The sequence below is a fragment of the Streptomyces sp. NPDC053665 genome (assembly GCF_055585285.1).
Genome location: NZ_JBVJKK010000008.1, coordinates 339643 through 442824, shown reverse-complemented (window position 1 = coordinate 442824; position 103182 = coordinate 339643). Strand labels below are relative to the sequence as shown.

The 103182-nt window shown below is 73.8% G+C and carries 91 protein-coding genes and 1 rRNA gene (1 of these 92 only partly in view); 60 read left to right on the top strand and 32 right to left on the bottom strand.

The annotated features are described in order from the left end of the window. The 3 genes from rrf to ACZ6ZN_RS30060 all read left to right on the top strand — a co-directional run. Positions 1-92 (top strand): 5S ribosomal RNA (rrf, locus tag ACZ6ZN_RS30070); the annotation flags it as partial. A 222-nt stretch (positions 93-314) separates the two neighbouring features. Further along, on the top strand, positions 315-1547 hold the full coding sequence (locus tag ACZ6ZN_RS30065) for a hypothetical protein (RefSeq protein ID WP_469651080.1): 1233 nt from the start codon (positions 315-317) through the stop codon (positions 1545-1547). Then, positions 1439-2269: a tetratricopeptide repeat protein gene (locus ACZ6ZN_RS30060; RefSeq protein ID WP_469651077.1), complete on the top strand. Its 831-nt coding sequence runs from the start codon at positions 1439-1441 to the stop codon at positions 2267-2269. The genes ACZ6ZN_RS30065 and ACZ6ZN_RS30060 overlap by 109 nt, the downstream gene beginning before the upstream one ends. Positions 2270-2336: 67 nt before the next feature. Here the strand turns inward: ACZ6ZN_RS30060 and ACZ6ZN_RS30055 are convergent, their stop codons facing one another. Further along, the gene (locus tag ACZ6ZN_RS30055) at positions 2337-3629 is read right to left on the bottom strand and encodes a DUF1015 domain-containing protein (RefSeq protein ID WP_469651050.1); all 1293 of its coding nucleotides are present in this window, start codon (positions 3627-3629) and stop codon (positions 2337-2339) included. Between the two features lie 73 nt (positions 3630-3702). On the opposite strand from ACZ6ZN_RS30055, the gene ACZ6ZN_RS30050 reads away from it, so the two are divergent. From ACZ6ZN_RS30050 to ACZ6ZN_RS30035, 4 genes are all read left to right on the top strand, one after another. Further along, positions 3703-4734, top strand: coding sequence for an HAD hydrolase-like protein (locus tag ACZ6ZN_RS30050; protein WP_469651047.1), 1032 nt, complete (start codon positions 3703-3705; stop codon positions 4732-4734). A gap of 125 nt (positions 4735-4859) precedes the next feature. Further along, positions 4860-5903, top strand: a complete 1044-nt coding sequence (locus ACZ6ZN_RS30045; protein ID WP_398110445.1) for a FecCD family ABC transporter permease — start codon at positions 4860-4862, stop codon at positions 5901-5903. Beyond that, the gene (locus tag ACZ6ZN_RS30040) at positions 5900-6940 is read left to right on the top strand and encodes a FecCD family ABC transporter permease (RefSeq protein WP_469651044.1); all 1041 of its coding nucleotides are present in this window, start codon (positions 5900-5902) and stop codon (positions 6938-6940) included. The genes ACZ6ZN_RS30045 and ACZ6ZN_RS30040 overlap by 4 nt, the downstream gene beginning before the upstream one ends. Further along, complete coding sequence (locus ACZ6ZN_RS30035; RefSeq protein WP_469651041.1) at positions 6937-7854, top strand: ABC transporter ATP-binding protein; 918 nt, start codon at positions 6937-6939, stop codon at positions 7852-7854. The genes ACZ6ZN_RS30040 and ACZ6ZN_RS30035 overlap by 4 nt, the downstream gene beginning before the upstream one ends. Here ACZ6ZN_RS30035 and ACZ6ZN_RS30030 read toward each other — a convergent pair. Further along, positions 7838-8185, bottom strand: a complete 348-nt coding sequence (locus tag ACZ6ZN_RS30030) for an SCP2 sterol-binding domain-containing protein (RefSeq protein ID WP_398110448.1) — start codon at positions 8183-8185, stop codon at positions 7838-7840. The two genes, ACZ6ZN_RS30035 and ACZ6ZN_RS30030, sit on opposite strands and share 17 nt — an antisense overlap. A gap of 42 nt (positions 8186-8227) precedes the next feature. Between ACZ6ZN_RS30030 and ACZ6ZN_RS30025 the strand changes: the two genes are divergently transcribed. The 5 genes from ACZ6ZN_RS30025 to ACZ6ZN_RS30005 all read left to right on the top strand — a co-directional run bounded on the left by ACZ6ZN_RS30025 (position 8228) and on the right by ACZ6ZN_RS30005 (position 13434). After that, on the top strand, positions 8228-8512 hold the full coding sequence (locus ACZ6ZN_RS30025) for a hypothetical protein (protein WP_469651038.1): 285 nt from the start codon (positions 8228-8230) through the stop codon (positions 8510-8512). A 7-nt stretch (positions 8513-8519) separates the two neighbouring features. Then, entirely contained in the window at positions 8520-9335 is an 816-nt protein-coding gene (locus ACZ6ZN_RS30020; RefSeq protein ID WP_469651036.1) for a TlyA family RNA methyltransferase, read from the top strand. Next, positions 9332-10237, top strand: coding sequence for an NAD kinase (locus tag ACZ6ZN_RS30015; RefSeq protein WP_398110451.1), 906 nt, complete (start codon positions 9332-9334; stop codon positions 10235-10237). Before ACZ6ZN_RS30020 ends, ACZ6ZN_RS30015 begins: the two co-directional genes overlap by 4 nt. Positions 10238-10348: 111 nt before the next feature. Beyond that, positions 10349-12067, top strand: coding sequence for a DNA repair protein RecN (gene recN / locus ACZ6ZN_RS30010; protein ID WP_469651074.1), 1719 nt, complete (start codon positions 10349-10351; stop codon positions 12065-12067). Positions 12068-12291: 224 nt separating this feature from the next. Beyond that, a complete protein-coding gene (locus ACZ6ZN_RS30005) occupies positions 12292-13434 on the top strand; it encodes a glycosyltransferase family 4 protein (protein ID WP_469651033.1) in 1143 nt (380 codons plus the stop codon). 6 nt (positions 13435-13440) lie between these two features. Here ACZ6ZN_RS30005 and ACZ6ZN_RS30000 read toward each other — a convergent pair whose 3' ends face one another. Beyond that, positions 13441-15084 (bottom strand): PucR family transcriptional regulator, encoded by a 1644-nt coding sequence (locus tag ACZ6ZN_RS30000; protein ID WP_451877499.1) that lies wholly within the window; start codon positions 15082-15084, stop codon positions 13441-13443. A gap of 127 nt (positions 15085-15211) precedes the next feature. Between ACZ6ZN_RS30000 and ACZ6ZN_RS29995 the strand changes: the two genes are divergently transcribed. Beyond that, positions 15212-16168 carry an LLM class F420-dependent oxidoreductase gene (locus ACZ6ZN_RS29995; RefSeq protein ID WP_469651029.1) on the top strand — a complete coding sequence of 319 codons (957 nt, stop codon included), beginning with the start codon at positions 15212-15214 and terminating at the stop codon, positions 16166-16168. A gap of 69 nt (positions 16169-16237) precedes the next feature. On the opposite strand, the gene ACZ6ZN_RS29990 is transcribed toward ACZ6ZN_RS29995, so the two are convergent. Next, positions 16238-18040 carry a glycoside hydrolase family 15 protein gene (locus ACZ6ZN_RS29990; protein WP_398110787.1) on the bottom strand — a complete coding sequence of 601 codons (1803 nt, stop codon included), beginning with the start codon at positions 18038-18040 and terminating at the stop codon, positions 16238-16240. Between the two features lie 472 nt (positions 18041-18512). Here ACZ6ZN_RS29990 and ACZ6ZN_RS29985 point away from each other — a divergent pair, with 472 nt between their 5' ends. From ACZ6ZN_RS29985 to ACZ6ZN_RS29930, 12 genes are all read left to right on the top strand, one after another. Continuing rightward, positions 18513-20174 carry a CTP synthase gene (locus ACZ6ZN_RS29985; RefSeq protein ID WP_451877497.1) on the top strand — a complete coding sequence of 554 codons (1662 nt, stop codon included), beginning with the start codon at positions 18513-18515 and terminating at the stop codon, positions 20172-20174. Positions 20175-20279: 105 nt separating this feature from the next. After that, positions 20280-20906, top strand: coding sequence for an NUDIX domain-containing protein (locus ACZ6ZN_RS29980; protein ID WP_398110456.1), 627 nt, complete (start codon positions 20280-20282; stop codon positions 20904-20906). A 396-nt stretch (positions 20907-21302) separates the two neighbouring features. Continuing rightward, complete coding sequence (locus tag ACZ6ZN_RS29975; RefSeq protein ID WP_469651026.1) at positions 21303-23342, top strand: tetratricopeptide repeat protein; 2040 nt, start codon at positions 21303-21305, stop codon at positions 23340-23342. Positions 23343-23479: 137 nt separating this feature from the next. After that, a complete protein-coding gene (gene ald, locus ACZ6ZN_RS29970; protein WP_451877495.1) occupies positions 23480-24604 on the top strand; it encodes an alanine dehydrogenase in 1125 nt (374 codons plus the stop codon). Between the two features lie 425 nt (positions 24605-25029). Beyond that, positions 25030-26157, top strand: coding sequence for a ParA family protein (locus ACZ6ZN_RS29965; protein WP_369198037.1), 1128 nt, complete (start codon positions 25030-25032; stop codon positions 26155-26157). Further along, the gene (locus tag ACZ6ZN_RS29960; protein ID WP_398110459.1) at positions 26142-26696 is read left to right on the top strand and encodes a hypothetical protein; all 555 of its coding nucleotides are present in this window, start codon (positions 26142-26144) and stop codon (positions 26694-26696) included. Before ACZ6ZN_RS29965 ends, ACZ6ZN_RS29960 begins: the two co-directional genes overlap by 16 nt. A 417-nt stretch (positions 26697-27113) precedes the next feature. After that, on the top strand, positions 27114-28127 hold the full coding sequence (locus ACZ6ZN_RS29955; RefSeq protein ID WP_469651020.1) for a segregation and condensation protein A: 1014 nt from the start codon (positions 27114-27116) through the stop codon (positions 28125-28127). Beyond that, positions 28124-28810, top strand: coding sequence for an SMC-Scp complex subunit ScpB (scpB, locus tag ACZ6ZN_RS29950; RefSeq protein WP_469651018.1), 687 nt, complete (start codon positions 28124-28126; stop codon positions 28808-28810). The genes ACZ6ZN_RS29955 and scpB overlap by 4 nt, the downstream gene beginning before the upstream one ends. Then, positions 28810-29931: a pseudouridine synthase gene (locus tag ACZ6ZN_RS29945; protein WP_398110461.1), complete on the top strand. Its 1122-nt coding sequence runs from the start codon at positions 28810-28812 to the stop codon at positions 29929-29931. Before scpB ends, ACZ6ZN_RS29945 begins: the two co-directional genes overlap by 1 nt. A 61-nt stretch (positions 29932-29992) precedes the next feature. Continuing rightward, the gene (locus tag ACZ6ZN_RS29940; protein ID WP_469651015.1) at positions 29993-30712 is read left to right on the top strand and encodes an NUDIX hydrolase; all 720 of its coding nucleotides are present in this window, start codon (positions 29993-29995) and stop codon (positions 30710-30712) included. Then, a complete protein-coding gene (locus ACZ6ZN_RS29935; protein WP_469651012.1) occupies positions 30709-31728 on the top strand; it encodes an ADP-ribosylglycohydrolase family protein in 1020 nt (339 codons plus the stop codon). Before ACZ6ZN_RS29940 ends, ACZ6ZN_RS29935 begins: the two co-directional genes overlap by 4 nt. Positions 31729-31731: 3 nt before the next feature. After that, a complete protein-coding gene (locus ACZ6ZN_RS29930; protein WP_451877490.1) occupies positions 31732-32490 on the top strand; it encodes a nucleotidyltransferase domain-containing protein in 759 nt (252 codons plus the stop codon). Between the two features lie 63 nt (positions 32491-32553). Here ACZ6ZN_RS29930 and ACZ6ZN_RS29925 read toward each other — a convergent pair whose 3' ends face one another. Continuing rightward, a complete protein-coding gene (locus ACZ6ZN_RS29925) occupies positions 32554-32979 on the bottom strand; it encodes a Rieske (2Fe-2S) protein (protein ID WP_469651009.1) in 426 nt (141 codons plus the stop codon). 229 nt (positions 32980-33208) lie between these two features. Between ACZ6ZN_RS29925 and aroH the strand changes: the two genes are divergently transcribed. The 5 genes from aroH to der all read left to right on the top strand — a co-directional run bounded on the left by aroH (position 33209) and on the right by der (position 37678). After that, positions 33209-33571 (top strand): chorismate mutase, encoded by a 363-nt coding sequence (gene aroH, locus ACZ6ZN_RS29920; protein WP_369198046.1) that lies wholly within the window; start codon positions 33209-33211, stop codon positions 33569-33571. Continuing rightward, positions 33568-34653, top strand: coding sequence for a prephenate dehydrogenase (locus ACZ6ZN_RS29915; RefSeq protein WP_469651007.1), 1086 nt, complete (start codon positions 33568-33570; stop codon positions 34651-34653). The genes aroH and ACZ6ZN_RS29915 overlap by 4 nt, the downstream gene beginning before the upstream one ends. A gap of 126 nt (positions 34654-34779) precedes the next feature. After that, positions 34780-35460 carry a (d)CMP kinase gene (gene cmk / locus ACZ6ZN_RS29910; protein WP_398110467.1) on the top strand — a complete coding sequence of 227 codons (681 nt, stop codon included), beginning with the start codon at positions 34780-34782 and terminating at the stop codon, positions 35458-35460. Then, positions 35457-36104 carry a lysophospholipid acyltransferase family protein gene (locus ACZ6ZN_RS29905; RefSeq protein WP_398110468.1) on the top strand — a complete coding sequence of 216 codons (648 nt, stop codon included), beginning with the start codon at positions 35457-35459 and terminating at the stop codon, positions 36102-36104. The genes cmk and ACZ6ZN_RS29905 overlap by 4 nt, the downstream gene beginning before the upstream one ends. 80 nt (positions 36105-36184) lie before the next feature. Further along, complete coding sequence (gene der, locus ACZ6ZN_RS29900; protein WP_469651005.1) at positions 36185-37678, top strand: ribosome biogenesis GTPase Der; 1494 nt, start codon at positions 36185-36187, stop codon at positions 37676-37678. Positions 37679-37738: 60 nt separating this feature from the next. Here der and ACZ6ZN_RS29895 read toward each other — a convergent pair whose 3' ends face one another. The 5 genes from ACZ6ZN_RS29895 to ACZ6ZN_RS29875 form a co-directional block, all read right to left on the bottom strand. Continuing rightward, positions 37739-38131: a hypothetical protein gene (locus tag ACZ6ZN_RS29895; protein WP_398110470.1), complete on the bottom strand. Its 393-nt coding sequence runs from the start codon at positions 38129-38131 to the stop codon at positions 37739-37741. An 86-nt stretch (positions 38132-38217) separates the two neighbouring features. Next, positions 38218-39000 (bottom strand): hypothetical protein, encoded by a 783-nt coding sequence (locus ACZ6ZN_RS29890; RefSeq protein WP_398110471.1) that lies wholly within the window; start codon positions 38998-39000, stop codon positions 38218-38220. Positions 39001-39352: 352 nt separating this feature from the next. Further along, positions 39353-39994, bottom strand: a complete 642-nt coding sequence (locus ACZ6ZN_RS29885) for an ATP-binding cassette domain-containing protein (RefSeq protein ID WP_469651004.1) — start codon at positions 39992-39994, stop codon at positions 39353-39355. Then, positions 39991-43065, bottom strand: coding sequence for an ABC transporter permease subunit (locus ACZ6ZN_RS29880; RefSeq protein ID WP_469651001.1), 3075 nt, complete (start codon positions 43063-43065; stop codon positions 39991-39993). The genes ACZ6ZN_RS29885 and ACZ6ZN_RS29880 overlap by 4 nt, the downstream gene beginning before the upstream one ends. Beyond that, positions 43065-43541, bottom strand: a complete 477-nt coding sequence (locus ACZ6ZN_RS29875) for a hypothetical protein (protein ID WP_451877485.1) — start codon at positions 43539-43541, stop codon at positions 43065-43067. The genes ACZ6ZN_RS29880 and ACZ6ZN_RS29875 overlap by 1 nt, the downstream gene beginning before the upstream one ends. Positions 43542-43695: 154 nt before the next feature. Here ACZ6ZN_RS29875 and ACZ6ZN_RS29870 point away from each other — a divergent pair, with 154 nt between their 5' ends. The 4 genes from ACZ6ZN_RS29870 (at position 43696) to ACZ6ZN_RS29855 (ending at position 47112) form a co-directional block, all read left to right on the top strand. Next, the gene (locus ACZ6ZN_RS29870; RefSeq protein WP_451877484.1) at positions 43696-44259 is read left to right on the top strand and encodes an MTB12 C-terminal domain-containing protein; all 564 of its coding nucleotides are present in this window, start codon (positions 43696-43698) and stop codon (positions 44257-44259) included. After that, positions 44234-45520, top strand: a complete 1287-nt coding sequence (locus ACZ6ZN_RS29865; RefSeq protein WP_469650997.1) for an ABC transporter substrate-binding protein — start codon at positions 44234-44236, stop codon at positions 45518-45520. Before ACZ6ZN_RS29870 ends, ACZ6ZN_RS29865 begins: the two co-directional genes overlap by 26 nt. A 39-nt stretch (positions 45521-45559) precedes the next feature. After that, positions 45560-46600, top strand: coding sequence for a helix-turn-helix transcriptional regulator (locus tag ACZ6ZN_RS29860; protein ID WP_451877483.1), 1041 nt, complete (start codon positions 45560-45562; stop codon positions 46598-46600). Between the two features lie 296 nt (positions 46601-46896). Next, positions 46897-47112 carry an I78 family peptidase inhibitor gene (locus ACZ6ZN_RS29855; protein WP_398110477.1) on the top strand — a complete coding sequence of 72 codons (216 nt, stop codon included), beginning with the start codon at positions 46897-46899 and terminating at the stop codon, positions 47110-47112. Positions 47113-47196: 84 nt separating this feature from the next. Here the strand turns inward: ACZ6ZN_RS29855 and ACZ6ZN_RS29850 are convergent, their stop codons facing one another. After that, positions 47197-48192: a phosphatase PAP2 family protein gene (locus ACZ6ZN_RS29850; protein WP_451877482.1), complete on the bottom strand. Its 996-nt coding sequence runs from the start codon at positions 48190-48192 to the stop codon at positions 47197-47199. 227 nt (positions 48193-48419) lie between these two features. Further along, positions 48420-49628 (bottom strand): glycosyltransferase family 39 protein, encoded by a 1209-nt coding sequence (locus ACZ6ZN_RS29845; protein ID WP_469650992.1) that lies wholly within the window; start codon positions 49626-49628, stop codon positions 48420-48422. A gap of 265 nt (positions 49629-49893) precedes the next feature. Here ACZ6ZN_RS29845 and ACZ6ZN_RS29840 point away from each other — a divergent pair, with 265 nt between their 5' ends. Both ACZ6ZN_RS29840 and ACZ6ZN_RS29835 read left to right on the top strand, forming a co-directional pair. Further along, positions 49894-51504 carry an MFS transporter gene (locus ACZ6ZN_RS29840; protein ID WP_398110480.1) on the top strand — a complete coding sequence of 537 codons (1611 nt, stop codon included), beginning with the start codon at positions 49894-49896 and terminating at the stop codon, positions 51502-51504. Between the two features lie 150 nt (positions 51505-51654). Continuing rightward, a complete protein-coding gene (locus tag ACZ6ZN_RS29835) occupies positions 51655-52845 on the top strand; it encodes an acyl-CoA dehydrogenase family protein (protein WP_469650988.1) in 1191 nt (396 codons plus the stop codon). Positions 52846-52896: 51 nt separating this feature from the next. Here ACZ6ZN_RS29835 and ACZ6ZN_RS29830 read toward each other — a convergent pair whose 3' ends face one another. Then, on the bottom strand, positions 52897-53334 hold the full coding sequence (locus ACZ6ZN_RS29830) for a cell division protein SepF (protein WP_398110482.1): 438 nt from the start codon (positions 53332-53334) through the stop codon (positions 52897-52899). 289 nt (positions 53335-53623) lie between these two features. Between ACZ6ZN_RS29830 and ACZ6ZN_RS29825 the strand changes: the two genes are divergently transcribed. The 4 genes from ACZ6ZN_RS29825 to ACZ6ZN_RS29810 all read left to right on the top strand — a co-directional run bounded on the left by ACZ6ZN_RS29825 (position 53624) and on the right by ACZ6ZN_RS29810 (position 58301). Beyond that, entirely contained in the window at positions 53624-54856 is a 1233-nt protein-coding gene (locus tag ACZ6ZN_RS29825) for a DUF5685 family protein (RefSeq protein ID WP_469650985.1), read from the top strand. Between the two features lie 27 nt (positions 54857-54883). Beyond that, positions 54884-55669 carry a DUF1684 domain-containing protein gene (locus ACZ6ZN_RS29820; RefSeq protein ID WP_469650984.1) on the top strand — a complete coding sequence of 262 codons (786 nt, stop codon included), beginning with the start codon at positions 54884-54886 and terminating at the stop codon, positions 55667-55669. Between the two features lie 213 nt (positions 55670-55882). Then, positions 55883-56788: a S1 family peptidase gene (locus ACZ6ZN_RS29815; RefSeq protein ID WP_469650982.1), complete on the top strand. Its 906-nt coding sequence runs from the start codon at positions 55883-55885 to the stop codon at positions 56786-56788. 430 nt (positions 56789-57218) lie between these two features. Then, positions 57219-58301 (top strand): S1 family peptidase, encoded by a 1083-nt coding sequence (locus ACZ6ZN_RS29810; RefSeq protein ID WP_398110486.1) that lies wholly within the window; start codon positions 57219-57221, stop codon positions 58299-58301. Positions 58302-58374: 73 nt separating this feature from the next. Here ACZ6ZN_RS29810 and ACZ6ZN_RS29805 read toward each other — a convergent pair whose 3' ends face one another. Beyond that, entirely contained in the window at positions 58375-59430 is a 1056-nt protein-coding gene (locus tag ACZ6ZN_RS29805) for a DUF3533 domain-containing protein (RefSeq protein WP_469650979.1), read from the bottom strand. 151 nt (positions 59431-59581) lie between these two features. Between ACZ6ZN_RS29805 and ACZ6ZN_RS29800 the strand changes: the two genes are divergently transcribed. Beyond that, positions 59582-63088 carry a DNA polymerase III subunit alpha gene (locus ACZ6ZN_RS29800; RefSeq protein ID WP_469650977.1) on the top strand — a complete coding sequence of 1169 codons (3507 nt, stop codon included), beginning with the start codon at positions 59582-59584 and terminating at the stop codon, positions 63086-63088. Further along, the gene (locus ACZ6ZN_RS29795) at positions 63085-64107 is read left to right on the top strand and encodes a DNA polymerase Y family protein (protein ID WP_469650974.1); all 1023 of its coding nucleotides are present in this window, start codon (positions 63085-63087) and stop codon (positions 64105-64107) included. The genes ACZ6ZN_RS29800 and ACZ6ZN_RS29795 overlap by 4 nt, the downstream gene beginning before the upstream one ends. A gap of 16 nt (positions 64108-64123) precedes the next feature. Here ACZ6ZN_RS29795 and ACZ6ZN_RS29790 read toward each other — a convergent pair whose 3' ends face one another. Continuing rightward, entirely contained in the window at positions 64124-64498 is a 375-nt protein-coding gene (locus tag ACZ6ZN_RS29790) for a cupin domain-containing protein (RefSeq protein ID WP_451877473.1), read from the bottom strand. A gap of 88 nt (positions 64499-64586) precedes the next feature. On the opposite strand from ACZ6ZN_RS29790, the gene ACZ6ZN_RS29785 reads away from it, so the two are divergent. Then, entirely contained in the window at positions 64587-65033 is a 447-nt protein-coding gene (locus tag ACZ6ZN_RS29785) for a MarR family winged helix-turn-helix transcriptional regulator (RefSeq protein ID WP_398110491.1), read from the top strand. Between the two features lie 186 nt (positions 65034-65219). Further along, a complete protein-coding gene (locus ACZ6ZN_RS29780) occupies positions 65220-66080 on the top strand; it encodes an esterase/lipase family protein (RefSeq protein ID WP_469650971.1) in 861 nt (286 codons plus the stop codon). Between the two features lie 79 nt (positions 66081-66159). Here the strand turns inward: ACZ6ZN_RS29780 and ACZ6ZN_RS29775 are convergent, their stop codons facing one another. Together ACZ6ZN_RS29775 and ACZ6ZN_RS29770 are read right to left on the bottom strand one after the other, a co-directional pair. Further along, a complete protein-coding gene (locus ACZ6ZN_RS29775; RefSeq protein WP_451877471.1) occupies positions 66160-67197 on the bottom strand; it encodes a lytic polysaccharide monooxygenase auxiliary activity family 9 protein in 1038 nt (345 codons plus the stop codon). Positions 67198-67412: 215 nt separating this feature from the next. Then, positions 67413-67547 (bottom strand): hypothetical protein, encoded by a 135-nt coding sequence (locus ACZ6ZN_RS29770; protein ID WP_398110494.1) that lies wholly within the window; start codon positions 67545-67547, stop codon positions 67413-67415. A gap of 138 nt (positions 67548-67685) precedes the next feature. Between ACZ6ZN_RS29770 and ACZ6ZN_RS29765 the strand changes: the two genes are divergently transcribed. Next, positions 67686-68318, top strand: coding sequence for a class I SAM-dependent methyltransferase (locus ACZ6ZN_RS29765; RefSeq protein ID WP_469650969.1), 633 nt, complete (start codon positions 67686-67688; stop codon positions 68316-68318). On the opposite strand, the gene ACZ6ZN_RS29760 is transcribed toward ACZ6ZN_RS29765, so the two are convergent. Next, positions 68277-68777, bottom strand: coding sequence for a ribonuclease FAU-1 family protein (locus ACZ6ZN_RS29760; RefSeq protein ID WP_469650967.1), 501 nt, complete (start codon positions 68775-68777; stop codon positions 68277-68279). The two genes, ACZ6ZN_RS29765 and ACZ6ZN_RS29760, sit on opposite strands and share 42 nt — an antisense overlap. Then, the gene (locus ACZ6ZN_RS29755) at positions 68758-69687 is read right to left on the bottom strand and encodes a GNAT family N-acetyltransferase (protein WP_469650965.1); all 930 of its coding nucleotides are present in this window, start codon (positions 69685-69687) and stop codon (positions 68758-68760) included. Before ACZ6ZN_RS29755 ends, ACZ6ZN_RS29760 begins: the two co-directional genes overlap by 20 nt. Before the next feature lie 71 nt (positions 69688-69758). Between ACZ6ZN_RS29755 and ACZ6ZN_RS29750 the strand changes: the two genes are divergently transcribed. Continuing rightward, positions 69759-70127: a GntR family transcriptional regulator gene (locus ACZ6ZN_RS29750; protein WP_469650962.1), complete on the top strand. Its 369-nt coding sequence runs from the start codon at positions 69759-69761 to the stop codon at positions 70125-70127. 28 nt (positions 70128-70155) lie between these two features. Here ACZ6ZN_RS29750 and ACZ6ZN_RS29745 read toward each other — a convergent pair whose 3' ends face one another. From ACZ6ZN_RS29745 to ACZ6ZN_RS29720, 6 genes are all read right to left on the bottom strand, one after another. Continuing rightward, the gene (locus tag ACZ6ZN_RS29745; RefSeq protein ID WP_398110499.1) at positions 70156-70926 is read right to left on the bottom strand and encodes a DUF72 domain-containing protein; all 771 of its coding nucleotides are present in this window, start codon (positions 70924-70926) and stop codon (positions 70156-70158) included. A 33-nt stretch (positions 70927-70959) separates the two neighbouring features. Next, the gene (locus tag ACZ6ZN_RS29740; RefSeq protein WP_398110500.1) at positions 70960-72054 is read right to left on the bottom strand and encodes a DUF5925 domain-containing protein; all 1095 of its coding nucleotides are present in this window, start codon (positions 72052-72054) and stop codon (positions 70960-70962) included. A gap of 73 nt (positions 72055-72127) precedes the next feature. Next, positions 72128-72928: a polysaccharide deacetylase family protein gene (locus tag ACZ6ZN_RS29735; protein WP_469650958.1), complete on the bottom strand. Its 801-nt coding sequence runs from the start codon at positions 72926-72928 to the stop codon at positions 72128-72130. After that, positions 72925-73974 (bottom strand): glycosyltransferase family 2 protein, encoded by a 1050-nt coding sequence (locus ACZ6ZN_RS29730; RefSeq protein ID WP_451877465.1) that lies wholly within the window; start codon positions 73972-73974, stop codon positions 72925-72927. Before ACZ6ZN_RS29730 ends, ACZ6ZN_RS29735 begins: the two co-directional genes overlap by 4 nt. After that, positions 73971-74795 carry a glycosyltransferase family 2 protein gene (locus ACZ6ZN_RS29725; RefSeq protein ID WP_398110503.1) on the bottom strand — a complete coding sequence of 275 codons (825 nt, stop codon included), beginning with the start codon at positions 74793-74795 and terminating at the stop codon, positions 73971-73973. Before ACZ6ZN_RS29725 ends, ACZ6ZN_RS29730 begins: the two co-directional genes overlap by 4 nt. A gap of 511 nt (positions 74796-75306) precedes the next feature. Then, on the bottom strand, positions 75307-76512 hold the full coding sequence (locus ACZ6ZN_RS29720; protein ID WP_398110504.1) for a S8 family peptidase: 1206 nt from the start codon (positions 76510-76512) through the stop codon (positions 75307-75309). 347 nt (positions 76513-76859) lie between these two features. On the opposite strand from ACZ6ZN_RS29720, the gene ACZ6ZN_RS29715 reads away from it, so the two are divergent. Further along, positions 76860-77666 carry an SGNH/GDSL hydrolase family protein gene (locus ACZ6ZN_RS29715; protein ID WP_398110505.1) on the top strand — a complete coding sequence of 269 codons (807 nt, stop codon included), beginning with the start codon at positions 76860-76862 and terminating at the stop codon, positions 77664-77666. A 30-nt stretch (positions 77667-77696) separates the two neighbouring features. Here ACZ6ZN_RS29715 and ACZ6ZN_RS29710 read toward each other — a convergent pair whose 3' ends face one another. From ACZ6ZN_RS29710 to ACZ6ZN_RS29695, 4 genes are all read right to left on the bottom strand, one after another. Further along, positions 77697-79346 (bottom strand): protein kinase domain-containing protein, encoded by a 1650-nt coding sequence (locus tag ACZ6ZN_RS29710; protein ID WP_469650953.1) that lies wholly within the window; start codon positions 79344-79346, stop codon positions 77697-77699. Between the two features lie 79 nt (positions 79347-79425). Beyond that, the gene (locus tag ACZ6ZN_RS29705) at positions 79426-81042 is read right to left on the bottom strand and encodes a HoxN/HupN/NixA family nickel/cobalt transporter (protein WP_469650951.1); all 1617 of its coding nucleotides are present in this window, start codon (positions 81040-81042) and stop codon (positions 79426-79428) included. Beyond that, positions 81039-82586, bottom strand: a complete 1548-nt coding sequence (locus ACZ6ZN_RS29700; RefSeq protein ID WP_469650948.1) for a tetratricopeptide repeat protein — start codon at positions 82584-82586, stop codon at positions 81039-81041. The genes ACZ6ZN_RS29705 and ACZ6ZN_RS29700 overlap by 4 nt, the downstream gene beginning before the upstream one ends. Before the next feature lie 101 nt (positions 82587-82687). Then, positions 82688-84220, bottom strand: a complete 1533-nt coding sequence (locus ACZ6ZN_RS29695; RefSeq protein WP_469650945.1) for a DUF4331 domain-containing protein — start codon at positions 84218-84220, stop codon at positions 82688-82690. Positions 84221-84447: 227 nt separating this feature from the next. On the opposite strand from ACZ6ZN_RS29695, the gene ACZ6ZN_RS29690 reads away from it, so the two are divergent. The 3 genes from ACZ6ZN_RS29690 to ACZ6ZN_RS29680 all read left to right on the top strand — a co-directional run bounded on the left by ACZ6ZN_RS29690 (position 84448) and on the right by ACZ6ZN_RS29680 (position 86195). Further along, on the top strand, positions 84448-84990 hold the full coding sequence (locus ACZ6ZN_RS29690; RefSeq protein WP_398110510.1) for a sigma-70 family RNA polymerase sigma factor: 543 nt from the start codon (positions 84448-84450) through the stop codon (positions 84988-84990). Then, on the top strand, positions 84987-85802 hold the full coding sequence (locus tag ACZ6ZN_RS29685; RefSeq protein ID WP_469650942.1) for an anti-sigma factor: 816 nt from the start codon (positions 84987-84989) through the stop codon (positions 85800-85802). Before ACZ6ZN_RS29690 ends, ACZ6ZN_RS29685 begins: the two co-directional genes overlap by 4 nt. A gap of 126 nt (positions 85803-85928) precedes the next feature. Further along, the gene (locus ACZ6ZN_RS29680) at positions 85929-86195 is read left to right on the top strand and encodes a hypothetical protein (RefSeq protein WP_451877458.1); all 267 of its coding nucleotides are present in this window, start codon (positions 85929-85931) and stop codon (positions 86193-86195) included. Positions 86196-86502: 307 nt separating this feature from the next. Here the strand turns inward: ACZ6ZN_RS29680 and ACZ6ZN_RS29675 are convergent, their stop codons facing one another. From ACZ6ZN_RS29675 to hmgA, 3 genes are all read right to left on the bottom strand, one after another. Continuing rightward, complete coding sequence (locus ACZ6ZN_RS29675; RefSeq protein WP_469650939.1) at positions 86503-87663, bottom strand: type ISP restriction/modification enzyme; 1161 nt, start codon at positions 87661-87663, stop codon at positions 86503-86505. Positions 87664-87733: 70 nt separating this feature from the next. Continuing rightward, the gene (locus ACZ6ZN_RS29670; RefSeq protein ID WP_469650937.1) at positions 87734-88483 is read right to left on the bottom strand and encodes a GntR family transcriptional regulator; all 750 of its coding nucleotides are present in this window, start codon (positions 88481-88483) and stop codon (positions 87734-87736) included. 27 nt (positions 88484-88510) lie between these two features. Further along, on the bottom strand, positions 88511-89863 hold the full coding sequence (gene hmgA, locus ACZ6ZN_RS29665) for a homogentisate 1,2-dioxygenase (RefSeq protein WP_469650935.1): 1353 nt from the start codon (positions 89861-89863) through the stop codon (positions 88511-88513). A 153-nt stretch (positions 89864-90016) separates the two neighbouring features. Here hmgA and ACZ6ZN_RS29660 point away from each other — a divergent pair, with 153 nt between their 5' ends. The 10 genes from ACZ6ZN_RS29660 to ACZ6ZN_RS29615 form a co-directional block, all read left to right on the top strand. Then, positions 90017-91054, top strand: coding sequence for a hypothetical protein (locus ACZ6ZN_RS29660; RefSeq protein WP_469650933.1), 1038 nt, complete (start codon positions 90017-90019; stop codon positions 91052-91054). Positions 91055-91061: 7 nt separating this feature from the next. Beyond that, positions 91062-91682 carry a TetR/AcrR family transcriptional regulator gene (locus tag ACZ6ZN_RS29655; protein ID WP_451877453.1) on the top strand — a complete coding sequence of 207 codons (621 nt, stop codon included), beginning with the start codon at positions 91062-91064 and terminating at the stop codon, positions 91680-91682. A 138-nt stretch (positions 91683-91820) separates the two neighbouring features. Beyond that, positions 91821-94124 carry a molybdopterin oxidoreductase family protein gene (locus ACZ6ZN_RS29650; RefSeq protein ID WP_469650930.1) on the top strand — a complete coding sequence of 768 codons (2304 nt, stop codon included), beginning with the start codon at positions 91821-91823 and terminating at the stop codon, positions 94122-94124. A gap of 99 nt (positions 94125-94223) precedes the next feature. Continuing rightward, positions 94224-95693, top strand: a complete 1470-nt coding sequence (locus ACZ6ZN_RS29645) for a CitMHS family transporter (protein ID WP_469650928.1) — start codon at positions 94224-94226, stop codon at positions 95691-95693. Positions 95694-95715: 22 nt separating this feature from the next. Continuing rightward, entirely contained in the window at positions 95716-97023 is a 1308-nt protein-coding gene (locus tag ACZ6ZN_RS29640) for an MFS transporter (protein WP_469650925.1), read from the top strand. Positions 97024-97121: 98 nt separating this feature from the next. Beyond that, on the top strand, positions 97122-97709 hold the full coding sequence (locus ACZ6ZN_RS29635) for a hypothetical protein (RefSeq protein ID WP_398110520.1): 588 nt from the start codon (positions 97122-97124) through the stop codon (positions 97707-97709). 1111 nt (positions 97710-98820) lie between these two features. Then, entirely contained in the window at positions 98821-99759 is a 939-nt protein-coding gene (locus tag ACZ6ZN_RS29630) for a class F sortase (RefSeq protein WP_469650922.1), read from the top strand. A gap of 188 nt (positions 99760-99947) precedes the next feature. Continuing rightward, positions 99948-101288, top strand: coding sequence for an ABC transporter ATP-binding protein (locus ACZ6ZN_RS29625; protein ID WP_451877448.1), 1341 nt, complete (start codon positions 99948-99950; stop codon positions 101286-101288). A gap of 128 nt (positions 101289-101416) precedes the next feature. Then, entirely contained in the window at positions 101417-102805 is a 1389-nt protein-coding gene (locus ACZ6ZN_RS29620; protein ID WP_398110523.1) for an aldehyde dehydrogenase family protein, read from the top strand. 19 nt (positions 102806-102824) lie between these two features. After that, positions 102825-103182 carry the start of a Zn-dependent alcohol dehydrogenase gene (locus ACZ6ZN_RS29615; protein WP_451877446.1) on the top strand. Its footprint extends 725 nt past the window's final position, so 358 of the gene's 1083 nt are visible here — the first part of the coding sequence; its start codon is at positions 102825-102827; the stop codon falls past the right edge of the window.

The following is a 103182-nucleotide window of genomic DNA, read 5'->3' as shown; positions in this document are numbered from 1 at the left end:
CGCCCGGTTACATTCCGAACCCGGAAGCTAAGCCTTACAGCGCCGATGGTACTGCAGGGGGGACCCTGTGGGAGAGTAGGACGCCGCCGAACAATCTTTGGAAGGACCCTTGGTCCCAGCGTTCAGCTGGGACCAAGGGTCCTTTTTTGTTTTTGCAGTGCGCGCTGGGCACCCGGCTGCGCGAGAATGACTTTGCGGTACGAAGACAGGAGTCACCATGTCCACCAACTCTCCCGACGACCGACCGGAGCGCGACCAGCGGCGACGGGAGGGCGACCGGGGCGACCGCGGCGGCTACCGCGGTGCCCCCCGGGGTGACCGCAACGACCGCGGAGACCGCGGTGGCTTCCGTCGGGACAACGACCGTGGTGGGTACGGGCGTCGCGACGACCGGGGCGACCGCGGCGGGTTCCGCCGGGACGACAGCCGGCGTGACGACAACCGCGGTGGCGACCAGCGGGGCGGCGGTTACGGCCGACGCGACGACCGCGATCGCGATCGCGGACCCCGCCGGGACGACCGGGGTGACCGTCCCGCGTTCCGACGTGATGACCGTCGTGACGATCGCGGTGGTGACCGCCCCGCGTTCCGTCGTGACGACCGCGGCGGCGACCGGCCTGCGTTCCGTCGTGACGACCGTCGTGACGATCGCGGTGGTGACCGTCCCGCCTTCCGTCGTGACGACCGTGGGGAGCGCGGCGGGTTCCGTCGGGACGACAGCCGGCGTGACGACAATCGGCGTGACGACAACCGGGGCGGTGGGTACGGGCGGCGTGATGACCGCCGGGGTGACGATCGCGGACCTCGCGGTGGTTTCCGGCGCGACGACCGGCGCGACGACCGCCGCGACGACCGCCGCGACGACCGCCGCGACGACCGCCGCGACGACCGCCGCGACGACAGGCGCGACGCCGACCGTGGCGGGTACCCCCGCCGCGACGACCGTGGTGCTGACCGGCGTGACGACCGTGGTGCTGACCGCCGTGACGACCGTGGTTTCCGCGGCGGTGACAACCGGGACCGTGGCTTCCGCGGTGATGATCGTGACCGCGGGTTCCGGCGCGACGACCGCGGTGGGTTCCGTGGCCGCGACGAGCGCCGTGGGGACGACCGTGGCGACCGTGGCGGCGACCGGCCTGCGTTCCGGCGCGATGACGCCGGCCGGGGCGCGCGTCCCGCGTTCCGCCGCGACGACGGCCCCCGCACCGACCGCGGCGGTGACTTCCGGCGCGACGACAACCGCGGTGACCGCGGCGAGCGCGGAGGCTTCCGCGGGCGGGACGACCGTGGCGGTCGTGGGCCCCGTCGCGACGACCGCGGTGGGCGTCCCGGCGGGTTCCGTGGGCGGGACGACCGCCGTGACGACCGTCGCGACGACCGGCGCGGTGGTGGCCGGTTCCGCGAGGAGCGCGACCGGGACCGGGAGCCCATCAAGCGGCTGCCGATCCCCGAGGACGTCACCGGTGAGGAGATCGACAAGGACGTACGGCAGGAGCTTCAGAGCCTGCCCAAGACGCTCGCCGACGACGTCGCCCGGAACCTGGTGATGGTGGCGCGGCTGCTGGACGAGGACCCCGAGGGCGCCTACGGGTACTCCCGGGTCGCGCTGCGGCTGGCGTCGCGCGTCGCCGCCGTGCGGGAGGCCGCCGGGTTCGCGGCGTACGCCAGTCAGAAGTACGGCGAGGCGCTGGCCGAGTTCCGGGCCGCCAAGCGGATGACCGGGAACATCGACCTGTGGCCCGTCATGGCCGACTGCGAGCGCGGGCTCGGGCGGCCGGAGAAGGCGCTCGACATGGCCGGCGCTCCCGAGGTGCACAAGCTCGACAAGGCCGGGCAGGTCGAGATGCGGCTCGTCGCGGCGGGGGCCCGGCGGGACATGGGTCAGCTGGACGCGGCCATCGTGACGCTGCAGAGCCCCGAGCTGGCCGCCAACTCGGTGCAGCCGTGGACCGCGCGTCTGCGCTACGCCTACGCCGACGCGCTGCTCGCCGCCGGCCGTGAGGGCGAGGCGCGGGACTGGTTCGCCAAGGCCGTCGAGGCCGACCGGGACGGCAGCACGGACGCCTCCGACCGGCTCGCCGAGCTGGACGGCGTGGAGTTCGTCGACGTCATGGCCGAGGACACGGACGCAGACACGGACACGGACGCGGACGTCGAGCGCGAGGGCTCGGACGATGTCGACGCCGTCGACGAGGCCCGGGTAGAGAGCGGCTCCTCGGACGGCTCCTCGGACGGCTCCTCGGACGACGGGTCCGAGAAGAAGGACTGACGGAGAGCAGCGCACACGCCAAGGGGGCGGGTCCCGGCCGGGACCCGCCCCCTTCGTATGTCCGGTGTCAGAGGTCCAGCGCGCGCAGGACCAGCCCCGTGGCCGGTTTCGGGCCGAACGACGTGGACTTGCGGGGCATCGTCACGCCCTGCCGGGCCAGGTCGCGGACGACCTCCTCGCGGACCGGGTGCAGCAGCACCGCCGTACCGCCGTCGCGTTCCGCCTTCTCGACCGTGGCGGCCGTGTCGTGGATGTAGGCGATGCGGTCCGGGGAGTCCTCCGGGATGTGCCAGACGTGCTTGAGGAGCGTGGCGTGCAGGACCGTCGCGTCCAGGGTGCGCCAGGCGGCGGGGCGGTCGGCCGGGATCGTGCGGTCCAGGAGCGCCGGGTCCGGACGGTCGACGAGGTGGAAGGCGCCGTCGCCGGCGAGCAGGAACGCGTTGCCCGCGCAGGCCGCGTCGGCCAGGGTCTCCAGGGCCTCGGACAGCGGTGCCTCGAGGCGGCGGACGCGGAAGTGGTCCTCCAGGGCGGCCACGGCGGTGCCGACCGGGAGGCCGGGCAGGAGGCGGTGGATGGCGCGTACCCGCAGGGGGTAGCGGGCGGTGTCGACGAGGAGGACCAGGCCGTGGTCCCACGGGCCGGGCGAGGGGTGCTCCGCGCGCAGACGGCGGTAGGTCGCCCAGCGGTGGTGGCCGTCGGCGATGAGCGCCTGCTGGCGGGCCAGGTCCGAGCGGACCGTGTCCAGGTCGGCGGGGTCGGTCAGCGACCACAGGCGGTGGCGGAAGCCGTCCTCGGTGGTGGTCTCCAGCAGCGGCGGCCGGTCCGCGGTGCGCTCGATCAGGTCCGCGGTGGCGGTCGTGGCGCCGTTGCCGCGGTAGGTGAGCAGCAGCGGTTCGAGGTTGGCGGAGGTGGCCCGCATCAGGTCCGCGCGGTCGGCGACGACGTGCGGCATCACGTCCTCGTGCGGCAGCACGACCTGCTCGTCCGGGTCGGACACGCGCAGGGCCCCGATGAGCCCGCGTTGCAGCATGCCCTCGCCGTCGCGCTGTTCGTAGACGTACAGGCACGGATCGGGGTCGGTGGTCAGGACGCCCTCGGCCACCCAGCGGCGCAGGGTCTCGGCGGCCTGCTCGTTGCGGGCACCGGCGGTGGCGGCCTGAGGGAGGATCAGGCGGACGATGTTGTAGGGGTCGGAGGACTCGAGGTGGTGCAGGCCGTCGGGGCGCACCACGACGTCGTACGGCGGGGAGGTGACGGCGGCAAGGCTGCCGACCCGGTCGGGGTCGTAGCGAAGGCCTCGGAACGGGTTGAGTTCCAGGCCTCGGTGCGCCGTTGCCTCCGAGTGACCTGCTGTGTTCATCCCGGCATCGTACGGGTGTCGGTGCCATGGGGGATGATCGGGGGAAAAGCCGCCGAACGAGGAGCGATACGGGATGAGCCGGAGCGTCAGGACGAGGCCCGAGGGCAGTGGGCAGGCCCTGAGCGAGGCGTACGACACGGCGTTGCTCGACCTGGACGGCGTCGTGTACGCGGGCGGGAGCGCGATCGCGCACGCCGTCGAATCGCTGGCCACGGCCCGGGAGGGCGGGATGCGCCTGGCGTACGTGACGAACAACGCGCTGCGCACGCCGGACGCGGTGGCCGGGCACCTGACGGAGCTGGGGATACCGACGGGCGCGGAGGACGTCATCACCTCGGCGCAGGCGGTCGCGCGGCTGATCAGCGAGCAGGTGCCGCGCGGCGCCCGGGTGCTGGTGATCGGCGGTGAGGGACTGCGGGTCGCGCTGCGCGAGCGGGGGCTGGAGCCCGTGGAGTCCGCGGACGACAAGCCGGTGGCGGTCGTGCAGGGGTACGGCGGTCCCGATCTGCCGTGGGGCCGGTTCGCCGAGGCTTCCTACGCGGTGGCCCGGGGCGTGCCGTGGTTCGCGTCGAACACCGACCTGACGATCCCGAGCGGCCGGGGCATCGCGCCGGGCAACGGCGCGGCGGTGGAGGTGGTGCGGATCGCCACGGGCGCCGAGCCGCAGGTCGCGGGCAAGCCGCTGCCGCCGATGCACCGGGAGACGATCCTGCGCACCGGGGCGAAGCGGCCGCTGGTGGTGGGCGACCGGCTGGACACGGACATCGAGGGCGCGTTCAACGGGGAGGTTGATTCGCTGCTGGTCCTCACGGGGGTCACGGACGGGGCGCAGTTGCTGGCCGCGCCCCCGCAGCACCGGCCGACGTACGTGGACGCCGATCTGCGCGGCATGCTGGGCGGTCAGCCGGAGGTCGCGGAAGCGGGCAACGGCGGGTTCCGGTGCGGTGGCTGGACGGCGGCCGCCCGGGCCGGCCGGCTGGAGCTGGAGGGGGACGGCGAGGCGCTGGACGGGCTGCGCGCTCTGTGCGCCGCCGCGTGGACGGCCGCGGGCGAGGAGGGGTGCGAGCTGGACGGGGAGAAGGCGCTGACGCGGCTGGGGCTGTGAGGAGGCCGTACGCGGTGGGGCTCCGGGCGGCGCCGGAGGACGTGCACGGTCCCGGCCGCCGGGTCGCGGAAGCGGGGGCGGGCACCGGATCTTGCCCGGGAGCGAGGTTAGGTTAACCTAACTGCGTGTTGGTCGAGAGTCCCCCCGAACAGCGCGCGGAGACCGCCCCCGCGCCCCCGAAGCGACGGGCGGTGCGAGCCGTCGGGCTGGTGCTGTCCGCGGCGATCCTGGTGCTCGTCGCGCTGGCGAGTATCGCGATCGGCGCGAAGGAGCTCTCCCTCGCGCAGGTCTGGCACGGCCTGTTCGACGACACGGGGTCCTACGGGGACGTCGTCGTCGCCGAGCGGCTGTCGCGGACCGTGCTCGGGCTGCTCGCCGGCGCGGCCCTCGGCCTGGCCGGGGCGGTCCTGCAGGCGCTCACGCGCAATCCGCTGGCGGATCCCGGGCTGCTGGGGATCAACGCGGGCGCGTCCGCGGCGGTCGTCACGGCCGTCACGTACCTCGGGGTCACCTCGCTCACCGGCTATGTCTGGTTCGCCTTCTTCGGCGCGGCGGCGGTCGGGGCGCTGGTGTGGTTCCTCGGGGGCAGCCGGGGCGCGACACCGGTGCGGCTCGCCCTCGCCGGTACGGCGATCAGCGCCGCGCTGTACGGCTACCTCCAGGCCGTGATGATCATGGACGAGGCGGCGCTCGGCAAGATGCGGTTCTGGACGGTCGGCTCGCTGTCGTCGGCGACCGACGCGACCATCGAGCAGGTCCTGCCGTTCCTGCTGGCCGGGTTCGTCCTGGCGCTCGCCCTGGCCCGGCCGCTCAACGCCCTGTCCATGGGAGACGACACCGCCCGGGCCCTGGGCGCGAACCTGAACCGCACACGGGCGCTGTCCATGCTGGCCGCGACCGTGCTGTGCGGGGCCGCGACCGCCGCCTGCGGGCCGATCGTGTTCGTCGGCCTGATGGTGCCGCACGTGGTCCGTTCGTTCACCGGGCCGGACCTGCGCTGGATCCTGCCCTACGCGGCGGTCCTGTCGCCCGTGCTGCTGCTCGGCGCCGATGTCGTCGGCCGGATGGTGGCCCGGCCCGCGGAGCTCCAGGTGGGCATCGTCACCGCCGTCCTCGGCGGCCCGGTGTTCATCTTTCTCGTACGACGGCGGAGGACGGCTCAGCTGTGAAGACCACCAACCGTGCCGTGCGGACCCCGGGCGGGCTGTCGATACGCCTGGACGTGCGGGCCCTGACCGTCGTGCTCTCGCTGGTGGTGGCGGCGCTCGTGGCGGGCGTCGTGCTCATCGGCACCGGCGACTTCCCCATCCCGCCCGCCGACGTGCTGCGCACCCTGGCCGGCCGGGGCGACCCGGGCCAGGAGTTCATCGTCAACGAACTGCGGCTGCCACGCGTCCTGGTCGGGCTGCTCGTCGGCGCCTCGCTGGGACTGGGCGGCGCGTTGTTCCAGTCCATCTCCCGCAACCCGCTGGGCAGTCCGGACGTGCTCGGCCTCGGCCAGGGGGCGACGGCCGGGGCGCTCACGGTGATCGTGCTGTTCTCCGGCAGCGCCGGCCAGGTCGCGCTGGGGGCGCTCGTGGGCGGTCTGGTGACCGGCTCCGCGATCTACGTGCTGGCCTGGAAGCGCGGTGTGCACGGCTACCGGCTGGTCCTGGTCGGCATCGGCGTCTCCGCGATCGCCACGGCGGTCAACGGCTATCTGCTCACCAAGTCCGACATCGTCGACGCGGCGCGTGCGGTGGTGTGGATGACCGGCTCCCTCGACGGCCGCGACTGGAACCAGGTCTGGCCGCTGCTGGCACTGACGGCGGTGCTGTTGCCGCTCGTCCTGGTCAACTCCCGCGGGCTGCGCATGATGGAGATGGGCGACGACGTGTCCTGTGCCCTCGGGGTGCGGGTGGAGCGCGTGCGGCTGCTGCTGATGGTGGCGGCCGTGCTGCTGACGGCCTCCGCGACGGCCGCGGCGGGACCGGTCGCCTTCGTGGCGCTCACCGCCCCGCAACTGGCCCGGCGCCTGACCCGCTCGCCCGGGCCGAACCTGGTGCCCTCCCTGTGCATGGGCGCCGCCCTGCTGGTCGTCGCCGACTGGGTCGCGCAGCGGGCGCTCGGCGCCGAGCAGCTGCCCGTCGGCGTGGTCACCGGTGTGCTCGGCGGTGTCTACCTGCTGTGGCTGCTGGTCACCGAGCGCAAGGCGGGCCGGATATGAGCGCCGGCCGGAACGCCGGGAGCGGCACCGGCAGCGGACCGAACAACCGAAGGAGCCCCGTGAACCGCCTGTCCGCCGAGAGCGTCACCCTGGCCTACGACCAGCGGGTGATCGCCGAGCAGTTGTCGGTGGAGATACCCGACCACTCCTTCACCGTGATCGTCGGCCCCAACGCGTGCGGCAAGTCCACGCTGCTGCGGGCGCTGTCGCGGATGCTCAAGCCGAACCGGGGCCGGGTCCTGCTCGACGGGCAGGTCATCCAGTCGATGCCGGCGAAGAAGGTCGCGCGCACCCTGGGCCTGCTGCCCCAGTCGTCCATCGCGCCCGACGGCATCACCGTCGCGGACCTCGTCGGACGCGGCCGGTACCCGCACCAGGGCATCCTGCGCCAGTGGTCGGCCGAGGACGAGCGGGTCGTGCAGGAGTCCATGCGGCAGACGGGCGTGGCCGAGCTCGGCGACCGCTACGTCGACGAGCTGTCGGGCGGCCAGCGCCAGCGCGTGTGGATCGCCATGGCGCTCGCCCAGCAGACCCCGCTGCTGCTGCTCGACGAGCCGACGACGTTCCTGGACATCCAGCACCAGATCGACGTCCTGGACCTGTGCGCGCAGCTGCACGAGGAGCAGGGCCGCACGCTCGTCGCCGTGCTGCACGACCTCAACCACGCCGCCCGCTACGCGACCCACCTCATCGCCCTGCGCGAGGGCCGGGTCGTCGCCGAGGGGGCGCCGGGGGACATCGTGACGGCGGAGCTGGTCGAGGAGGTCTTCGGGCTGCGCTGCCAGGTCATCGACGACCCGGAGACCGGCACGCCGCTGGTGGTGCCCGCGGCCCGCCGGGCACGCGCCGGTGCGAGCGCAGGGCAGGCCGCCGGGACCGCGAAGGACAGGACCGCCGCTAGAGAAGCTTCCTGAGCTGGAGCAGGTCCCGCACGCCCGCGTGCAGCCTGACCCGGCCCGAGCCCCAGGCCTTGGCGAAGTTCAGCTCGCCCCCGACCAGCGCCACCAGGTCGTCGCCGGTCATGGCGAGTCTGATCTCGGCCTTGCCTGGCGGCGGACCGGTCACGGTGTCGTGCACCTCGATCCGCCCGCCGCGCATCCGGCCCGTGAAGGTGACGTCCAGGTCGGTGATGTGGCAGCTCACCGACCGGTCCAGGGCCGCGGCCGCGCGGACGTCCCCTTCGGCGTGCTGCATGCTGTCCGAGAGCTTGTCGAGTGCGCTGCGGCACTCCTCGATCGTGGCCATCGCGATCGACGGTACCGCAGCGGTTCGCGGTAGCGTCGGGGCATGGACGACGCAGTTCCCGGGACGCCCCCGGCCGCGGCGGAGGAGCCCGCCGCCGACCCGGCCGCCCCCGCCCCCCTGGACGTGCCCCGCACCCCCACCGGCGACCCCGGAGTGGACGCGACCCTGGAGCGGCTCGGCGACGCCGACCACCTCGCCACGGACGGACACGTCGAGGTGTACGAGGATGTACACCGGGGACTGCGCGACGCGCTCACCGCGCTCGACGCACGCCCGGGACCCCCGGCACCCCTCTCGTCCCCGTCGCCGCCTGGACCTAGGAGCTGAACCGAACGTGGCAGGAGTCGCACGCCGCCGTCTCGACGCGGAGCTGGTCCGCCGGAAGCTCGCCCGCTCGCGCGAGCACGCCGGCCAGCTGATCGCCGCCGGGCGCGTCTCCGTCGGCAAGACCGTCGCGACCAAGCCCGCCACCCAGGTGGAGACGGCGGCCGCCATCGTGGTGGCCCAGGACGACGGCGACCCCGACTACGTCTCCCGCGGCGGCCACAAGCTCGCCGGCGCGCTCGAGGCGTTCCTGCCGCAGGGTCTCGCCGTCGAGGGGCGCAGGGCGCTCGACGCCGGCGCGTCCACCGGCGGTTTCACCGACGTCCTGCTGCGGGCGGGCGCCGCCCACGTCGTCGCCGTGGACGTCGGATACGGCCAACTCGCGTGGTCCTTGCGCAACGATGAACGCGTCACCGTCAAGGACCGTACGAACGTACGCGAGTTGACGCTTGAGGCGATCGATGGGGAGCCTGTGGATCTTGTCGTGGGGGATCTGTCCTTCATCCCGCTCGGGCTGGTGCTGCCCGCCCTGGTGCGGTGCGTGAAGCCGGACGCCGATCTGGTGATGATGGTCAAGCCGCAGTTCGAGGTGGGCAAGGAGCGCCTCGGCAGCGGGGGAGTCGTCCGCAGCCCCCAGTTGCGGGCCGAGGCGGTCCGCGGTGTGGCGGAGAAGGCGTGGGGGCTGGGCCTCGGGGTGCGGGGCGTGACGGCCAGTCCGCTGCCCGGGCCGTCGGGGAATGTCGAATACTTCTTGTGGCTGCGGGCCGGGGCAGCGGAACTCGACCCGGCCGACGTCGACCGAGCAGTGGCGGAGGGGCCGCGTTGACCGAGAACCGAGCTCGTACTGTGTTCCTGCTCGCCCACACGGGCCGGCCCGCGGCCGTGCGCAGCGCCGAACTCGTCGTGAAGGGGCTGCTCCGCTCCGGTCTGGGCGTGCGCGTCCTGGAGGACGAGGCGCGGGACCTGCCGCTGCCGGACGAGGTGGTGCTGGTCAAGGAGGCGACGCCGCAGTGCCTCGACGGGTGCGAGCTGCTCATCGTGCTCGGCGGCGACGGCACGCTGCTGCGCGGCGCCGAGTTCGCCCGGGCGTCCGGGGTGCCGATGCTCGGCGTCAACCTCGGCCGGGTCGGGTTCCTCGCGGAGGCCGAGCGGGACGACCTCGACAAGGTCGTCGACCGGGTGGTGAGCAGGGCGTACGAGGTCGAGGAGCGGATGACCGTCGACGTCGTCGTGCACCAGAACGGCGACATCGTGCACACGGACTGGGCGCTGAACGAGGCGGCCGTGCAGAAGGTGTCCGCCGAGCGGATGCTGGAGGTCGTCCTGGAGATCGACGGGCGGCCGGTGACGGGGTTCGGCTGCGACGGCATCGTGTGCGCCACGCCCACCGGGTCGACGGCGTACGCGTTCTCGGCGGGCGGGCCGGTGGTGTGGCCGGAGGTCGAGGCGCTGCTGATGGTGCCGATCTCCGCGCACGCGCTGTTCGCCAAGCCGTTGGTGACCTCGCCCGACTCCGTGCTGGCCGTGGAGGTGCTGCCGCACATCCCGCCGGGTGTGCTGTGGTGCGACGGGCGGCGGACCGTGGAGCTGCCCGCGGGCGCGCGGGTGGAGGTGCGGCGGGGCGCCGTGCCGGTGCGGCTGGCCCGGCTGCACCACGCGTCCTTCACGGACCGGCTGGTGGCCAAGTTCGCGCTGCCCGTCTCCGGGTGGCGGGGGGCGCCTCACTAGCGGTGCGCAGTGTCCGCGCCCCTGGGCCCGGTCCACTCGAGTGGGTGACAAGGGTGGGCCGGTCGCAATCCCCGGCCCGGACCTCGTAAGGTCGTGTCCGTGTTGGAGGAGATGCGGATACGGTCGCTCGGCGTGATCGACGACGCCGTGGTCGAGCTGTCGCCGGGGTTCACCGCGGTCACGGGTGAGACGGGCGCGGGCAAGACCATGGTCGTCACCAGCCTGGGGCTGCTCCTGGGCGGGCGGGCCGACCCGGCGCTCGTGCGCATCGGGGCCGGGAAGGCGGTCGTGGAGGGGCGGATCACCGTTCCCCCGGGCGCCGCGGCCGCCGTGCGTGCCGAGGAAGCAGGGGCCGAGCTCGACGACGGGGCGCTGCTGATCAGCCGGACCGTTTCCGCCGAGGGGCGCTCGCGGGCGCACCTGGGCGGGCGCAGCGTGCCCGTGGGCGTGCTGGCCGAGCTGGCCGACGAGCTGGTGGCCGTGCACGGGCAGACCGACCAGCAAGGGCTGCTGAAGCTGTCCCGGCAGCGGCAGGCGCTCGACCGGTACGCGGGTGACGCCGTCGCCGTCCCGCTGGCCAAGTACGGCGAGGCGTACAAGCGGCTGCGGGCCGTCTCCGCCGAACTCGAGGAGATCACCACCCGCGCGCGGGAACGGGCCCAGGAGGCCGACCTGCTGCGCTTCGGGCTCGACGAGATCGCCGCCGTCGAGCCCCGGCCCGGGGAGGACGTGGAGCTGGCCGAGGAGGCCGAGCGGCTCGGGCACGCCGAGGCGCTGGCCTCCGCCGCCGCGGCCGCGCACGCCGCCCTCGCGGGCAACCCGGAGGACCCCGAGGGCGTGGACGCCGGCACGCTCGTGGCGGGCGCCCAGCGGGCCCTGGACGCCGTACGGTCGCACGACCCGGCGCTGGCGGCCCTGGCCGACCGGATCGGGGAGATCGGCATCCTGCTGCGCGACGCGGCCGGCGATCTCGCGGGGTACGCCGACGACCTGGACGCCGACCCGCTGCGGCTGTCGGCCGTCGAGGAGCGGCGGGCCGCGCTGACCGGGCTGACGCGCAAGTACGGCGAGGACATCGCCTCCGTGCTGGCCTGGGCGGAGGGCAGCGCCACCCGCCTGACCGAACTCGACGGGGACGACGAGCGGATCGGGGAGCTGACCGCCGAACGGGACGCGCTGCGCGCGGAGCTGGGCGGGCTGGCGCAGGCGCTGACGGACGCCCGGACGGAGGCGGCCGAACGGTTCGCCGCCGCCGTGACCGCGGAGCTGGCCTCGCTCGCCATGCCGCACGCGCGCGTGTCGTTCGAGATCCGGCAGACCGAGGACCCCGAGGGCGTCGAGGTCGGCGGGCGTCCGGTGGCCTACGGCCCGGCCGGTGCCGACGAGGTCGAGCTGCTGCTGGCCCCGCACCCCGGCGCGCCGCCCCGGCCGATCGCCAAGGGCGCCTCCGGTGGTGAGCTGTCCCGCGTGATGCTGGCCGTGGAGGTCGTCTTCGCGGGGACGGATCCGGTACCCACGTACCTCTTCGACGAGGTCGACGCGGGTGTCGGCGGCAAGGCGGCCGTCGAGATCGGGCGGCGGCTCGCGCGGCTGGCGAGGACCGCACAGGTCGTCGTCGTGACGCACCTGCCGCAGGTGGCGGCCTTCGCCGACCGCCAGTTGCTGGTGGAGAAGACCGACGACGGGTCCGTGACCCGCTCCGGTGTGAAGGTCCTGGAGGGCGAGGACCGGGTCCGGGAGCTGTCCCGGATGCTGGCCGGGCAGGAGAACTCGGAGACGGCCCGGGCGCACGCCGAGGAGCTGCTGGCGACCGCCAGGGCCGACGGGTAGTCCCCGGCGTCCCGGGCGGTCGCGCGGCCGGTTCCCGGGCCGGTCACCCAAGTTCACTCGTGTGGGTGACCTCGGCCCTGGCGGTTCCCCCGTAAGGGCGCCCCGGGCCCGTGGCGCCGGGGCGCCGGGCGTTCCCGGAACCCCTGTGCGTCCTGGCATGCTTGGCGGAGTACGCGCCGAGACCGCGTCGTGACGCCCGACCCGAACCAGGAGCCCCCGGCCACGTGACCCCCGCGAGCAGCCACCCATCGCACGGTCGGTCGCCGCTGCGCACCGTGCAGGTGCTCGGCGGGGGCAACGCCGTGAGCAGTGCGCACGTGCGCTCGCTGACCGCGGGGCTCGTCGCCCGGGGAGTACGGGTCACGGTCTGCGCCCCGCACGAGGCCGACCGCTCCTACGACTTCAGCGGCGCCGGGGCGGCCCACGTCCCTGTGCCGCGCAGCAGCGACCCGGTGGCGGTGGCCGCCCTGCGGGCCGCCTGCGCGGAGGCCGACCTGGTGCACGCGCACGGCCTGCACGCCTCCTTCCGCGCCGTGCTCGCCCTCAGTGGCCGGCGTGTGCGGACACCGCTGGTCGTGACGTGGCACGACCGGGCGCACGCCGAGGGTGCGCGCGCCCAGTTGCTGCGGGTGCTGGAGCGGCGCGTCTCGAAGGCCGCCACCGTGGTGCTGGGCACCTCGTCGGCGCTCGTGGACCGGGCCCGGCGCACCGGCGCGCGCGACGCCCGGCTCGCGGCCGTCGCACTGCCCGGCCCCCGCGGGCCCCTCGACCCCGACGACCCCGACCGGTTGCGCCCCAAGGTGCGGGCCGAACTGGGCTCCATCGGGCGGCCGTTGCTGATGGCCGTCGGCTCCCTGGAACGCCACCGCGGCTACGACGTGCTGCTGGACGCCGCCCGCGCGTGGCGCCGGCTGGACCCGGTGCCCCTGGTCGCTGTCGCCGGGGAGGGGCCGCTGCGCGCGGAGCTCCAGGCCCGGATCGAGCGGGAGGACCTGCCGGTCCGGCTCCTCGGGCGGCGTGCGGACATCGCCGACCTGCTCGCCGCGGCCGACCTCGCCGTCCTGCCCAGCCGGTGGGAGGCGCGCTCCGTCCTCGCCCAGGAGGCGCTGCACGCGCGCGTGCCGCTCGTCGCCACGGCCGTCGGCGGCATCCCCGAACTCGTCGGCGACGCCGCCGAACTCGTCCCCGGCGGCGACGCCGGAGCCCTCGCCGACTCCGTCGTACGGCTGCTCGGCGACCCCGCCCGCCGGGAGCTGCTGCGCGTCAAGGGGGCCCGGCAGGCGGCGACCTGGCCGAGCGAGGACGAGACGGTCGCCCAAGTGCTCAGCGTCTACGACGAACTGACCCGGCCCCAGCCCTTCGTCTGAGCCGCCCTACGGGACGTGCCTGCGGGCGCGCAGCGCCAGGCTCAGCGCCAGGACCGTCTGCGGGTCGTCCAGGTCCGTGCCCAGCAACTCCCCGATGCGCGCCAGGCGGTTGTAGAGGGTCTGCCGGTTGAGGTGCAGCTCCCGGGCGGTCTCCGCCTTGCGGCCGGCGTGGGCGAGGTACGTCGCCAGGGTGGGCAGCAGCGGCGGCTTGGAGCGCCTGTCGTGCTCCAGGACCGGCCCCAGGGCCCGGTCGACGAACGCCGCCAGGTCCGGCTGGTCGCGCAGCCGCCACAGCAGCAGGTCGATGTCGAGGCGGCGGGCGTCGTACCAGGGCCGGTCCGGCAGTCCCCGGGCCGCGGTCGCCGTCTCGGCCGCGTGCCGCAGCCCCGAGGCCACCGCCGCCCAGCCGCCGCCCAGCCCCACGACCACCACGGGCGGCTGCCCGCCCGGCCGCAGCATCCCGGCCCGGCCCACCCCCGCCCGCAGGGCCGCCGCGACCCGGTCCGCGACCGTCTCCCGCTCGGACTCGGCGCGCAGCCCCAGCAGCACCAGCAGCCGCCCCTCCACCGGCCGCACCCCGAGCAGCACCGGCACGCCCACCCCGGCCAGCTCCTCCGACACCGCCCTCGCCAGCACCGCCCAGCCACCGCCGGACGGCAGGGCGTCACCGAGCCGCATCACCACCGGCAGCAGCGGGCCCTCACCCGGCCGGAACCCCAGCACCCGCGCCTGCGCCGGGGCGTCCTCCGCGGTGACCCGGCCCTCGGCCAGGTCGGTGAGGAAGTCGCCGCGCCCGCGCGCCGCCAGCTCCTCCTCCTGCCGGGCCTGCATCAGCACCACGGCGAGGATCCCGGCGGCGCGCTCGGCGGCCATCCGGTGCACGGGCGCCAGGGCGGCGCGGACGGGCAGCAGCACCAGCCGCGCGCGGACGCCACCGCTGCCCGGCCCGCCCCCCGGCACGTCGACCAGGACCGACCCGGCCAGCGGGGGCTCGCCCTTGTGCTGGCCGCGCAGCCCCTCCCACACCTGCAACGGGTCGGCGCCCTCGGGACCGGGTCCGGCGGCGTACAGCAGCTGTCCCTCCGCCGTCTCCAGGAACACCGGGTTGTGGGCGAACTCGGCGAGGATGCCGAGCACCTGGGGCACCCCGCCGCCGCCCAGCACGGCCTGCGTGCACCGCCGGTGCACCTCCTCGGCCCGCTGGAGCAGGGCGTAGTGGCCGTTGACGATCTCGGTGTGGACCTCTTCGGTGACCGTGACGAACGCCACCTCGCGGTGCAGCTGGACCAGGGGCAGCCCGGCGCTGCGGGCGGTGTCGACGAGGGCCGCGGGCAGCCGGGTGAAGCGCGGCCCGAGCTCCACCACCAGGGCGGCGATGCCGCGCTCGGCCAGGGTGCGCACGAACGCCCGCTGTTCGGCGGGGCGCGTGCCGAGGCCGTAGCCGGTGGTCAGCAGGAGTTCGCCGCCCTTGAGCAGCGAGGCGATGTGCGGCACCTCGCCGGCGTGCACCCAGCGCACCGTGCGCCCGAGCCGCTCGGCGCCCGCGAGCACCTCGGGCAGCCCGCTGCGCAACGCGGGCAGCTCCAGGGCCCGCTGCACGGTGATCCCGGCGCCCTGGGTGCCGTACGCGCTGTCCGTCCCGCTGTCCATGTGCCGGACGGTACCCGGGCCGGTGCCCCGCGGACATTCCAGGGCGGCAGCGGAACGATCACCGTCGCGCCCACCCGCCGCGGACGGCGCCGGATTACCGCGTGGCCGGCCGGGTACCGGCGCGGTCATGGACATGAGCGTGGTGGCGGTGGGGCGGGAGGACGACAGTCCGGTCGAGGAGCCGTTGCGGGTCGCGGTGCTCGCCGACCGGCTCGGGTACCGGGAGGTGTGGGCGGGCGAGGGGCCGACCTGGGACGCGTTCGTGCTGGCGACGGCGATCGGCGCGGCGACCGGGCAGGTGGCAGTGACCGCCGGGCCTGTGCCGGTGAACGTGCGCGATCCCCTCACGGTCGTCCGGGGCGCGGCCTCCGCCGCGGCCGTCACGGGCCGGAGCGTCGGCGTCGCCCTGGGCACCTCCAGCAAGCGGGTCGTGGAGGGCGTGCACGGCCGGCCGCGCACCCGCCCCGCCACCACCCTCGCGGGGTCGGCGGCGGCCGTACGGGCGCTGATGGACAGCCTGCCCGGCGAACCGGTGGTGCCCGGCAGCGGCTTCCCGCGCCGGCTGCCGCCGCCCGGCGGCCTCCTCACCGTCGCCGCCTTCGGGGAGCGGGCGGTCGCCGCGGCCGTGGCGCACGCCGACCGGATGCTGCTCGACATCGTCTCGCCCGGGCAGGTGCGCCTGCTGCGCGAGCGGATGCGCACGGCGGCCGAGGCGGCCGGACGCACCCCGCCGCGGCTGGCCGCCTGGCTGCCCGCCGCCGTGGACCCCGAACCGGAGGCGGTCACGCAGATCCTGCACAGCGTCGCGGGGTACCTGGCCGTGCCGGGCTACAGCGACATGTTCATAGACGCCGGTTTCGCCGAGGTCGTGGAACTGGCCGTGAAGGGCGCCGACCGGGACACCCTCGTCCAGGCCCTGCCGCCCGAGGCCGCGGCCACCGTCGCCCTCGTCGGCGACGCGGCCGCCGTCCAGGCCCGGATCGACGCCTACGCCGAGGCCGGGCTGGACGAGATCGCCCTGGTCCCCGCCACCGCAGGCGACCCGGCGGGGGAGCGCACGCTCACGGCGCTCGCCCCGGGGTGAGAGCTGGGGCGAGCGCCGGAGGGAGCGCCGTGGTGCGGGCCGGGTGAGCGCCTGGGCGGGCCGTGCCGGTCAGCCGCCGTAGGCGCCCGAGGCCGTCAGCCGCAGCGCCGTGTCGATGAGCGGCACGTGGCTGAAGGCCTGCGGGAAGTTGCCCACCTGACGCTGCAGGCGCGGGTCCCACTCCTCCGCGAGCAGCCCGAGGTCGTTGCGCAGCGACAGCAGCTTCTCGAACAGCCGGCGGGCCTCGTCCACCCGGCCGATCATCGCCAGGTCGTCGGCCATCCAGAACGAGCAGGCGAGGAACGCGCCCTCGTCGCCGGGCAGGCCGTCGACGCCCTCGTCGTCGCCCTCGGTCGGGTAGCGCAGGATGAAGCCGTCCGGCGTGGACAGCTCCCGCTGGATCGCCTCGATCGTGCCGATGACGCGCTTGTCGTCCGGCGGCAGGAAGCCCACCTGCGGGATCAGCAGCAGGGAGGCGTCCAGCTCCTTGGAGCCGTAGGACTGCGTGAAGGTGTTGCGCTCCTTGTCGTAGCCCTTCTCGCAGACGTCCCGGTGGATCTCCTCGCGCAGTTCCTTCCAGCGCTCCAGCGGGCCGTCGGCGTCGCCGGACTCGATCAGCTTGATCGTGCGGTCGACGGCGACCCAGGCCATCACCTTGGAGTGCACGAAGTGGCGGCGCGGGCCGCGCACCTCCCAGATGCCCTCGTCCGGCTCCTGCCAGTGCCCCTCCAGGTAGCGGATGAGCTTGAGCTGGAGCAGCGAGGCGTAGTCGTTGCGGGCGAGGCCCGTCATGTGGGCCAGGTGCAGGGCCTCGGTGACCTCGCCGTACACGTCCAGCTGGAGCTGGTGGGCCGCGCCGTTGCCGACCCGGACCGGGGCGGAGTTCTCGTAGCCCGGCAGCCAGTCCAGCTCCGCCTCGCCCAGCTCGCGCTCGCCGGCGATGCCGTACATGATCTGCAGGTTCTCCGGGTCGCCGGCGACCGCGCGCAGCAGCCACTCGCGCCAGGCGCGGGCCTCCTCGCGGTAGCCGGTGCGCAGCAGCGAGGACAGGGTGATGGCCGCGTCGCGCAGCCAGGTGTAGCGGTAGTCCCAGTTGCGGACGCCGCCGATGTCCTCCGGCAGGGAGGTGGTCGGCGCGGCCACGATGCCGCCGGTGGGGGCGTACGTCAGCGCCTTCAGCGTGATCAGCGAGCGGACCACGGCCTCGCGGTACGGGCCGTGGTACGTGCAGTGGTCCACCCACTCGCGCCAGAAGTTCTCCGTCGCCTCCAGCGACTGCTCCGGCTCGGGCAGCGGCGGCGGCTGCTTGTGCGAGGGCTCCCAGGAGATCGTGAACGCGATCCGCTCGCCCGGCGAGACGGTGAAGTCCGCGTAGGTCGTCAGCGACTTGCCGTAGGTCTCGGCGGAGGTGTCGAACCACACGGAGTCGGGGCCCGCGACGGCGACCGTGCGCCCCTCGTGCTTGTGCACCCAGGGCACCACCCGGCCGTAGGAGAAGCGCATCCTGAGCTCGGACCGCATCGGCACGCGGCCCGAGACGCCCTCCACGATGCGGATCAGCTGGGGGGCGCCGTCACGCGGCGGCATGAAGTCCGTCACCCGGACCGTGCCGCGCTGGGTGTCCCACTCGGACTCCAGGATCAGCGAGTCACCGCGGTAGTGGCGCCGGGCCGCGGTGGGCGGTTCCTGGTCGGGGGCGTACGCGGGGCCGAGCCGCCAGAAGCCGTGCTCCTCGGTGCCCAGCAGGCCGGCGAAGATGGCGTGCGAGTCGAAGCGGGGCAGGCACAGCCAGTCGACCGTTCCGTCCCGGCAGACCAGGGCAGCGGTCTGCATGTCTCCGATGAGTGCGTAGTCTTCGATGCGCCCGGCCACGTGCAACTCCAGTCGAACGGCCACGTCACCCCGCAAGGGGGCTGTCGCTTGGTGCGGTCAAGGGGGTTCAGCAGATCTTGCAATCCGTCGTTGAGCGATGAAGCAAAACAGGTCACTCGGCCGTGAAGCAAAGCGCCGATTGTTGCTCAACGAACTGACGAGCTCGCGTGGTTCCGGTTCGTACGGGCGGGGGGTGGTGCCGTGGGGCCGGGCGGGCTCGGCAGCGAGTGTCCGAGCAGGATACGACGCACACGGATGTTCCGGGTGCCCGTCGCGGCAAGGCGGGTACGCCGAACGAGTGAGCAAGGGGTGAGGAACCGGTGACGGTGACCACGCCGTGTCGGGATGTGCGCGGAGCGTGGCCGGAAGCCATCACCTCGCGGCGCTGATACGCTGGTAGCCCGTGGACCGGTGGGCGTCTGACCCCCGAACCGCACCTCCAGATCGCGACCACGGGAGCCCCCTCTTGGCCATGCCCAATTCCACGACGACCAAGCACATCTTCGTCACCGGGGGTGTCGCCTCCTCGCTCGGCAAGGGCCTGACGGCCTCCAGCCTCGGCATGCTGCTCAAGGCCCGCGGCCTGCGCGTGGTGATGCAGAAGCTCGACCCGTACCTGAACGTCGACCCCGGCACGATGAACCCCTTCCAGCACGGTGAGGTGTTCGTCACCAACGACGGCGCCGAGACCGACCTGGACATCGGGCACTACGAGCGCTTCCTCGACCGCGACCTCGACGGCTCGGCGAACGTCACCACCGGCCAGGTGTACAACACCGTGATCGCCAAGGAGCGGCGCGGCGAGTACCTGGGCGACACCGTGCAGGTCATCCCGCACATCACCAACGAGATCAAGCACCGCATCCGCCGCATGGCGACGGACGAGGTCGACGTCGTGATCACGGAGGTCGGCGGCACGGTCGGCGACATCGAGTCGCTGCCGTTCCTGGAGACCGTCCGCCAGGTCCGTCACGAGGTCGGCCGTGACAACGTCTTCGTCGTCCACATCTCGCTCCTGCCGTACATCGGCCCCTCGGGTGAGCTGAAGACGAAGCCGACCCAGCACTCGGTTGCGGCCCTGCGCAACATCGGTATCCAGCCGGACGCCATCGTGCTGCGCTGCGACCGCGAGGTGCCCACCGCGATCAAGCGGAAGATCTCGCTGATGTGCGACGTCGACGAGGCCGCCGTGGTCGCCTGCCCCGACGCCCGCTCGATCTACGACATCCCCAAGACCGTGCACGGCGAGGGCCTGGACGCGTACGTGGTGCGCAAGCTGGACCTGCCGTTCCGCGACGTCGACTGGACGACCTGGGACGACCTGCTCGACCGCGTCCACAACCCCGACCACGAGATCACCCTCGCGCTGGTCGGCAAGTACATCGACCTGCCCGACGCGTACCTGTCGGTCACCGAGGCGCTGCGGGCCGGCGGCTTCGCCAACCGGGCCCGCGTGAAGATCAAGTGGGTCACCTCCGACGACTGCAAGACCCCCGCCGGCGCCGCGGCCCAGCTCGGCGACGTCGACGGCATCTGCATCCCCGGCGGCTTCGGCGAGCGCGGCGTCAACGGCAAGGTCGGCGCCATCCGCTACGCCCGCGAGAACAAGGTGCCGCTGCTCGGGCTCTGCCTCGGCCTGCAGTGCATCGTGATCGAGGCCGCGCGCAACCTGGCCGACATCGCCGACGCCAACTCCACCGAGTTCGACCCCGCCACGGGGCACCCGGTCATCTCCACCATGGCCGAGCAGATGGACATCGTCGCCGGTGAGGGCGACATGGGCGGCACGATGCGGCTCGGCATGTACCCGGCGAAGCTGGCCGAGGGCTCGATCGTGCGCGAGGTGTACGACGGCAAGGAGTACGTCGAGGAGCGCCACCGGCACCGCTACGAGGTGAACAACGCCTACCGGGCCGAGCTGGAGAAGCAGGCGGGCATCCTGTTCTCCGGCACCTCGCCGGACGGCAAGCTCGTCGAGTACGTCGAGTACCCGCGTGACGTCCACCCCTACCTGGTCGCCACGCAGGCGCACCCGGAGCTGCGCTCGCGCCCGACGCGTCCGCACCCGCTGTTCGCCGGGCTCGTCAAGGCGGCGGTCCAGAGGACCGAGGCCGCGCGGAAGACTGCGAAGTAACACACCAGTTGTACGGTGGCCGGGGTGCATTCCTTCAAAGGGCGTGCACCCCGGTTTCGTTTCGGCAGGCCGGCAGAGTACGTGGCACGTGGTGGAAGGACAGGCATGACGATCAAGGACACTCCCGAGGAGTGGGAAGTCCGGGCGACGAACACTCCGTTCGTGGGAAACAAGACCTCCGTGCGCACCGACGACGTGGTCATGCCCGACGGCACCGTGGTCGGCCGTGACTACCAGGTCCACCCCGGCTCCGTGGCCGTCCTCGCCCTCGACGAGGCCGACCGCGTCCTGGTCCTGCGCCAGTACCGCCACCCCGTGCGCCACAAGCTGTGGGAGATCCCGGCCGGTCTGCTCGACGTCCCCGGCGAGAACCCGCTGCACGCGGCACAGCGCGAGCTGTACGAGGAGGCGCACGTCAAGGCCGAGGACTGGCGGGTGCTGACCGACGTCTACACCACGCCGGGCGGCTGCGACGAGGCCGTGCGCATCTTTCTCGCCCGGGATCTGTCCGAGGCGGTGGGTGAGCGGTTCGCGGTCGCGGAGGAGGAGGCCGACATGGAACTCGACCGGGTGCCGGTCGAGGACCTGGTGCGGGGTGTGCTCGCCGGTGAGCTGCACAACAACTGCCTGGTCGTGGGGGTGCTGTCCCTCGTCGCAGCGCGGTCCGGGGACGGGCTCGACGCGTTGCGGCCGGCTCAGGCTGCCTGGCCGGCTCGGCCGTTCGAGGTGTAGCGCTCCGCCGGGTGTAGCGCACCGCCGGGTGTGGCGGGGCGACGGGGTGGGGTTGTGCCGGCCCCGTCGGCGGGTGCGGCGGCGTTGTGGTTCGTTGCGCAGTTCCCCGCGCCCCTGGGTGGGTGGCGGCTGGTTGGCGGGTGCGGCGGCGTTGTGGTTTTTTGCGCAGTTCCCCGCGCCCCTGAGTGGGTGACGGTTGGGCTTCGTGGGTGGGCGGGCTCCCTTCGGGGGTGGGGCGGTGTTCGGTCGTACGATCTGCTGATCCGATCGGGGGACGTGTCCGTCGTGCCCGTCGTGCTCCTCCGGGGGCGTTGCAGAGCGTGAACTAGGCTCTGGGGCACGCCCGAACCGGAGTCCCGGCGGGCTCGCGTGTGCGGTGGGACGGGAGTGTGGCCCGTGACGGATCAGGTCGTGAAGACGGACGACGCGCGTCCGGCCGGGAGCACTGCCGTGCAGCCCGAGTTCCTGGGCCGCACGCGGGAGTTGAAGGAACTGCGCGCCGACATCGAGCGCGCCGGACTGGACACCCTGGCCGGCCGCAAGGCACCCCGCGCGCGGGTGCTGCTCATCGCCGGCCGGCCCGGATCCGGCCGCACCGCACTGGCCGCGGAACTCGTCCGGCAGGTCGCGGACCGTTACCCCGACGGGGTGCTGCGCGCCCGCCTGACCGACCCCGACGGCACCCCCGTACCCGTGGAGCGCGCCGCGCGGGACCTGCTCGCCGCCCTGGAGGAGCCGGCCCCGGCCGGAGCCGGCGAGGACGACCTCACCGACGCCCTGCGCACCGCTCTGGCCGACCGCCGGGTCCTGCTCCTGCTGGACGACGCGGCGGACGCCGAGCAGGTCGACGCCCTGTTGCCCGACAGCCCGGACTGCCTCGTCGTCGCGGTCTCCGAAGGCCCGCTGACCGGCATCTCCGACGTCCGCCCCTGCACCCTGGGCGGACTGGACGCGAAGTCGGGGGTGGAGCTGCTGGCCCGGCACACCGGTTCCGTCCGCGTCACCGTCGACCCGCGGGCCGCCGAGTGGCTCGCCGAGGAGTGCCAGGGGCAGCCGGCGGCGCTGGTGCTGGCGGGCGGCTGGCTGGCGGCCCGGCCCAACGCGGCCGTCTCCGACCTGGCCAAGCAGCTGCGCGCGGAGGACGCCGAGGGCACCGCCCTGACGAGGGTGTTCCGGCTCGCCCACGCCGCACTGCCCGCGAGCGCCGCCCGGATGCTGCGCCTGCTCGCCCTCGCCCCGGCCGGGCTGGTCGACCCGCAGACGGCCTCCGCGCTGGCCGGCTGCTCGGTCGACAGCGCCCGCGGCATCCTCGACGACTTCGTGGCCCTGGGCTTCCTGCACGCCGTCGACTGCCCGCTGCCCCAGTACGAGGTGCCCGCGTGCCTCCACCCCGAGCTGCGGGTCCTCGCCGCGCACCACGAACGTCCCGCCGAGCTCCAGCTCGCCCGCGCCCGCATGCTGGAGCGGATCGTGCGGCTGCTCCAGGCCTGCCGGGCGATCACCGAGACCGACAGCCCGCAGGCCCGCCAGAAGCTCCTGGAGATGCCGCGCACCCTGCGCTTCCCCACACCCCGCGCGGCCGCGGAGTGGCTGCGGCTGACCCGGCCCGCCCTGCTGGCCGCCGCCCGGCTCGCGGTGGCCGACGGCGAGCTGGACACCCTGGCCCGGCGTCTGATGTCGCAGCTGGTCCGGGCCACGGCGGCCCACGTCGGGACCCGGGCCGCGGCGCCCGACCTGTACGAGATCCACAGCCTGGTCCTCGACGTGGCCGCGCGGCGGAACCTGCCCCGCGAGCGCGCCGCCGCCCTGCTGAACCTCGGCGACCTGGACGCGCGGAGCGGCCGTACCGAGGACGCCCTGGTGCGCTACCGGGACGCGCTGGACGCCGGACGCGAGGTGAACGACCTGTACGCGACCGGCCGCGCGATGGAATCCGTAGGGGCGGCGCACCTGGAGCTCGGGGACGTCGACCGGGCCGCCGACTGGTTCGGCCGGGCCCTGGTCGAGCGGCTCGCCCGCGGCGAGCGCGCCGACGCCGCCCGGCTGTACGGGCGCATCGCCGCCGCGCACACCGTCGCGGGCCGCTACGGCGAGGCCCTGCGGAACTGGCGCGCCGCGGTCGCCGGACACCGCAGGAGCGGCGACGCGGGCGCCCAGGCGCGGGCGCTGGGCGAGCTGGCACGGGTCCAGGAGTACGCCGGCCGGTCCGAGGAGTCGCTGCGCACCTGCCGGGAGGCCGTGGAGTGGGCGCGGCGGGCGGAGGACCCGCGCCTCCAGGCGGCCCTGCACCAGCGGGCGGCCGAGACCCTGGAACGCCTCGGGGATCCGGCCTCGGCCGGGCTGCACCGCAGTGCCGCAGAGCAGATTCTGGGCGACTCAAACCTTCAAAACGACCCGGACGCCTGCGAAATCCGTACCGCATCCGCTGAAGATTGATGCAATGAAAGGCTAGACAGGTGGAACGCCTTCATTAGACTGGCTCTGCCGCACGTTCCCTGCGGTCTCTCCCGGTGTGCCCGTGCGTGCCCGGGTATGTCTAAGAAATACCCCCCATACCCTCTGAGCCAAGGACCGTGATCGACGTGAAGGTCGGCATCCCCCGCGAGGTCAAGAACAACGAGTTCCGGGTGGCCATCACCCCCGCCGGCGTGCACGAGCTGGTGCGCCACGGCCACCAGGTCGTCATCGAGCGCGACGCCGGTGTCGGCTCCTCGATCACGAACGAGGAGTACGTCGCCGCCGGTGGCCAGATCCTGGACACCGCCGACGAGGTCTGGGCCGCCGCCGACCTGCTGCTGAAGGTCAAGGAGCCCATCGCCGAGGAGTACCACCGCCTCCGCAAGGACCAGACGCTCTTCACCTACCTGCACCTGGCCGCGTCCAAGGAGTGCACCGACGCCCTGCTGGAGTCCGGCACCACGGCCATCGCCTACGAGACCGTCGAGCTGCCGAACCGCGCGCTGCCCCTGCTCGCGCCGATGTCCGAGGTCGCGGGCCGGCTGGCCCCGCAGGTCGGCGCCTACCACCTGATGCGCGCCAACGGCGGCCGCGGTGTGCTGCCCGGCGGCGTCCCCGGCGTGCTGGCCGGCCGTGCCGTCGTCATCGGCGGCGGTGTCTCCGGCTGGAACGCCGCGCAGATCGCCATCGGCATGGGCTTCCACGTGACCCTGCTCGACAAGGACATCAACAAGCTCCGCGAGGCCGACAAGATCTTCGGCACGAAGATCCAGACCGTCGTCTCCAACGCCTTCGAGCTGGAGAAGGCCTGCCTGGAGGCCGACCTCGTCATCGGCGCGGTGCTGATCCCCGGCGCCAAGGCCCCGAAGCTGGTCACCAACGAGCTGGTCTCGCGCATGAAGCCCGGAAGTGTTCTTGTCGACATCGCGATCGACCAGGGCGGCTGCTTCGAGGACTCCCGTCCGACCACGCACGCCGAACCGGCCTTCAAGGTCCACGAGTCGGTCTTCTACTGCGTCGCCAACATGCCCGGCGCGGTGCCCAACACCTCCACCTACGCGCTGACCAACGCCACGCTGCCCTACATCGTCGAACTGGCCAACCACGGCTGGGTGGACGCGCTGCGCCGCGACCCGGCGCTGGCCAAGGGCCTCAACACGCATGACGGCAAGGTCGTCTACCGCGAGGTCGCGGAGGCGCACGGCGTGGAGCACGTCGAGCTGTCCTCGCTGCTCGGCTGAGCCGCGCACCGACACCCCGGCAGCCGGTAAGTCGGCTAAGTCACCCCACGGCAAAGGCGATACGTCAACACAGGTCGTCAACGCCGCGCATCCGGCCGGACCTTGCCCGCAAGGTCCGGCCGGATGTGTGTATGGTCACTTCGCGGTTCTCGGGCAACTCGCCTCGAACGTAACCCTTCAACCGATTCGCACACCGGTGAAACCTGCCGTGCGACGGCCGTACGCCCTTGACAGCGGGATGTTTCATTGCCGACACATCGGGCCGGGTCCGGCGGATTGTGTTGCTGCGGACGCCCGACACGCCATAGAGTCGCCAACCGTCGGCATGGTGCCACGCTGACCTGTCTAGAAGTTTCCTGGTCACCAAGGAGGTAAGACGACTTGTGAATGAGTCGACATTTACTCCCGGAGGTGGTCAACCAGGAATGCCTGCACGGGACCAGGAGCCCGCGGGCTTCGCGGCTGTCGGCTCCGTCGCTGTGCGCACCTTCGCAGCCCACCAGAGTCAGCAGGCGACTCACACAGCACACCAGAAGATGGATGGCCATCACGTGAACGCCATGGCCGGCGACGGAAGTGGCGCGCCCCACAACCACTTCGCCGACTACGACGAACTGCCCGAGGGGCACTTCTACGACCCCGACGCGGAGTACGAGCCCGATCCGGAGTACGCGGCCACTCTCGCGCCCGACGCGGCCAGACAGCGCCGGGAGCGCGTCGGCCCGACCGGGCGCCCGCTGCCGTACTTCCCGATCCCGGGCCCGCTGACCGACCACGGACCCGCGAAGATCATCGCGATGTGCAACCAGAAGGGCGGCGTCGGCAAGACCACGTCGACCATCAACCTGGGTGCCGCGCTCGCGGAGTACGGACGCCGTGTCCTGCTCGTGGACTTCGACCCGCAGGGCGCGCTGTCGGTCGGACTCGGCGTCAACCCGATGGAGCTCGACCTCACCGTCTACAACCTGCTCATGGAGCGGGGGATGGCGGCCGACGAGGTGCTGCTGAAGACGGCGGTCCCCAACATGGACCTGCTGCCCAGCAACATCGACCTGTCGGCGGCCGAGGTCCAGCTCGTCTCCGAGGTCGCCCGCGAGTCGACGCTGCAGCGCGCCCTGAAGCCGCTGCTGGACGACTACGACTTCATCGTCATCGACTGCCAGCCCTCGCTCGGCCTGCTCACGGTCAACGCCCTGACGGCCGCGCACAAGGTGATCGTGCCGCTGGAGTGCGAGTTCTTCGCGCTGCGCGGTGTGGCCCTGCTGACCGAGACCATCGAGAAGGTCCAGGAGCGGCTCAACCCCGACCTGGAGCTCGACGGGATCCTCGCCACGATGTACGACTCGCGCACGGTGCACAGCCGTGAGGTGCTCGCGCGGGTCGTCGAGGCGTTCGACGACCACGTCTACCACACGGTCATCGGGCGCACGGTCCGGTTCCCGGAGACCACGGTCGCCGGTGAGCCGATCACCACGTACGCCTCCAACTCCGTCGGTGCCGCCGCCTACCGCCAGCTCGCCAGGGAGGTGCTCGCCCGGTGTCACGCCGAGTGAGTCTGCCGGGGGCCGACGAACTCTTCCGTACGACAGGGGGGATGGGGCTGCAGCCGTCCTCGCCCCGGCGTCCGGCCAACGGCGACGCCCGGGTGCCCGCTCCGGCGGGGGAGGGCGGCGCGGCGGCGGAGGACGCCCCGCAGTCGGTGCCCGCGCAGGGCGGCGACGGCGAGGGCGCGGAGCACGTCGCGGCGGACACGGACCGGTCCGAGGCCGCGGAGTCCCGCAGTCGTTCCGGCTCCGGCCGGCGGCCGGCGGCGCAGGAAGGTTCTGCCGCGGACGCGGCGGCCCCGCGCAAGCGCGGACGGGCGGCGGCACGCCGGCCCAGCGGCCGTGAGCGGCACGACGAGAAGATCACCGTGTACGTGTCCGCCGAGGAGCTCATGGACCTGGAGCACGCCCGGCTCGTGCTCCGCGGCGAGCACGGCCTGGCCGTCGACCGCGGGCGCATCGTCCGCGAGGCGGTCGCGGTGGTCCTCGCCGACCTGGAGACCCGGGGAGACGCCAGCATCCTCGTACGACGGCTGCGCGGGCGGTAGCGGTAGCCTGCGGGGGTCATGACCTCGAACGTCTCCCCACCACCCCCCGGCGGCCCGGCCGGCCGCAGGCGTGCGCTGGGGAGGGGCCCGGGGGCTCCACGGCCCGAGCCGCCGGACACGGACCGGCCCGGGGGAACGCCCGAGGTCCCCGACGAGCCGCACGCGGACCCGGCCCCGGAGACGGCCGGCGCCGCGAGCGCCGGTGTCTCGTCGCCCGAGGCGGCTGAGGGCGCCCGGGGGGCCGTCGCGGGGGAGCCGCCCGCCGCAGAGGGACCGAGGGTCCCGGCCGCGTCGGACGCGGCGGTCACGGCGACCGGTCCGAGCCGCGCGCCCGGGTTGGCCGGTCCCGAGGCCGTCGCGCCCGGGCCCGTCGCTTCCGAGGCCGTCGCGCCCGAGTCCGGGGCTTCCGGGGCTTTCGTGCCCGAGTCCGGGGCTTCCGAGGCCGTCGTGCCCGAGTCCGGCGCCGGAGCGCGTCGCGCGGACGTGCCGGGTTCCGTCGCCGAGGAGGCCGCCGCGGCTCCCCAGGGGGCGGTGGCGACCGCGGTGCTCGCTGCCGGGACCGGCACGCCTGTCGCAGACCCCGCCGTCGAGACCGGGGCGGGCGACGGCGTCGACGGTGACGGCAAGGTCTTCAAGGTCCGGCTCGCCAACTTCGAGGGGCCCTTCGACCTGCTGCTCCAGCTGATCTCCAAGCACAAGCTGGACGTCACCGAGGTCGCGCTGTCCAAGGTGACCGACGAGTTCATGGCGCACATCCGGGCGCTGGGGCCGGACTGGGACCTGGACGAGACGACCGAGTTCCTGGTGGTCGCGGCCACGCTGCTGGACCTGAAGGCGGCCCGGCTGCTGCCCGCCGCCGAGGTGGAGGACGAGGGCGACCTCGCCCTGCTGGAAGCCCGGGACCTGCTCTTCGCGCGGCTGCTGCAGTACCGCGCGTACAAGCAGATCGCCGACATCTTCCACGGCCGGCTGGTCGAGGAGGGCCGGCGCTACCCGCGCACCGTTGGGCTGGAGCCGCAGCACGCCGAGCTGCTGCCCGAGGTGGTCATCAGCATCGGGGCGGAGGGGTTCGCCAGGCTGGCCGTCAAGGCGATGCAGCCGCGGCCCGAGCCGCAGGTGTACGTCGACCACATCCACGCCCCCCTGGTCAGTGTGCAGGAGCAGGCGCAGGTCGTCGTGGCGCGGCTGCGGGACCTCGGCGAGGCCAGCTTCCGGGTGCTCGTCGAGGACACGGACGACACCCTGACGGTCGTGGCCCGCTTCCTGGCCCTGCTGGAGCTGTACCGCGAGAAGGCCGTCGCACTGGAGCAGGAGACGGCACTGGGCGACCTGCTCGTGCGGTGGACCGGCGGCGACGGGGACGAGGCGCCGGCCGTCACGGACGAGTTCGACCGGCCGCCCGAGCCGCCGAAGGAGGAGGAGAAGACGTGAGCCAGCCGACCGACGGCCTGCCGGACGGCACCCGCGGCGTCGCGGACCTCGACCTCAAGCCCGCCCTGGAGGCGGTCCTCATGGTCGTGGACGAACCCGCGACCGAGGAGCACCTGGCGAAGATCCTGGAGCGGCCCAGGCGCCGGATCGCGGACGCGCTGCGCGAGCTGGCCGACGAGTACAGCGCACAGGGACGCGGCTTCGAGCTGCGGTACGTCGCGGGCGGCTGGCGCTTCTACACGCGGGCCGCCTACGCCCCGGCTGTCGAGCGCTTCGTGCTGGACGGCCAGCAGGCCCGGCTCACCCAGGCCGCCCTGGAGACCCTCGCCGTCGTCGCCTACCGCCAGCCGGTCAGCCGCAGCCGGGTCTCCGCCGTGCGCGGAGTGAACTGCGACGGTGTCATGCGCACCCTCCTCCAGCGCGGTCTGATGGAGGAGGCGGGCACGGAACCCGAAACAGGTGCGATCCTGTACAGGACGACGAACTACTTCCTGGAGCGGATGGGCCTGCGCGGTCTGGACGAGCTCCCGGAGCTCGCGCCCTTCCTCCCGGAGGCGGAGGCGATCGAGGCCGAGACCCAGGAGGGCGTACCGTCGTTCGATCCGGACGCGCCCGACGACGACGCGCCGGGCCGCCCGGTGAGCCCGGGGACCGACGACGAAGACGACCAGACGGAACTTTGATGCGAAGCAGCAGCGGCAGGAACAGCAGCGGAAACAACGGCGGGAGCCGTGGTGGCAACAGCGGCGGCCGCGGCGGGAGTGGCGGTGGCCGCGGGAACTACCGCGGCGCCGGCAACAACCGCGACGACAAGCAGGGCAGCGGCCGTCCGAAGAAGCCGCGCCCGGAGGAGCGGCGCTACGACGTCGGCCCCGGCGCGACGCAGGACGGCCCGAAGTGGGGACGCGGCCCCTCCGCCCGCGGCGGTGCCAAGGGCGGCCCCAAGCAGGGGCAGCGCTCCGGCGGACGGACGGCCCCCGCGCGCTCGCGTGAGTACGAGGCGCGGACGGAGGAGCGCAACCGCGACCGCTACGCCGGCAAGCCGGAGGTCAAGCTCCCCAAGACCTTCCCCGGCGCCGAGCAGGAGGGCGAGCGGCTGCAGAAGGTCCTCGCCCGGGCCGGCTTCGGCTCCCGGCGCGCCTGCGAGGAGCTGATCGAGCAGGCCCGCGTCGAGGTCAACGGCGAGATCGTCCTGGAGCAGGGCAAGCGGGTCGACCCCGAGAAGGACGAGATCAAGGTCGACGGCCTGACCGTCGCCACGCAGCGCTTCCAGTTCTTCTCGCTGAACAAGCCCGCCGGGGTCGTGTCCACGATGGAGGACCCCGAGGGCCGGCAGTGCCTCGGCGACTACGTCACCAACCGTGAGACCCGGCTCTTCCACGTGGGCCGGCTCGACACCGAGACCGAGGGCGTCATCCTGCTCACCAACCACGGCGAGCTGGCGCACCGGCTGACCCACCCGAAGTACGGCGTGAAGAAGACCTACCTCGCGCACATCGTCGGCCCCATCCCGCGCGACCTGGGCAAGAAGCTCAAGGACGGCATCCAGCTGGAGGACGGCTACGCGCGCGCGGACCACTTCCGGGTGGTGGAGCAGACCGGCAAGAACTACCTGGTCGAGGTGACGCTCCACGAGGGCCGCAAGCACATCGTGCGCCGGATGCTGGCGGAGGCCGGCTTCCCGGTCGACAAGCTGGTGCGGGTCGCCTTCGGGCCGATCACCCTGGGCGACCAGAAGTCGGGCTGGCTGCGCCGGCTGTCCAACACCGAGGTCGGCATGCTGATGCAGGAAGTCGACCTCTAGGCCTTGTGAGCCAGCCCCACCCCCTTTTATAGTCGTCCTGACTATAAAAGGGGGTGGGGTCGTGGACGGCTACGACAAGTACGCCCACGAACCGTTCGCCGTCACCGCCGACCTCGCCGTGTTCACCCTGCGCGAGGGCGTCCTCCACGCCCTCCTCGTCGAACGCGGGCAGGAACCGTACGCGGGACGGTGGGCACTGCCCGGCGGGTTCGTGCAGCCGGACGAGTCCGCGGAGACGGCCGCACGGCGCGAACTCGCCGAGGAGACCGGCCTGTCCGACGTCTCCGGGCTGCACCTGGAGCAGGTGCGCACCTACAGCGAACCCGGCCGCGACCCGCGGATGCGGGTCGTGTCGGTTGCGTTCGCCGCGCTGCTGCCCGACGCCCCCGAGGCGCACGGCGGCAGCGACGCGGCCCAGGCCCGCTGGGTGCCGTACGGCACGGCCGGGCCGCTCGCCTTCGACCACGACCGCATCCTGGCCGACGCGCACGACCGGGTGGGCGCCAAGCTCGAGTACACCTGCCTCGCCACCGCCTTCTGCCCGCCCGAGTTCACCCTCGGCGAGCTCCAGCAGGTCTACGAGGCCGTCTGGGCCACCGGACTCGACCGGCCCAACTTCCGGCGCAAGGTGCTCGCCACCCCCGGCTTCGTCGAACCCGTCCCCGGTGCCGCCCGGCTGACCGGCGGCCGGGGCAAGCCCGCCGCGCTCTACCGCGCCGGCACCGCCACCGCACTCCACCCGCCTCTCCTGCGGCCGACCCGGGAAGGACGCCCCGCATGACCACCCTCGTCCACAAACAAGCCGCCACCGGAGCACTGACGGGGCTCGCCCTCGGGGACGCGCTCGGGTTCCCGACCGAGTTCCACGACGTACCGGCGATCCTCGCCAAGTGCGGCCCCTGGCGGCGGATGGAGCTGCCGACGCCGGCGATCGTCACCGACGACACGCAGATGACGCTGGCGCTGGGGCGGGGCCTGCGGACCGCCATGGACCGGGGCGTGCTCGAACCCGCGAGCATGGCCGAGGCCGTACGCCGGGAGTTCATCGCCTGGAACCGCTCCCCGGAGAACAACCGCGCCCCCGGCAACACCTGCCTGCGGGCCTGCGCCCTGCTCGAACGGACCGACCTCCCCTGGCAGGACGCCAGCCAGGTCCACTCCAAGGGCTGCGGTGCCAACATGCGCGTCGCGCCCCTGGGCCTGGTCCCCGGCCTGAGCGACGAACAGCGTGCGGGGGCCGCCCAGTTGCAGTCCGCCCTCACCCACGGGCACCCCACCGCCCTGGCTGCCTCCGACCTCACCGCGCACGCCGTCCACCTGCTCGCCCGGGGCACCGAACCCACCGGCCTGGTCGGGCGCCTGCGCTCGTACGCCCTGGAGAACCGCGGCCACTACCACGAGCGCTGGCTCGGCGACCTGTGGCGGCGGGCCGGGGACCCGGGTCCGGAGCAGTACATCGCGCGGGGCTGGGACGAGTGCCTGGCGATCCTCGACCGGCTCCAGCACGCCGTGCGCACCGTCTCGCCGGAGACCGACCCGTGCCTGGCCACCGGCGAGGGCTGGATCGCGGAGGAGGCCCTGGCGACCGGGCTGCTGTGCTTCCTGCTCTTCGTCGACGAGCCCCTGACGGCCCTGCGCCGCGCCGCCTGCACCGCCGGCGACTCGGACTCCCTCGCCTGCCTGGCCGGCGCCTTCGCCGGCGCGTACCTGGGCGCGGAGGCCTGGCCGGCCGAGTGGGCCGACCGCATCGAGTACCGCGGCGACCTCGTCGCGCTCGGCGCCCTCTGGGACGCGTGAGCCATGACCGGCACCCTGGACGCCATGGGCGTCGACCTGAGCCCCGTGGTGGCCGAGCAGCCCGACCCGGTGCTGTTCGCCACCGTCTCCGGAGCCCACCTCTACGGCTTCCCGTCCCGCGACTCGGACGTGGACCTGCGCGGCGTGCACCTGCTGCCGGCCGCCGACCTGGTCGGCCTGCGCGAGCCCCAGGAGACGCGCTCCCTCATGTGGGACCGCGACGGGATCGAGATGGACCTCGTCACGCACGACCTGCGCAAGTTCGTCCGCCTGATGCTGCGCCGCAACGGCTACGTGCTGGAGCAGCTGCTCTCCCCGCTCGTCGTGCACACCACCGACACGCACCGCGAACTGGCCGCGCTCGCCCCCGGCGTCCTCACCAGCCACCACGCCCACCACTACCGGGGCTTCGCGAAGACCCAGTGGCGGCTGTTCGACAGGACCGGCGAACTCAAGCCGCTGCTCTACACGTTCCGCGTCCTGCTCACCGGCATCCACCTGATGCGCAGCGGCGAGGTGCAGGCGCACCTGCCGACGCTGATCGGCGAGGTCGACGCGCCCGCCTGCCTGCCGGAACTCATCGCGGCGAAGGCCGAGCGCGAACACGGCCCGGCCGGGGTCGACCGGGCGCGCGTGCTCGAGGACGTCGAGCGGCTGCACGCGGTGCTGGACGCCGCGCAGCAGGACTCGGTCCTGCCCCCGGCCCCCACCGCCCACGACGCCCTGCACGACCTCGTCGTACGGGTCCGGCTGCGGGGCTGAGGCGCGGCGTGGCCGCGAATCAGGCTCTCGGGCTGCATGCCCCCCGGAGCGTACGCGCGGCGATCAGGCGAGGCGGATCGAACCTCCCTCCACCGTGATCTGCTCCGCGGGCAGCGGCTGCGTCGCCGGGCCGTTGACGACGGACCCGTCGGAGACGCGGAAGCGGCTGCCGTGGCAGGGACAGTCGATCGTGCCGTCGGAGACGGAGCCCACCAGGCACTGCCGGTGGGTGCAGATCGCCGAGAAGGCCTTGAACTGCCCCTTCTCGGGCTGGGTGACCACCACCTTCTCGTCCTTGAAGATCCTGCCCCCGCCGACCGGGATGTCGCCGGTGGCGGCGAGCCGCCCGCCGGCCTTCGTGCCCTCGTCCGCGGGGGACTCGGCCGACGAGGAGCCGTCTCCGCCCCCGCCGCAGGCGGCGGCGAACACCGCCGCGCCCGTCGCCCCCGTCGCCAGGAGAACCGTGCGCCGCGTGGTCTCGTACGTCATGTCGTCACTCCGGATGTCGAGAAACCGAGAAACCGAGAATCAGAAGAACAAAGAGAAAGGGAAACGTAAGGAGTGGCCGAAAAAAGGGGCATTCCGGGCCGCTGTCACGAAAATACCCAACAGGCCGCCGCCCCGGCGTCTCACCGGGCGGGCGCCGCGCACCCGGCCCGCACAGGCTGACTAGGCTGGCCGGACAACAGCGACACGTACGTCAGCAAGGAGCATCGCCGTGGCGGTACGAGCGGTCCGGGGCGCCGTCCAACTCGAACGGGACGAGGCCGGGCACATGGACGAGCAGGTCGGAGCCCTGCTCACGGCCATCCTGGAACGCAACGACCTCAGCGCCGACGACCTGATCAGCATCTGGTTCACGGCCACGCCCGACCTGCACAGCGACTTCCCGGCGGCCGCCGCCCGCAAGCTGGGCATCGTCGACGTCCCGCTGATCTGTGCCCAGGAGCTGGACATCGAGGGCGCCATGCCCCGGGTCGTCCGGGTCCTCGCGCACATCGAGTCCGACCGGCCCCGCTCCGGCATCGCCCACGTCTACCTCGGTGCCGCGGCCGCCCTGCGCAAGGACATCGCCCAGTGAGAACCGCACTCGTCATCGGAGCCGGGCTCATCGGCACGTCGGCCGCCCTCGCCCTGGCCCAGCGGGGCGTCACCGTGCACCTCGCCGACCACGACCCCGAGCAGGCCCGCACGGCGGCCGCACTCGGCGCCGGCACGGACGAGGCCCCCGACGGGCCCGTCGACCTGGTGATCGTCGCCGCGCCCCCCGCGCACGTGGCCGACGTGCTGACCGACGCCATGCGCCGGGGCGCCGGGCGCGGCTACCTCGACGTCGCCAGCGTCAAGGGCGGGCCGCGCCGCGAGCTGGAGGCACGCGGCCTCGACCTCTCGGCGTACATCGGCACCCACCCGATGTCGGGCCGGGAGAAGTCCGGCCCGCTCGCCGCGACCGGCGACCTCTTCGAGGGCCGCCCCTGGGTGCTGACGCCGACCCGGGACACCGACACCGAGGTGCTGAACCTCGCGCTGGAGCTGGTCTCGCACTGCCGGGCCGTGCCGGTCGTGATGGACGCCGACGCCCACGACCGTGCCGTCGCCCTCGTCTCCCACATGCCGCACCTGGTCTCCAGCCTGGTCGCCGCGCGTCTGGAGCACGCCGAGGAGTCCGCGGTGCGGCTGTGCGGGCAGGGCATCCGGGACGTGACGCGGATCGCAGCCTCCGACCCCGGCATGTGGATCGACATCCTCTCCGCGAACCCGGCGCCGGTCGCCGACCTGCTCACGGACGTCGCAGCGGACCTGGCGGAGACCGTACGGGCCCTGCGCGCCCTGCAGTCGTCCGACGAGGACGAACGGCGCACGGGCGCCGGCGGGATCGAGGACGTGCTGCGGCGGGGCAACGCCGGGCAGGTCCGCGTGCCCGGCAAGCACGGGTCCGCCCCACGGGCCTACGAGGTCGTGGCCGTACTGATCGACGACCAGCCGGGGCAGCTGGCGCGGATCTTCGCCGACGCGGGGCAGGCCGGCGTCAACATCGAGGACGTGCGGATCGAGCACGCGACGGGGCAGCAGGCCGGTCTCGTGCAGCTGATCGTGGAGCCGAAGGCGGTGCCGGTGCTCAGTGCCGCGCTGCGGGAGCGAGGCTGGGCCCTGCGGCAGTAGGGGGTGCGCGGCCGGCGGTCGCCGGGCCCCGGGACGCGCGGCCGGACGAGTGACGCGTACCCAGTAACCTTGTGCGGGGCGGTCGCGCCCTCACCCCCTCAGGCCCGGTTCAGGAAGGTCCCCACAGTGGAAAGCGCCACGCCAGTGATTGTCGCCATCGACGGCCCGTCGGGCACGGGCAAGTCGAGCACCTCCAAGGCCGTGGCGGCGCAGCTCGGACTGAGCTACCTGGACACCGGCGCCCAGTACCGGGCGATCACCTGGTGGATGGTGAACAACGGCATCGACATCGAGGACCCCGGCGCGATCGCGGCCGCCGCCGGCAAGCCCGAGATCGTCTCCGGCACCGACCCGAAGGGGCCGACCATCACGGTGGACGGCGTCGACGTGGCCGCCCCGATCCGCACCCAGGAGGTCACCTCCAAGGTCAGCGCGGTCAGCGCGGTGCCCGAGGTGCGGGCCCGGATCACCGAGCTGCAGCGCTCGATCGCGGCCTCCGCACCAGGCGGCATCGTCGTCGAGGGCCGCGACATCGGCACCACCGTCCTGCCGGACGCCGACCTGAAGATCTTCCTCACCGCCTCCGCGGAGGCGCGCGCCGCCCGCCGCAGCGGCGAGCTCAAGGGCGCCGACGTGAACTCCACCCGCGAGGCCCTGATCAAGCGGGACGCCGCCGACTCCAGCCGCAAGACCTCGCCGCTCGCCAAGGCGGACGACGCCGTCGAGGTGGACACCACCGAGCTCACGCTCGACCAGGTCATCGAGTGCGTCGTCACCCTGGTCGAGGAGAAGCGGGCCGGGAAGTGACCGAGCTGCCTTCGGCACGCGGCGCGGAGGTCGGGCGGCGCATCGGCGTCGGCCTGATGTACGGGCTGTGGAGACCGCGCGTGCTCGGCGCCTGGCGGGTGCCCACCCAGGGCCCGGTGATCCTGGCGGTCAACCACTCCCACAACATCGACGGCCCGATGGTCATGGGCGTGGCACCCCGGCCGACGCACTTCCTGATCAAGAAGGAGGCGTTCGTCGGCCCGCTCGACCCCTTCCTGCTCGGCATCGGGCAGGTCAAGGTCGACCGCGACACCCCCGACCGCACGGCCGTCACCCAGGCGCTCGGGGTGCTGAAGGACGGCGGCGTGCTCGGCATCTTCCCGGAGGGCACCCGGGGCGAGGGCGACTTCGCCTCGCTGCGCGCGGGCCTGGCGTACTTCGCGGTGCGCAGCGGGGCCCCGGTCGTACCGGTGGCCGTGCTGGGAAGTTCCGGGCGCCCCGGACGGTTGATAAAGGCGCTGCCCCCGCTGCGCTCGCGCGTGGACGTCGTCTTCGGCGAGCCCTTCGAGGCGGGCGACGGCAGCGGCCGCCGCACGCGCAAGGCGCTGGACGAGGCCACCGGGCGCATCCAGAAGCAACTGGCCGCCCACCTGGAAAACGCCAGGCGCCTGACCGGGCGCTAGGCGACACTGAGTAGTGGATCAGCCGCACCGACCGCGGGTGCTCCACCGACCACCACGATGAACGACGAGGTACGGACTTCATGAACGACCACAGCCAGCCCGACGGCTCGGACGCGTACGAGGGCGCGCACGAGCACGAGCACGGGGCGCTCGGCGACGCCGAGTTCGCGGAGTTCATGGAGCTCGCCGCGGAGGAGGGCTTCGACCTCGAGGACGTCGAGGGCGCTCTCGAGGAGGCGGGCCACGGCCCGCTGCCCGTGCTCGCCGTCGTCGGCCGCCCCAACGTGGGCAAGTCGACCCTCGTGAACCGCATCATCGGGCGCCGCGAGGCCGTCGTCGAGGACAAGCCCGGCGTCACCCGCGACCGCGTGACCTACGAGGCCGAGTGGGCGGGCCGCCGCCTCAAGGTCGTCGACACCGGCGGCTGGGAGCAGGACGTCCTCGGCATCGACGCCTCCGTCGCCGCCCAGGCCGAGTACGCCATCGAGGCCGCCGACGCGGTCGTGTTCGTCGTCGACGCCAAGGTCGGCGCCACGGACACCGACGAGGCCGTCGTGCGGCTGCTGCGCAAGGCCGGCAAGCCCGTCGTGCTGTGCGCCAACAAGGTCGACGGCCCGAGCGGCGAGGCCGACGCGGCCTACCTGTGGTCGCTGGGCCTGGGGGAGCCGTACCCGGTCTCCGCGCTGCACGGCCGGGGCACCGGCGACATGCTCGACCAGGTCCTCGAGGTCCTGCCGGAGGCGCCGCGCGAGACGTTCGCCGGCGGCGGCATCGGCGGCCCGCGCCGCATCGCGCTGATCGGCCGTCCCAACGTCGGCAAGTCCTCCCTGCTCAACAAGGTGGCCGGCGAGGAGCGCGTCGTCGTCAACGAGCTGGCCGGCACGACCCGCGACCCGGTCGACGAGCTGATCGAACTCGGCGGCGTGACCTGGAAGTTCGTCGACACGGCGGGCATCCGCAAGCGGGTCCACCTCCAGCAGGGCGCCGACTACTACGCCTCGCTGCGCACCGCGGCCGCCGTGGAGAAGGCGGAGGTCGCCGTCATCCTGATCGACGCCACCGAGTCCATCTCGGTGCAGGACCAGCGGATCGTCACGATGGCCGTCGAGGCGGGCCGCGCGGTCGTCATGGCGTTCAACAAGTGGGACACCCTCGACGAGGAGCGCCGCTACTACCTGGAGCGGGAGATCGAGACCGAGCTCGGCCAGGTCGCGTGGGCGCCGCGGGTGAACGTCTCGGCCCGCACCGGCCGGCACATGGAGAAGCTGGTCCCGGCGATCGAGACGGCCCTGGCCGGCTGGGAGACCCGGGTCCCGACGGGCCGGCTGAACGCCTTCCTGGGCGAGCTGGTGGCCGCCCACCCTCACCCGGTGCGGGGTGGCAAGCAGCCGCGCATCCTGTTCGGCACCCAGGCCGGTACCAAGCCGCCGCGGTTCGTGCTGTTCGCCTCCGGGTTCATCGAGGCGGGCTACCGACGCTTCATCGAGCGCCGGCTGCGTGAGGAGTTCGGCTTCGAGGGCACGCCGATCCACATCTCGGTGCGGGTGCGCGAGAAGCGCGGCCGCAAGAAGTAGCACGGCACAGCAGGAGGGGCGGCCCCCGGGTGGGGGCCGCCCCTCCTGCTGTGTGCGCGCTCAGCCGTGCCCGCGCCGCCCCGGCGGGAGCGCGGCCGGTACGTAGTGCATCTGCGTGCCGTGCGGCCCGACGGCCCCGACGCGCTGCCACTGCGGCTGCTGCCCGGCCGCGTGCCGGGCGCTCTGGGCGCCCGCGCTGTACGCGCTGTACGAACTGCTGTAGCCGCTGCCGTACGAGCCGGTCGTACTGTGCGGGATGTTCCCGAAGGCGGTGAAGCCCAGCTTCTCCTCGCCGCTGCGGTCACCGGGCAGCGCGCGGAAGGACTTGACGTACTCGGCGTAGAGCGCGTCGTAGATCGGCGTGGCCGATGGGCCGCCCTGGGCGTCCTGCGCCGATCGCGCGGAGGGGATCGGCGAGAAGGACTGGCGGCGGGGAACGTCGTATGCGTGCACGTATGTCCAAACGACCTCGTGGGTCAAGGGATGCGGCCGTGGTTACGGCTTTCGCGGGGGCCGGGGCCGCGCGGGTGACGCGGCGCTCAGGTGCCGGCCAGCGGCAGCGCCGCGGCGACCAGCTTGCCGTTGGCCGCCGCCTTGTCCAGGGCGTCGCGCAGCAGGTCCTCGCGCGGCTGGCGGCCGATCGAGCCGACGGGCGCGGCGAACATCAGCACCTGCTGGTGCTTGTTGGCGGCCGCGCGCCAGGCGTCGGTGACCTGGAGCGGCTGGTGCGCCTGCCACCAGGCCACGGGCTGGCCTCCGTTGGTCCCGGGCTGGAGCACCGCGTGCAGCTGGCCCACCGCGAGCAGCACGGACCAGCCGTGCAGCACCGGCGGCACCGCCGACAGCTCCGTCAGCGGCATGAAGCCCTGCTCGATGAGCAGCGGCAGGAAGTCGTCCCCGCCGCCGAAGGTGCCGGGCCGGGCGATGGGCGCGGTCGGCTCCACCACCAGGGCCGGGTGCAGCTCGCCGCCGATCAGGACCAGCCCGCTGGTCACCCCGAGCACCGCCTGCTCGGGCACCGTCCTGTCGGGCTCCAGGTCGACGGTGTCGCCGGTGATGGACTTCACCGCACCCTGGAGCTGCTCCTCGGTGACCTGCACGACCTGGGAGGGCAGGCAGCCGGCGTGGGCGAAGGCGAGGACGGCGGTCTCGTCCCCGATGAACAGGACGGTGCTGGTGCGCTCCTGCGCGGAGTCGCCCGGAGTGCGGCAGGACGTGCAGTCGTAACTGCCCGGGGCGGTCTCTCCGGCGAGCAGGCGGTCGGCTTCTTCGTCGCCGATCTCGGCGCGTACCTCGTCGCTGACGTCGAGCATGCGCGGCACGGGTGGCTCCCTCGGGGATGCGGTGCGTGGCGAGGCCGGGTGGCTCCCGGCCCGTGGTCCGGGTGGGCCCCGGCTCATGAAGAAGACAACGGGCGATCTGTGGCGGGAGTAACGCCCCGGGGCGAACGGAATCGAACCAACCAGCGCACGGGGGCCCGTTCGTGGTGAGGCGGACCGGCTGCCGCCAACTCATCCCGCCCCAGGTCCCGTTGGAGGTTGCCGGACGGTCCCGCACGCGTCACCGTGTGGGTCGACAAATCAGGAAATCCGCGAATGAAATGGGTGGCTGAAACTCGCCGTTACCCGAGGTACGTGCGAAGGACCCGCCCAGGCGGGGTGTCCGCTCCGCCCGTCAGCGGGTGAGTTCCCCCGCCTCGCCCGCGAACACCACCGCGCCGCGCCGCAGTTCGTAGACGACGGCGGGCCGTCCGCGCAGGACGGGCGGCAGCCGCTGCTCGGCGACCACGACACACGCGTCCAGCCCGCTCAGCAGCTCGTACGTCCGGGCCGCGACCTCGGGCGACATGCCCTGGACGGGCTCGTCGACCAGCACCACGCGCGCCCGTGCCAGCAGGGCCCGGGACACGGCGAGCATCCGCTGCTCACCGCCGGAGAGGGTCCCGGCCCGCCGCTCCAGCAGCGGACGCAGCTGCGGGTAGGCGTCCAGGGCCGGGCCGAGGCGGGCGGACGTCAGACCGAGGTTCTCCCGCACGGTCAGGGAGCCGAACACGGCCCGCCGCTCCGGCACCAGGCACAGCCCCCGCCGGGCCCGCTGGTGCGCCGGGACGCCGGTGACGTCGACGCCGTCCCAGACGACCGCGCCGCCCGACAGCGCGACGGTGCCGGCCAGGGCGTGCAGGACGGTGGTGCGGCCGGAGCCGTTGCGGCCCAGCAGCACGGTCAGGCCCGGTCCGGGAGCGGTGAGGGTGACGCCGTGCAGGGCCTCCAGCGGGCCGTAGTGCACGCGCGCGTGGCGCAGGGCGATCGTGCTCATGCCCCGGCCCCCGTCCCCGGCGCGTCCAGGACCCGTGCGGGCGGACCCGAGGCGACGATCCGCCCCGCGTTCATCACGTGCACGACGTCGGCGAGGTCCGCGACCAGGTCCAAGTCGTGCTCGACGACCAGCAGGGCCGTCCCGTCGGCGGCCAGGGCCTTCAGGACTGCGGCCAGCGCGGCGACTTCGGCGGTGTCGAGGCCGGCGGCGGGCTCGTCGAGCAGCAGCACGCGCGGGTCTCCGGCCAGGGCCCGGGCCAGTTCGACGCGGCGCAGCGTGCCGGTGGGCAGTCCCGCGGCGGGCCGGGCGCGCACGGGCCCGTCCAGGCCGAACAGGCGCAGGGTCCGCTCCACGGCGCCCGGACCGCCCGCACCGCCCGGCCGGCCCTGTTCGGCGCCGACCCGGACGTTCTCGGCCACGGTGAGCGACGGGAAGACGGCCAGTTCCTGGAAGGTGCGGGCCACCCCGAGGCGGGTGCGGGCCTGGGCGGGCAGCGCGGTGATGTCGCGCCCGTCGAACCGCACGGCGCCCCGCGCGGGCCGCACGGTCCCGGCCAGACAGTGGAACAGGGTGCTCTTCCCGGCCCCGTTCGGCCCCACCACCGCGGTGATCCGCCCGGGGAAGAGATCCAGGCCGACCCCGTCGAGCGCGGTGAACCCGCCGCCGTAGCGGACGTGGAGGCGACGGGCGCTGAGGAGGGGAGGGGCGGGACCACCCGCGGGGCGCACCGCCGGGATGGCCGACGTGAGGGGGCCGGCGGGACCGGAGGGAGGGACCAGTGTGCGCGATGCGGCGGGCATGTCCGACTCGCCGGGGCTGCCGGGGGTGGCCTCCGGGTGGAGGGCGGGAGCGGCGGGTGCGGCTGGGGGCCGTCGGCCGGGGTGGGTCGCTCGGGCGAGGAGGCGGCGGAGGCGGCTGGAGGTGGCGGGGGCAGCCGTTGCGGCGGTACCGGTTGCACTCGTCGGTGGTGCGGCGGGTGCGTCGGGGGTGTTCGAGGGCCGTCGGCCGGGGCGGGTCGCTCGGGCGAGGAGGGTGCGGCGGGCCGTGCCGGTGTCCGGCGGCGGTACGCCCGGTGTGCCGGGGGTGTTCGGGGGACGGCGGGCGGGGTGGGGCGTCCGGGTGGGGGAGCGGAGGTGGCTCGGGGTGCCGGCGCCCGTCGCCGTCGCGCCCAGCGGCATCGGCACCCGCACCCGTCCGGTCCCGTACCCGCCGGGGGCCGCGGCGCGCAGCTTCTCGCGCACCCGGGTGCCCGCCGACGTCAGCGTCGCCGTCGGCCGGGGGCGCATGCTGGCCCGGGCGGTGCGCAGCACCTCCGGGGCCCCGCCCGGGAAGCGGCCCACCAGGATCGCGAGCACACCGATCAGCGCCGCCGCGACACCACCGCGCGCCCCCGCGTCCAAGCCGACCAGGAGGGCCGCCGCGGCGAGCGCGCCGAGCGTGCTGTCGGTGCCCAGGACGACCACCGCGGCGAACCAGAGCAGACCGCGCACCGGGTCGTACGCGGCGGCGTCGAAGGCCCGCAGCCCCATGCCGAGCATCCCGCCGCCCAGTGCGGCCAGCGCGGCGCCCACGACGAAGGCCAGCAGCTTCAGCGACGGCACGCGGACGCCCGTCGCCCGCGCGCCCGCCTCGTGGTCGCGCAGGGCCGCGAGGGCGCGGCCGGTCCGCCCCCGGCGCAGCAGGTGTGTCACCGCCAGCGCCACGGCCAGGAGCAGCAGCTCCAGCGCGTAGTAGGCCCGGTCCCCGTCGAAGCCTGCCGGGCGGCCGAGCGTGAGGCCCGCCGTGGCGTACGGCTGGGTGAAGACGAAGCGGTTCACGCCGACGCCGACGGCGAACGTCGCCAGCGCCAGGGCCAGGCCCCGGCGGCGGATCGCCGGCCCGCCCGTCAGCAGCCCGAGCGGGGCCACCAGCACCACCGCCACCGCGAGGGCCGCCAGTTCCGGCAGCCGGGGCAGGCCCGGGAAGCGGCCCGCCGCCAGCAGCGCCGTGAAGAGGGCGCCCAGGCCCGCGTACGCCGCCTGCCCCAGGGAGATCTGGCCGGCGCGGCCGGTGACCACGACCAGGGACAGCAGGATCACGGCGAGCGCCGGCACCTGGACCGAGGTGTGCAGGTCCCGGCCCGCCAGGCCCAGCGGCAGCAGGAACAGCACCAGCGCCACGACCCAGGCCCCCGGCGACGCGGGCGCCCGGGCCGCGGCCGCAGGCGGCAGCGCGTCCCGGGTCCCGACGCCCGGCAGGACGAGGGCCGCGACCAGCAGCGCGACGACGAACAGGTTCGTGCCGGCCGCCCGCAGCAGCGGCTCGCCCCAGCCGGGCGGGTGCAGCCGCGTCAGCTGGCTCTGCGCGACCCCGATGGCCAGGGCCACCACCACCGCGACGGCCGTGCCGCGCATCCGCGCGGCCACCGCGACCGCCACGACCTCCATCACCAGCAGCGGCAACCCGTACGGGTCCAGCCGCACGTACGGCGCCAGCAGCACGCCCGTCAGGCCCGCCGTGAACGCGCCGAACGCCCAGCCCGCCGCCGCGACCCGGTCCGCGTCGATGCCGCCCAGCACCGCCAGCCGCCGGTCGTCGACCACGGCCCGCAGCTCCCGTCCGAACCGGGTCCGGCGGACCACCACCGCGACCCCGGCGGCCAGCACCAGCACCACCGCCAGCTGCCCCCACGGCTCGTCCGGCACGAGCACCGGCGCGTCGTCCCGCGCCCCCTGCCCCCACAGCAGTGCCGCCCCGCCCACCAGCAGCACGAACACGCCGAGGGACGCCACCAGGGCCCGCGCCGGGTCCGGTCCCAGCACCGACAGGGGCCGGAAGACGAACCGCTCCAGCACCACACCCAGCCCCGGCGCCAGCACCAGCAGCGTCACCACCGCCCCGAGCCACAGCGGCCAGTCCCACTCGACCACGCACTGCCGTAGCGCGTACGCGCACACCATCGCGATCGCCCCGTGCGCGAAGTTCAGCACCCCGGTCGCGCGGTAGGTCACGATCAGGCCGATCCCGGTCAGGGCCGCCGCGGCGCCCACGGACAGACCCGCGAGGGTGAGGTCGTACGTCAGCGAGGACATCAGTCGGTCTCTTCGGCCGGTTCGCAGATCGGGCAGGGCCCCAGCTCGCCGCTCGCCACCGGCTTCGCGTCCACCGGGACCGCCTCCGCCTTCCCGGCGACCAGCGGGCAGTCCGCCCGGTGGTACAGCGTGCCGCCCGGCACCATGAGCAGCCGGCCGCTCACCGCGAGCGGCGCGGAGACGTCCTGGCCCGGCGCCTCCTCGTCGCCGGGGCCGGGCTGGACGAGCAGGCCGTACAGCTCCTCCACGCGCGCGGCGGCGACCGCCTGCCCGCCGCGGGCCAGCAGCACCGCCCCCGCGACGATCAGCGCGGCACCGGGGATCGTGCAGGAGGCGAGGTAGGGGAGCTGCCGTTCGGCGTAGCGCTCGCCGGAGACGCCGTACCAGCCGGCCACGCACAGCACGGCGCCGGCGGCGAGCGCCGCCCAGCCCGCCCACCGGAGGGAAGGCACGGTCCGCAGTCGGCTCGTCCGCATCACCTGGATCACCGGCTCCCACACGTCGTCGCTGGCCGTGCACGGGTCCGGCTGCCTGTGCGCGCCCGCCGATCGCTTGCACTATGCCCTGTGGAAGCCGACCCTGAAAGCACCGGGCGCCCACGGCCCGGACCGACACCCGGTGGTGAGCCAGATGGTTCTCGGCAGCGACCTCAGGAGGGGGAACGCGACGGGACCTCCGCGTACCGCGGGACGCGGCACGGCGGTGGCCGCCGCCGTGGTCCTGGCCCTGGTGCCGGCGCTGGCGGCCTGCAGCGACGACAGCGGCGGCGGCGGCGCGAGCACCCCGCCCACGCCGACCGCCGAGCGGACCACCAGCGCCCCGGCCAGCGCCCCCGCCGACCGCGCCGCGGCCGAGGCGGAGATCAGGCAGAACTGGCAGAAGTTCTTCGACCCCGGTACCTCCACCGAGGACAAGCAGGCCGTCCTGGAGAACGGCGACCGGTTGGGCCCGGTCCTCCGGGCCTTCAGCGGCGACGAGCGCGGCGGGCAGGTCCGGGCGCACGTCGACAAGGTGGAGTTCACCTCGGCGACCGGGGCGGACGTCACGTACACCCTCACCCTGAAGGGCGCCACCGTCCTCCCGGACGCCTCCGGCAGCGCCGTCGAGCAGGACGGCACCTGGAAGGTGTCGGCCAGGACGCTGTGCGCGCTGGTGCAACTGAGCGGCAATGCGTCGCCGGTGCCGGGCTGCTGAGACGCTCGCCGCGGTGCTGCTGCTCGCCCTCAGCGCGGCCTGCGGCAGCCGGCTGCCGGAGAGCGACTTCACGCACGGCAGCCGCAGCCCCGCACCCCGCGAGGCGGCGCCCCTGCGGGTCGGCATCATCACCAGCGCCACCAGCCCGGTCGGCGGCGACGCCTTCACCGGCCCGCGGGACGGCGCACGGGCCTGGTTCGAGCGGCTCAACGCCCGCGGCGGCATCGGGGGCCGGCGGGTCGAGGTGCGCGCCTGCGACGACGGCGGCAGCGGCGTGGGCAACCACGCGTGCGTGCACCGGCTCGTCGACGAGGACCGGGTCGTCGCCCTCGTCGCGACCACCGCCCTCGACTACGCGGGCGCCTCGCGCGTCTCCGCCGCCCGGGTGCCCGACATCGGCGGCCAGCCCATCGGCGGCGCCTACGACACCTACCCCCACCTCTACGGCATCTACGGCAGCCTCGCCCCCCGCGAGGGCACCACCGGCTGGGACGGCAGGCTGTACGGCGGCACCGAGGTCTACCGCTACTTCCGGCGCGAGCACAGCGCCCGCACCGCCGCCGTCGTCTCCTACAACCAGTCCGCCTCGGCCGCCTACGCCCGGCTCGTCGAACGCGGCCTGCGCGCCGAGGGCTACAAGGTCGTGACCGAGCAGGTCGACTTCGCCCTGCCCAACTTCCGTGCCGTCGCGGCCGACCTGAAGGAACAGGGAGCCGACCTGGTCTTCGACGCCCTCGACGGGCACGGCAACGCCCGGCTGTGCCGTGCCCTGGACGAGGAGGGCGTCCGGCTCACCGCGAAGGTGACCAACGTGCAGAACTGGACCTCCACCGTCGCCGACGACTACGAGGACGCCCCACGCTGCCGCAACGCCCTCTGGGCCACCGGCGCCAGCCGCAACTTCGAGGACACGGGCCACCCGGCCGTCCGGGAGTTCCGCGCGGCCACCCGTGCTCTGAAGACCCACTCCCAGTGGCAGCTGGAGGGGTGGGCGGCCGCGCGCTGGTTCACCGACGCCGCCCGGTCCTGCGTGAAGCAGGGCGTCACGCGCGCGTGCGTCGACCGCTTCATGGACCGCAGCCGGGGCTACACCGCCGGCGGACTGCTGCTGCCCGTCGAGTTCGCCCACGACGCCGCACCCCCGAGGACCCGGCACACCTGCCTGTCCGTGGCCCGCTGGCAGGACGGCAGGGGCTGGGTGAGCCAGGGCGAGATGGACCGCACCTGCTTCGACGTCCCTCAACTGGCCTACCGCCCTTGAGGACAGTGGCTGTCCGCGAGGGCTGGCAGACTCGGCCCCATGCTGGAGACCTCGGCCCGACTGCTGCGCTTGCTGTCCCTGCTCCAGGCCCACCGCGAGTGGCCCGGAGCCGAGCTGGCCGGCCGGCTCGGCGTCAGCGCCCGCACCCTGCGCAGGGACGTGGACCGGCTGCGCGAACTGGGCTACCCGGTCAACGCCAGCCCGGGCACCGGCGGCGGCTACCGGCTGGGCGCGGGCGCCGAACTGCCCCCGCTGCTCCTGGACGACGACGAGGCGGTCGCCGTGGCCGTCGGGCTGCGCACGGCCGCCGGGCAGGGCATCGACGGCATCGGCGAGACCTCGGTGCGCGCCCTCGCCAAACTGGAGCAGGTGCTGCCGGACCGGCTGCGCCGCCGCGTGAGCGCCCTCAACTCCTTCACGGTGCCGATGCTGCGCGGCTCGCTGCCCTCCTCGGTCGACGCGGCCGTGCTCACCGAACTGGCCCACCTGTGCCGGGACGCCGAGACGCTGCGCTTCGCCTACGAGGGCCACGACGGCACGCCGTCCCGCCGCCGCGTCGAACCGCACCGCCTGGTGTGCACCGAGCGCCGCTGGTACCTCGTCGCCTGGGACCTCGACCGGGAGGACTGGCGCACCTTCCGCGTCGACCGCATCACGCCGAAACCGCCGCACGGCCCGCGCTTCGTCCCCCGCGACCCGCCCGCAGAGGACCTGGCGGCCTACGTCTCGCAGGGCGTGTCCACGCGCGCCTACGCCACCCACGCCGTCGTACGGCTCCTCGCGCCCCTGGCCGAGGCCCGGGAGCACATCTCGCCCTCCGCCGGGGTGCTGGAGGCCGAGGGCCCGGACACCTGCCTGCTGCGCTGCGGTGCCGGCAGCCTGGACGTGATGGTCATCCACGTCGTCATGCTGGGCTTCGACTTCGAGGTGCTGGAGCCGGCCGGACTGGTCGACGCGATCAGGAGGACGCGCGACCGACTCGACCGCGCTCTGGCCCGGTCCGTGCCGTCACCGCCGCGCACCGGGCGGGGTGCCGGCCGCACCCCGGCGGCTCGGAGCGGATCCGGCCCGGCCTCGTGAAGTCCCCGGCAATTTCGTGGGAGCGCCGCGTCGCCCGGCCGGTCCGGCGGCGGAATGCGGAAAGGCCCGGGGCACTTCACCCATTCGCTTTACGGCGGGCCTTTCCACCGGCGAACGGGGACGCGGGGAATTACGCTCGAATGCCGTCCCGAGGGGCGGCGAACCGCTCGTGCGGGTGACGGGTGGCGCCCCGAACACCTGTCGTGATCTTGTGACAGAAGCGTGACCTGACGCGCACGGTGACGGGGGCCGGGCGCGGACTTCCGCCGCAGCCGGGCAGGACATAGCGTGGCGGCATGGCACCGACTCCGACACCTCCCGCGGAACCCGACGACACCCCGGACACCTACGTCGGCCTGGAGGCCGGCCGGGCCGAGCACCTCGCGCGTGAGCGCGGCTGGCCGACGGTGCGCTCGCTGCCGCCGGGGGCGATCATCACCATGGAGTACCGCGTGGGCCGGCTGAACTTCGAGGTGAAGGGCGGCCGGGTGGCCCGCGCCTGGAAGGGCTGAGACGCGCAGAAGGCCCCGGTCCACCGAGGGACCGGGGCCTTCGCCGTGCCGTGAGGCGGCCGCGCACCGGGAGGTCCGCGACGGTCAGCCGCCCGCCACGGGGCGGGCCGAGGAGGCGGAACCGCGGGGGTGGCGCTCCGGGTGCGGCGGCCGGCGACTGCCGGCCGGGGTGGTCGGGGTGCGCTCCGCGCGGCTGGTGTGCGGTCCCGGCGCCAGGTAGACGGGGGTCCGCGGCGACAGGGCCGTCACGTCGTCCCGCTCGGCCGGCAGCGGTGTGACGACCAGGGGCGGTACGCCGGCCGGAACGGCCGAGGCCCGGCGCCGGCGCGACCGCACCGTGTCGCGCAGCTCGAGGATGCGGGCCTCCGCACGGGCGATGAGCGGCTCGAACCAGGGCAGGGCGAGCAGGATCAGCAGGCCGGCGACCCACCCGAGGAGCACATCGCTCAGCCAGTGCGTACCGAGGTAGACCGTGGCCATCCCGACGCCCAGGGAGGTCACCGCCGACACGGCGGACAGCCAGCGGCGCGCCGCCGGGGTGGAGGCCATGTAGGCCAGGATCCCCCACGTCACCACGGCGTTCGCGGTGTGACCGCTCGGAAATATATCGCCGCCGCGCCACATCTCGTTCGAGCCGATCACGGTCGCGTAGTGGGGCCCCAGACGGCCCATGCCGTACTTGGCGGCGCCGACCGTGACGTTCAGCAGCAGCAGCGAGACGCCCAGGGCGAGCAGCGGACGCAGGGTGTGCTGCCGCCAGGAGCGCCAGCCCAGCCAGGCCGCGACCATCACGGCCGTCGGGCCGCGCTGGCCGAGGACGACGTAGTAGTCGACGAACCAGTGGATCTGCGACCACTGCTGGTAGGGCCGGAAGAACATGACCTGCCAGTCGAGCCGGACCAGCCAGGACGTGATCACCACGGCCCACACGATCGCGCCGTAGAAGGCCAGCGTCGCCGCGAGGAGCACGACGCGGTGCCTGCTCATCTTCGGCACATCGAGGTGGGCGGGTCGTTCCGGCTCACGGTCCAGCCGGGCGAACACCCGGTCCAGACGGGTGAGCTTCGGTTCGGTACGCACCCAATCGACGTTACAGCGAGTGAGCTGAGATCCCGGTCGAATCAACGGCTTTGTGATGACGATGTGATGTGGGATTCCTCTCAACAGGGGGTTTATTTCCAGCGATTCTGTAATCGCCGGGCGCTGCGGCCTTCAATTCCTTTGATCATCCCGGGGGCGGGTTTTATCGCGCTTTTGAATTCGTTCACCCGGGCATGGGCTGGAATTCCCCCGGCGCTCACAGCGGGTCAGGGGGGACCGGAGCCGTTCAGCCAGAACGCCCCGTACACCGCACCGGCCACCGCGAGACCCCCCAGCACCGCAGCTGACCTGCGCGGACGCGCACGCGCCAGGAGGAGCGCGAGGGGCAGCAGCAACGGGAAGGCGGGCATCAGCAGCCGCGGTTTGGAACCGAAGTAGCTCGACGCGCACAGCGCCAGCAGGGTCACCAGGCCGCTGTGGACCAGCAGCGGGAGCGGCTGGCGCTGACGTACACCCACCCCGTACAGCCAGACGACTGACGCGACCCCCAGGACGAGCCCCGCACCGGCCAGGGCCGAGGGGAACGACGTGAACTTGCCGGCGACGAACCCGGCGAAGGCGTACCCGCCGTCGAAGCCGTTGCGCCAGCCGGCCTGGACGTCGAGGTAGCCGAGCGGGCCCGCACCGGTGCGGTGGCCGACCCACAGCATGTATCCGGCGACGCCCAGGGGAGCGAGGAGCATGCCGGCCAGGCGCCGGCCGGGGGAGGAGGCCGGGTCCGGCCCGCCGGGCGCCCCGGCCGCGTCCGCCACCCGCCCGGAAGGGGCCGCGCGCCGCTCCGCGGCGAAGGAGGCGATCGCCGCCGCCCAGACCGCCGCGACCACCGCCACCCCCACCGGCCGGGTCAGCCCCGCCGCCGAGGCCAGCACCCCCGCCGCGACCCAGCGGCCGGTCAGCACCGCGTACAGGGACCACGCGGCCAGGGCCGTGAACAACGACTCGCTGTACGCCATCGACTGCACGATCCCGACCGGCAGGACCGCCCACAGCATGACCGCGCACACCCCGGCCCGGCGTCCGTACACATGGTCCGTCACCGCGAAGATCCCCCAGGCCGCGGCGAGGGAGGCGACCAGGCTGACGACGAACCCGCCGTCCGCGTACGACAGCGGCGACACCGCCGCCACCAGCCGCTCCAGCCACGGCAGCAACGGGAAGAAGGCCAGGTTGGAGTGGACGTCGCCGTTCGGCAGCCGCACCTCGTAGCCGTAACCGAGTTCGGCGACCCGGACGTACCAGAGCGCGTCCCAGCGGGCGGTGAGCAGCGTGTACGCGCTCTTGTCCCGCGCCGCGCTCCACAGCAGCAGCGCGAGCAGGCCCAGGGCGCGGACGGCCGCGTAGCCGAGGAGGGCCGGGGCCGCCCGGCGCAGCGCCCCGGCGCGCGGCGGGGCCGTGCGCGTCTGCAGATCGGTCACGGGCCCGATTATCGGCCCCGGCGGGAACCGGCCGGGCCGGCGGGGCGTTTGGCACGGCGAGCGGCAGTGGCGTACGCCACATCGTTCCGCCGAAGTCGTGAGAGGTCCGCCACTGGGCACCGGCGCGGACTCGCGTACGCTGACGTGTCACTCGCTTTTCGTTTGCGCGGGCCGGAGATCCACCGCTCCTCTCCGGCCGAGTCGCGGGGGCGTCCCCCACCCCGTGAGCCCGCCGATCGCGAGGGAACATCTGGGAGGTACGTACATGTCCGGGACGACCACGGCCGCCGCTGCGCTGCGCCGTCGGGCGGCCGGGGCCGGTGCCAACCGCTGGGTGGTCCTCGTCGTCCTCTGCGTCAGCCTGCTGCTGGTCGCGGTCGACGCCACCGTGCTGCACGTGGCGGTCCCCGCCGTCACCGAGGACCTCAGGCCCGGCGGGATGGAGCTGCTCTGGATCGTCGACGTCTACCCACTGGTCTGCGCCTCGCTGCTGATCCTCTTCGGCACGCTGGGTGACCGCGTCGGCCGCAGACGGGTCCTGCTGCTCGGGTACGCCCTGTTCGGCGTGGCCTCCGGTCTCGCGGCCCTGGCCGACAGCGCCCAGGTCCTGATCGTGGCGCGGGCACTGCTCGGCGTCGGCGGCGCGATGATCATGCCCGCGACCCTGTCGATCCTGCGGCAGGTCTTCCCCGACCGGCGCGAGCGCGCGCTGGCCATCGGCATCTGGAGCGCGGTGGCCGCGGTGGGCGCCGCGGTCGGGCCGCTGCTCGGCGGCTTCCTGCTGGAGCACTTCTGGTGGGGCTCGGTCTTCCTGGTCAACATCCCCCTGATGCTGGTCAGCCTCCCGGTGGGACGGCTGCTGCTGCCCGAGTCGAAGGGCGACGGCACGGGCCCCTGGGACGTGGTCGGGGCGCTGATGGCGGCGGCCGGCCTGTTCGGTGTCGTCCTGGGTGTGAAGCGTCTGGGCAGCGGCGAGTCCGTGGGAAGCCTGCTCACCGTGCTGCCGCTGGTGGCCGGTGCGGCCCTGCTGACCGCGTTCGTACGGCGCCAGCGGCGGCGGACGCATCCGCTGGTCGACCTGAGGATGTTCGCGCGCCCGGCGTTCAGCACGTCCGTCGGGTGCATCGTGCTGGCCATGCTCGCCCTGGTGGGCCTGGAGCTGATCGCCGCGCAGTACCTCCAACTGGTGCTCGGGCTGTCGCCGCTGGAGACCGGGCTGCGGCTGCTGCCGCTGACGTTCGCCGCCATGGCGGCCGGACTGGCCGGGGCGCGGATGCTGCGGCGGTTCGGGCCGCGGCGGATGGTGTGCACGGGCTTCTGCCTGACCGCGTTCGCGGTGGTCCTGCTGACCGGGCTGGGGCGGACCGACGAGTGCGCGCTGATGCTGGGCGGTTTCGTGCTGCTGGGCTTCGGGCTGGAGACCACGCTGTTCGGCGCCTACGAGTCCATGCTGAGCGAGGCCCCGCCGGAGCAGGCCGGCGGGGCGGCGGCGATCGGAGAGACGTCGTACCAGCTGGGCGCGGGCATCGGCATCGCGCTGCTCGGCACGGTGATGAACGCGGCGTACGCGCCGGGCCTGTCGCGGGTGCCCGGGGTGCCGGAGGACGCGTCCTCCGCTGCCGGGCACTCGCTCGGGGAGGCCTACGAGGTCGCCGCCCAGCTGGGCGGTTCCGCCGGGACCGCCCTGCGGCACGCGGCCCGGGACGCGTTCGTGCACGGGCTGCACGTCACGCTGCTGGTGAGCGCGGGGCTGCTGCTCCTGGGCGCGGCGATGGCACTGCGGCTGCCGCGGGCGATGCAGTGCGAGGCGGCGCCGGCGGGCCCGGTCGAGGTCCCGGCCCAGCGGGACGCGACGGAGTCCCGCGTCTCGGTCTGACCGCTCCTTCGGCCATCCGGCCGCCCGAGGGCAGGGTCCGAAGGGGTTCCCGGCCCGTACTGCCGGCGGCGTGGGGTGGTGCGCGGGGCGGGGGAGGCCGTAGCGTCTCGGTTAGCAGTGCTAGTTAAAGAGCTTCGGAGGGTGTCGATCATGTCCGGTTCGTCCAAGCTGCCTCCCTTCGACCCCGCCGACCCCCTCGGCGTGGACGACCTGCTGGAGCCGGAGGACCTCGGCATCCGGGACACCGTCCGGGCCTGGGCCGCGGACCGGGTCCTGCCGAACGTCGCCGAGTGGTACGAGAGGGGCGAGCTGCCCGAGATCCGGGAACTGGCCCGTGAACTGGGCGGTATCGGGGCCCTCGGCATGTCCCTGGAGGGCTACGGGTGCGCCGGCGCGAGCGCCGTGCAGTACGGGCTCGCCTGCCTGGAGCTGGAGGCCGCCGACTCCGGCATCCGCTCGCTCGTCTCCGTGCAGGGCTCCCTCGCCATGTACGCCATCCACCGCTTCGGCAGCGAGGAGCAGAAGCAGCACTGGCTGCCCCGGATGGCCGCCGGCGAGGTCATCGGCTGCTTCGGGCTCACCGAGCCCGACCACGGCTCCGACCCCGCGTCCATGCGCACCTACGCCAAGCGCGACGGCACGGACTGGATCCTCAACGGCCGCAAGATGTGGATCACCAACGGCTCGGTCGCCGGGGTGGCCGTCGTGTGGGCGCAGACCGAGGACGGCATCCGCGGGTTCGCGGTGCCCACCGACAGCGACGGCTTCTCCGCGCCGGAGATCAGGCACAAGTGGTCCCTGCGCGCCTCCGTCACCAGCGAGCTGGTCATGGACGACGTACGGCTGCCCGCCGACGCCGTCCTGCCCGGGGTCACCGGGCTGCGCGGACCGCTCGGCTGCCTGTCCCACGCCCGGTACGGAATCGTCTGGGGGGCCATGGGCGCGGCCCGCAGCTGTTTCGAGGCCGCGGTCGACTACGCGAAGTCACGGGAGCAGTTCGGCAGGCCCATCGGTGGCTTCCAGCTCACCCAGGCCAAACTCGCCGACATGGCCGTCGAACTGCACAAGGGGATCCTGCTCGCCCATCATCTGGGGCGGCGGATGGACGCCGGCCGCCTGCGTCCCGAGCAGGTCAGCTTCGGCAAGCTCAACAACGTGCGGGAGGCCATCGAGATCTGCCGGACGGCGCGCACGATCCTCGGGGCCAACGGCATCTCGCTCGAATACCCCGTCATGCGGCACGCGACCAACCTCGAATCGGTGCTCACCTACGAGGGCACCGTCGAGATGCACCAGCTCGTGCTGGGCAAGGCGCTCACCGGACTCGACGCCTTCCGGTAGGCGGATCCGGTCGCACCCCGCGCGGGGGCGGGGCCGGTGAGCGGCCCTGCCTCAGCTCTGATTGAAGAATCCGTCCGCGCGGTGCGCGGCCGGGTCGCCGTTGACGATCTCGGTGTGGGCGGGGGTCAGCAGGAACACCCGGGTCGACACCCGCTCGATCGAACCGCGCAGGCCGAAGATCAGCCCGGCGGCGAAGTCGACCACGCGCTTGGCGTCGGAGGCCTCCATGGCCGTCAGGTTCATGATGACCGGCACGCCCTCGCGGAACAGCTCACCGATGGCACGGGCGTCCCGGAAGCTGTCCGGGGTGACCGTGCCGATGCGCCGGCCCTTCTCCTCGGCGACGTCCGAGGCCACCTTGACGCGCGGATCCGTGACCCAGGCCTCCCCGGGCTCGGTCCCGTCGGAGTAGTCGTCGTCGTAGTAACGCTCGTCTTCGTTGTCGTCGACGAGGCCAAGCCAGGCACTTGCCTTGCGTACCGATCCCATGGACGCCTCCTCTCACAGCGGTCTTTCTCTTTCCGCATCCCTATGGTCGTCCATGATGCGGATGGCGCGCCAAGTGGATAGACGCCGCGCGGGGGGTTTGTGACGGTACTGGTGCACAGCGAATCCGTCGAGAGTCCGTGTGTCCCAAGGGTCGTTTCCCAAACGGCTGCTGACTGTGAGTGAAATATGATTCTTCTCGGCGTACGGGTGACGGCCGGGGCGTACGGGTGAATGCGGGTGCCGATACGATGCCGCAGCTCATCGTCGCAACGAACCTCGGGGGAACGTCGTGTTCGGAATCGTCAGGCCTTGCAGACACCGGCTGGGGGAGAAGCTCGCCGGGCAGTGGATGGCGCATTTGTGCGGACTCTGCCTCGCACTGCGCGGTGACCACGGACAGTTCGCCCGCATCGTGACGAACTATGACGGGCTTCTCGTATCGGTGTTGACGGAGGCTCAGGCCGAGCCGGGCGGGAGCGCGCGGCGCACGGCCGGCCCCTGCGCGCTGCGCGGTATGCGCACCGCCTCCGTCGCGCACGGCGAGGGGGCGCGCCTGGCGGCGGCTGTCTCGCTGGTGCTCGCCTCGGCGAAGGTGCGGGACCACATCGGCGACGGGGACGGGCTGCTGGCCCGCCGGCCGGTGGCGCGGGCCGCGCGCCGGGTCGCCGCGAGCTGGGACGCGGCCGGTGCCCGCACCGGCACCGCCGTGGGCTTCGACACCGCGGTCCTGCTCGACGCGGTGGACCGGCAGGGCGGGATCGAGGCGCTGGCCGGCCCCGGGACCTCCCTGCTGACGGTCACCGAGCCGACCGAGACCGCCACGGCGGCGGCCTTCGCGCACACGGCCGTCCTCGCCGGGCGGCCGGAGAACGCGGCGCCGCTGGCGGAGGCCGGGCGGCTGTTCGGGCGCCTCGCCCATCTGCTGGACGCCGTGGAGGACCTGCACACGGACGCCGCGGCGGGCGCCTGGAACCCGATCGCCGCGACGGGTACGCCGCCGGCGGAGGTGCGGCGGCTCGCCGACGACGCGGTGCACGGGGTGCGGCTGGCCCTGGAGGACGCCGAGTTCACCGACGGCCGGCTCGTGCACCTGCTCCTGGTGCACGAACTGCGGCGCTCGGTGGACCGGGCGTTCGGCACGGTGCCGGTGTGCGCCTCGCACCAGGGCGGCGGACCGTACGGGCAGCAGCCGCCGCAGGGGCCGTACGGGCAGCCGGGGCCCCACGGGCAGGGCCCCTACGGCGGTGCGCCGCAGCACCCGTACGCCGGCGGGGGCGGGAACCCCTACGGCGGGGGCGGGTTCGGCGGCGGTGGCTTCGGCGGGTTCGGCGCTCCGGTGCCCCAGCCGCCCCGCCGGCGCGGGTTCTGGGCGGGCTGCGGAATGTTCTGGCTGCTGTGCTGCACCTGCAAGATGTGCTGCGCCAAGGAGTACGAGGGGCCGTGGTCCCGCAAGAAGCGCGAGGGCGTCTGCCGGGACTGCGACTGCGACGGGTGCGACTGCTGCTGCCCCTGCGACGGCTGACCCGCCGCGTGTGGCAGGGTCGCCCGTATGACGAGCGACGCGATCCAGGACTGGCAGCGGTGGCACGAGCGGCGCGTGGAGACGGTCGCGGCGCCCCACGGGCCGCTCGCGCTCATCGGCACGCACTGGATCGAGGACTATCCGGACGGTCGACTTCCGGACATCCCCGGGCGGTGGCGGGCCGACGGTGACGCGGTGGTGCTGATCGCCGCCGAAACGGACGGACTCACGGTGGACGGACAGCCGTTCACCGGAGAGGTGCGGCTCACGGCCGACCCGGGACCGGTCGCCCGCGCGAGGGTGGCGTACGGGCGGCGCCGGCTGGTCGTCCTGGTGCGCGAGGGGGTGTGGGGCGTGCGGGACTACGACCCCGACTCTCCCGCGCGCCGGGCTTTCGGCGGTCTGCGCGTGACCCCGTACGACCCGCGCTGGGCGGTGCCGGGGCGCTTCACGCCCTACGACGCCGGCGGCCGGACCGTTCGGGTGCCGAACGCCGACGGCCGGGAGCGGGGTCTCGGACTCGGCGGGGAGCTGGCCTTCGAGCTGGACGGCCGGGAGCTGACCCTCCAGGTGACCGTCCGGCAGGACGGGTCGCTGTGGGCCGTGTTCGCCGACGCCACCAGCGGGAACGGAAGCTACCGCTTCCGGTTCCTCGAGCCCGGCGCCCCGGACGCCGAGGGGCATACGACGGTCGACTTCAACCGGGCGCTCCTGCCGCCGTGCGCCTTCGCCGACCACTTCGTCTGCCCCTTCCCGCCGCCGGGGAACAGCCTGGACGTCCCTGTTGCCGCCGGAGAGCGCCTACTTGCGTGACGGGTGGGCCCCCGGGGGCGGAATGCAAAGATCGTTCAAAAGTTGACGGCCGAAAGGCACCCTTGCGCCGACCGGCCGTTCGGCCGAATACTCCCCCTCAGCGCTTGTCAGGGGCACGGCGTGTTCGGAATCCGGACGGCCCGCCCCCGGCTGCGCCTCACGGGCCCGAAACCCCACGAGGGCCCCCGACTTCCTTTTGTGGAGGAACGACAAGTGAGGATCAAGCGCACCACCCCCAGCAGCGGCATCTCGAGACGGACCCGGCTGATCGCCGTCTCCACCGGCCTCGTCGCCGCCGCCGCGATCGCGATCCCCAGCGCGAACGCGTCCGACACCCCCACCGCCTTCAGCACCGCGGAGCTCAAGAGCGCCAGCGGTTCCATACTGAAGGCCGACATCCCGGGCACCGCCTGGGCGGTCGACAGCAAGACCAACCGGGTGCTCGTCACCGTGGACAGCACGGTCACCCAGGCCGAGATCGCGAAGATCAAGCAGCAGGCCGGCGGCAACGCCGACGCGCTCACGATCAAGCGCACGCCCGGCACCTTCAGCAAGCTGATCCAGGGCGGCGACGCCATCTACGCGAGCAGCTGGCGCTGCTCCCTCGGCTTCAACGTGCAGAACAGCAGCGGCCAGCAGTTCTTCCTGACCGCCGGCCACTGCACCGACGGCGCCGGCACCTGGTACTCCAACTCGGGCCGCACCACGGTGATCGGCTCGACCACCGGCTCCAGCTTCCCGGGCAACGACTACGGCATCGTCCGCTACTCGGGCTCCGTCAGCCGGCCCGGTACCGCCAACGGCGTGGACATCACGCGTGCGGCCACCCCGGCCGTGGGCACCACCGTCATCCGTGACGGCTCCACCACCGGTACGCACAGCGGCCGGGTCACCGCCCTGAACGCCACCGTCAACTACGGCGGCGGCGACGTCGTCTCCGGCCTGATCCAGACCACCGTCTGCGCCGAGCCGGGCGACTCCGGCGGCCCGCTCTACGGCAGCAACGGCACCGCCTACGGTCTGACCTCCGGCGGCAGCGGCAACTGCTCCTCCGGCGGCACCACGTTCTTCCAGCCCGTCACGGAGGCCCTGAGCGCCTACGGCGTCAGCGTCTACTAGGCCCTGCCGGGCAGCAGTCCGAGCGTTCCCCGCCCCCGCACGCATCGCGTGCGGGGGCTTTTCCTGTGCCGTGCGGCGCCTCGTTCGGTGGGGACTGTGTGGAGATGGTGCGATGGTTCATCAATGTACTTTTTGGGGTGCCCGGTTGGCGGGGCAGGGAGGGCGACTTTCGGCCATGGCTGGACCGCACAGCGTGTGCGCCCATTACTCGCGCGTAATGTTTGCTCCGCGAAAGGGAGTTGGTTGGGTCCGTTTTGACCGTGCGCGGTCACTATGAGGGGGCGTGCGCACCGCCGTCCGTGCGCGTCTCGAACTCGACCTTGTGTGCTCCGTGTTGATCTCGGAATAGTGGGCGCTCGTCAACGAAGCCTTCCGGCCTGCCGAGGTCCCCACAACCTCCTCGGGCCGACCCCCCACAGGAGGACCGAAGTTGAAGCATCGACGCATACCCAGGCGGCGTGCAGCCGTGGCAGGCGCGGGCATCGCCGCGCTGGTGGCCGCGGGAGTGACGTTCCAGACCGCGAACGCCAGTGAGAGCCCCCAGCCGTCCGCCCCCCGGACCCTGTCGGTCACGGCGGCCGGAAAGCTCGCCTCGACGCTGGCGCAGGACCTGGGCGGCGACGCGGCGGGGACGTACTACGACGCGAAGGCCAAGAGCCTCGTGGTGAACGTGCTCGACGAGGCCGCCGCACACACCGTCGAGGAGGCGGGCGCCCGGGCGAGAGTCGTGGAGAACTCGCTCGCCGAGCTGAAGAGCGCCCGCGGCACGCTGAAGCAGGACGCGGCGATCCCCGGCACCTCCTGGGTGACCGACCCGACGACGAACACGGTCGTCGTGACCGCCGACCGCACGGTCTCCAAGGCCGAGTGGGCGAAGCTCACCGAGGTCGTCGACGGGCTCGGCGCCAAGGCCGAACTGAAGCGCACGAAGGGGGAGTACAAGCCCTTCGTCGCCGGCGGCGACGCGATCACCGGCGGCAGCGGCCGCTGCTCGCTCGGCTTCAACGTGGTCAAGGGCGGCGAGCCGTTCTTCCTGACCGCCGGTCACTGCACCGAGGGCATCTCCACCTGGTCCGACTCCAGCGGCCAGGAGATCGGCACCAACGCCGACTCCAGCTTCCCGGACAACGACTACGGGCTGGTCAAGTACACCGCCGAGGTGGACCACCCGAGCGAGGTGAACCTGTACAACGGGTCCACCCAGAAGATCTCGGGTGCCGCGGACGCCACCGTCGGCATGCAGGTCACGCGCAGCGGGTCGACGACCCAGGTGCACGACGGCAAGGTCACGGGTCTGGACGCCACCGTGAACTACGGCAACGGCGACATCGTGAACGGCCTCATCCAGACCGACGTGTGCGCCGAGCCGGGCGACAGCGGCGGCTCGCTGTTCTCCGGTGACAAGGCCGTCGGCCTCACGTCCGGCGGCAGCGGTGACTGCACCTCGGGCGGGGAGACGTTCTTCCAGCCGGTGACCGAGGCGCTGTCCGCGACCGGGACGCAGATCGGCTGACGCGCGAGCGCACCCTGCGCGAACGGCTCCGCCCCTCCTGGGGGCGGGGCCGTTCGCCGTCCTGTGCCCTGTCCTAGACCGGCTCTCCCGCTGCCGGCTCTCCCGCCCTCGTCGCGGGAGGGCCGTTCCTGCGGTGCCGCAGGGCGGCCGCCGCCAGGGTGATGGCGGTCCCCGCCACCGCCCACGCCGCCAGGACCAGCATCGGGCCGGTCAGGGCGTTGCTGGAGAAGTAGGCGATGGAGCGGGCCGACCAGGTGCCGGCCCCCGGGGGCAGCGCCGGCCCGATGGCCTTCCAGAAGGGCGGCAGGAGCGGCGGGGGCAGGGCGCCGCCCGCGCTCGGGTTGCCGAGGATCACCACCAGCAGGATGACCAGGCCGATGCCGACCGTGCCGAACAGGCCCTGCAGGGCCAGGGTGGCCGCTCCCACGGCGAAGATGACCAGGGTGCCCAGCCCCCACAGGGCGGCCGTGCCGCCGGGCAGGGCGTCCAGGGCCGGGCCGGCGATGAGGGCTCCGCCGAGTCCGCCGGCGATGGCGACCAGGGCCATCACGGCCAGCCGGATGGCGGCGCGAGAGACGTTCGAGGGCTTCGCCCCGGCGCTGATGGCCAGGGCCGCCGCACCCAGGTAGCCGCCCACGCACCAGCCGATCACCAGGTAGAAGGACGACAGCCCGTTGGGGTCGTGCGGCGCGGACGGGACCACGTCGACGGTGCGGATCGTGCGCCGCTCGGACTTCTCCAGCGTGGTGACGAGGCTCGTCAGGGTGGTGGAGAGGATCCTGCCGCCGCCGGAGGCGACCAGGAGGGTGTCGGTCGTGCCGCGCGGGTCGACGACCAGGGCGGCGTCGATGTCGCGGTTCTCGATCTGCGCCCGGGCCGTCGCCGCGTCGGGCAGGACGCGGGGGTCCAGGGGAGTGCCGGGGAGCCGTTCCAGGCGGGTCCCCGCCTGCTCGGCCGCGGCCCGGGGCGCCACCACGCCGAAGGGCACGTCCTTGGGCCGGGGGTCGTGGAGGGCTCCCACGTACGAGGCGATGAACAGCAGCTGGAGCGCGACCACGCCCACGACGAGCAGGGTCGCCCGGGGGGTGACGGCGTCTCTCACCTCGGTGCGGAACGAGCGGTGCGGCATGCCTCCACGGTCAGGGGACACCCGGTGTTTCCGCAGGTGGGGCGGGGCCGAACGGATGTCGCACACTTATTCGAAAATTGGTTTATGGTGGGGGTGAGGTAGCTGGGAACAGATGTTCGAGAGCAGTCGCTCACGAGTGCAGGAGGTGCGTGTGGCGGGGTTCACGCATCTGCACACCGTCTCCGGATTCTCGCTGCGCCACGGAGCCTCGCATCCGGAGCGGCTGGCCGAGCGCGCCCTGGAGCGGGGCATGGACGCCCTCGCACTGACGGACCGCGACACCCTCGCCGGGGCGGTCCGGTTCTCGAAGGCCTGCGCCAAGGCGGGGGTCCGCCCGCTGTTCGGCGCCGACCTGGCGGTCGCGACGGCTGAACCGCCCGAGGTGGCCGGCCCGCGGGGGCGGCGCCGGACCCCGGTGCGGGGCGGGGCCTTCGTCGACGAATCGGCTCCCCGCGTCACCTTCCTGGCCCGGGACGGGGCCCGCGGCTGGGCCGGGCTGTGCCGGCTCGTCTCGGCCGCCCACGAGGGCGAGGGGACCCCGCTGCTGCCCTGGGAACGCCACCACGGCGACGGGCTGACCGTGCTGCTCGGACCCGGCTCCGACGTCGGGCGCGCCCTGGCCGCGGGCCGTCCCGACCGGGCGGCGCGGCTGCTCGTGCCCTGGCGCGAGGTCTACGGCGACGACCTGCGGCTGGAGGCCGTCTGGCACGGCCGGCAGGGGACCGGCCCCGGCTCGCTGCGGCTGGCCGCCCGTACCGTCGGGTTCGCCGCCGAGCAGCGGATCCGGCCCGTGCTCACCAACGCCGTGCGCTACGCCGACCCCGGGCTGGGGCCGGTCGCCGACGTCCTGGACGCCGCCCGGCGGCTGGTGCCCATCGACCCGGCCGGGGAGCTGGACTCCGGTGAGGCCTGGCTCAAGGGCCCGGGGGACATGGCGCACGCCGCCGAGCGGATCATGGAGGCCGCGGGATTCCGGCCGGGCACCGCTCACCGGCTGCTGGAGCAGACCGAGGCCACCGCCGCCGAGTGCCGGGTCGACCCCGAGGGGGACCTGGGGATCGGCACCGTCCACTTCCCCGAACCGCATCTGGTCGGCGCCGGGCGCCGCAGCGCCCAGCGGACCCTGGCCTCGCGGGCCGCGGCCGGGATGGTGCTGCACGGCTACGACCGGCGGCGTGCGTACTGGGAGCGGATGCACCACGAGCTGGACATCATCGCCCACCACGGGTTCGCCTCCTACTTCCTCACCGTCGCCCAGGTGGTCGACGACGTGCGGGCCATGGGGATCCGGGTGGCCGCCCGGGGGTCCGGGGCCGGATCGCTGGTCAACCACCTGCTCGGGATCGCGCACGCCGACCCGATCGAGCACCGGCTGCTGATGGAGCGGTTCCTGTCCAAGGAGCGGGTCGTGCTGCCCGACATCGACATCGACGTCGAGTCCGCCCGCCGGCTGGAGGTCTACCGCGCGATCATCGACCGGTTCGGCACCGAGCGGGTGGCGACGGTCGCGATGCCCGAGACGTACCGCGTCCGGCACGCCATCCGCGACGTGGGGGCCGCCCTGTCCATGGACCCGGCCGAGATCGACCGGATCGCCAAGGCCTTCCCGCACATCCGGGCCCGCGACGCCCGCGCCGCGCTGGAGGAACTGCCCGAGCTGCGCGCGCTGGCGGGCGAGAAGGACACGTACGGGAAGCTGTGGGAACTGGTCGAGGCGCTGGACGCCCTGCCGCGCGGGGTGGCCATGCACCCGTGCGGGGTGCTGCTGTCCGACGCCTCGCTGCTGTCGCGCACGCCGGTCGTGCCGACCAGCGGCGAGGGCTTTCCGATGTCGCAGTTCGACAAGGACGACGTGGAGGAGCTCGGGCTGCTGAAGCTGGACGTGCTCGGGGTGCGGATGCAGTCGGCGATGGCGCACGCGGTGCGGGAGGTGGAGCGGGCGTCGGGGGAGCAGGTGGAGCTGGACGCCCTCCCGCCGGACGACCCCGCCACGTACCGGCTGATCCAGTCCACCGAGACGCTCGGCTGCTTCCAGATCGAGTCGCCCGGGCAGCGGGACCTGGTCGGGCGGCTCCAGCCGGCCGGCTTCCACGACCTGGTCGTCGACATCTCGCTGTTCCGGCCCGGCCCGGTCGCCGCCGACATGGTGCGGCCGTTCATCGAGGCCCGGCACGGGCGGGCGCCGGTGCGCTACCCGCACGCGGACCTGGAGGAGCCGCTGAAGGAGACCTACGGGGTCGTCGTCTTCCACGAGCAGATCATCGACATCGTCGCCCGCATGACCGGTTGCGGGCGCGGCGAGGCCGACCGGGTGCGGCGCGGACTGTCCGACCCCGAGTCGCAGGCGCGGATCAAGGTGTGGTTCGCCCAGCACGCGGCGGCGAACGGCTATGACGCGGAGACGATCCGGCGCACCTGGGAGATCGTCGAGGCCTTCGGCAGCTACGGCTTCTGCAAGGCGCACGCCGTCGCCTTCGCCGTGCCGACCTACCAGTCGGCGTGGCTGAAGGCGCACCACCCGGCCGCGTTCTACGCGGGGTTGCTCACGCACGACCCCGGCATGTACCCCAAGCGGCTGCTGCTGGCGGACGCGCGGCGGCGCGGGGTGCCCGTGCTGCCGCTGGACGTGAACAAGTCGGGAGTCGCCCACCGTATCGAACTGGTGTCCGGTAAGTGGGGGCTGCGGCTGGCTCTTTCGGACGTGCACGGCATCAGCGAGGCCGAGGCGGCGCGGATCGCCGAGGGGCAGCCGTACGCCTCCCTGGTCGACTTCTGGGAGCGGGGCCGGCCCAGCCGCCCGCTGGCCCAACGGCTCGCCCAGGTCGGCGCGCTGGACGCGTTCGGCGCCAACCGCCGGGACCTGCAACTGCACCTGACCGAGCTGCACCGGGGAGCGCGGGGCGGCGGCGGGGGGCAGCTGCCGCTGGCCGGCGGACGGAGGACGGCCCCGGCCGGGCTGCCCGACCTCACCTCCTCGGAGCGGCTCAGCGCCGAGCTGGGCGTGCTCTCCATGGACGCCACGCACCATCTGATGGACGACCACCGGGAGTTCCTCGACGAGCTGGGCGTGGTGTCGGCACGGCGGCTGCGCGAGGTCCGCAACGGGGAGACGGTGCTGGTCGCGGGCGCCAAGGCGGCCACCCAGACACCGCCCATCCGCTCCGGCCGGAGGGTCATCTTCACCACCCTGGACGACGGCACGGGCCTGGTCGACCTCGCCTTCTTCGACGACTCGCACGACACCTGCGCCCACACCGTCTTCCACTCCTGGCTGCTGCTGGTGCGCGGGGTGGTGCAGCGCCGTGGCCCGCGCAGTTTCAGCGTGGTGGGCGCAGCCGTCTGGAACCTCGCGGATCTGCTCGACGTGCGCCGGGAGGAAGGGCTGGAAGGGGTCGCCGCCCGGCTGGCCGGCGCCGGCGGCCCCGACGGGTCCGACGGGTCCGGCGACGACGGCGAGGGCGCGGCGCGCCGCCGGCTCGCCGGATCGGACGGACTGCCCGCGCCGGCCGGATCCGCGGCCGAGGACCCGATGCGGCGACGGAAGATCCGCATGGCCACGGGGTACGAGATGCACCCCTGGGCCGACCTGCGTCCCGCGGGGGAAGGGCCCGCGGTGGGAAGGAAGTTGTGGCACCAGAGTCCGGGGAGTGCGGGATGACCATCCTCTGCGTACGTTTCCAACTGCCTCCGACGAGCGAGGCCGACCTGCCCCACCTGCTCGGGATGCTCGAGGAGTTCACACCGGTCGTCCAGGCCCTGCCGCCGGACGGGGCGCTGGCCGATCTGCGGGGCGCCGAGCGGTACTTCCGGCGCGACGCCGTCGAACTGGCCTCGGTGATCCGGGTCCGCTCACTCGCGCTGCACGGTGTCGACTGCGTGATCGGGGCCGGGCCCGGGCCGATGCTGGCACGCATGGCGCTGGACGACGCCCGGCCCGGAGAGACCCATGTGGTGCCCGGGGAGCCGGAGGCCGTCGCCCGGTACCTCGCGGACAAGCCCGTCACCGCCCTGCCCGGCGTGGGCGCCGCGACCTCCCGCACCCTCACCGACTACGGGCTCGACACCCTGGGCCGGGTCGCCGCCGCCCCTCTGTCCACGCTCCAGCGGCTGATCGGCGCCAAGGCAGGCCGTGAGCTGCGCGAGAAGGCGAACGGTGTCGACCGCGGCCGGGTCGTGCCGAACGCCGTCTCCCTCCCCCAAGGCCTCGGCTACGCTCGGGCAGGGGGGACCCCCATCCTCGCCGCCGAGCGCCCCTTCGGACGCGACGAGCTGAACCCGGACCGGCACCGGCGGGCCCTGCTGTCGGCCGCCGAGGAGATCGGGGCCCGGCTGCGCGCCCTGGAGAAGGTCTGCCGCACCCTCACCCTCACCGTGCGCTACGCCGACAGGTCCGCCACCACCCGCAGCCGCACCCTGCCCGAACCGACCGCGCACTCCCCGGCGCTGACCAGGGCCGCGTACGGCATGTACGAGGCGCTCGGGTTGCAGCGCGCCCGGGTCCGCGCGATCGCCCTGCGCGCCGAAGGGCTCGACCCCGCCGACCGGGCCGCCCACCAGCTGACCTTCGACCCCGTGGACGAGAGGGTCCGCCGGATCGAGGAGGTCGCGGACCGCGCCCGGGCCAAGTTCGGCCCGCGGGCGGTGATGCCCGGGGGGTTGGGCGGGGCGGCGGCGTAGAGCCGTCCGCCTGACGTCAGTTGGCCCACGGCGGCACCAGGCGGGTGCCGTCGGCCAGCGTCGCCTCCAGGCCCACGGAGGTGGTGACCCAGGAGTGCGCGGTCCGGTCGGTGGGGTTCTCCACGGTCAGGGTGGCGCCGGCCCCGACAATGACCGTGTCGCCCGCGGCGATCCGCTCGGTGCGGCCGTCGAGGGTGACGAGCAGTTCACCGTCGAGCAGGTGGAAGATCTCCTCGCGGCTGACGGTGTGCGCCGGCGCGCGGAGCCCGGGCGGGATCTCCCCGCGCCAGGCGCACAGTTCCCTGCTGCCGCTGCGGGGGGCGGCGTACGAGACGAAACGGGCGCCGTGGATCTCGTGGGTGACGGCCTCGGACGAGCGGACGACGGGCATGGCGGCCTCCGATGGGCGATATGGTCAAGCTGCTTGACTACATGGTCAAGCGGCTTGACCGTTTCGTCAAGGGTGTTTCAATGCATCCGTGCACACCTCCGAGGCCATGGCCCTGTCCGCCGCCCTGCTCGCCGCCGCCGGCGGGCTCACCCAGCGCATCCACGAGGGTGTGGTCGCGCGCGGCTTCGAGGGACTGCGGCCCGCGCACGGCTTCGCCTTCGCGCGGCTCGTCCCGGACGGCGCGACGGTCACCGACCTGGCCGTCCACCTCGGGGTGACCAAGCAGGCGGCCAGTCAGCTCGTGGACGAGATGGTCCGCAAGGGCTATGCCGAGCGACGGCCGCACCCCGGGGACGCGCGGGCGCGTCTCGTCGTGCTGACGGAGCGCGGGCGGGCGTGCACGCGCGCGGCCGAGGAGGCGGCCGCCGAGGCCGTACGTGCATGGGAGGGTCTGGTGGGGGAGGGCGAACTGCGGGCGCTGCGGGAGCAGTTGCTGCGCATCGCGCCCGGCGGACCGCTGCGACCCGCCTGGTGAGGCGGCGTCGGCGCCGCCGGGGGAGAGGCCGGCCCGCAGGACCGGGCACCCTCGCGAGTTTTTACCGACGCGTAACTTCCCCCGGTGGCTACTCGCCCGTAACTTGACGAGTGAACAGCATCCTCGTGATCCGGATCACAGGCGTCGTGCCGTCGCACCTCCCTTGAGCCGCAAGGAGATCACCCGATGCTGCCCTGGAAACGAGTGCTCAGACCCCTGGCCGCCCTGCTGCTGACCGCCGCGGCCGTCACCGTCCCCGCCTCCACCGCCCGGGCCGCCGGGGCCCCGAGCTCCGGCTGGAACGACTACTCCTGCAAGCCGTCCGCCGCCCACCCCCGGCCCGTCGTCCTCGTCCACGGCACCCTCGGCAACTCCGTCGACAACTGGCTGGGCCTCGCGCCCTACCTCCAGGTCCGCGGCTACTGCGTCTTCTCCCTGGACTACGGCCAGTTGGAGGGCGTCCCCTTCTTCCACGGCCTGGGACCGGTCGAGAAGTCGGCCCACCAGCTCAGGGACTTCGTCGACCGGGTGCTCACCGCCACCGGCGCCGCCGAGACCGACATCGTCGGCCACTCGCAGGGCGGCATGATGCCCCGCTGGTACCTGCGCTTCCTCGGCGGTGCCGACAAGGTGAACGCCCTGGTCGGCATCGCGCCCAGCAACCACGGCACCGACCTGAACGGCTTCACCGCGCTGCTGCCCTACTTCCCGGGCGCCGCTGACCTGCTGTCGGAGAACACCCCCGCCCTCGCCGACCAGGTCACCGGCTCCGACTTCCTCCGCCGGCTCAACGCGGGCGGCGACACCGTGCCCGGCGTGCGCTACACCGTCATCGCCACCAGGTACGACGAGGTGGTCACGCCCTGGCGCAGCCAGTACCTGACCGGACCCGGGGTGCGCAACGTCCTGCTCCAGGACCTCTGCCCCGTCGACCTCTCCGAGCACGTGGTGATCGGGCTGACGGACCGGATCGCCTTCCACGAGGTGGCCAACGCCCTCGATCCGGCGCGGGCCACCCCGACCACCTGCGCTTCGGTGTTCAGCTGACACGTGTCAGTGAAACGTTTCGGGGCCTGTCCGGCCTGAGCCGCCGGACAGGCCCCGGGTCAGGGGGCGGTGGGCCGGGTCACCGGCCGTGCCGGCCGCCCGTCGCCGCCCGGCGCCGGGTGGTCAGGAACAGGGCCGACGCCCCGAGCGCCAGGGCGGCCGCACCGCCCATCGCGACGTACGGGGTGCTGCTGTCGCCGCCGGTCTCGGCCAGCTTCTCCGTCGCACCGGCCGCCTCGGGCCGGTTGGGTGCGGCCGCGGCCGCCTCCGTCCGCTCGGCGGCGGGCTCGGACTCCTTCGCCCCGCCCTCGGCGTCGCGCTCGGGGGCCGCGGCGGGCTCGGCCGAGGTGCGGGCGTCGTGGTCGCCGTGCCCGTGGTTCTCCACGGTCGACTTGTCGTTGCCGTCCTCGATCTGCTTCCCGGTCGGGGCCGAGGCGGACGGCGCCGGGGCCGCACCGGCGTCCCCGCCGCCCGCCGCGGCGCCGCCGAAGCTGACGTCCGAGCAGGAGTAGAACGCCTCCGGGCTGTCCGACCGCTGCCAGACCGCGTACAGCAGGTGCTTGCCCGAACGCTGGGGCAGCGTGCCGGAGAACGTGTAGAAGCCGCCCGAGGCCGCCGGGTCGGTGGACGTCGCCACCGGGTTGCGCAGATCCAGGTCACTCCAGGAGAGCGGCCCGGCCGCGTCGTAGCCGGGCTTGGTGATGTACACCTTGAAGGTGCCCTTGTGCGGGGCCGTCACCCGGTACTTGAAGGTGTACGCGCCGCTCTTCACCCCGGTCGCCGGCCAGTCGGAGCGGGCCAGGTCGAGCCCCTTGAACTGCGCGTTGTTCGCGCTGCACAGCTTGCCGTCGGGGATGAGCTCCTGGTGCCGGCCGGCCGCGTCGCCGATCCGGATGCCGTTCCAGTCGTAGAGGGCCTGGGTGCCGCCCGCCGCCACCGCCGCCTTGCACGCGGCCGACTCGGGGCTCTCCGGGCCCTCGGCGAAGCACTGCGCGACCCGGCTGACCGGGTCGCCCATCGAACCGTGCGCCGCCGCAGGGGCGGTGCTCAGCGCGGTCAGGGCGAGCGGGAGACCGCCGAGGGCGGCGACGGCGGCGGCCTTGCGGCGTGCGGACATGCGGGAACTCCTCGAAACAGTGCGTGGGCCGGGCCCGATCGGGCCGAATCCCGTGGGGTGATCCGAAGCTAGCCCGACCGGACCGCGAAATCGCCTGCTGAGGAGGGGTGGAGGAGATCCTTATGGCCCGCTTAAGGGAGTGCTCAGCCTGACATCAGGTAGGCACCCGCGAGCGGCTGTCCGGACGCGTGCGTCCCCTGGCCGGCACCGGCCGCTCACACGTCCGGCCACCACGTGCGGGCGATGTCCCTGCGGACCTCCGGGCGTCCGGCGGGACGCTCGTCGGCCTCCTCGCGGACCCGGCGGACGTCCGTCTTCTTCACAGGCTTCTGCACGGTCGTACGGCGCATGACGGCCTCCTTACCGGTCCACCGGGTTCCGCGTTCTCACGGAGGTAGACCTTTCGGGGGAGGTTTACTCATCGCTTCCGTGGTGTCAGTGGCGGCAGTCACCATTCGGATGTCAGTGGTGGGTGTCACCCTGAGGCCATGACCGACGTGGACTGGGACGCCGAAGCCGCCTCCTTCGACGAGGAGCCCGACCACGGCCTGCGCGACCCCGAGGTGCGCCTGGCCTGGGCCGGACGGCTGCGGGACTGGCTGCCGGGGCGCCCGGGCGACGTGCTGGACCTCGGCTGCGGCACCGGCAGCCTGTCCCTGCTCGCGGCCGAGCAGGGGCACCGGGTGACGGGCGTGGACCGCTCCCCGGCCATGGTGACCCTGGCCCGGCGGAAGCTCGCCGGGCGCGACGCGGTGTTCCTCCTCGGGGACGCCGCGTCACCGCCCGTCGGCGACCGGCGCTTCGACGCCGTGCTCGTCCGGCACGTCCTGTGGGCCCTGCCCCACCCCGCCCGCGTCCTGCGGCACTGGTACGGGCTGCTCCGGCCGGGCGGGCGACTCGTGCTGGTCGAGGGCGTCTGGGGGAGTGCCGAGCCGGTCGGCATTCCCGCCGAGCGGCTCACCGGTCTGCTCGCACCCGTCGCCGGGCGGGTGCGGGTGCACCGGCTCTCGGACGATCCCCTGCTGTGGGGCGGCCCGGTGACCGACGAGCGGTACGCGGTCGTCGCCGTGAGCGGTGGCTCAGGCCAGCAGTGCGGTGAAGTCGCCGCCCCGGGCGAGTGACTCCAGTTCGTCCAGTGCGGCCGACGCCGCCCGGGCCGCGTCCGGGTCCGACTCGGCCAGGCCGCTCTCGGCGAACTCGTCCTCGTCCAGACGCCGTACGTCCGTGCCGTCCGCCGAGCGCCACAGGTCGAGGTCGAGATCCTCCACGACCAGCTCCGGTCCGGAGCGCCGGGCGGGGCGGGTCACGTCGCAGTACCAGCCCTTCAGCGCGCCCGTCGCGGAGCGCACCTCCTTGATCGCGTACCAGCGGTCGCGCCAGTAGTACTCCGTGAAGATGTCCCCGGGCTCGAAGCGGACGAAGCCGAAGTCCCGCACACCGCCGCCCGCCCACGGGGCGCGCAGCGCGATGCGCGTGCCGTCGTCGGACAGCAGTTCGCCGGCGTAACGGATCTTCGTACGGCCCGCCTTGACGAGGACTACGTCCAGCTGCGGGGTCCCCTCAGCCGAGTTCGCGGACATGGCGCACTTCCTTCGCACAGATCTCGTAGCCGAACCACTTGTTGACGGCGATCATCGGCTCGTTCCCGGTGTCGTTGCCGGTGAACGCCTCCGTGCACCCTGCCGCGCGGGCGCGGTGCAGGGAGTCGTTCTTCACGAACTTGGCCAGGCCCCGGCCGCGGAACTCCCGGGCCGTGCCGGTCATGGCGGTGCCGTAGCGGCGATCGCCGTCGGTGTACGCCACGGTGAAGGCGGCGGGCCGGCCGTCGACGAGCGCGACCGTGGTCAGCTCGAGGTCCAGCAGCGGGTGCTTCCAGTTCGCCTCGACCCAGGCCTCGTAGTCCGTGAACTCGACGTCGATGTCGCTCGGTTCGTCCGACGACGCCGCGGCGTCCAGCTCGAACAGCGGACGCGGATCACCGGCGAAGTCGGCGGCGGTGCGCAGCTCGACACCGGGCGGCGGGTCCTGACGGGGCGGCAGCGTGCCTCCGGCCAGGTCCAGCCGTAGGAAGCAGGCGGAGCGGCTGGCGGAGAAGCCCCTCCGCTCGGCGAACGCGCGGTTCCCCGGCTCGTCCAGCACCCAGGTGAACAGCCTGCGGACCCCGAGCGCCGCCAGCCGCTCCTCCGCGGTGCGCAGCAGCAGAGAACCGGCGCCCCGCCCTTCGCGGCCGGGGCGCACGTAGATGTTGGCCGAACCCTGGCCGGGCTCCGGACTGTCGTGGGCGACACCGATCTGCGCCGTGCCGACGACCTCGCCGTCCTCCTCGGCGATCAGCTGGCCGAAGTGGGCGCCGGGAGGGGCGTGCGTCAGGTCGTGCAGCACCGACTCGGGCGTGGACAGCATGTACGGCAGGGCCAGGCGGCGGGTCGCGGAGAACCCCTCGGCGTCGGCTCGGACATCGGGTCGCAGGTCGCGCACGATCACGGTCATGGGGGCGGACGTTACGCGGGCACTCCTCACGGGTGCCTCTCATTTTCCGCCGGGTACGGGACAATCGGCCGGTGAGCTTGAGCATCGACATCGACGACAGCGCCCCGCCGTACGAGCAGGTGCGGGCGCAGATCTCCGAACAGGCGCGCTCCGGTGCGCTGCCGATGGGCTACCGGCTGCCGACCGTGCGGGGCCTGGCCGAGTCGCTGGGCCTCGCCGCGAACACGGTCGCCAAGGCCTACCGGGCGCTGGAGGCGGACGGGGTGATCGAGACGCGCGGGCGCAACGGCACGTTCGTGGCCGCCGCCGGTGCGGCGGCCGACCGGGAACTGGCGTCGGCCGCGCAGGCGTACGCCGAGCGGGCCCGCCGGCTCGGGCTGGACGAGGACGCCGCGCTGGCCGCCGTCCGCGACGCCCTGCGGGCGGTCCACGAGCGGTGAGCTCCGCGTCGTCCGCCGGGCGCACCCCTCAGCCGCGGACCGGACGGCCGGGCGTCCGTGTGAGGTCCAGGCCCGCCGAGCGCCCGAGGCGGGCGAAGGCCGTCGCGTCCTCCACCGCGGCGCCGCCCGGGTCGTTGTTGAAGTACGCGTAGACGTCCTCGCCGTCCGGCCAGGTGGTCGCGATGCGGTCGAGCCAGGTGGCCAGCGAGCGCCGGCCGTAGCGGGGCCAGGGCCGGGCGCGGCCCTGGTGGAAGCGGACGTAGCCCCAGTCGGTGGTGCGCCACAGCGGGGTCGCCGGGCGGGCCAGGACGTCGGCCCAGCACAGGGCGGCGCCCCGGGCCTCCAGCACCGCGCGGACCTGCGGGGTCCACCACGAGTCGTGCCGGGGCTCCACCGCCACCCGGGTCGGGGCGGGGAAGCGGGCCAGGCAGGCGTCCAGCAGGCCCGGGTCGGCCCGCAGGGTGGGCGGGAGCTGGAGCAGCACCGGGCCGAGCCGGCCGCCGAGGCCCGCCGCGTGGCTCATCAGCCGGTGCACCGGCTCCTCGGGCTCCTTGAGCCGCTTGATGTGGGTCAGGTAGCGGCTCGCCTTCACGGCCACCACGAAGTCCCCGGGCACCCGTTCCCGCCAGCCCTCGAAGGTCTCCCGCGACGGCAGCCGGTAGAAGGCGTTGTTGATCTCGACCGTGGCGAAGTGCGCCGCGTACTCCTCCAGCCAGAGCCGCACCGGGAGCCCGGCCGGGTACAGCACGTCCCGCCAGTCCTTGTACTGCCAGCCGGACGTGCCCACGAACAGGGTCATAGCCCCATCAAAACACCGGCGCGGACGGACCTCCTACAGATACAGGCCCGCGTCCGCGTCACCGCGCGGCTCGGGCAGGGACGTCGGGGAGGTGCCCCGGCGCAGCGCGTACAGCTCCGCCAGCGTGGCCCCCTCGCGGCCGACCCCGTCCTCGCGGCCCAGCCAGCCCACCGCCTCCGCGCGGGTCAGCGGGCCCACCTCGATACGGGCCAGGCAGCGGCCCGGCCGGACCACGGCCGGGTGCAGGCGCTCCAGGTCCTCGTTGGTGGTGACCCCCACCAGTACGTTGCGCCCCTGCCCGAGCAGCCCGTCGGTCAGGTTCAGCAGCCGGGACAGCGCCTGGCCCGCGGTGTGCTTGGCCTCGCCGCGGATCAGTTCGTCGCAGTCCTCCAGGAGCAGCAGCCGCCAGCGGCCCTTGCCCGTGGCGTCGTCCTCGCCGATGGCGATGTCCATGAGGTAGCCGACGTCGGAGAAGAGCCGTTCGGGGTCCAGGACGCAGTCCACCTGGCACCAGTCGCGCCAGGACCGGGCGAGGGTGCGCAGCGCGGAGGTCTTGCCGGTGCCGGGCGGGCCGTGGAGCAGCAGGAGCCGGCCCGCGATGTCCTCGGGGGTCGTCTTCATCAGCCGGTCCATGGCCTCGGCGACGGGCGCCGTGTAGTTGGGCCGGACCTCGTCCCAGGTGCCCGCCGCGATCTGCCGGGTGGTGCGATGCGGGCCGCGGCGCGGGGAGACGTACCAGAAGCCCATCGTGACGTTCTCGGGCTGCGGTTCGGGCTCGTCCGCCGCCCCGTCGGTGGCCTGGCCGAGGATCTTCTGCGCCAGCTCGGCGCTGGTCGCCGTGACCGTGACGTCGGCGCCGCGGTTCCAGCGGGAGATGAGCAGCGTCCAGCCGTCGCCCTCGGCGAGGGTGGCGCTGCGGTCGTCGTCCCGGGCGACGCGCAGGACCCGGGCGCCGGGCGGCATCAGCGTTGCGCCGGAGCGCACCCGGTCGATGTTCGCCGCGTGGGAGTACGGCTGCTCGCCCGTCGCGAAGCGGCCGAGGAACAGCGCGTCGACGACGTCGGACGGGGAGTCGGAGTCGTCGACGTTGAGCCGGATCGGCAGCGTTTCGTGCGGGTTTCCAGACATGCCGCCATGATCCGGCACGGGACCGCCGCGTGCACCCGTTTTCCGGTGCACGCGGCGGCCCCGCCCGGCCGGGTCAGCCGCGGGACCGGGCGACCGCGCGGGCCGCCCGCCGGGCCCGGCGCACCACCGCGTACCCGCGGGTGAGGGCCCGGTCCCGGGCGAACGTCCGGGCGATCGCCCGGCCCTCCACCATCCGCTCGAACTCCTCGATGCCCGTGTCGCGGCGGACCGTCACCCGCCGCAGGGCGTACGGCCCCTGGGCCCGGCGCGCCAGGCCGTTGCCGACGGCGAGGGCCTGTGCGTACCCCGTCTCGCGCACCACCTGCCGGACCCGGCGGGTGGAGTAGCCGTAGGGGTAGGCGAACGAGGCCGGGACGGCGCCCAGCTGGTCCGAGAGGATCTCCTTGCAGTGGATCAGCTCGAACCGCAGGGTGGCCTCCGAGACCTGGTCGAGCTGCGGGTGGCTGTGGCTGTGCCCGCCGATCTCGACGCCGGCCGACGCCAGCGCGCGGACCTGGTCCCAGTCGAGCATGGTGTCCAGTCCGCCCCCGGTGTCGTACGGTCCGCGCAGCCAGCCGGTCGCGACGAACAGGGTCGCCGGGAAGCCGTGCTTGGCCAGGGCGGGCAGGGCGTGCCGGTGCACGCCCTCGTAGCCGTCGTCGAAGGTGACGAGGACCGGCCGGCCGGGCAGCGGGCGGCCCGAGCGCCAGCACGCGGCGAGCCCCGCCGTGGTGAGCGGTGTGAGGCCGCGGTCGGCGAGCACCGCCATCTGCTCGGCGAACGCCTCCGGGGTGACCGACAGGGCGCGCGTCGCCCGGTTCGGATCGGTGGCGACCGCGTGGTACATGAGGATCGGCACCCGCGCGTCGGTCACGAACCGGCTCCTTCCCGTACGGCCCGCGGCACGGGGGCGGGAGACGCCGCCGCGTCCGGGGCGCCGGCGCCCCGCGGCACCTCGGGCACCCGGAACGCGGCGCCGCCGCGGCGGACGCGGAAGCCGCCGACGACGTAGCCGCCCGCCGCCGTGAGCACCCCGGCCACGATCGCGCCGGCCCTGCCCGCTCCGCCCGGCCGGGCCAGCAGGGCGTCGCGCAGGCCTCGGGCCACTCCGGCCGGCAGGACCCGGGTGGCGTACCGGCGTTCGGACTCCAGGCCCTTGTCCGCGCCGACACTCCGGGCCACGAGGGCCTTGGACAGGCCCTCGGCCCAGGTGCGGGTGCGGAAGTAGCGGAAGCGCTCGCGCTCGGCGGGCACGCGGTGGTGGATGACCGCACGGTCGTCGATCAGCAGCACCGCGTCGGGCAGGGCCCGCGACAGACGGATGCACAGTTCCGTCTCCTCGCAGCCCAGGGGCCGCTTGTCGCCGTCCCGGCCGATGCCGGTGGCGAAGCCGCCGGCCGCGTCGAAGGCGCTGCGGCGGAACGAGGCGTTGCCGCCCAGCACGTTGCGCACCCGGACCCGGCCGCGCGGCAGTCCCCGGTAGGTGCAGCCCACCACCCAGTCGAACTCCTCCGGGAACCAGTGCGGGCGCCGCCCCGACGCCCAGACCGGCACCGTGCGCCCGCCGACCGCCATCACCCGCGGATCGGCGTACGCCTCGGCGAAGTGCCGCAGCCAGTCCCGCTCGGCCACGGCGTCGTCGTCGAGGAAGGCCACGATCTCGCCGCGGGCCGCCGCGATACCGGTGTTGCGGCCGGCGGACAGGCCGCGGGGACCGGCGTTGGCGAGCACCCGCACCTCGCCGGTCTCCTTGTACTCCTGTGCGAGCCGGTCCCGGAGCGTCTCGTTGTGGTCGACGACCAGCAGCGTCTCCGCCGCGGGCCGGGACTGCGCCCGCACCGAGGAGACCGCCGCGAGGATGTCCTCCCAGCGGTCCTCGGTGTACGCGCAGATCACGACGGAGACGTCGGGACCGCTCAAGACACCTCTCCCCGCACCGCCGCCGCCACCGACGACGGCCGGGACGAACGGCGCCGCAGGGCACGCCGGTTGGAGCGCTCCTGGAGGATCACGCGCAGGACCCGCAGACCGTCCCGCACGGCCCGCAGGTTGCTCGTGCCGTGGATGCGCAGGTACTCGTGGCTCGGGATCTCCTGCACCTTCAGCCCGGCCTTCACCACCCGGATGTTCATCAGGGTCTCGACCTCGAAGCCGGTGCAGTCCAGGTCGATCTTGTCCAGGCAGTGCCGCCAGAAGGCGTTGTAGCCGTAGCACAGGTCGGTGTACCGGGCGCCGAACTTGCGGTTGACGGCCGTGCACAGGGCCCAGTTGCCGAGCTTGCGGACGAACGTCATGTCGTCGGTGCCGCCGCCGTTGGCGAAGCGGGAGCCCTTGGCGAAGTCCGCGCCGGAGACCAGGGCGGAGACGTACGAAACGATCTCGTTGCCGTCGGCCGAGCCGTCCGCGTCGACCATCACGATGATGTCGCCGGTGCATGCCTGGAAGCCGGTGATCAGGGCGTCGCCCTTGCCCTTGCCGCGCTGCTCGACGACCTTGACGCCGGGCCACAGCTCGCGGGCCACCCGGACGGTGTCGTCGGTGGAGTTGCCGTCGACCAGGACCACCTCGTGGATCCAGTCGGGCAGGGTCTTGAAGACGTACGGCAGGTTCTCCGCCTCGTTCATCGCCGGGATGACCACGCTCACGGGCGGTGCGATGGCCAGGTGTGAGGAGACGGGGCGGTACGTGGCTGCGGTCGGCGGATGCTCTTCCGTCACGGCCGGCTGCAGAGCTGAACTCATGAGTCTGGGCCCTCTCGTCCGGTGGACCGCCCCCCCAGGGCAGTCCGGATCCAGTCCGGGTCGAAAGGGGGGTTCTCACCCGAGGCACGCCGGGACGGCGAGGCATGCCGAAATGGAGCTCCGGCACGCCGGGTGAGCTGGCAAAGCTGACCGGCCGCGAAAACGGCAGCCGACCGCGCGGCACGGCCCGGAGACCACTGCGGTCACCGAGCACGGCACCCCCCTACCGCGCCCCGCGCCGGTACGTCGCGGTCCCTGAGCCCTCCCCTGGAGCCGCGTACTGACGGACCGATGCGGGTGAGATGTATGACGGTATTGACGATTGAACCCGTATGGCAAGACCTGGAACGGCCACTCACGTTTTTGTTGGTTTGGCCGTTGCTCGGTGTGCTCGGTGAGACACAAGTTGACCGTTTTCGGGCGTATCAAGAGCTGTTCCCCGCAGACGGCCAGGGCCTGCGGGGAACGGCTGTTCAGGTGTCCGTGCCCGGGTGCCGGGGGACGGGGGGCGTCAGGGGACGAGTTGCAGCAGGCGGTTCGGCGAGCCCGAACCCGCGCCGGTCACCTTGCCGGTGGCGGCGCCCGCCACCAAAGCCGAGGCGACCTGTGCGGGGGCGGCGGAGGGGTGCCCTGCCAGGTAGACCGCCGCCGCGCCCGCCACGTGCGGGGTGGCCATCGAGGTGCCGGAGATGGTGTTGGTGGCGGTGTCGCTCGTGTGCCAGCCGGCCGTGATGGAGGAGCCGGGGGCGAACAGGTCCAGGGCCGAGCCGTAGTTGGAGTAGCTCGCCCGGGCGTCGGTGCTGGTGGTGGCGCCGACGGTGATGGCCTCGGCGACCCGGGCCGGGGAGGACGAGGAGGCGGAGGTGTTGCTGTTGCCCGCGGCGACGGCGTACGTGACGCCGCTCGCTATGGAGTTGCGGACCGCCGTGTCCAGGGCGGTGGAGGCCCCGCCGCCGAGCGACAGGTTGGCCACCGAGGGGCCGGAGTGGTTGCGCGTGACCCAGTCGATCCCCGCGATCACACCGGCCGTGGTGCCGGACCCGCTGTTGTTCAGCACGCGCACGCCCACGATTCTCGCCTTCTTGGCGACGCCGTAGGTGGTTCCCGCGACCGTCGTGGCCACGTGCGTGCCGTGCCCGTTGCCGTCGGAGGCGTCGTTGTCGCCGTCGACGGCGTCGTAGCCGTGTGCGGCCCGGCCGCTGATCTGCTGGTGGGTGATGCGCACACCGGTGTCGACCACATAGACGGTGACGCCGCTGCCCGCGCTGTCCGGGTAGGTGTAGGTGCCGGAGAGCGGGAGGGAGGGTTGGTCGATCCGGTCCAGGCCCCAGGGGGCGGAGGTCTGCGTCGCGGCGAGCGAGACGCGCTGGTTCTGCTCGACGGACGCCACCGCGGGGTCGGCGGCCAGCCGCCGGGCCTCGGTGGCCGACAGGGTGGCGGAGTAGCCGTTCAGCGCGGATCCGAACGTCCTGTCCACCGAGCCGCCGTAGCCCTTGACGAGGCTCTTGCCGGCGGCCGAGGACGCCTTCAGGCCGGGGCGTGTGTGGAGCGTGACGATGTAGCTGTTCTTCACCGCGGTCGGTGAGTCTGCGGCGAGCACCCGTCCCTCCGCCTCGGCTGCCTGGGCCGGCAGGGCGGTGAGAGCGCCCACGAGGGCGGCGGTCGCCAGTGAGGTGAGCGCGGCGATTCCGAGTCTCTTGCTTCGCGGTTCTGCCATGACGGGGGAGTCCTCCTCCGGGCGGCGCGCGCCCGGGTGGGGCGCGCGTCCTGTGGGGGGTGTGCGCGTGCTCGCGCACACGGACCGGGAGTGCGCTGTTCCGCTCCCGGCCTGGGATCAGCCTCGGCCGGACTGTCGTACACAACAAGGGAGTTGAGAACCTCTCAACAAACCTGTCATGAGCACGCAACAAGCGTCCCGGCAGGCGTCGCCGATGGTTCCCGGAAGGTGCCGCACGGGTGTCCCGGTCCGTGAAGGGACCGAAAAGAACTTGGCATGGACACTTCCTGTCAACACGCGTAGCTGCTACCACGGTTGTGGCAGAGATCCTGCTAAAGGGAGGTTCCATGAGACGTTCCCGACTTGTCGTCCTCGTGAGCTCGCTCCTCTTCGCCGCCGGCACCGCCCTCACCGGCGCGGCCACGGCGCAGGCGTCCGCACTCGCCGCAACCGGCCCGTACGCAGCGCTCGGTGACTCCTACTCCTCCGGAGTGGGCGCCGGCAGCTACATCGGTTCCAGCGGCGACTGCAAGCGCAGCACGAAGGCCTACCCCTACCTCTGGGCCGCCGCCAACTCACCCTCGGCGTTCGACTTCACCGCTTGTTCCGGCGCCCGAACGGGTGATGTTCTGTCCGGACAGCTCGGCCCGCTGAGCGGCAGCACCGCGCTCGTGTCCATCAGCATCGGCGGCAACGACGCCGGCTTCGCCGACGTCATGACGACCTGTGTGACCCAGTCCGACAGCGCCTGCATCTCCCGCATCAACACCGCCCGCGCCTACGTCGACTCCACGCTCCCCGGCAAGCTCGACGGCGTGTACTCGGCGATCCGCTCCAAGGCCCCCAACGCCAAGGTCGTCGTCCTCGGCTACCCCCGCTTCTACAAGCTCGGCACCACCTGCCTCGGCCTGTCCGAGGCCAAGCGCAAGGCCATCAACGACGCCTCCGACCTCCTCAACACCACCATCGGCAAGCGCGCCGCCGACCACGGCTTCGCCTTCGGGGACGTCCGCTCCACCTTCGGCGGCCACGAGATCTGCTCCGGCGACTCCTGGTTGCACAGCGTCAACTGGCTGAACATCGGCGAGTCCTACCACCCGAAGGCCCCCGGCCAGTCGGGCGGCTACCTGCCGGTCCTGAACGCCAACGACTGACCGCTCCCCACCGGCCGCCCACCCGGGCGGTCAGCCGGAGTCCGATCCCGGCTCCGTGCCCCCGTCCGTCACCGAAGGAGAAGGGGAGGCCCCGTCCGTCGGGGTCTCCGTCTCACAGGTGATCGAGAACGGCACCGCGTCGGACGTCGTCCGCACCGGCTCCCGCACCTCGACCCTGATCTCGTTGTCGAAGCTCCCGGACTCCTCGTCCGTCGTCACGGTCACCGTGTCCCGCTTCGTACGGCTGCCGCCCTCCGGGAACGACAGCGTCTTCCAGCCCTCGTCGAGGACCTGGCCGTCCCCCGTCCGCCAGCGGTAGCGCACCTCGGCCGGGAGCGTCCCCACCGTCAGCGTCAAGGTGAAGCGCGGCGCCCTGACGCCCGGCGGCGGACAGGTGCCCGAGTAGCGCGTGCGCGTCCCGTCCAGGCCGACCCGCACCGACTGCGGCGGCGGGCTGCTCTTCCCGCTCTCCCGCTCGCTCGGCGTGGGGGACGGACTCGGCTTCCCGTTCCCCTCGTTCTCCCCGGTGTCCCCCGTCCCCGCGGGCGAACTCGCCCCGGCGCCGCTGTCGTCCCTCCCGCCGCCGTCGCCGTCGTCGTGCAGCAGTGCGTACGTCAGCCCGCCCACGGCGAGCGCCAGCGCGATCACCCCGGCGACCAGCACCCGGCCCGCCCTGCGGTCGCGGTCCGGACCTGTGGCGGACGTGGTGTCCGGGCCCGGGGCGGACGTGATGTCCGGGCCCGTTCCCGTGCCGTGGCCGGGGAACGGCACCGGCGGGGCTGGGGGATGCCCGGGGCGGACCGCAGCCGTCGGCGGGAAGGCCACCGCCCCGGTCGCGTCCGCACGCGGCGAACCGCCCGCCGCCACGAGCCGCAGGTCCTGCTCCGCCCGCTCGGCCGGCAACCGCTGCCCGGGGTCCTTGCGCAGCAGCCCCTCGATCACGGGGGTGAGCGGACCGGCCCGGTACGGCGGCGGCAACTCCTCGTCCACGATGGCGCGCAAGGTGCTCAGCGGGGTGTCGTGCCGGAACGGGGAGTGGCCCTCGACCGCCGCGTACAGCAGCACCCCCAGCGACCACAGGTCCGACTCCGGGCCGGGTGTGCGGCCGAGCGCACGCTCCGGGGCGAGGAACTCGGGCGAGCCGATGACCTCGCCGGTCATGGTCAGCGCGGAGCTGCCCTCGACCGTGGCGATCCCGAAGTCGGTGAGCACCACGCGGCCGTCGTTCGCGATCAGCACGTTGGCCGGCTTCACGTCCCGGTGCAGCACCCCCGCCCCGTGGGCGGAGCGCAGCGCGGCCAGCACCTCGGCGCCGATGTGCGCGGCCCGCTGCGGCGCCATCGGGCCCTCGGCGTCCAGCACCTCGGCCAGGGACAGGCCGCGGACCAGCTCCATGACGATCCAGGGCCGGTCGTCGTCCGTCGCCACGTCGTACACCGTGACCACGTTGCGGTCGGCCACCCGGGCGGCCGCCCACGCCTCCCGCTCCAGCCGGGCGTACAGGCGCTGCACGTCGTCGGCCGCGAGCCCGGCGGGGGCCCGCACCTCCTTGACCGCGACCTCACGGTTCAGCACCTCGTCACGGGCGCGCCACACCGTTCCCATGCCGCCCTCGCCGAGCGGGGACAGCAGTCGGTAGCGACCCGCGATCACCCGTTCGCGACCCGGTTCTTCGGACACGGCGCCCCCATTCGCAGCCGGGCGGAATCTCCACGAGGTCTGTCTTCCCCGGCTCGCCGGATTTCCTCACGCACGTCACTCAGCCCAGTGCGGATGCCGCCCCCTTGAACACCAGTCCGGCGCCGAGGACGACGACGGCGAAGGCGGAGCCGAGCGGGGCGGTGCGCCGGACCAGGGCGGCCACCGGGCCCGCCGTCCAGCGCGGGCGCCGCTCCAGCAGCCGGGTCATACCGCTGCCGGCCTTGACGACCGCGTACCCGGCCGCCGTCAGGGTCAGCGCGAGGCCGACGCCGTACGCCACCACCAGGAGCAGCCCGAACCAGGCCTGGCCGAGGGCGGCGGCACCCACCAGCACGACGACGGCCGACGGGCTGGGCACCAGGCCGCCGGCGAAGCCCATGAGGACGGTGCCGCGCAGGGTGGGGGCCACGGGGTGGGAGTGGGTGAACCCGCCGTGCGTGTGCACGACCCCGTGGGTGTGGCGGTCGGGATGCCGACCGTCGTGCGAGGAGCCGTGGTCGTGGGGGTGGTCGTGGCCGTGCGGGTGAGGGTGCTCGTGCTCGTGGCCGTGCTCGGGGCCGTGGTGGTGGCCGTGCTCCTCGTGCGGGTGGTCGTGGTCGTGGCCGTGCTCGTGCGGGTGGTCGTGCGCGAGGGCGTGCGGGCGGTTGCGCAGGGCGCGGCGGACCAGGCTCGCGCCCGCCAGTGTCACCAGCACGCCGCTGGCGACCCCCAGCCAGGCGATCACCGAGGGGGCCGCCGCCGAACCCGCCGTCACCAGCAGGCCGAGGGCGACCACGCCCAGGGTGTGGGTGACCGTCACCGAGGCGGCCATGGGCAGGACGTCCTTCATCCGGGCCCGGCCGCCCCGGGCCGCCGCCGTCGCGGCCATGATGGTCTTGCCGTGGCCCGGTGCGAGCGCGTGCATCGCGCCCAGGACCACGGCGATGCCGAGGGCCAGCGCGGCGAATCCGGCGGTGAGGTCGTGCCGGGCGACCAGTTCGTCGAGGGCGCGCGTCCAGCGGTCGGCACCGCGCGGCAGCACCGAGGCCGCCGGGGCGTCGCGCTCCTCCCCGGTCAGGGCTGGGCCGCCGGGGCGCACGCGCAGGGCGGCGGACGCTGTGTCGGCGGGGGAGGAGAGCAACTCCTCCGGATAGCGGGTCAGTTCTCGCGACAGCGACGTCCCCGGGACGTCGGACGCGGTGAGTGTCATCCGGTCGCCCCGCGCCGTGATCTCCCTCCAGCCGGGGCCCGAGGAGGCGCCCGCGCCCCGGAAGGACAGGGACACGGTCTCCTCGCCGCGTGGCAGCGGAGCGCTCAGCTCGCACTCCACGCGGAGGGTGTCCAGTCCCGCCTGGCCGGGCCGCACGCGCGCGTGGCCGCTGTCGACGGTGAGGACGGCGGTCCGGCCGCCGACGGTGACGCTGCTGCCCGCCGCGGCCGAGGCGCACCGCTCCCGCGCCCACATCCGCAGGCCGAGCCGCTCGACGTCGGGCTTCGCCTGGGTCGCCGGGATCTCCGCGAGGTCCTCGACGTGGTGGACGCGCAACTCACCGGGAGCGGCGACGAGGCCGTCGTAGCGGTTGACGGTGAAGTTGCCCAGCGGGTGGGCGCTCGCCGTGGCGGCGGGCAGCAGGGTGAGCGCGCAGGCGGCCGTGAGGACGGCGGCACCGGACGCGGACAGCCGGCGCAGGATCACCGGTTCCCCTCCAGGTCGTCGAGTGCGGTACGGGCCTCGCGCGCACCGAGCGGCGAGAAACCGGGGTTCAGCGCCAGGGCCGCCTTCAGGTGTGTCTGGGCCGCCCGCGGGTCTCCGGCGGCACGCTCGACGACCCCGCGGTGGTAGAGGAAGGCGGCGTTGCGGTAGCCGGTGGCGGTCGCCCGCCGGGTCAGGGGGAGGGCCTCCGCGTCACGGCCGTTGACGTGCAGGGCCCAGGCGAGGGCGTCCGCGGTGTGCACGCTGTGCCGGCGGTCCCACTCGGCGCGTGCCGCGCGCAGGGCCTCCCTCTTGTCGCCGTGGTCGGCGGCCGCCATGGCCGAGTCGAGGTCGGCGTTCACCCCGCCCGCGCGGGCCAGGGCCGTCCAGGCGTCGACGAGCGCGTACTGGTCGCGTGCCTTCGCCCGGTCGCCTTCGTTTCCGCGCTCCTCGTACAGCTCACCGAGGGCGACGAGCGGCCCGGGCAGCGGCGAGCGGGCCACGACCTGCTCCAGCCCCTGCACCGCCGCCGCGCGGTCACCGCTCGCGGCCTGGGCGCGGGCACGTCCCTCCAGCGCCGGGAGGTAGGCGTCGTCGGCGGCCAGCGCGCGGGCGTAGTGGGCCAGGGCGCGCCGGTGATCGCCCTGGCTCCAGGCCAGTTGGCCCAGTGCGGTGGCCACGTACGCCACGTCCGCGGGGGAGCGGGTCGCGTCCAGCGCACGGTGCAGCACCCGACGCGCCGTGCGCACGTCGCCGCGCAGCTCGTGCACGTACGCGTAGCGGGTGAAGACCGGCACACCGGGGCGCCGGTCGTCGGCGGTCCGGGCCGCCTCGGCCGCGTCGTCGTAGCGGCCCAGTTCGACGAGAGCGTCGACGCGGGTGCACAGGGCGCGTTCGTTGTAGGGGTTCTGCTTCAGGGCCCGGTCGGCGTCCGCGAGGGCGCCGGTGAAGTCGTGCCGGGCGGCGGCCAGGGCGGCGCGGCCCGCGAGGGCCTGGTCGTTGCCCGGCCGGAGCGCGAGGGACCGGCGCAGAGCGTGCTCGGCCTGCGGATACCGGGAGGGGTCGCCCGCCGTCCGGGCTTGCTCCACGTAGGCGACCCCGAGCGTGGCCCAGCTCCCGAAGTCCTTCGGCTGGGCACGCAGGTGTCGTTGCAGGGACCCGACCGCCGCGCCCAGGTCGCCCCGGGCGAGATCACCGGGTGACAGCGCCGCGGCCGCGGACACGGCGGCGTCCCCGCCCCGGCCGTCCGGGGCGCCGGTGAGGGCGACGGCCCCGCCGGTGAGCGCCACGGCCAGCAGGGCCGCGCACCCGGCCAGATGCAGGACCCGCCGGCGCCGTCCCCCCGCGCCGGCCCGCCGCAGCACGCCCGCGCACCGGGCGGCATCGCCCTCCCCGGCCCCGCCCTCGGTCCCGGCACCGGCCTCCCCGGCCCGGCCCTCACCCACTGCACCGGCCGCGCCCGAGGGGTCGGCGTGAGTGTCCGCCTCCTCCGGACCGCCGGTGCCGTCCGGCTCGTCCGGTGTGCTGTCGGTCGTGTGCGCAGGCATGGGATTCCTCGGTCGGTCGGCTGGGCGGGGCGGAGATCGGCGGCGCGGCCCGCGCCGTGGGGGACGGGAACGGGCCGCGCCTGTCTGCGGGGCGGACGGGCTCAGTACGCCCGGTTCCGCATGCGGCGCCACCACATCAGGGCCGCGCCGATCAGGACGATGCCGCCCGCCCCGGCCCCGGCGGACGCGGCGATCAGGCGTGTGTCGTCCGCGCCCTGCGCACCGGCGGGCCGCAGCGCGTCGCCGAGCTGGCTGCGCACGTCGTTGCCGCCGTCCACGCCCTTGGCGAGCCGGCCGCGCGACCCCTCCGTCGGCAGGGCGACGTACGGGAAGGACTTCTCGAACTCCTTGTCGTTCTTGTCGACCGCGTCGCCCAGGTCGTTCTTGGAGCCCACCAGCTCACCCTCGACGACCTGGAGCGAGGCGTCGATCACGTCGTCGGTGAGGCGGCGGCCGTTGGGGAAGCCGGCGTTGTCGCCGTCGAGGACTCCCAGCCGCTTGGGCTCGGCGGCCGGCTTGACGGAGGTGTTCAGGCGGAGCTGCTCCGAGGGCGTCACGTGCGGCGGCTGGTTGAGGTCCTTGACGCCCTTGAGGAACACGTCGACCAGGTCGTTGCGCGGCTCGGCGGGCGCCGGGATCTTGTAGATCGCCTCGATGAGCTTGGGCAGCTCCGGGTTGGTGACGTTCTTCAGGAACTTCCCGTCGTCGCGGGGCGTGGCCGCGTTGAACCGGTCCTTGTCCTTCAGCGGGTTGACGACCTCGTTGACCAGCGGATTGCCCAGGCGCGAGACCTGCGTGAAGTAGCCCCGGGCGTTCTTGCGCTGGGTCGTCGACCAGATGCCGATGACGGGCTGCTCGTGCGACTCGGCGACGAGGCTGCTGGGCACCTGCAGGGCTATGGAGTTGACGTTGTAGCCCTTGAGGGTGTCGTTGCCGACCTCGGAGAGGTTCCCGCCGTACAGCAGGTCGAAGACGCGCAGGTCCAGGAAGAACGGGTCGTCCGCCTGGCCCGCGAACGTCTGTGCCCCGCCCGCGAGTTCGTGCACGGCCTGCTTGCGCAGCGTCGCGTAGTCCGGCATCGAGGCCTTGCCCACGTTGGAGGGGGCCACGGGCACGTCGTCGGCGACCTTGGTCTTCGACACGGCCTTCAGATGGCGCAGCTTGATCAGCTCGATGTCGTAGGTCTGCGTGACGTTGAGGTCGGGGTCGTCGAGGCTCTCGACGGGGCCGGTGTTGTAGAGGAACGTCTTCTTGTTCTTGGTGTGCGTCTTGAACGTGTAGCGGAAGACCAGGTCCTCCTGCGCGTCCCCGTTCCGGTCGATGCGCAGGTCGTACTGGGCGTCCTCGGCGAACGGGAAGAAGTTCGGCCCGCCGGCCGGTTCCTCGAACGGGATCCAGTTCGCGACGATGGTGGTCGTGTCCGGCTTGTCCGGGCTGACGAACGCGTACACGTCGGTGTTGTCGTACTGCGGGGTGCCGGAGATCAGCGGGGCCTCGCGGTGGCTGGAGGCGGAGGCCGCCTCAGGTTCCAGCGCGGTCACGCCGGCGGCCGCGAGCCCGCCGGCGGCCAGCGCGCCACACACCGCGGTCGCGATGCTCCTGCGTCCCGCACCGTTCCTGGAGATAGGTGTCATGCCGTCCGTCCTCCGTGCCAACTTGCCTGACACACGCCATTCGGAGCGGTCGGCGAAGCGGATTGGTCGAATCTCAACCGTTCTTACGGCCGGTCCGGGATCTTGTTTCATCGCCGCGTGACCCGCGTTTTCGCCGCCGGGATCCGTAACACCGTCCGGAGGTGTGTGCGTTGCGAATGCCTCGTGTGAGGGAACAGGCCCGGTGCGGCCTCGGAGAGGGGGACCGAGTGGAGGCGGACGAGCTGCTGCTGCTCGTGGCAGGCGGGGACCAGGGAGCCTTCGAGGAGTTGTACGGGCTGGTGTCCGGCCCGGTGTTCGGACTCGTACGGCGTGTGGTGCGCGACCCCGCCCAGTCGGAGGAGGTGGCTCAGGAGGTGCTGCTGGAGATGTGGCGGTCCGCCGCGCGGTTCGATCCGGGCCGGGGCAGCGCCCTGTCCTGGATCCTCACCCTCGCCCACCGCCGGGCGGTCGACCGGGTGCGCAGCGCCCGCGCGGCCGGGGAACGCGAGCAGCGCGAGGCGCTGCGGGCGAACCAGCCCGCCTTCGACCACGTCACGGAGGAGGTCGAGGCGGGGCTGGAGCGCGAGTGGGTGCGCCGCTGCCTGGACCGGCTCACGGTGCTGCAACGCCAGTCGGTCACCCTCGCCTACTACGAGGGCTACACCTACCGTGAGGTGGCCGAGCACCTGTCCCTGCCGCTGGGGACGGTCAAGACGCGGATGCGCGACGGACTGACCCGGATGCGCGAGTGCCTGGGAGGGGTGGCATGAGCCTGCTGCGACGCGAGGACCCACACTCCCTGGCCGCGCCCTACGCGCTCGACGCCCTGGAACCCGCCGAGCGCGTCCGCTTCGAGAAGCACCTCGCGGGCTGCGCCCGGTGCGCCGACGAGGTGCGCGCGCTGTCCGAGGACGCCGTCCGCCTCGCCTGGTCCGCCGCCGTCCCGGCCCCGCCCGCGATGCGCGACCGGGTCATGGCGGCCGTCCGCGCCACCGCGCAGGAGCCCGCACCACAGGGGGCGCGCGAGGCGGCGCGGCCGCACGCCCCGCAACTGCCGCCGCACGTGTGGGGGGTCCGGCCGCCGCCGCGCCAGCGGGTGCGGCGGCGGATCCCGCTGTTCGTCCCCTTCGCGACGGCCACCGCCGCCGCGGCCCTCGTCGTGGCCTCCTTGTTCGCGGTGCAGGCGAACCGGACCCAGGACGAACTGACCGCCGAGCGGGACCGGTCACGTGAGATCGCCCACGTTCTCGCTGCTCCGGACGCCCGTGCGAGCAGCGGACGGGACGCCCGGGGCCGCACGATCGGAGTGATCGCTTCCGCCACGGAGGGGAGCGCGGTCGTCACCCTCGGCGGATACGGCGCCCCGGCGGGTGGCCGCGTGCACCAGTTGTGGCTCATGCGCCCGGGCGCACCACCTCGCTCCCTGGGGCTGTTCGAGGGCGACACGCCCCTGGTCACCACGGGTTTGGGGTCCTCCGCGACGTCACTGGCCGTGACCGTCGAGCCCGCAGGAGGCTCGCCGCAGCCCACCAGCCAGCCCATCGTCCAACTCGCCCTGAAAAGTGTCGGATTCGGAGAGTAGTCGACGACACATCGTCAACCCCCTTACGGGGAAGGTGAATCCTGTGACCGCGATACACGTGTGCCCGGTCGGGACGATAGGGTTAACCTGCCCGGGCCGGGTGGACTCGTACGGGTGGGGAGTGACATGGAACAGATAACAGTGCGCAGCAGGGCCAGGGTCCCTGCGATCACCTGCGGCAGCAGCGCGACCAGTTCGCGCCTCGACCGCCACCTCGCGGTGCTGGGCGGCCCCGCCGTCCCCCAGCGGGAGACGCTCGAGGCCACCTCGCTGATGCGCGAACTGACCGCGCGTCGGCCGCACGACCGCAGCGGCAGGGGCGCGCGCGTGCGCCGCGTCTCGCTCTTCGCGCCGCTGCGCCGACTGCGCCGCTCGCTGTTCGGCGGCAGGTAGGGTCCCGCGCTCGGGCGGTCACACCGCCCCGCGTCCGCTGCGCACTCGTCGTCCGTCATCCCCACGGCACGCAGCAGGCGCCGGGTGTGTTCCCGAGCGCGGCACGCCCCCCGTCGACGCCCCTCCCCGCCCGGCCGTGACCGGGGGCCGCACCCGGCTCCTGTGCCGCAGCACGCCCGCTCTCCGCTCTCCACGGGCGTACTCCCGCTCCGCCGGCGGCACGAACAGCGCGAGCAGCACCACGGCCCACCACAGCAGTGACCCCGCGACGCCTCCCCACCCGGTCGCGTCGGACAGCCTCCGGAGGCTAGAGCAGGGCGAGTTGACCCTCCGGGCCCTCCTCGGGGCCGTCCAGGACCGACGCGGGGCGGCGGGCCGCGGCCGGGGCCGGGAGCACGCCCGCCTCGGTCAGTTCCGTCGCGGTGACCGGATCGGGCACCGCCGGCTCCTCCTGCGGCGCCCGCAGGTCGGCGAGCAGCGCCAGGACCGTGATCAGCTCCAGCAGCTCGGAGGTCCAGGCCTGCGGCCACACGGTCGGGCGGATCGCCGCGAGCGTTCCCGGCTCGGGCTCGGCGACACGCGCCGCGAACCACTGCTCCAGCACCCGGACCCCGCCCGCCTCGACGTCCCACGCCTGCGGCGGCACCGGGGAGATGCGGCCCTCGTCCACGAACAGGGCCTCCTCCTCGCGGTCGTAGCGCAGGGCCACGGGGCGGGACGGCAGCGGCGCGCGGACGTAGGGTCGGCGGCCGCCCGGCAGTTTGGGGCGCTCCCCGTCCCGGCGCATCAGCCACAGCAGCCGGTGCCCGCGCTCCAGGCCCCTCGCCCAGGTGTCCGGGTCCCCGGTGAGCGGGACGGTGAGGTCCGGCCGGACCGCGGCCGCGATCCACGCCAGCACGTCGAGCGGCGACGGTGTGGCACCGAGGCGACGGCCCAGCCACTCCACCAGCCCGGGCGCCAGGTTCGGCTCCAGGCCGCCGGGGCGGCGGAACAGCGGGCGGACCCGGCCGGGGCGCAGCAGGGGGAGCAGCGAGGTGAACACCAGCGGGGAGCCGAGCGTCCCCGGGGCCTCCACGACGAACACCTGCTTCTCGTCGGCGACCCGCCACAGCTCCGGGCGGGCGGCGTCGATCAGCCGCTGGTCCGGGATGAGCCACTGCTCGTCGAAGGGCGCCAGCAGAACCCGCACCGGCTCCGGGCAGGGACCGGACGCCCGCGCCAGCCGTTCCGTGCCCGCGCCGGTCCGGCCCGGCAGCCGGCCGACCGCCGTGTGCAGGGTGCGCGAGCGGCTCGGTTCGAACAGCGCCTCCCGGTCGGGCCCCTCGGCCTTCACCAGCGCGTCCCAACGGGCTTTCAGAGCTGCCGCGTCGGGGCCCGCCGGCCACCCCCGGCCGAGCCGCGGCGGTGCGACGGACCACGGCATGAGGTCCGCCAGCGGCGGAGCGTCGTCGTGCGTCACGCCCCGCATCGTACGACGTGTGCCGGCTCGCCAGGGCGTGCGGGGAACCACCCCGCACGCCCCGCCCGGTCCGCGGCGCTCAGGTCGCGTCCAGGGTCACGGTGAAGGAGAACCGGTCACCGCGGTAGTGGATGACGGCCACGTCCAGGACGCGCCCGTCCGCGTCGTAGGTCACGCCCGTGTAGTGCAGGATCGGGCTCAGCAAGGGCACGCGCAGCAGCCGGGCCGTCTCCGGGTCGGCCAGCCGGGCCTCGACCGTGTCCGTGATGCGGCTGATGTCCGCCCCCACCACGTCCCGCAGCACCTTCGTCATCGGCCACCGCACGAGGTCGTCCAGGTCGATCTGCGCGGCCAGTTCGGGACGCACGTGGTTGCGGGCGTGGTTGGTCGGCTCCCCGGTCTTCTCGTCGCTGCGCAGCCGGTGGTACGCCGTCACCTGGGCCAGGTCCGGGAAGAACTCGGCCAGTTCGCCCGGGACGGGGACCGTGCCGTGCTCCAGCAGTTCGGTCGTCATCCCGGACTGCTGGGCCACGATCGCGTCCACCGAGCCGAGCAGCCGCACCGGGGAACCCCGGCGGGCGTCCGGCTCGATGAACGTGCCCCGCCGGCGGTGGCGGGAGATCAGCCCCTCGTCCTCCAGCTCCTTCAGCGCCTGCCGCATGGTCAGCACGCTCACGCCGTAGTGCCCGGCCAGCTGCTCCTCGGTGGGCAGGCGCAGCGGGTCCTGGGGCGAGCGGCCGAGGATCGAGGCGCGCAGCGACTGCGAGACCTGGTACCAGAGCGGCAGCTTGCGGTTCAGGACGATCGAGTCCGGGGCGAAGGAGGTCACGGGGTCATCCGTACCGTCAGGAAATGATCAGTGCAAGGGGCGGAAGTGCCGTTGCAGGCCCTGCCACACGTCGTCGTAGCGCTGCTGGAGATGCTCCGCCCCGGCGGCGTGCGGCGTGAGGCTCAGCGGCCAGCGCGTCTCGAACATGAACGCCAACCCGTCGTCGATCTTCTGCGGCTTCAGTTCGGCGGCGCTCGCCCGGTCGAAGGTCTCCCGGTCCGGTCCGTGCGCCGACATCATGTTGTGCAGCGAGCCGCCGCCCGGCACGAAGCCCTCCGCCTTGGCGTCGTAGGCGCCCTCGATCAGGCCCATGTACTCGCTCATCACGTTCCGGTGGAAGTACGGCGGCCGGAAGGTGTCCTCCCCGACGAGCCAGCGCGGCGCGAACACCACGAAGTCGGCCCCCGCCAGGCCCGGGGTGTCCGACGGGGACGTCAGGACGGTGAAGATCGACGGGTCCGGGTGGTCGTAGGTAATGGTGCCGAGCGCGTTGAAGCGGCGCAGGTCATACACGTAGGGCACATGGTTGCCGTGCCAGGCGACGACGTCGAGGGGGGAGTGGTCGTAGGTGGCCGTCCACAGGTTGCCGCAGAACTTGTTCACCACCTCCACCGGACCCTCGACGTCCTCGTACGCCGCGACGGGGGCGTGGAAGTCCCTCGGGTTCGCCAGGCCGTTGGCGCCGATCGGGCCGAGGTCGGGCAGGCGGAAGGGAGCGCCGTAGTTCTCGCACACATAGCCGCGGGCGAGATCGTCCAGGAGCTCCACACGGAAGCGGACACCACGCGGGATGAGCGCCACATGGCCCGGCTCCACATGGAGCAGACCGAGCTCCGTGCGCAGCAGCAGCCCTCCCCGCTCCGGGACGATGAGCAGCTCACCGTCGGCGTCGCTGAACACCCGGTCCATGGAGGCGTCGGCGGCGTACAGGTGGACCGCGATGCCGGTGCGCTGGGTGGCGTCACCGTTGCCCCCGAGGGTCCACAGCCCTGCGAGGAAGTCCGTCCCGGGCGCCGGGTCCGGCAGCGGGTTCCACCGCAGGCGGTTGGGATCGGGCACGGTCTGGGTGAAGGGGGCGGTGCGCAGGGAGCCGTTGTCGGTGCAGGTGAACGCCGGGTGCGCGGCCGAGGGCCGGATCCGGTACAGCCAGGAGCGGCGGTTGTGCGCCCGCGGCTCGGTGAAGGCCGTGCCGCTCAGCTGCTCCGCGTAGAGCCCCAGCGGCGCCCGCTGGGGTGAGTTGCGGCCCTCGGGCAGTGCGCCCGGGACGGCTTCCGAGCTGTGCTCGTTGCCGAAGCCGGAGAGGTAGGTCAGCCCTTCGGCGGTCTTCCGCGCTTCCCCGCGCTCGACCGCGCTCGCGCGGGTGGTGCCCCCATCGCCCATGTGTGCCGCTCCCTTGCGTTCGGATTCCTATGGAGCACCGTAGGATTGCGATTTCCCCGGCGCAAGAGGGACGCGGCCCTCCTCTTCACGGATGACCGGAACCCGACTTGAGGACGATCCGCCGCTCCGGACGTGTGTTCTACGCTCCCGGGCATGTCGTGGACACGTGCACCTCGCGCCGTGCTCGCGGTCTGCGTCCTCGTGCCGGCCGGACTCGCGGGCTGCGGCTCCGGCGGTGACGCCCCGGAGCGGCAGGACTCGCCCGCACCCGTGGGCCGGCTCCTGGACGACCGGGACCAGCAGGGGCGGGCGTATCGCGAGGTGGAACCGGAAGGGGCCCCGGACGTCGGGGTCGAGGTGCAGCCCGACGCGGGCGGCGCCTGGGACGTGCGGCTGAGCGTGCGGAACTTCCGCTTCTCGCCGGCCGGTACCACCCCCCGGGCGGCCGCGGGCCGGGGCCTCGCCCACCTCTACGTCGACGGCCGCCTGGTCGCACGGCTCCGCGCCCCGCAGTACCGCCTGGCCGCGGACCTCGTCCCCCGCGGCACCCACCACGTCACGGCCCGGCTCCACGCCGACGACGGCACGGTGTGGGCGGTCGACGGGAAGCCGGTGGAGAGCACGGCCGACATCACGGCCTCCCGGCCGGACCCGGGGGAGCGGTCCCCCGGCAGCGAGGGCGGGCAGACGCCGCAGGGCGGGATCGACGGACCCGCGCCACCCCGCCCGGCAGCCGGGCGGACCGACCCGAGCGGGAGCGGGGCAGGGGCGCTGCCCGGCGTCACCGCCGACCGGTGGGGCGTGGCCGCCCGGGTCGACCGGCGAACGGCGGGAAGGGGCGCCACCGGCAGGCCGCTGCCCGGTGCCGCCGGTGGGCACGCCCCGCAGGAGGAGACCGGCCGGCAGGCCCCGCCTCCGGCAGGCGGCCTGCTCGCCGGCCCCTCCCCCGGCGGGCGGGCCGCGGGGCCGGCGTGCCCGGAGGGGGGCTCGCCTTTGGGGGACGGCCGGCTCCGCGCGGGCTTCCTCGTCGACGGGCGGGCCGCGGCGCCGGTGTGCCGGGTGGGGGTGTCGTCCTCGGGGGGTGGCCGATTCGTTGTCGCTTCCTTCCCCGAAGGGCTGGCCTCGGCGGCGGTCTCCCCGGCCGGGATCCCGGTGCCGGGCGGGGGCTGGGTTCACCCGGACGGGGCCTAGGGGCATCATGAAACCCGTGCCCCCCACGACACCCCTCCGCCGCGCGCCCGTGCAGCGGCGCAGCGCGGAACGACTGACCCGGATCCTCGACGCCTGCGCGGACCTCCTCGACGAGGTCGGCTACGACGCCCTGAGCACCCGGGCCGTCGCCCAGCGCGCCGGGGTGCCCATCGGCTCGGTGTACCGCTTCTTCGGCAACAAGCGGCAGATGGCCGACGCGCTGGCGCAGCGCAACCTCGAGCGCTACACCGTGCGCATCGCCCAGCGCCTGGAGGGCGCCGGTGCCGAGGCAGGCTGGCGCGGGGCCATGGACGCCGTGCTCGACGAGTACCTGGAGATGAAGCGGACCGCCCCCGGCTTCTCCCTCGTCGACTTCGGCAACCAGATCCCGGTCGGCGCCCGCCAGGCCGAACCGAACCACCGCGTCGCCGACCGCCTCACCGAGCTGCTGGGCGGCTACCTCGACCGCGAGCCGGACGAGGACCTGCGCCGGGTGTTCCTCGTCGCCGTCGAGACCGCCGACACCCTCGTGCACCTGGCCTTCCGGGTCGCGCCCGAAGGCGATCCCAAGGTCATCGAGGAGGCACGGCAGATGCTGCGGTCCTACCTCTCGCGGGTGCTCGACTGACGCTTTCCGGAGAACAACGGCGTCCGGCCGGTCCTGCCGCCGGCAGGCGATGCCGGCAAGGGCCTCCCCTCCATGCATACCGGTCGGTATGCTCGGGCGGGTCAGCGCGTCACCGCCGCCGCCGTCCCGGGAGGACCCGTGTCCCGCACCGCCCTGCGTATCTGCCCCCTGTGCGAGGCCACCTGCGGCCTGACCCTCACCATCGAGGGGACGCAGGTCACCCGTGCCCGCGGTGACCGCGACGACGTGTTCAGCCGGGGCTTCATCTGCCCCAAGGGCGCCTCCTTCGGCGCCGTCGACTCCGACCCCGACCGGCTGCGCACCCCCCTCGTCCGGCGGGACGGCGCACTGCGCGAGGCGACCTGGGAAGAGGCCTTCGACGCCGTCGCCACCGGGATCCGCCCGATCGTCGAGCGGCACGGCCCGCACGCGGTCGGCGTCGTGCTCGGCAACCCCAACGTGCACACCATGGCCGGCGCCCTCTACCCACCCGTCCTGCTCGCCGCGCTCGGCACCCGCAGCGTCTTCACCGCCTCCACGGTCGACCAGATGCCCAAGCACGTCTCCAGCGGCCTGCTCTTCGGCGACGCGAACGCGATCCCGGTGCCCGACCTCGACCGCACCGACCACCTGCTCCTCATCGGCGCCAACCCGCTGGAGTCCAACGGGAGTCTGTGCACCGCCGCCGACTTCCCCGGCAAGCTCAAGGCGCTCAAGGCCCGCGGCGGCACCCTCGTCGTGATCGACCCGCGGCGCACCCGCACCGCCAAGCTCGCCGACCGGCACATCGCCGTCCGGCCCGGCACCGACGCCCTGCTGCTGGCGGCGATGGCCCGCGTGCTCCTCGACGAGGGCCTCGCCGACCCGACCCCGCACGTCCAGGGCCTCGACGAACTCGACGAAGCCCTGGGGGACTTCACGCCCGAGGCCGTCGCCGGGGCCTGCGACGTGGAGGCCGGCCTCATCCGCGCCCTGGCCCGCGACCTCGCCGCCGCCCCCACCGCCGCCGTCTACGGCCGCATCGGCAGCTGCACCGTCCCGCACGGCACGCTCGCCAGCTGGCTCGTCGACGTCCTCAACGTCCTCACCGGCAACCTCGACCGGCCCGGCGGCGCGCTCTTCCCGCAGGCGGCCACCGACCGGACCCCGCGCCCGGCCGGGCCCGGCCGCGGCTTCGCCCTCGGACGCTGGCACTCCCGCGTGAGCCGGCACCCCGAGGCCAAGGGCGAACTGCCCCTGTCCGCCATGGCCGAGGAGATCGACACCGCCACCGAGGAGGGCGAACCGGTGCGCGCGCTGATCGCCGTCGCCGCCAACCCGGTGCTGTCCGCACCCGACGGCGACCGGCTCGACAAGGCCCTCGACTCGCTGGAGTTCATGGTCAGCGTCGACCCGTACCTGAACGAGACCTCACGCCACGCCCATGTGGTCCTGCCCCCGCCCCCGCCCTCCCGCAGCCCGCACCACGACTTCGCCTTCAACACCCTCGCCGTGCGCAACCAGGTCCGCTACACCCGCCCCGCGATTCCGCTGGAGCCGGACCGCATGGCCGAGACGGAGATCCTGGCGCGGCTGATCCTGGCCGTCACGGGCATGCACGGAGCCGATCCGGAGGCCGTCGACCGGATGGTCGTCGACCAGACCCTCGGCAAGGCGGTGCAGGAGCCCCACTCGCCGGTCCACGGCCGCGACCCGCACGAGCTCGCCGGCCGGCTCACCGGCGACACCGGCCCCGAACGGCGCCTGGACATGATGCTGCGCCTCGGCCCCTACGGCGACGGCTTCGGCGTACGACCGGACGGGCTCAGCCTGGAGAAGCTGCTCGCACACCCGCACGGCATCGACCTCGGCCCGCTCCAGCCCCGCCTGCCCCAGCCCCTGAAGACCCGCAGCGGCAAGGTGGAGCTGCTGCCCGGCCCGATCGCCGCGGATCTGCCCCGGCTGCGTGCGGCCCTGGCCGACCGCCCCGCCGGGCTCGTCCTGGTCGGCCGCAGGCACCTGCGCTCCAACAACAGCTGGATGCACAACGTGCCCGCCCTCACCGGCGGTTCGAACCGCTGCACCCTGCACATCCACCCCGAGGACGCCGAGCGGCTCGGCGTCACGGACGGGGCGCCGGTGCGGGTGAAGGGCGCCGGGGGAGAGGTCACCGCCCCGGCCGAGGTCACCGACTCGGTCCGCAAGGGCGTGGTGAGCCTGCCGCACGGCTGGGGCCACGACCGCCCGGGGACCCGCCTCGGCCACGCCGCGAAGGACCCCGGCGTCAACGTCAACCAGCTCCTCGACGGCCGCCTCCTGGACCCGCTGTCGGGCAACGCGGTCCTCAACGGAGTGCCGGTCGAGGTGGCCTCGCAGACCGCCCCGCACACCGTCCCGCAGACCGCCCCCCAGTCCGCCCCGGGCGCCGCGCCCTCGGCCGGAGAGCTCGGCGCGCTGACCTGAGCAAAGCTGTGACCAGCAGTTTTGCGCTTATTGCTCGCACGTCAACGTCTTGTTAACGCTGCACGACGGCACCTAACGTCGCGGACACCGCCGGCCCTGGTGGGATGTTCAAGGGCGAACGTTAGGTATCCACTCATGCTGACCATCCTCGGCTTCGCCATGATCGCGACCTTCCTGGTCCTGATCATGATGAAGAAGATGTCGCCGATCGCGGCGCTCGTGCTGATCCCCGCGCTGTTCTGCGTGTTCGTCGGCAAGGGCGCCCACCTCGGTGACTACGTCATCGACGGCGTGACCAGCCTCGCCCCCACCGCGGCGATGCTCATGTTCGCGATCGTCTACTTCGGCGTCATGATCGACGTCGGGCTCTTCGACCCGATCGTCCGCGGCATCCTCAAGTTCTGCAAAGCCGACCCGATGCGGATCGTCGTCGGCACCGCCGTGCTGGCCGCGATCGTGTCGCTGGACGGCGACGGCTCCACCACCTTCATGATCACCGTCTCGGCGATGTATCCGCTGTACAAGCGCCTGAAGATGAGCATGGTCGTGATGACCGGTGTCGCCGCCATGGCCAACGGCGTGATGAACACCCTGCCCTGGGGCGGCCCGACCGCCCGCGCCGCGACCGCGCTCAAGCTCGACGCCAGCGACATCTTCGTCCCGATGATCCCGGCGCTCGCGGTGGGCCTGCTCTTCGTGTTCGGCCTCTCCTACGTCCTCGGCGTGCGCGAGCGGCGGCGGCTCGGCGTGCTGACGCTGGACCAGGTGCTGGAGGAGGAGAAGGAGACCGAGACGGTCCTGGTCGGCGCCGGCGGCCCGGGCGACGGCACGGTCTCCCTGCGCAAGAGCGGCGCGGCCGGCACCGGCTCCGGCACGGACGCTCCCGAGGGCGCCGGCGGCACGGACGCCCCCGCCGGGGACGACGGCTTCCAGGGCCTCGACCCGAACCGCTCCACCCTGCGCCCGAGGCTCTACTGGTTCAACGCGCTGCTCACGGTGGCCCTGCTGACCGCCATGATCACGGAGCTGCTGCCGATCCCCGTGCTGTTCCTGCTGGGCGCCGCGATCGCCCTGTCGGTGAACTTCCCGAACATCCCCGACCAGAAGGCCCGGCTCGCCGCACACGCCGACAACGTGCTGAACGTCTCCGGCATGGTCTTCGCCGCCGCCGTCTTCACCGGCGTCCTCCAGGGCACCGGCATGGTCGACCACATGGCCACCTGGATGGTCGACGTCATCCCGGCCGGCATGGGCCCGCACATGGCCCTCGTCACCGGCATCCTGAGCCTGCCGCTCACCTACTTCATGTCCAACGACGGCTTCTACTTCGGCGTCCTGCCCGTCCTCGCCGAGGCCGGCGCCGCGCACGGCGTCTCCCCGCTGGAGATGGCCCGCGCCTCCCTGGTCGGCCAGCCGCTGCACATGTCCAGCCCGCTCGTCCCGGCCGTGTACGTGCTGGTCGGCATGGCCAAGGTGGAGTTCGGCGACCACACCAGGTTCGTCGTGAAGTGGGCCGCCCTCACCTGTCTCGCCATCCTCGCGGCGGGCATGCTCTTCGGGATCATCTGAGAACCCGATGGAGGACGTCATCGTGAGGCCCGGTGGGAACCGCGGCTGGCTGCTCCGCCTCGTCATCGCCTTCGGCTTCGCGCAGGGGGCCGTGTCGATGGCCCGGCCCGCCGTCTCCTACCGGGCCCTCGCGCTCGGTGCGGACGAACGGGCCGTCGGCGTGATCGCCGGTGTCTACGCGCTGCTGCCCCTGTTCGCCGCCGTGCCCCTGGGCCGCCGTACCGACCACGGACGCTGCGCGCCCCTGCTGCCGTTCGGCGTGGTCCTGATCGCCGGTGGCTGCGCGCTCAGCGGCGTCGCCGGCTCGCTGGGGACGATGGCCCTGTGGAGCGGGGTGATGGGCCTCGGGCACCTCTGCTTCGTCATCGGAGCCCAGTCGCTCGTCGCCCGCCAGTCCGCGCCGCACGAACAGGACCGCAACTTCGGCCACTTCACCATCGGGGCCGCGCTCGGCCAGCTCGTCGGCCCCATCGCCGCGGGCGTCCTGATCGGCGGCGAGGACATGGCCGCCACCAGCGCCCTCGCCCTGATCGCGGCGGGCGCGACCGCGGCCGTCGCGTTCACCTCGCTGTGGCGCATCGAGCACCGCCGTACGGCCGCGGCCTCCCGCGGCGGTTCGGGGGAGCGGGTCCCGGTCGGGCGCATCCTGCGCACCCGGGGCGTGCCGGCGGGCATCCTCATCAGCCTCGCCGTGCTGTCCGCGACCGACATCCTCACCGCCTACCTCCCGGTGGTGGGCGAGCACCGGGGGATCGCGCCCTCCGTGGTCGGCGTCCTGCTGAGCCTGCGCGCCGCGGCCACCATCGCCTGCCGCCTGGTGCTGACGCCGCTGCTGCGGCTGCTGGGCCGTACCGTGCTGCTCACCGTGACGTGTCTGCTGGCGGCCCTGCTGTGCGCGGGCATCGCCCTGCCGGTACCGGTGTGGGCGCTCGGCCTGCTGCTGGTGGCGCTCGGTTTCTGCCTGGGTGTCGGGCAGCCCCTGTCCATGACGACGGTCGTCCAGGCCGCCCCCGACGGCGCCCGGTCCACGGCCCTGGCGCTGCGGCTGACCGGCAACCGGCTCGGGCAGGTCGCCGCCCCCGCCGCGGCCGGGCTCGTCGCCGGCGTCGCGGGCGTGGCGGCGCCGTTCGTGATGCTCGGGGTGCTGTTGCTGCTGTCCTCGGGGGTCGCCGTGCGCTCGCCGAGGGAACCGCGAGGTGGGGCGGCGGGGGACGCGGAGCCCGGCGGGGAGCCCGGCGGGGAGCCCGTCGGGGAGCTCGGTGCGGAGCCGGGCAGTGAGCCCCGTGGCCGGCGGCGCAGGGTGCCGCTGCGCCGTAAGAGCGATATCTGACGTGTCGCAGGGCGGGGCTGCACGCGAATCGCCGGTGAGGTGACAGAGAGTCAGGTGACGGTGTTTGTATGAAAATCATCTGACTTGGAGGCATCTTCATGCCCGTCGTACCCCTCGCGCGCCGTGCCGGCACCCGGTCCGCCGTCCTCGCCGCCCTCACCCTCACGGGGATCACCCTGAGCGGGGTGCCCGCCGTCGCCGCTCCGATCCCGGGGGACAACGGAGACGTCAAGATCCACGCCACCACGACGACCGCGGACAACCAGCGCAACGACCCGAAGGTCTGCGACTTCTACCTCGCCGCGTTCAACTTCGACGCCGGCGAGAGGGTCAACTGGACCATCCAGACCGAGCCCGAGGTCCCCGGCGGGGCGACCCGCAGCGGCACGGTCACCGCCGACCCGACCGGGCGGGCCCGCAGCAAGGCCGTCGACCTGCCCAACGGGCAGTACAAGCTGACCTGGCTGACCGACCAGGCCAACGGCGCGGGCAAGTTCAAGGTGTTCAAGGTCGACTGCCCGACCTCCAAGCCGACGACGCCGGTCGGCGGCCCGCCGGCGGGCGGTGGCGGCATCGCCCGCGGCGAGGCCTTCACCCCGGTGGCCGGCGCGGCGGCGGTCGGCCTGGCCGCCGTCGCCGGGACGGTCTGGTTCCGGCTCCGTCGCCGCCCCGATGGCGCCGCGTAGGACCGGCTCCGCGGATCGCTCCGCTCGGGTGGAACGGGGTGGGGGCCGGACCGGGCCGGAACCCGGCCCGGCCCCGACGGGGCGGCGCGGTTCCGCCCCCGCGCCGGCGGGCCGGCGCGGTCCCGGCCCCCTCCCGCCCGAGCGGCGCAGGACCGTCCGCGTCCCGCCGGAACGGCGCCTTGATCTCCCACAGGAACGTAGGACCGGCTCACTGCCGCCCGAGGGGCGTGGGACCAGTCCTGTGCCGCCGGAGTGGTGTCGGGGCGGCTCCGTGTCGGCGGGGCGGCGTGGCGGCGGCCCTGATCTTCCGGAAGGGCGAGGGACCGGCCTCATGTCGTCCGAGGAGCGTCGGACTGAGCCCGTTCCGTCGGAGCGGCGTCGAACCGGCCCCTCGTCGGCGGGGCGGCGCGGGGCCCGCCCCGATCTACCGGAGGGGCGTGGAGCCGGCGCGGCCCCGGCGAGGTGGCGTGAGCCCGAGCGGCGTATGACCGACCCCGTGCTGCGGGAGCCACGTAGGACCGGCTCCCTGCCGCCCGAGGGGCGCGGGACCAGCCCCGCGCGGCCGGAGTGGCGTCGGGGCGACTCCGTGTCGGCGGGGCGGCGTGGCGGCGGCCCTGATCTTCCGGAAGGGCGAGGGACCGGCCTCATGCCGTCCGAGGGGAATGACACCGGGCTCGTGGCCTACGAGGGGCATGGCGTCGGCCTCGTGGCGTACGCGGGGCGCGGGCGCAGCTCCGTGGCTGCCGAGGGGCGTAGGGGCATCCCCGTTCACAAGGAGTGGCGTGGGTCCGGGCCGGTGTCGCAAGGGCGGTACGGGGCCACGCGTGCCCCGGGGGGCGTCGGGAGGGCCGACCCCCGGGCCCGGCGGCCGGTCGGTGAGCGTCGGGATGCCGCTCACGGCGGCCGCCCGGCCGGGCGGTGGGCGCCCGCCCCCGGGGCGGAGCGGCCGCAGCGTTCCGGGGGCGGCCACGGTTCCGGTTCCGGTTCCGGCGGCTTCGACGGGGGGCCCACCGGCCCCGGTGGGCGGTGGCCCCGCGCGCGGCGGCCCTGGTATCGGACCCGGGCCTTCCGGCTGGCGCGGACCGTAGTCGTGGGGGTGTCGGTGCTGTTCATGGGGTTGTCCTTGGACTGGGGCGGCGACACCGGGGACACGGTCGCGGCCCTCCCGCCCGGCTCCGCCCCGGCCGTCGCGGCCGGTCCGCCGGCCGACCCCCGGGCGGGCTCGGCCGCGCCTCGGGCCGGTTCCGGAACCGGCGCCGACGCGCCCGCGCACGGCTCCGGGACCGGCACGGCCGCCGTCCCCGGGGTCACGGACCGCTCCGCCGCAGCCCTCCCCGCGGCCCCCGCCCGGCGTTCCGCGGCTCCGGCCGCCCCGAAGGCCGGGCCCCGGCGCTCCCAACCCGCCGCGGTGCCGTCCCGCACGCCCGGCGCGCGGGCCACAACCTCACCGGGCCGCGGGCCCTCCACCCCCGGGTCCCGCGCCGACGACCACCCGGCCCGTCCCAACGGGCCCGCAGCCGCCCGCTCCGCCCGGGCGCGCCCGCCCGCCGCCGCAGCCCGCACACCCCGGCCCCGTCCCGCGCTGCGCCCGCTGCCGTACTCCCGTGCCACGCGGCTGCTCATCCCCTACCTCCAGACCGACGCCCCGGTGATGTCCCTCGGGCTCGACCGCGAGCACCGGCTGACCGCACCGCCGGGCGACGACCCGAAACTCGTCGGCTGGTACGAGCAGGGCGCCGCACCCGGCGGGCAGGGCACGGCCGTGGCCGTCGGGCACCTGGACACCGACAGCGGCCCGGCCGTGTTCGCCGGGCTGCCCGAACTGCGGAAGGGCCGGATCGTGAAGGTCCGCCGCGCCGACGGCCGGACCGCCGTCTACACCGTGGACCGGGTCAGGTCCTACGAGAAGGCGCACTTCCCGAGCCAGGAGGTGTACGGCGCGCGGGGACGCCCCGAGCTGCGGCTGATCACCTGCGGCGGCAGCTACGACCGCAGGAAGGGCTACTCGGGGAACGTCGTGGTCTTCGCCCACCTCACCGCCGTCCGCTGACCGGGACGGCCCGGCCGCACCGGGCCGTCCGCCTTCTCACCAGATGGACGGGAGCACCCGATCCCGCCCGGTGTCTTCCCCCCGCCGCACACATTCCGTTAACTTCCGTGACCCACAGCCCCGTACGACCCGTACGGGGCTCCCGACCGCGGAGCACCAGCGCCCTGACGACCCCTCGGGGGCCCCTCATGACACGCGCCATCTCCCTGCACGACGTCAGCAAGGCCTACACGCGCGGCGCCCGCGTGGTGGACCGGCTGTCGCTGGACATCGCCCCGGGCGAGTTCCTCGTGCTGCTCGGCCCCTCCGGCTGCGGCAAGTCGACCGTGCTCAGAATGATCGCCGGCCTGGAGGAGATCGACGAGGGCATGCTGCTGCTCGACGGCGAGTACGCCAACGACCTGCCGCCCTCCGGCCGGGACATGGCGATGGTCTTCCAGAACTTCGCCCTGTACCCGACCATGACCAGCCGCGACAACATCGGCTTCCCGCTGCGCATCGAGGCCCCGGGCGTCGACCACCGCGCCCGGGTGGACGCCACCGCCCGCATGCTGGGCATCGAGGACCTCCTCGACCGCCTGCCCGGGCAGTTGTCCGGCGGGGAGCGCCAGCGGGTCGCGATGGGCCGGGCCATCTCCCGCCACCCCTCGGCCTTCCTCATGGACGAGCCGCTGTCCAACCTCGACGCCAAGCTCCGCACCCACCTGCGCGCGGAGATCTTCCGGCTGACCCAGGAGCTGGGTGTCACCACGGTGTACGTGACCCACGACCAGTCCGAGGCGATGTCGCTCGGCGACCGGGTCGCCGTGCTGCGCGGCGGGGTCCTCCAGCAGATCGGCACGCCCAGGCAGGTCTACGCCCTGCCCAACAACATCTTCGTCGCCGCGTTCATCGGCACCCCGCGCATCAACCTGCTGCGCGGCCTGGTGCGCGCACCGCTGGACGGGGCGATGACCATCAGCCTGGGCAAGCAGTTCCTGCGCCTGCCCGAACCGCTGTCCCTGGACCACCAGTTGCTGCGCGTGCAGCAGGGCCGCGAGGTCATCGTGGGCCTGCGCTCGGAAGCCGTGCGGATCGCCAAGCACAGTGCGGCCCGGCCCGGCGAGGTCCCCCTGACCGGGCTGGTCGAGCACGTGGAGTTCCAGGGGCACGAGATCCTGGTGCACTTCGACACCGGCTCCAGCCCCGCCGTCGTGCCCGACCTGGAGGCACCGCGCCCGCGCCCCGGCCGTCAGGTGCGGCGCCGCCGCCGCGAGGTCTCGGTGCTGACCCGGCTGCGGGAGCGGGCCCTGGCCGGACGCGCGGGGCCCGTGGTCGACCTGGAGGACCCCCGGGACACCGGAGCGGGACAGGAATCCGCCGAGGCCCGCCTGCCCGGCGACCTGATCGTGCGGACGACACCGGACCTCGCCCTGCGCCACGGCATGCAGGTGCCGCTCCTCGTCGACCTCGCCCACCTGTTCGTCTTCGACCAGCACGGCGACCGCATCTGCCCCGATCCGGCGCGCCTGCCCGACCTGGAGGAGTGAGCGGCGGTACACCCGGGCGGGGCCCCGGGCGTGTTGTGACGAGCCGAACCCGGGGATGTCTGGCGCCGGAAAACTATCGTCGCTAGTTTATGTACCGGACGACGACGCCCCGCCCCGGAGGAAGCGCGATGAAGGCATACGACGGCATGTACATCGGGGGTGCCTGGCGCCCGGCCGCCGGCCAGGACGTGATCGAGGTCGTGAACCCGGTCGACGAGCAGGTCGTCGGCACGGTCCCGGCCGGCACCGCCGAGGACGTCGACGCCGCCGTCCGGGCCGCCCGCGCGGCCCTGCCGGCCTGGGCCGCCACCCCGCCCGCCGAGCGCGCGGCACGGCTGTCCGCGCTGCGGGACGTGCTCGCGGCCCGGGCCGACGAGATCGCCGAGACCGTCACGGCCGAGCTCGGCTCGCCGCTGAAGTTCTCCCAGGCCGTCCACGCGGCCGTGCCGATCGCGGTCGCGGGCTCCTACGCCGAGCTGGCGGCGACGTACTCCTTCGAGGAGAAGACCGGCAACTCGGTCGTGCACCACGAGCCGATCGGCGTCGTGGCCGCGATCACCCCCTGGAACTATCCGCTGCACCAGATCGTCGCCAAGGTCGCCCCGGCCCTCGCCGCCGGCTGCACGGTCGTGGTGAAGCCGGCCGAGGACACCCCGCTGGTCGCCCGCCTCTTCGCCGACGCCGTGCACGAGGCCGGGGTCCCGGCGGGCGTCTTCAACCTGGTCACCGGCCTCGGCCCGGTCGCCGGCCAGGCACTCGCCGAGCACCCCGGTGTCGACCTGGTCTCCTTCACGGGATCCACCGCCGTCGGCCGCCGCATCGCCGCGATCGCCGCCGGGCAGGTCAAGAAGGTCGCCCTCGAACTCGGCGGCAAGTCCGCCAACGTCATCCTGCCGAGCGCCGACCTGGCCAAGGCCGTCAACGTCGGCGTCGCCAACGTCATGTCCAACTCCGGGCAGACGTGCAGCGCCTGGACGCGGATGCTGGTCCACCGCGAGCGCTACGACGAGGCGGTGGAGCTCGCCGCGACGGCCGCCGCCAAGTACGGCGAGCGCATCGGCCCGGTCGTCAACGCCAAGCAGCGCGACCGGGTGCGCGGCTACATCGAGAAGGGCGTCGCCGAGGGCGCCCGCCTGGTCGCCGGCGGCCCCGAAGCGCCGCGCGAGACCGGCTACTTCGTCAGCCCGACCGTCTTCGCCGACGTCACCGAGGGCATGACCATCGCACAGGAGGAGATCTTCGGCCCGGTCCTGTCGATCCTCGCCTACGAGGACGAGGAGGACGCCCTGCGCATCGCCAACGGCACGGTCTACGGCCTGGCCGGGGCCGTCTGGGCCGGGGAGGAGGCCGAGGCGGTGGCCTTCGCACGCCGGATGGAGACCGGCCAGGTCGACATCAACGGCGGCCGCTTCAACCCCCTCGCCCCCTTCGGCGGCTACAAGCAGTCCGGGGTGGGCCGCGAACTCGGCGTCCACGGCCTGGCCGAGTACCTCCAGACCAAGTCCCTCCAGTTCTAGTCAGGGGAGTCCTTCCGCCATGGCCGTCCGCGCCGCCGTTCTGCCCGCCGTGGGCTCCCCGCTGGAGATCACCGGCATCGAACTGCCCGACCCCGGACCCGGGCAGGTCCGGGTCCGGCTCGCTGCCGCCGGGGTCTGCCACTCCGACCTGTCCCTGTCCAACGGCACCATGCGCCTGCCCGTCCCGGCCGTCCTCGGGCACGAGGGCGCCGGCACGGTCGTCGCCGTCGGCGAGGGCGTCACCCACCTCGCCCCCGGCGACGGGGTCGTCCTCAACTGGGCCCCGTCCTGCGGCTCCTGCCACGCCTGCTCCCTGGGCGAGGTCTGGCTGTGCGCCAACGCGCTGAACGGCGCCGCCCGCGTCCACGCGCGCACGT

Excerpts from the sequence above, each read along its gene's own strand:
- ACZ6ZN_RS29620 (WP_398110523.1), top strand. The coding sequence starts at position 101,417 with ATGAAGGCATACGACGGCATGTACATCGGGGGTGCCTGGCGCCCGGCC.
- ACZ6ZN_RS29925 (WP_469651009.1), bottom strand. The coding sequence starts at position 32,979 with ATGACGTACGAGACCACGCGGCGCACGGTTCTCCTGGCGACGGGGGCG.
- ACZ6ZN_RS29880 (WP_469651001.1), bottom strand. The coding sequence starts at position 43,065 with ATGTCCTCGCTGACGTACGACCTCACCCTCGCGGGTCTGTCCGTGGGC.
- ACZ6ZN_RS29790 (WP_451877473.1), bottom strand. The coding sequence starts at position 64,498 with ATGCCCGTCGTCCGCTCGTCCGAGGCCGTCACCCACGAGATCCACGGC.
- ACZ6ZN_RS30025 (WP_469651038.1), top strand. The coding sequence starts at position 8,228 with ATGGACGACGCAGTTCCCGGGACGCCCCCGGCCGCGGCGGAGGAGCCC.
- ACZ6ZN_RS29680 (WP_451877458.1), top strand. The coding sequence starts at position 85,929 with ATGGAACAGATAACAGTGCGCAGCAGGGCCAGGGTCCCTGCGATCACC.
- ACZ6ZN_RS29840 (WP_398110480.1), top strand. The coding sequence starts at position 49,894 with ATGTCCGGGACGACCACGGCCGCCGCTGCGCTGCGCCGTCGGGCGGCC.
- ACZ6ZN_RS29870 (WP_451877484.1), top strand. The coding sequence starts at position 43,696 with ATGGTTCTCGGCAGCGACCTCAGGAGGGGGAACGCGACGGGACCTCCG.
- ACZ6ZN_RS30030 (WP_398110448.1), bottom strand. The coding sequence starts at position 8,185 with ATGGCCACGATCGAGGAGTGCCGCAGCGCACTCGACAAGCTCTCGGAC.
- ACZ6ZN_RS30000 (WP_451877499.1), bottom strand. The coding sequence starts at position 15,084 with ATGGACAGCGGGACGGACAGCGCGTACGGCACCCAGGGCGCCGGGATC.
- ACZ6ZN_RS29995 (WP_469651029.1), top strand. The coding sequence starts at position 15,212 with ATGGACATGAGCGTGGTGGCGGTGGGGCGGGAGGACGACAGTCCGGTC.
- ACZ6ZN_RS29860 (WP_451877483.1), top strand. The coding sequence starts at position 45,560 with ATGCTGGAGACCTCGGCCCGACTGCTGCGCTTGCTGTCCCTGCTCCAG.
- ACZ6ZN_RS29795 (WP_469650974.1), top strand. The coding sequence starts at position 63,085 with ATGACCATCCTCTGCGTACGTTTCCAACTGCCTCCGACGAGCGAGGCC.
- ACZ6ZN_RS29755 (WP_469650965.1), bottom strand. The coding sequence starts at position 69,687 with ATGACCGTGATCGTGCGCGACCTGCGACCCGATGTCCGAGCCGACGCC.
- ACZ6ZN_RS29855 (WP_398110477.1), top strand. The coding sequence starts at position 46,897 with ATGGCACCGACTCCGACACCTCCCGCGGAACCCGACGACACCCCGGAC.
- ACZ6ZN_RS29820 (WP_469650984.1), top strand. The coding sequence starts at position 54,884 with ATGACGAGCGACGCGATCCAGGACTGGCAGCGGTGGCACGAGCGGCGC.
- ACZ6ZN_RS29630 (WP_469650922.1), top strand. The coding sequence starts at position 98,821 with ATGGGGTTGTCCTTGGACTGGGGCGGCGACACCGGGGACACGGTCGCG.
- ACZ6ZN_RS29675 (WP_469650939.1), bottom strand. The coding sequence starts at position 87,663 with ATGCGGGGCGTGACGCACGACGACGCTCCGCCGCTGGCGGACCTCATG.
- ACZ6ZN_RS29835 (WP_469650988.1), top strand. The coding sequence starts at position 51,655 with ATGTCCGGTTCGTCCAAGCTGCCTCCCTTCGACCCCGCCGACCCCCTC.
- ACZ6ZN_RS29695 (WP_469650945.1), bottom strand. The coding sequence starts at position 84,220 with ATGACACCTATCTCCAGGAACGGTGCGGGACGCAGGAGCATCGCGACC.
- ACZ6ZN_RS29775 (WP_451877471.1), bottom strand. The coding sequence starts at position 67,197 with ATGTCCGCACGCCGCAAGGCCGCCGCCGTCGCCGCCCTCGGCGGTCTC.
- ACZ6ZN_RS29765 (WP_469650969.1), top strand. The coding sequence starts at position 67,686 with ATGACCGACGTGGACTGGGACGCCGAAGCCGCCTCCTTCGACGAGGAG.
- ACZ6ZN_RS29780 (WP_469650971.1), top strand. The coding sequence starts at position 65,220 with ATGCTGCCCTGGAAACGAGTGCTCAGACCCCTGGCCGCCCTGCTGCTG.
- ACZ6ZN_RS29745 (WP_398110499.1), bottom strand. The coding sequence starts at position 70,926 with ATGACCCTGTTCGTGGGCACGTCCGGCTGGCAGTACAAGGACTGGCGG.
- ACZ6ZN_RS29980 (WP_398110456.1), top strand. The coding sequence starts at position 20,280 with ATGACGATCAAGGACACTCCCGAGGAGTGGGAAGTCCGGGCGACGAAC.
- ACZ6ZN_RS30050 (WP_469651047.1), top strand. The coding sequence starts at position 3,703 with ATGAGCCGGAGCGTCAGGACGAGGCCCGAGGGCAGTGGGCAGGCCCTG.
- ACZ6ZN_RS29625 (WP_451877448.1), top strand. The coding sequence starts at position 99,948 with ATGACACGCGCCATCTCCCTGCACGACGTCAGCAAGGCCTACACGCGC.
- recN (WP_469651074.1), top strand. The coding sequence starts at position 10,349 with ATGCGGATACGGTCGCTCGGCGTGATCGACGACGCCGTGGTCGAGCTG.
- ACZ6ZN_RS29740 (WP_398110500.1), bottom strand. The coding sequence starts at position 72,054 with ATGTCTGGAAACCCGCACGAAACGCTGCCGATCCGGCTCAACGTCGAC.
- ACZ6ZN_RS29770 (WP_398110494.1), bottom strand. The coding sequence starts at position 67,547 with ATGCGCCGTACGACCGTGCAGAAGCCTGTGAAGAAGACGGACGTCCGC.
- ACZ6ZN_RS29635 (WP_398110520.1), top strand. The coding sequence starts at position 97,122 with ATGCCCGTCGTACCCCTCGCGCGCCGTGCCGGCACCCGGTCCGCCGTC.
- ACZ6ZN_RS29930 (WP_451877490.1), top strand. The coding sequence starts at position 31,732 with ATGACCGGCACCCTGGACGCCATGGGCGTCGACCTGAGCCCCGTGGTG.
- ACZ6ZN_RS29685 (WP_469650942.1), top strand. The coding sequence starts at position 84,987 with ATGAGCCTGCTGCGACGCGAGGACCCACACTCCCTGGCCGCGCCCTAC.
- ACZ6ZN_RS29715 (WP_398110505.1), top strand. The coding sequence starts at position 76,860 with ATGAGACGTTCCCGACTTGTCGTCCTCGTGAGCTCGCTCCTCTTCGCC.
- ACZ6ZN_RS29760 (WP_469650967.1), bottom strand. The coding sequence starts at position 68,777 with ATGTCCGCGAACTCGGCTGAGGGGACCCCGCAGCTGGACGTAGTCCTC.
- ACZ6ZN_RS29945 (WP_398110461.1), top strand. The coding sequence starts at position 28,810 with ATGCGAAGCAGCAGCGGCAGGAACAGCAGCGGAAACAACGGCGGGAGC.
- ACZ6ZN_RS29805 (WP_469650979.1), bottom strand. The coding sequence starts at position 59,430 with ATGCCGCACCGCTCGTTCCGCACCGAGGTGAGAGACGCCGTCACCCCC.
- ACZ6ZN_RS29830 (WP_398110482.1), bottom strand. The coding sequence starts at position 53,334 with ATGGGATCGGTACGCAAGGCAAGTGCCTGGCTTGGCCTCGTCGACGAC.
- ACZ6ZN_RS29700 (WP_469650948.1), bottom strand. The coding sequence starts at position 82,586 with ATGCCTGCGCACACGACCGACAGCACACCGGACGAGCCGGACGGCACC.
- der (WP_469651005.1), top strand. The coding sequence starts at position 36,185 with ATGAACGACCACAGCCAGCCCGACGGCTCGGACGCGTACGAGGGCGCG.
- ACZ6ZN_RS29985 (WP_451877497.1), top strand. The coding sequence starts at position 18,513 with ATGCCCAATTCCACGACGACCAAGCACATCTTCGTCACCGGGGGTGTC.
- ACZ6ZN_RS29725 (WP_398110503.1), bottom strand. The coding sequence starts at position 74,795 with ATGAGTTCAGCTCTGCAGCCGGCCGTGACGGAAGAGCATCCGCCGACC.
- ACZ6ZN_RS30055 (WP_469651050.1), bottom strand. The coding sequence starts at position 3,629 with ATGAACACAGCAGGTCACTCGGAGGCAACGGCGCACCGAGGCCTGGAA.
- ACZ6ZN_RS29865 (WP_469650997.1), top strand. The coding sequence starts at position 44,234 with ATGCGTCGCCGGTGCCGGGCTGCTGAGACGCTCGCCGCGGTGCTGCTG.
- ACZ6ZN_RS29660 (WP_469650933.1), top strand. The coding sequence starts at position 90,017 with ATGTCGTGGACACGTGCACCTCGCGCCGTGCTCGCGGTCTGCGTCCTC.
- ACZ6ZN_RS29655 (WP_451877453.1), top strand. The coding sequence starts at position 91,062 with ATGAAACCCGTGCCCCCCACGACACCCCTCCGCCGCGCGCCCGTGCAG.
- ACZ6ZN_RS29720 (WP_398110504.1), bottom strand. The coding sequence starts at position 76,512 with ATGGCAGAACCGCGAAGCAAGAGACTCGGAATCGCCGCGCTCACCTCA.
- ACZ6ZN_RS29965 (WP_369198037.1), top strand. The coding sequence starts at position 25,030 with ATGCCTGCACGGGACCAGGAGCCCGCGGGCTTCGCGGCTGTCGGCTCC.
- ACZ6ZN_RS29935 (WP_469651012.1), top strand. The coding sequence starts at position 30,709 with ATGACCACCCTCGTCCACAAACAAGCCGCCACCGGAGCACTGACGGGG.
- ACZ6ZN_RS29885 (WP_469651004.1), bottom strand. The coding sequence starts at position 39,994 with ATGAGCACGATCGCCCTGCGCCACGCGCGCGTGCACTACGGCCCGCTG.
- ACZ6ZN_RS30035 (WP_469651041.1), top strand. The coding sequence starts at position 6,937 with ATGAGCGCCGGCCGGAACGCCGGGAGCGGCACCGGCAGCGGACCGAAC.
- hmgA (WP_469650935.1), bottom strand. The coding sequence starts at position 89,863 with ATGGGCGATGGGGGCACCACCCGCGCGAGCGCGGTCGAGCGCGGGGAA.
- ACZ6ZN_RS29875 (WP_451877485.1), bottom strand. The coding sequence starts at position 43,541 with ATGCGGACGAGCCGACTGCGGACCGTGCCTTCCCTCCGGTGGGCGGGC.